General features: G+C 39.8%; 76 protein-coding genes, 3 pseudogenes and 1 riboswitch. Of the genes and pseudogenes, 49 read left to right on the forward strand and 30 right to left on the reverse strand.

Annotated features, from left to right (window positions below; all coding sequences use genetic code 11):
* Position 1: 1 nt before the first annotated feature.
* The 9 genes and pseudogenes from HMPREF0519_RS01810 to HMPREF0519_RS01840 all read left to right on the forward strand — a co-directional run bounded on the left by HMPREF0519_RS01810 (position 2) and on the right by HMPREF0519_RS01840 (position 6,763).
* On the forward strand, positions 2 to 1,009 hold the full coding sequence (locus HMPREF0519_RS01810) for an aminopeptidase P family protein (protein WP_233419304.1): 1,008 nt from the start codon (positions 2 to 4) through the stop codon (positions 1,007 to 1,009).
* A gap of 440 nt (positions 1,010 to 1,449) precedes the next feature.
* A complete protein-coding gene (locus HMPREF0519_RS01815; protein WP_003556894.1) occupies positions 1,450 to 2,013 on the forward strand; it encodes an ECF-type riboflavin transporter substrate-binding protein in 564 nt (187 codons plus the stop codon).
* Positions 2,014 to 2,016: 3 nt separating this feature from the next.
* A pseudogene (locus HMPREF0519_RS14750) lies at positions 2,017 to 2,889 on the forward strand (ATP-binding cassette domain-containing protein); the annotation flags it as partial.
* Between the two features lie 93 nt (positions 2,890 to 2,982).
* Positions 2,983 to 3,750 (forward strand): annotated as a pseudogene (locus tag HMPREF0519_RS14755) (ABC transporter ATP-binding protein); the annotation flags it as partial.
* Positions 3,707 to 4,564 (forward strand): energy-coupling factor transporter transmembrane component T family protein, encoded by an 858-nt coding sequence (locus tag HMPREF0519_RS01825; protein ID WP_003556898.1) that lies wholly within the window; start codon positions 3,707 to 3,709, stop codon positions 4,562 to 4,564. The pseudogene HMPREF0519_RS14755 and the gene HMPREF0519_RS01825, both read left to right, overlap by 44 nt.
* A gap of 71 nt (positions 4,565 to 4,635) precedes the next feature.
* The gene (locus HMPREF0519_RS14660) at positions 4,636 to 4,869 is read left to right on the forward strand and encodes a gamma-glutamyl-gamma-aminobutyrate hydrolase family protein (RefSeq protein WP_003634149.1); all 234 of its coding nucleotides are present in this window, start codon (positions 4,636 to 4,638) and stop codon (positions 4,867 to 4,869) included.
* A 10-nt stretch (positions 4,870 to 4,879) separates the two neighbouring features.
* Entirely contained in the window at positions 4,880 to 5,362 is a 483-nt protein-coding gene (locus HMPREF0519_RS13205; RefSeq protein ID WP_318630594.1) for a gamma-glutamyl-gamma-aminobutyrate hydrolase family protein, read from the forward strand.
* A gap of 110 nt (positions 5,363 to 5,472) precedes the next feature.
* Positions 5,473 to 5,823: an iron chaperone gene (locus tag HMPREF0519_RS01835; RefSeq protein ID WP_003634152.1), complete on the forward strand. Its 351-nt coding sequence runs from the start codon at positions 5,473 to 5,475 to the stop codon at positions 5,821 to 5,823.
* Positions 5,824 to 5,845: 22 nt separating this feature from the next.
* Complete coding sequence (locus HMPREF0519_RS01840; protein ID WP_003556907.1) at positions 5,846 to 6,763, forward strand: DMT family transporter; 918 nt, start codon at positions 5,846 to 5,848, stop codon at positions 6,761 to 6,763.
* A gap of 126 nt (positions 6,764 to 6,889) precedes the next feature.
* On the opposite strand, the gene HMPREF0519_RS01845 is transcribed toward HMPREF0519_RS01840, so the two are convergent.
* A complete protein-coding gene (locus HMPREF0519_RS01845; protein WP_225429096.1) occupies positions 6,890 to 7,747 on the reverse strand; it encodes a fructosamine kinase family protein in 858 nt (285 codons plus the stop codon).
* A 155-nt stretch (positions 7,748 to 7,902) separates the two neighbouring features.
* Between HMPREF0519_RS01845 and HMPREF0519_RS01850 the strand changes: the two genes are divergently transcribed.
* Together HMPREF0519_RS01850 and HMPREF0519_RS01855 are read left to right on the forward strand one after the other, a co-directional pair.
* Positions 7,903 to 9,276: a glutamate--cysteine ligase gene (locus HMPREF0519_RS01850; RefSeq protein WP_003634154.1), complete on the forward strand. Its 1,374-nt coding sequence runs from the start codon at positions 7,903 to 7,905 to the stop codon at positions 9,274 to 9,276.
* A gap of 319 nt (positions 9,277 to 9,595) precedes the next feature.
* Complete coding sequence (locus HMPREF0519_RS01855) at positions 9,596 to 10,933, forward strand: glutamate--cysteine ligase (protein ID WP_003634156.1); 1,338 nt, start codon at positions 9,596 to 9,598, stop codon at positions 10,931 to 10,933.
* A gap of 105 nt (positions 10,934 to 11,038) precedes the next feature.
* Here HMPREF0519_RS01855 and HMPREF0519_RS01860 read toward each other — a convergent pair whose 3' ends face one another.
* The 3 genes from HMPREF0519_RS01860 to HMPREF0519_RS01870 all read right to left on the reverse strand — a co-directional run bounded on the left by HMPREF0519_RS01860 (position 11,039) and on the right by HMPREF0519_RS01870 (position 14,170).
* Positions 11,039 to 11,779 (reverse strand): gamma-glutamyl-gamma-aminobutyrate hydrolase family protein, encoded by a 741-nt coding sequence (locus tag HMPREF0519_RS01860; protein ID WP_003556915.1) that lies wholly within the window; start codon positions 11,777 to 11,779, stop codon positions 11,039 to 11,041.
* Between the two features lie 132 nt (positions 11,780 to 11,911).
* The gene (locus HMPREF0519_RS01865) at positions 11,912 to 13,288 is read right to left on the reverse strand and encodes a glutamate--cysteine ligase (RefSeq protein ID WP_003634158.1); all 1,377 of its coding nucleotides are present in this window, start codon (positions 13,286 to 13,288) and stop codon (positions 11,912 to 11,914) included.
* Positions 13,289 to 13,552: 264 nt separating this feature from the next.
* The gene (locus tag HMPREF0519_RS01870) at positions 13,553 to 14,170 is read right to left on the reverse strand and encodes a helix-turn-helix domain-containing protein (protein WP_225429097.1); all 618 of its coding nucleotides are present in this window, start codon (positions 14,168 to 14,170) and stop codon (positions 13,553 to 13,555) included.
* A gap of 268 nt (positions 14,171 to 14,438) precedes the next feature.
* On the opposite strand from HMPREF0519_RS01870, the gene HMPREF0519_RS01875 reads away from it, so the two are divergent.
* Positions 14,439 to 16,196 (forward strand): ABC transporter ATP-binding protein, encoded by a 1,758-nt coding sequence (locus tag HMPREF0519_RS01875; protein ID WP_003556921.1) that lies wholly within the window; start codon positions 14,439 to 14,441, stop codon positions 16,194 to 16,196.
* Positions 16,189 to 17,982: an ABC transporter ATP-binding protein gene (locus HMPREF0519_RS01880; protein ID WP_003634162.1), complete on the forward strand. Its 1,794-nt coding sequence runs from the start codon at positions 16,189 to 16,191 to the stop codon at positions 17,980 to 17,982. Before HMPREF0519_RS01875 ends, HMPREF0519_RS01880 begins: the two co-directional genes overlap by 8 nt.
* 69 nt (positions 17,983 to 18,051) lie before the next feature.
* Here HMPREF0519_RS01880 and HMPREF0519_RS01885 read toward each other — a convergent pair whose 3' ends face one another.
* Entirely contained in the window at positions 18,052 to 18,486 is a 435-nt protein-coding gene (locus tag HMPREF0519_RS01885; RefSeq protein WP_003634164.1) for an Hsp20/alpha crystallin family protein, read from the reverse strand.
* Positions 18,487 to 18,606: 120 nt separating this feature from the next.
* Positions 18,607 to 19,041 (reverse strand): Hsp20/alpha crystallin family protein, encoded by a 435-nt coding sequence (locus HMPREF0519_RS01890; RefSeq protein ID WP_003634166.1) that lies wholly within the window; start codon positions 19,039 to 19,041, stop codon positions 18,607 to 18,609.
* Between the two features lie 275 nt (positions 19,042 to 19,316).
* Here HMPREF0519_RS01890 and HMPREF0519_RS01895 point away from each other — a divergent pair, with 275 nt between their 5' ends.
* From HMPREF0519_RS01895 to HMPREF0519_RS01905, 4 genes are all read left to right on the forward strand, one after another.
* Positions 19,317 to 19,892: a TetR/AcrR family transcriptional regulator gene (locus tag HMPREF0519_RS01895; protein ID WP_003634168.1), complete on the forward strand. Its 576-nt coding sequence runs from the start codon at positions 19,317 to 19,319 to the stop codon at positions 19,890 to 19,892.
* 104 nt (positions 19,893 to 19,996) lie between these two features.
* Positions 19,997 to 20,119 (forward strand): hypothetical protein, encoded by a 123-nt coding sequence (locus tag HMPREF0519_RS14565; protein WP_003556928.1) that lies wholly within the window; start codon positions 19,997 to 19,999, stop codon positions 20,117 to 20,119.
* 52 nt (positions 20,120 to 20,171) lie between these two features.
* Positions 20,172 to 21,866, forward strand: coding sequence for an oleate hydratase (locus tag HMPREF0519_RS01900; protein WP_040472616.1), 1,695 nt, complete (start codon positions 20,172 to 20,174; stop codon positions 21,864 to 21,866).
* Positions 21,867 to 22,111: 245 nt separating this feature from the next.
* Complete coding sequence (locus tag HMPREF0519_RS01905; RefSeq protein WP_003634171.1) at positions 22,112 to 23,485, forward strand: hypothetical protein; 1,374 nt, start codon at positions 22,112 to 22,114, stop codon at positions 23,483 to 23,485.
* A 1,070-nt stretch (positions 23,486 to 24,555) separates the two neighbouring features.
* Here the strand turns inward: HMPREF0519_RS01905 and HMPREF0519_RS01910 are convergent.
* Positions 24,556 to 25,587: an NAD-dependent epimerase/dehydratase family protein gene (locus HMPREF0519_RS01910; protein ID WP_003634176.1), complete on the reverse strand. Its 1,032-nt coding sequence runs from the start codon at positions 25,585 to 25,587 to the stop codon at positions 24,556 to 24,558.
* Positions 25,588 to 25,679: 92 nt separating this feature from the next.
* Between HMPREF0519_RS01910 and HMPREF0519_RS01915 the strand changes: the two genes are divergently transcribed.
* Positions 25,680 to 26,336, forward strand: coding sequence for a TetR/AcrR family transcriptional regulator (locus HMPREF0519_RS01915; protein WP_003556944.1), 657 nt, complete (start codon positions 25,680 to 25,682; stop codon positions 26,334 to 26,336).
* Positions 26,337 to 26,394: 58 nt separating this feature from the next.
* Here HMPREF0519_RS01915 and HMPREF0519_RS01920 read toward each other — a convergent pair whose 3' ends face one another.
* Both HMPREF0519_RS01920 and HMPREF0519_RS01925 read right to left on the reverse strand, forming a co-directional pair.
* Entirely contained in the window at positions 26,395 to 27,102 is a 708-nt protein-coding gene (locus HMPREF0519_RS01920; protein WP_003551349.1) for a VIT1/CCC1 transporter family protein, read from the reverse strand.
* Positions 27,103 to 27,134: 32 nt separating this feature from the next.
* Complete coding sequence (locus tag HMPREF0519_RS01925) at positions 27,135 to 27,824, reverse strand: VIT1/CCC1 transporter family protein (RefSeq protein WP_003551350.1); 690 nt, start codon at positions 27,822 to 27,824, stop codon at positions 27,135 to 27,137.
* A gap of 231 nt (positions 27,825 to 28,055) precedes the next feature.
* On the opposite strand from HMPREF0519_RS01925, the gene HMPREF0519_RS01930 reads away from it, so the two are divergent.
* The 6 genes from HMPREF0519_RS01930 (at position 28,056) to HMPREF0519_RS01955 (ending at position 33,879) form a co-directional block, all read left to right on the forward strand.
* Complete coding sequence (locus tag HMPREF0519_RS01930; protein ID WP_003634179.1) at positions 28,056 to 28,823, forward strand: NADPH-dependent oxidoreductase; 768 nt, start codon at positions 28,056 to 28,058, stop codon at positions 28,821 to 28,823.
* Positions 28,824 to 29,234: 411 nt separating this feature from the next.
* Positions 29,235 to 29,894: an amino acid ABC transporter permease gene (locus tag HMPREF0519_RS01935; protein WP_003634181.1), complete on the forward strand. Its 660-nt coding sequence runs from the start codon at positions 29,235 to 29,237 to the stop codon at positions 29,892 to 29,894.
* On the forward strand, positions 29,875 to 30,564 hold the full coding sequence (locus HMPREF0519_RS01940) for an amino acid ABC transporter permease (RefSeq protein ID WP_003551356.1): 690 nt from the start codon (positions 29,875 to 29,877) through the stop codon (positions 30,562 to 30,564). The genes HMPREF0519_RS01935 and HMPREF0519_RS01940 overlap by 20 nt, the downstream gene beginning before the upstream one ends.
* Positions 30,557 to 31,297 (forward strand): amino acid ABC transporter ATP-binding protein, encoded by a 741-nt coding sequence (locus HMPREF0519_RS01945; protein WP_003556950.1) that lies wholly within the window; start codon positions 30,557 to 30,559, stop codon positions 31,295 to 31,297. The genes HMPREF0519_RS01940 and HMPREF0519_RS01945 overlap by 8 nt, the downstream gene beginning before the upstream one ends.
* Positions 31,298 to 31,327: 30 nt before the next feature.
* Positions 31,328 to 32,176: a transporter substrate-binding domain-containing protein gene (locus HMPREF0519_RS01950; RefSeq protein ID WP_003556953.1), complete on the forward strand. Its 849-nt coding sequence runs from the start codon at positions 31,328 to 31,330 to the stop codon at positions 32,174 to 32,176.
* A gap of 419 nt (positions 32,177 to 32,595) precedes the next feature.
* Positions 32,596 to 33,879, forward strand: coding sequence for an MFS transporter (locus HMPREF0519_RS01955; RefSeq protein ID WP_003634183.1), 1,284 nt, complete (start codon positions 32,596 to 32,598; stop codon positions 33,877 to 33,879).
* Between the two features lie 212 nt (positions 33,880 to 34,091).
* On the opposite strand, the gene aroD is transcribed toward HMPREF0519_RS01955, so the two are convergent.
* Positions 34,092 to 34,847 carry a type I 3-dehydroquinate dehydratase gene (gene aroD / locus HMPREF0519_RS01960; RefSeq protein WP_003634185.1) on the reverse strand — a complete coding sequence of 252 codons (756 nt, stop codon included), beginning with the start codon at positions 34,845 to 34,847 and terminating at the stop codon, positions 34,092 to 34,094.
* A gap of 169 nt (positions 34,848 to 35,016) precedes the next feature.
* On the opposite strand from aroD, the gene HMPREF0519_RS01965 reads away from it, so the two are divergent.
* Positions 35,017 to 35,829: a YhfC family intramembrane metalloprotease gene (locus HMPREF0519_RS01965; RefSeq protein ID WP_225429100.1), complete on the forward strand. Its 813-nt coding sequence runs from the start codon at positions 35,017 to 35,019 to the stop codon at positions 35,827 to 35,829.
* Positions 35,830 to 35,937: 108 nt separating this feature from the next.
* Here the strand turns inward: HMPREF0519_RS01965 and HMPREF0519_RS01970 are convergent, their stop codons facing one another.
* Entirely contained in the window at positions 35,938 to 36,990 is a 1,053-nt protein-coding gene (locus HMPREF0519_RS01970; protein WP_003634191.1) for a polysaccharide deacetylase family protein, read from the reverse strand.
* 558 nt (positions 36,991 to 37,548) lie between these two features.
* On the opposite strand from HMPREF0519_RS01970, the gene HMPREF0519_RS01975 reads away from it, so the two are divergent.
* The 8 genes from HMPREF0519_RS01975 (at position 37,549) to thiW (ending at position 45,012) form a co-directional block, all read left to right on the forward strand.
* Positions 37,549 to 38,814, forward strand: coding sequence for a metal-dependent hydrolase family protein (locus HMPREF0519_RS01975; RefSeq protein WP_003634192.1), 1,266 nt, complete (start codon positions 37,549 to 37,551; stop codon positions 38,812 to 38,814).
* A 346-nt stretch (positions 38,815 to 39,160) separates the two neighbouring features.
* Positions 39,161 to 39,475 carry a chorismate mutase gene (locus HMPREF0519_RS01980; protein ID WP_003634194.1) on the forward strand — a complete coding sequence of 105 codons (315 nt, stop codon included), beginning with the start codon at positions 39,161 to 39,163 and terminating at the stop codon, positions 39,473 to 39,475.
* Positions 39,476 to 39,487: 12 nt separating this feature from the next.
* Positions 39,488 to 40,657: a chorismate synthase gene (aroC, locus tag HMPREF0519_RS01985; RefSeq protein ID WP_003634196.1), complete on the forward strand. Its 1,170-nt coding sequence runs from the start codon at positions 39,488 to 39,490 to the stop codon at positions 40,655 to 40,657.
* Between the two features lie 11 nt (positions 40,658 to 40,668).
* Complete coding sequence (gene aroA / locus HMPREF0519_RS01990; RefSeq protein ID WP_003634199.1) at positions 40,669 to 41,973, forward strand: 3-phosphoshikimate 1-carboxyvinyltransferase; 1,305 nt, start codon at positions 40,669 to 40,671, stop codon at positions 41,971 to 41,973.
* A 17-nt stretch (positions 41,974 to 41,990) separates the two neighbouring features.
* Positions 41,991 to 42,848 carry a prephenate dehydrogenase gene (locus HMPREF0519_RS01995; RefSeq protein WP_003634201.1) on the forward strand — a complete coding sequence of 286 codons (858 nt, stop codon included), beginning with the start codon at positions 41,991 to 41,993 and terminating at the stop codon, positions 42,846 to 42,848.
* Positions 42,849 to 42,854: 6 nt separating this feature from the next.
* Positions 42,855 to 43,361, forward strand: coding sequence for a shikimate kinase (locus HMPREF0519_RS02000; RefSeq protein ID WP_003634203.1), 507 nt, complete (start codon positions 42,855 to 42,857; stop codon positions 43,359 to 43,361).
* Positions 43,362 to 43,390: 29 nt separating this feature from the next.
* Positions 43,391 to 44,263, forward strand: a complete 873-nt coding sequence (aroE, locus tag HMPREF0519_RS02005; RefSeq protein WP_003551389.1) for a shikimate dehydrogenase — start codon at positions 43,391 to 43,393, stop codon at positions 44,261 to 44,263.
* Between the two features lie 87 nt (positions 44,264 to 44,350).
* Positions 44,351 to 44,453, forward strand: a riboswitch (TPP riboswitch).
* Positions 44,454 to 44,499: 46 nt separating this feature from the next.
* Positions 44,500 to 45,012 carry an energy coupling factor transporter S component ThiW gene (gene thiW / locus HMPREF0519_RS02010; RefSeq protein WP_003634205.1) on the forward strand — a complete coding sequence of 171 codons (513 nt, stop codon included), beginning with the start codon at positions 44,500 to 44,502 and terminating at the stop codon, positions 45,010 to 45,012.
* A 104-nt stretch (positions 45,013 to 45,116) separates the two neighbouring features.
* On the opposite strand, the gene fucP is transcribed toward thiW, so the two are convergent.
* The 4 genes from fucP to HMPREF0519_RS14235 form a co-directional block, all read right to left on the reverse strand.
* Complete coding sequence (gene fucP, locus HMPREF0519_RS02015) at positions 45,117 to 46,481, reverse strand: L-fucose:H+ symporter permease (protein WP_040472617.1); 1,365 nt, start codon at positions 46,479 to 46,481, stop codon at positions 45,117 to 45,119.
* 54 nt (positions 46,482 to 46,535) lie between these two features.
* Entirely contained in the window at positions 46,536 to 46,931 is a 396-nt protein-coding gene (gene rbsD / locus HMPREF0519_RS02020; protein WP_003634208.1) for a D-ribose pyranase, read from the reverse strand.
* Between the two features lie 178 nt (positions 46,932 to 47,109).
* A complete protein-coding gene (locus HMPREF0519_RS14230) occupies positions 47,110 to 47,679 on the reverse strand; it encodes a substrate-binding domain-containing protein (protein ID WP_003634210.1) in 570 nt (189 codons plus the stop codon).
* Positions 47,673 to 48,128 (reverse strand): LacI family DNA-binding transcriptional regulator, encoded by a 456-nt coding sequence (locus HMPREF0519_RS14235; protein WP_003634213.1) that lies wholly within the window; start codon positions 48,126 to 48,128, stop codon positions 47,673 to 47,675. Before HMPREF0519_RS14235 ends, HMPREF0519_RS14230 begins: the two co-directional genes overlap by 7 nt.
* A 360-nt stretch (positions 48,129 to 48,488) precedes the next feature.
* Here HMPREF0519_RS14235 and HMPREF0519_RS02030 point away from each other — a divergent pair, with 360 nt between their 5' ends.
* A complete protein-coding gene (locus tag HMPREF0519_RS02030; protein WP_035462165.1) occupies positions 48,489 to 50,447 on the forward strand; it encodes a sugar MFS transporter in 1,959 nt (652 codons plus the stop codon).
* A 709-nt stretch (positions 50,448 to 51,156) separates the two neighbouring features.
* On the forward strand, positions 51,157 to 52,608 hold the full coding sequence (locus HMPREF0519_RS02040) for an MFS transporter (protein WP_003634216.1): 1,452 nt from the start codon (positions 51,157 to 51,159) through the stop codon (positions 52,606 to 52,608).
* An 81-nt stretch (positions 52,609 to 52,689) separates the two neighbouring features.
* On the opposite strand, the gene HMPREF0519_RS02045 is transcribed toward HMPREF0519_RS02040, so the two are convergent.
* Complete coding sequence (locus HMPREF0519_RS02045; protein ID WP_003634218.1) at positions 52,690 to 54,540, reverse strand: MFS transporter; 1,851 nt, start codon at positions 54,538 to 54,540, stop codon at positions 52,690 to 52,692.
* Positions 54,541 to 55,400: 860 nt separating this feature from the next.
* Here HMPREF0519_RS02045 and HMPREF0519_RS02055 point away from each other — a divergent pair.
* The 3 genes and pseudogenes from HMPREF0519_RS02055 to HMPREF0519_RS02065 all read left to right on the forward strand — a co-directional run.
* Positions 55,401 to 56,000, forward strand: a pseudogene (locus HMPREF0519_RS02055) (PTS sugar transporter subunit IIC); the annotation flags it as partial.
* Positions 56,001 to 56,071: 71 nt separating this feature from the next.
* Positions 56,072 to 56,845 carry an acetoin reductase gene (locus HMPREF0519_RS02060; RefSeq protein WP_003556997.1) on the forward strand — a complete coding sequence of 258 codons (774 nt, stop codon included), beginning with the start codon at positions 56,072 to 56,074 and terminating at the stop codon, positions 56,843 to 56,845.
* Positions 56,846 to 56,984: 139 nt separating this feature from the next.
* Positions 56,985 to 57,578 (forward strand): PAS domain-containing protein, encoded by a 594-nt coding sequence (locus HMPREF0519_RS02065; protein WP_225429102.1) that lies wholly within the window; start codon positions 56,985 to 56,987, stop codon positions 57,576 to 57,578.
* Positions 57,579 to 57,680: 102 nt separating this feature from the next.
* Here HMPREF0519_RS02065 and carB read toward each other — a convergent pair whose 3' ends face one another.
* Both carB and HMPREF0519_RS02075 read right to left on the reverse strand, forming a co-directional pair.
* Positions 57,681 to 60,746, reverse strand: coding sequence for a carbamoyl-phosphate synthase large subunit (gene carB / locus HMPREF0519_RS02070; protein ID WP_003634226.1), 3,066 nt, complete (start codon positions 60,744 to 60,746; stop codon positions 57,681 to 57,683).
* Positions 60,746 to 61,807: a carbamoyl phosphate synthase small subunit gene (locus HMPREF0519_RS02075; RefSeq protein WP_190870480.1), complete on the reverse strand. Its 1,062-nt coding sequence runs from the start codon at positions 61,805 to 61,807 to the stop codon at positions 60,746 to 60,748. The genes carB and HMPREF0519_RS02075 overlap by 1 nt, the downstream gene beginning before the upstream one ends.
* A gap of 573 nt (positions 61,808 to 62,380) precedes the next feature.
* Here HMPREF0519_RS02075 and HMPREF0519_RS02080 point away from each other — a divergent pair.
* On the forward strand, positions 62,381 to 63,328 hold the full coding sequence (locus HMPREF0519_RS02080) for an aspartate carbamoyltransferase catalytic subunit (protein WP_003557003.1): 948 nt from the start codon (positions 62,381 to 62,383) through the stop codon (positions 63,326 to 63,328).
* A 67-nt stretch (positions 63,329 to 63,395) separates the two neighbouring features.
* Positions 63,396 to 64,667 carry a dihydroorotase gene (pyrC, locus tag HMPREF0519_RS02085; RefSeq protein WP_003634228.1) on the forward strand — a complete coding sequence of 424 codons (1,272 nt, stop codon included), beginning with the start codon at positions 63,396 to 63,398 and terminating at the stop codon, positions 64,665 to 64,667.
* A 141-nt stretch (positions 64,668 to 64,808) separates the two neighbouring features.
* Here the strand turns inward: pyrC and HMPREF0519_RS02090 are convergent, their stop codons facing one another.
* The 6 genes from HMPREF0519_RS02090 to serC all read right to left on the reverse strand — a co-directional run bounded on the left by HMPREF0519_RS02090 (position 64,809) and on the right by serC (position 69,249).
* Positions 64,809 to 65,360, reverse strand: coding sequence for an NUDIX hydrolase (locus HMPREF0519_RS02090; RefSeq protein WP_003634230.1), 552 nt, complete (start codon positions 65,358 to 65,360; stop codon positions 64,809 to 64,811).
* Positions 65,361 to 65,440: 80 nt separating this feature from the next.
* Complete coding sequence (locus HMPREF0519_RS02095) at positions 65,441 to 65,755, reverse strand: DMT family transporter (RefSeq protein WP_003551466.1); 315 nt, start codon at positions 65,753 to 65,755, stop codon at positions 65,441 to 65,443.
* A gap of 173 nt (positions 65,756 to 65,928) precedes the next feature.
* Positions 65,929 to 66,378 carry a DUF3021 domain-containing protein gene (locus HMPREF0519_RS02100; protein WP_003557011.1) on the reverse strand — a complete coding sequence of 150 codons (450 nt, stop codon included), beginning with the start codon at positions 66,376 to 66,378 and terminating at the stop codon, positions 65,929 to 65,931.
* A complete protein-coding gene (locus HMPREF0519_RS02105) occupies positions 66,375 to 66,812 on the reverse strand; it encodes a LytTR family DNA-binding domain-containing protein (protein ID WP_003551470.1) in 438 nt (145 codons plus the stop codon). Before HMPREF0519_RS02105 ends, HMPREF0519_RS02100 begins: the two co-directional genes overlap by 4 nt.
* A 181-nt stretch (positions 66,813 to 66,993) precedes the next feature.
* Positions 66,994 to 68,160 (reverse strand): phosphoglycerate dehydrogenase, encoded by a 1,167-nt coding sequence (locus tag HMPREF0519_RS02110; protein ID WP_003557015.1) that lies wholly within the window; start codon positions 68,158 to 68,160, stop codon positions 66,994 to 66,996.
* Positions 68,161 to 68,172: 12 nt separating this feature from the next.
* The gene (serC, locus tag HMPREF0519_RS02115) at positions 68,173 to 69,249 is read right to left on the reverse strand and encodes a 3-phosphoserine/phosphohydroxythreonine transaminase (protein ID WP_003634234.1); all 1,077 of its coding nucleotides are present in this window, start codon (positions 69,247 to 69,249) and stop codon (positions 68,173 to 68,175) included.
* Positions 69,250 to 69,658: 409 nt separating this feature from the next.
* Between serC and HMPREF0519_RS02120 the strand changes: the two genes are divergently transcribed.
* Together HMPREF0519_RS02120 and HMPREF0519_RS02125 are read left to right on the forward strand one after the other, a co-directional pair.
* Positions 69,659 to 70,288, forward strand: coding sequence for a histidine phosphatase family protein (locus HMPREF0519_RS02120; RefSeq protein ID WP_003634236.1), 630 nt, complete (start codon positions 69,659 to 69,661; stop codon positions 70,286 to 70,288).
* A 355-nt stretch (positions 70,289 to 70,643) separates the two neighbouring features.
* A complete protein-coding gene (locus HMPREF0519_RS02125; RefSeq protein ID WP_003634239.1) occupies positions 70,644 to 72,299 on the forward strand; it encodes a peptide ABC transporter substrate-binding protein in 1,656 nt (551 codons plus the stop codon).
* A gap of 107 nt (positions 72,300 to 72,406) precedes the next feature.
* Here HMPREF0519_RS02125 and HMPREF0519_RS02130 read toward each other — a convergent pair whose 3' ends face one another.
* On the reverse strand, positions 72,407 to 73,318 hold the full coding sequence (locus HMPREF0519_RS02130; protein WP_003551481.1) for a 1,4-dihydroxy-2-naphthoate polyprenyltransferase: 912 nt from the start codon (positions 73,316 to 73,318) through the stop codon (positions 72,407 to 72,409).
* Between the two features lie 105 nt (positions 73,319 to 73,423).
* Here HMPREF0519_RS02130 and HMPREF0519_RS02135 point away from each other — a divergent pair, with 105 nt between their 5' ends.
* Together HMPREF0519_RS02135 and HMPREF0519_RS02140 are read left to right on the forward strand one after the other, a co-directional pair.
* Positions 73,424 to 74,134: a demethylmenaquinone methyltransferase gene (locus HMPREF0519_RS02135; protein WP_003551482.1), complete on the forward strand. Its 711-nt coding sequence runs from the start codon at positions 73,424 to 73,426 to the stop codon at positions 74,132 to 74,134.
* A 106-nt stretch (positions 74,135 to 74,240) separates the two neighbouring features.
* A complete protein-coding gene (locus HMPREF0519_RS02140) occupies positions 74,241 to 74,636 on the forward strand; it encodes a RidA family protein (protein WP_003634241.1) in 396 nt (131 codons plus the stop codon).
* A 57-nt stretch (positions 74,637 to 74,693) separates the two neighbouring features.
* On the opposite strand, the gene HMPREF0519_RS02145 is transcribed toward HMPREF0519_RS02140, so the two are convergent.
* From HMPREF0519_RS02145 to HMPREF0519_RS02155, 3 genes are read right to left on the reverse strand one after another with little or no spacing between them, the layout of a single operon-like run.
* The gene (locus HMPREF0519_RS02145) at positions 74,694 to 75,338 is read right to left on the reverse strand and encodes a TetR/AcrR family transcriptional regulator (RefSeq protein ID WP_003634243.1); all 645 of its coding nucleotides are present in this window, start codon (positions 75,336 to 75,338) and stop codon (positions 74,694 to 74,696) included.
* A gap of 16 nt (positions 75,339 to 75,354) precedes the next feature.
* The gene (locus HMPREF0519_RS02150; protein ID WP_003634245.1) at positions 75,355 to 76,566 is read right to left on the reverse strand and encodes an ABC transporter permease; all 1,212 of its coding nucleotides are present in this window, start codon (positions 76,564 to 76,566) and stop codon (positions 75,355 to 75,357) included.
* Positions 76,553 to 77,290: an ABC transporter ATP-binding protein gene (locus tag HMPREF0519_RS02155; RefSeq protein ID WP_404803322.1), complete on the reverse strand. Its 738-nt coding sequence runs from the start codon at positions 77,288 to 77,290 to the stop codon at positions 76,553 to 76,555. The genes HMPREF0519_RS02150 and HMPREF0519_RS02155 overlap by 14 nt, the downstream gene beginning before the upstream one ends.
* A gap of 400 nt (positions 77,291 to 77,690) precedes the next feature.
* Between HMPREF0519_RS02155 and HMPREF0519_RS02160 the strand changes: the two genes are divergently transcribed.
* The 5 genes from HMPREF0519_RS02160 to HMPREF0519_RS02180 all read left to right on the forward strand — a co-directional run bounded on the left by HMPREF0519_RS02160 (position 77,691) and on the right by HMPREF0519_RS02180 (position 83,679).
* Complete coding sequence (locus HMPREF0519_RS02160; RefSeq protein WP_040472622.1) at positions 77,691 to 78,863, forward strand: aminotransferase class I/II-fold pyridoxal phosphate-dependent enzyme; 1,173 nt, start codon at positions 77,691 to 77,693, stop codon at positions 78,861 to 78,863.
* A 60-nt stretch (positions 78,864 to 78,923) separates the two neighbouring features.
* The gene (locus tag HMPREF0519_RS02165) at positions 78,924 to 79,916 is read left to right on the forward strand and encodes a D-2-hydroxyacid dehydrogenase (protein WP_003557033.1); all 993 of its coding nucleotides are present in this window, start codon (positions 78,924 to 78,926) and stop codon (positions 79,914 to 79,916) included.
* 108 nt (positions 79,917 to 80,024) lie between these two features.
* Positions 80,025 to 80,531, forward strand: coding sequence for a pyridoxamine 5'-phosphate oxidase family protein (locus HMPREF0519_RS02170; RefSeq protein ID WP_003634250.1), 507 nt, complete (start codon positions 80,025 to 80,027; stop codon positions 80,529 to 80,531).
* An 82-nt stretch (positions 80,532 to 80,613) separates the two neighbouring features.
* A complete protein-coding gene (lplA, locus tag HMPREF0519_RS02175) occupies positions 80,614 to 81,654 on the forward strand; it encodes a lipoate--protein ligase (protein WP_003634253.1) in 1,041 nt (346 codons plus the stop codon).
* Between the two features lie 177 nt (positions 81,655 to 81,831).
* The gene (locus HMPREF0519_RS02180) at positions 81,832 to 83,679 is read left to right on the forward strand and encodes an ABC transporter ATP-binding protein (protein ID WP_003634255.1); all 1,848 of its coding nucleotides are present in this window, start codon (positions 81,832 to 81,834) and stop codon (positions 83,677 to 83,679) included.
* A 68-nt stretch (positions 83,680 to 83,747) separates the two neighbouring features.
* On the opposite strand, the gene HMPREF0519_RS02185 is transcribed toward HMPREF0519_RS02180, so the two are convergent.
* Together HMPREF0519_RS02185 and HMPREF0519_RS02190 are read right to left on the reverse strand one after the other, a co-directional pair.
* Positions 83,748 to 84,863: a hypothetical protein gene (locus HMPREF0519_RS02185; protein WP_003634256.1), complete on the reverse strand. Its 1,116-nt coding sequence runs from the start codon at positions 84,861 to 84,863 to the stop codon at positions 83,748 to 83,750.
* A gap of 148 nt (positions 84,864 to 85,011) precedes the next feature.
* Positions 85,012 to 85,485, reverse strand: a complete 474-nt coding sequence (locus HMPREF0519_RS02190; RefSeq protein ID WP_003557042.1) for a glutathione peroxidase — start codon at positions 85,483 to 85,485, stop codon at positions 85,012 to 85,014.
* Positions 85,486 to 85,622: the final 137 nt, after the last annotated feature.

Consider the following 85,622-nt stretch of genomic DNA (forward strand, 5'->3'; position numbering starts at 1 on the left):
AATAACTAACGAATTTAGCTTAAAATATTTAAGCGGATTTGATGGTCTTGATGGTGATGGCTGTTTAGTGGTCACACCAAACCAAGTGACATTGATCACGGATGCCAGATATCAAGAGGCTTTGGAGCAGTCATTGCCTAAAGATGTCGGTTTGGAAATTACCCGGGATTATTATCAAATTGCGAAAAGGGTTTTAGATGATGAAGCCTATCGAAAAGTTGGCTTTGAAACCTCGGTAAGTTATGAATTATATAGGACATTGTATCAGTTATTCGGTGATCAATTAGTTCCGGAAAATAATATTGTTGAGAAACAGCGGGAAGTTAAAGACGCAAATGAGGTTTCCGTTTTGAAAAAGTCTACATTGCTTGCAAGTGAGGGATTCTCGGCCCTTGTGAATTATGTCAGAGTTGGTTTGACAGAGCGTCAAATTTCTAATTGGTTGAATAATTGGATGTTGGAAAATGGCGCTGAAAAGCCAAGTTTTGACACAATTGTCGCTAGTGGCTACCGATCAGCACTGCCACACGGTTCGGCTTCCAATAAAAAGCTGCAGTGTGGTGAAGTTGTGACTGTAGATTTTGGTTACTATGTTGATGGATACACGTCTGATATTACTAGGACAATTGAGCTGGGTGATCCAGGGGATGAACTAAAAAATGTTTATAACATTGTACATGAAGCTCAAGAAAGAATGTTTAAGACTATCAAACCAGGGGCTGATGGACAAGAAGTCGATGCAGCCGGCCGCGATTACATTCAGCAACAAGGTTTTGGTAACTACTATAATCATGGAAGCGGGCACGGTATTGGATTAGATATCCACGAGGGGCCCAATTTTGGTCCCCGTTGGAAATCAAATGTCGTCGAGGAAAATAATGTGATGACCGTTGAACCGGGAATATATCTTCCCGGAAAAGGTGGTGTTCGGATTGAAGATGATTTGCTCATTACGAAAAATGGTTACGAGCAAATCACAACAGCTGATCGGGATTTGATTATTCTGTAATTAAGATTCAAGTTAAAATAAGTTGACGCAATGAGAATTGGCGGTACAATATAAACAATCTATTTATCCGACTGTGATTGAATGAGTAGTTGGTCTTCTTTTGTATAGAGAGCTGTCTAATTGGTGAAAGGGCGGTCAAAAGAGCTAATGAATATGGTTCAGGAGTCGATTGATGCCGAACTTTTTATGAGGCCGTCGTGGTTGGCTCATTATCGCCTATAGTTATGAAAGTAACTAAGTGAGGGAACTTTCGTGAGGAAGTTCTAAATGAGGGTGGTACCGCGACTTGATCGGCCCTAATATAAAGCTAATTGTAGACAAAACCAGCTTGTGGAGACAGGCTGGCTTTTTTATTTGATTAGTTCATTTGGTGACAGTCCGGATGTATTTTATATTTTATGATTTGTTGGTAGTTTGCTATTTTTGAAAGGAAGTTTTTTATGAAGTCAAGTAAACGTACAAAAGGATTATCGGTTGAGGCGGTCGTCGCAACCGGGGTCGGAATTGCCATTGTGTTTTTGTTAAAGAGGTTTTTGCCAATTCCAACAGGGGTTCCTAATACAACTATTGATTTGGGTGAGGCGTTCATTGGATTTCTGGGAGCTGTATTTGGTCCGGCAGTCGGTGCATTGGTTGCATTTTTCGCGCATTTATTTAATGATCTTTCATGGGGCGATCCTTGGTGGACATGGATTGTTGCTGATGCAATCTTTGGCTTTTTGATTGGATTTAGTCGTAACTTTTTGAAATTAAGGACTGAACCGCTTACCAAGAAAAAATTGATTCAATTTAACCTGTTACAGATTGTTGCAAATATTATTTCCTGGGGAATTATTGCCCCACTTGGTGATATTTTGGTATACTCACAACCAGCTGGGAAAGTATTTTTACAGGGATTGATGGCAACAATCACAGATATTCTGTCGATTGGAATTGTCGGTACACTGCTTATCTCTGCCTATGCTAGAACACAAATTCAGAAAAAAAGACTTACGAAGGATTAAATGATGCGTGAACAACAGATTATTCAATTTTCGGATGTTTCCTTTCAGTATCAAAATCAAGAGGACGCAACATTACACAATATTAATTTATCTGTTCATAAGGGGGAAAAGGTTTTTATTACTGGGCCTTCTGGATCCGGGAAATCGACACTTGGAAACATCATTAACGGTGTTATCCCTGAAGAATTCTCCGGTAAACTAACAGGAAAAATAACGATTAATGGTCAGTCTCAAAATGACCTTGATTTAACCGACCTATCTTTTATTGTGGGTACGGTTCTTCAAGATCCGGATTCACAGTTCGTTGGTTTAACAGTTGCAGAGGATATTGCCTTTGCCTTAGAGAACGATGCCAGGCCTATTGATGAATTACATCGAAAGGTAGCTGAGTGGGCGCAAAGATTAAATCTGGGACCTTTATTGGGGAAACATCCACAAGATCTGTCAGGCGGACAAAAGCAACGGGTCTCCCTGACCGGCGTTTTAATCGACAACGAGCCGATTCTATTGCTCGATGAACCGCTTGCAAATTTAGATCCGGCGGCTGGACGCGACTCGATGAAACTATTGAATTGGCTTGTGGCACAGCAGAATCTAACGGTGATTATTATTGATCATCGAATTGAAGAAGTCTTGCAAATTCCTATTGATAGGATGATTGTATTGGCAGAAGGCCGTGTGATCGCAGATGACACACCAGATCGGATCCTTCAACAGAATTTATTACTGAAAAACGGGTTGAGGGAACCTCTTTATGTCACTGCTTTAAAGGATTCGGGAATTGATGTTAATCAAGTGACCCATTTAAGTGATCTTACCAATCTTAAGCTGAGTCAGGATGATTATCATAAGTTGGTGACATGGGTCCAACAACAAAAGCTTCCTGATAAACCTGTTTCTTTGTTACCGATAATCTCGCTTAAAAATATGACGTTTGCTTATCCAAAAGAAGCGGCTATTTTTAAAGCGTTTAATTTAACGATTAATCAAGGCGAAATGGTAGCGCTAGTAGGTAAAAACGGTACCGGGAAAACAACGTTAGTTAACTTAATTACCGGGTTTTTAAAGCCTCAAAGTGGTGATTTGTTTTTTGGTAAAGAAAATATTAGTCACGATTCCGTTAAGCAGCGTGCTGACCGAATTGGCTATGTTTTGCAAGATCCTAATCAAATGATTTCCAAGACAATGATCTATGACGAAGTTGCACTTGGACTTCAACTTCGAGGGATTAATTCGGAAACTATAAAAAAACGGGTTTTTGATACGTTAAAAATTACTGGGCTTTATCCGTATCGAAACTGGCCGATTTCGGCATTGAGCTTTGGACAGAAAAAACGGGTTACCATCGCGTCTGTTCTAGTATTACAGCCCGAGGTCCTAATATTGGATGAGCCGACAGCCGGTCAAGACTTGGCTCACTATTCACAAATGATGACCTTCCTGGAAGAACTTAATCATAGTCAGGGCACAACGGTTATCATGGTGACTCATGATATGAATCTGATGATGGCTTATGCAAATCGGACCATTGTTTTGGATAAGGGCGGTGTTTTGGCAGATGCGTCACCGGCGAAAGTGTTAACAGACAAGGATATCATTGAAAAAGCCCATTTGGCGCAATTAAGTTTACAAGTATTGGCAGAAAAGGCACAAGTTTCTGATCCAATTGAATTTGCTGAAAAATTCATTTCATATGAAAGGAGACAAGCCAGTGGTAAATCAACGGTTATCTTATGATGTCAGTGGGGCACAAAAGAGTCATTGGGTGACTCGTTTAACCGGAATGACAAAGATATTGGTATTACTCAGTTTGTCTATCATTGGAATGGTTAGCTATGATACATGGTACCTGGTAGCACTAACTATTTTTGCCATTATTTTTTATCAATCGGCACATTTTAGGTGGCATCAGGTACGGGGGTTGTTATATGCTATTGCGGCATTCACCGCGCTTAATTTGGCGCTGGTTTATGTTTTTAATCCTGCATATGGTTCTCAAATATACGGCACCAGTCATGTGCTGTTAGGCCATGGCTTTTTCGTATTAACGTGGGAAGAGCTATTTTATCTGTTGAATATGCTGTTAAAATACGTATTTATTGTGCCGCTAATCCTAGCCTTTTTATTTACGACAAATCCGTCTGAATTGGCTTCCGGAATGAATCGCATTGGATTTTCATATAAGATCAGTTATGCAGTTGAATTATCGTTAAGATATATTCCCGATGTGATTAGGGACTTTAAACAAATCAGTTTGGCCCAGCAGGCGCGTGGCTTGGAAATGTCTAAGAAAGCTGGTATATGGAAACGCTTAAAACGTAGTACGCAAATTTTAATTCCATTGGCATTTTCATCAATGAACAAAATTGAAGTCACAACCAGGGCGATGAAATTACGGCGGTTTGGAACAAACAAGCACCGAACATGGTATATGGCACAAAAGCTGGCCAAAATAGATTATTTTGTTTTGATTGTAACAGTGCTTCTAATTATGATTGGAATTGGTTTGTTTTGGGTAGATGGTGGCAGGTTCTATAATCCATTCAGGTAAAACGTATGCGAATCCAGAATATGATAGTAACTGAAACCTTGATTTCAATTTAAATAAGGAAGTGACCGCGCATGACCGTTACAATTGGTATCGCAAGCAACCATCTGATTCACTCTACAAAGCGTTGGGGAACCAATTATGTTGATTATGTGCGGCGTGATTTTGTTGATGGCATTCGATGGACAAATGCAGTACCGTTGATTATTCCATTAACGGAACCCAAGGATGCTAAAGCTTATGTTGAAAAAGTAGATGGTATTTTATTAACTGGCGGTCAGGATGTGACCCCTTCTTCTGTATGGTGAAGCACCACTGATACAATCTGGTGAAACGGATCGTTACCGTGATGAATTTGAAATTGCTTTGGTTAAGGAGACGGAGCGGGTTCACAAACCTATTTTAGGCATTTGTCGCGGCCAACAAGTTATAAATGTTGCGTTTGGTGGTTCACTCTACCAAGATATCCAATCACAGTTGGGTAACTCTACAAAACATGAGCAGTACCCAACTTCATGGGAAATTCCGACCCATTATATTAATACAGTTGCCCATTCTTGGCTAAATGATCTGTTAGGCGATCGATTTGCTGTGAACAGTTTTCACCATCAGGCTGTTCACAAATTAGCAACCGGATTAACAGTTATTGCAACAAGTGACGATGGGATTATTGAAGGTATTCAGTCAAATGACGGTCAGGTAATTGGTGTTCAGTTTCATCCAGAAATGATGATTCACTCGTATCCAACGTTTAGGAAGATCTTTGCGTATTTTGCAAAATTGGTTGAAACAGTTGAGTAACAATAATGAATCTATGGTTGGCCCTTCGCTTAACTGTAAGTTCATTATTTTTTTGTTGCCAAATTGTTATATAATTATCTAGATCAGATCAACAAAGGAGCTCGTATTTAATGCCAAGTAGACCAAAAGTCAGTACATCGGATGAGTATATTAAAATGGCGGCACCGGATATCCAGCCGATTTTACAAAAATTACGCACCTTGATTCACCAAGAACTGCCGAATGCAGAAGAAAAGATTCTATATAACATGCCCTTCTTCATTTTTAACAATAAAAAAATTGGAATTGCGGCTTATAAAGCACATGTTAGTTTACAAATTTCGGATGATTTAAGTTCGGAAGTGGTAAAGCTTGCTAGAAAGTTAGGCTTTGAAACCGGTCAGAAGCGTTTGAATATCGATTTGGATCAACAAGTTCCGGAAGAACTGGTATTAAAGATTTTACAAATGATTGAAGCCTGATGAATGAAAGGGATGGCGAGTTTTGCGAAATTTAAAAGTCAGGGGCATTGTACTTGCGGTGGCTGGTCCTTTGCTTTGGGGGGTATCCGGAACGACAGCCCAAGCATTATTCACTCATGCTGACGTTAGTTCAAATTGGCTGGTATCGGTTCGAATGTTGATTTCCGGAATATTATTGGTACTATATGGCTTGTTGACAGACCGCAAACAGAATTTAATGATTTGGCATCATTGGCGGGACGCTTTATACTTACTATTTTTTAGTTTTGTTGGCATGGCAGCTTCACAGTATACATACTTTAAAGCGATTGATTACGGAAATGCCGCAACGGCTACGATTCTTCAGTTTCTATCTCCTGCCTTTATCATTATCTATTTGGCATTGAGTACCCGGAGATGGCCCAGAAGAATCGATATTTTATCATTGGTAATGGCACTAACGGGAACTATTTTATTAGTGACGCATGGGCAACTAACGACATTGGCAATTCCTGTGAGAGGCTTTTCATGGGGGTTACTGACGGCAATGAGTGCAACTTTATATACACTATTGCCTCGTAAATTATTGGGGAAGTATGGCTCTATACCGGTTGTTGGTTGGTCGATGTTGATTGGTGGGATTGCCTTTAGTATCTACTATCGGGTTTGGACGCACATGCCCGACTTTAATTTAGCTACCTATGGCAGAATCGGGTTTGTGGTTATTTTTGGAACAATGTTTGCCTATTTGTTTTTTCTGGGAAGTTTGCAGTTTATTACCGCAACAACTGCCAGTGTGCTCGGTTGCTTTGAGCCGTTATCGGCAACTTTTTTATCGATTGTTTTTCTGGGCGTTCAGTTTGGTGTTCCAGAAACGATTGGCGCAATTTTAATTATCGGAACCGTTTTTGTGCAATCTTGGGCAACGATGAAGGGAACATTACACGCACGGGAAACCTGAAAGTTGGGATAATTGCATGTAAATGGGACTAGACGATTATGCCATTCGACAATAGTTATGACGCAAAAAGGAGACAGCATCAGAACTCATTTGATGCTGTCTCTTTTTCTATCAATTATTGAAAAGCTATTTTTCGGCACATAAGGCCAACATTTGAAGAACACTACCCTGATAGCCGGCACCAAATTGTGATAAATGAAACATTAAATAATAGAGTTGATAGAAAGGAATACGGTTATCTGATCCCTTCTCTAACGGATATTCATCATTATATCCTTTATAAAAATCGGCATTAAAGCCGCCAAAAACATGGGTGATACCCAGATCAAATTCTCGATCACCATAGAATACAGCCGGATCAATAAAAACGGGATGACCATCCGGATTGAACATAAAGTTTCCCGACCAAAGATCACCGTGAAGTAATGACGGTATTGGATGATAGGCATTCATAAGTCTTTTAAAGACTTTGATTGCCCGTGCATATAATACTTCCATTTCAGGTGTCCACAAACCACGATCTCGAATTAACCGTTTCAAATCTTCCAATCGTTGATCAACAAAAAAAGATTCCCAATCAGGTCGCCACGAATTATTCGCCGTGTACGTCCCCATTGTAAAGTCCTCATTAAAACCATATTGTTTATTCGGACTTCTACGTTTGTGAAGCGTTGCAAGTTGCTTTCCCATTTCGTATTGGTCGCCGGCTGGCTGGTGGTTGATGTAATTTAGTAGAAGATAAGCATCGGATCCAAAGGTACCCCAGTCGAGAACTTTTGGAGTTAAAACGGTTTGCGATATCAACTGCAAACCGGTAACCTCATGCTGAAAGAAATCTTTAGAATGGTTTGGCTGAATAAGCAGGAAGTAACGGGCACCATCTTGATCATCCAGCTCATAAGCTTCGTTGATATCGCCACCGCCTACCGCTCGATAATTGGAAACATGATTGATCGGTAATTGTTTAAATAGTTCAGGATTCAACTTAATCCCTCCTTGTCTAGCTATCATGACTTTATGTTACCACGGGCCAAAGTCTCATGCTGAGTTAACCATATTAAAGTTTTCTTTGAATTGTTGGATGAAGTGCGTTAGAGTATTTGTAACAATTAAATGGTGTGAAAGGGGGATGCATTAATATGTTTGATGAAATTGGGCAGATTATATTTAATAATGAAATAGTTGCAAAGGCCAGCGATTTCAATATGGGGATTGAAGTTGAGGCTATTCGGATTGATTCATCCGGTAGATTAACTAAGGAAGAGTACCCAAAAGCGTTGGGAAATCAACGTAAGAATCATTTTATTAAGACAGATGTTTATCAGATTCAAAGTGAAGTGATCACACCAGCCGCAAGAAAGTCTTTGGATGCGATGCATTATTTAATGGCACTTAACGATACGCTGCGTAATGCGTTGGAGCCTAATGAGTTATTGTGGCCGCTAAGCATGCCGCCGATTCTTCCTCGGGATAAAAAAACAATTCCGATTGCGAACGTTGATCCTGATCAACGGGCATATTATGAACGTTGGATTAATACTCGAAGCGATACACAGGGCATCCCAGTTGGTGTTCATTTAAATGTTAGTGTCAATGAAACAGTTTTAAAAACAGTTTGGGAAGCCGAAAAAGATAAGTTTGATTCCTATCCAGAATTTGTTAACTATATGTATATTAAAATTGCACAGGGGTTCGTTTACTACCGTTGGTTGATTACATATTTGTTTGGGAATAGTCCGATTGCGGAAAAGAATTTCTTTAAAGCTGAAGATGATCAACCAGCACATGCTGTTCGGAGCATTCGTTCTTCAAATTATGGTTTAACCTCTGATATTAAAAAAGATTATAAATCTGTGGCAGATTATGTGCATAATATCGAGTCTCACATTGAAGATGGGACTTTGTTTAGTGAAGCCGAATATCATGCAAGTGTGAGGTTGAAAACGGTTCATGGAGATTTGACGAAGATGGTTAAGAAGGGTGTTGACTACATCGAGTTGAGAATGCTGGATCTGGATCCGACAACTGCGCTAAGCATCCGAACAACAACTATCAGGTTCTTTCGAATTATGCTGAGCTATTTCATGATGACACCGCCAATGGAGGAATCGGATAAGGTTAATTTGAAGCTTGCCCAGGGGATCTCAATGAACGAGGTAGTGGCACTTGAGAGCCCGTACCAACAAACGATTTATCATCATGAAGCACAGAACTTTCTGGATAAACTGCAAATGTTTGGCGCTACAATCCAATGGGGACCTGAGTATCAGGAGGTGCTTGACACCATGCAGGATCGGTTGGATAATCCTAATTTAACGCCAGCCGCAACGCTTTGCGATCATGAAGTTGATGGATCATTAATGTCATATGGGTTGGCAATGGCAAACCGGTATCAAAATCGGGCACATGAAAACCCGCATCCATTTACCGGTTTTGAGGAGCAGCCTGATATGACTGCCAATGAATTAAGGCAACGTTTATTTGGCGTGATGGGTAAACCGGAAAATTTGTAAAACTAAATGATTGACAAGCATATTTATTCTGACTAAACTTTTTGATAATTATAAGTAATAAATATAATGGTGTGATGCTTATCTGACGACCGACTATAAAGCGATTTCCAATAGGTGGGAGTGGAAAGAGTCGAGTCAGAAAGGGTCATCTCTTTAAGTGGTTAACAATTGATGGTTAGCGCCCGTTATCGTGTATCGTGCAATTGAGCACGTATTGAGGCAGATTGAGTGATTAACCTGTGAACCCGGGTGGTAACACGTGGAAACGTCCCGCAAAGTAATTTTTTGCGGGATTTTTTGTAGCAAAGGGGTGGGTCGTATGATCAAAATTAAAAACGCAACCTATATTGCCAGTTTAGCTAATTCATTTGTTGGATTGGAAGTGGAAACACATCGAATAAATACAGACGGTGGGTTGAGTACCCACCCATATCCAAGCGGATTGTTGGACGAAAAGAAGCATCATTTTATAAAAAATGATTTTTTGGAAACGCAATCTGAGCTCATTACACCACCGGAAGAAAATACACATCGTGGATTGACATATCTGGGGGCTTATCATCAAGCACTAAGAAGCGAGTTAACAAGTAGTGAATATTTGTGGCCATATAGTATGCCTCCTAAGCTGCGATTGGATCATGCCGATATTGAGATTGCCCAAACTGATCATGATAATTACGTCTATCGACAAAAGGTTGCCCAAATCAGAAGGATTGAACGGACAGCTGAAACCGGTGTGCATGTAAACATTGGATTAACACCAGCAGCGATTCATCAGATAGAAGTTCCCCCCACCCAAGACGAGATAGACAGCCTGTATTTACAAGCGGCCATCGGGTTTATGAACTATCGTTGGCTTTTAACTTACTTGTTTGGTGCGACACCGTTTGCGTTTGATAACTATTTTTCAAAAACCGCTAATATGCCTGCACAAGCTGTTCGTTCTTTGCGAAATTCTCACTTCGGGTTTGGAAATGGGTTTCTAGCAAGTTACCGAAGTGTTTCTGAATATGTAACCGACATTGAAGACGCGGTTCGTGACCACGAAATTATAGCTGAAAGAGAATATTATGGGACAGTGCGGCTAAAGAGAACGCCTCACTTAAAGGACTTACTGGCAGACGGGATTCTTTACATTGAATTACGAATTTATGATTTGGATCCCTTTGAACCAATGGGAATTTCTGAAGATGCAGTTAATATTATTCGACTAATGTTTGCGTACTTTGCCGGTAATCAGCCGTTTAATCTGGATGAATCTGATCATGAAATTAGCGTAGCTGTTAAGAAAAACGATACGGTTGCCTTGGAGAATCCGTTCACGGTTACTCAATTCCATGATCAAGCGGTTTCTTTCATTGAAAAACTGAGCGCGTTTAGCCAAATGATTAGCTTACCATTTAATGCTGAGGAGTTATGTTTAAGAATGCTTGAAAGAATTGATAATCCTTTGTTAACACCGAGTGCAAGGTTACTAACTTGGTCAAATAACGATGCCCAGCAATTATTTGACAAATTACTGTTAATGGCTAAGGGTTATCAGAATGATTTCTTGGATCACCCACTCTATGGGTATGAGGATCGATCACTTAAAGAACAAAAACGAATGATTCAGCAATTGAAAATGGGTAAACAATTAGTGTTAAAAAATAACTAAAAACGTGCACTTCTATCAATGGTCAAAAGCCGGTATGATAGAGGTTCACGTTTTTAGTTATCACTAAGTGAAAATCATTTTAAAAGTTGTTCAGAGCGTGCAGCCTTACGTACGACTCTTCTCAGCAACCTTTTTACTTCGTTCAACAAAATCTTTAAACAATTTTTTTGAATCTTCATAGTGTTTGAAGATATTTTCCGGATGCCATTGCACGGCAAGAATTTGATCACTCTTAATTGATTCGACACTTTCAATGACTTGGTCGTCGGCACGTGCCGTCACCTTTAGATAAGGTGCGACATCTTTGATTGCCTGGTGATGACGAGAGTTAACATATGGCCGGGCACCAATCAACTTATAAAGCTTGCTGGTAGGATCAACGGTAATATGGTGTGAAGGCATGTTACCGGGTGCTTCTTGAGAATGCTTTAAAGTTGCATGAAGGTCTTGGGAAAGGTCTTGATAGAGTGTGCCACCCAAACCAACATTGATCAACTGCAAGCCACGACAGATACCCATAATGGCTTTGCCAGCGGTAACGGATTGTTTTAACAACTCAATTTCAAAAAGGTCTCGTTTTAAATAGGTTGCTCCCAACTTTTGAAAAGGTTCTTCACCGTAGAAAGTTGGGTCAACGTCCGCGCCCCCTAGGAAACAGACACCGTCAAACAGCGTCATGTAGTCGCGGACGTCTTCAGGATTCACACTTGGGAAAATGACAGGCACACCACCTGATTTAACAATGGCTTCAATCGCTGGCCTTGGTGCGAAAGCCGCATTTCGTTCGTTAATAATATTGGTTGCTTCAGCGAGTGTATCAGCTGGTAATGCGATTCTTGGGCGCAAAATAATCCCTCCTTGGGTTGTGATAATAGTTGTTTTAATAATAGTAGTTTTGTATTTTTATAGACGACCATTATTGTACTTTAAAAAGAAAAGATTTAGTTATAATTTGACTTTATAGGAACTTTTTGGAAGTTACTGTTGATCCTTATCTTTATCCGGTTCCCAGCTACCTTGAAAAAGTTCATGCTTCAAATCATTCGCTGAGATTTTTCTATTAGTTTCAAATCCCTTGAATGGTCTAATTGATTGTAAAGCCGATGCTTGATAATGTTTTGCACGGCGCAACGCGTAGTCGGTCAGAGAATTATTTTTGATATGTGTAATCATCTTTGCACTAGGCGTTGATAATGGATTTTCCACCCGATCCTGTAAATCTTCAATTTCTTCCTGATACTCAGGGCCAAGTTGAATTTTATCGGCATACATCTCTAAGCGTTGTAAAAAGGCCCTTGCACTTGCCTGATACTTGGAAATATCGTTTGGATGTTCTTCGGAAACTTCCTCGTTCATTTTATCGGCTCGTTCAACAACTGCATTGACCTGATCCGGTTTGAGAGCGGGTGACATAATGAAGTAACTGGCCATTAAACGGAAGAACCGTAATGTGTTCGTACGAATGCCAACAGAACTGCTTGGATCCAGATCAAGCATGCGTAATTCCAAATATTGAACACCGGTTTTCGGTAATTCTTTGAGGTTTGTATTTCCCTTAAACCGGACAGCTCCGTGAAACTCATAATCAGAAATTAGTTTCCCATCAGAGACGCCCTGTTCAATTCTATTAACATATTGCTGGATATTTGTGTAATCACCCGTAAATTTGTTGCCAAATCCATGAGAACTTTGGCGGATACTTCTGATAGGTGCTTTTGGACCCTGTCCTTTATCAAAGTAATTGGCTTCAGCAATTGGACTGGCGCCAAATAAGTATGTGATCACCCAGCGATATCTAAGAAATCCTTGCGCAATTTTTGCGTATAAGTAATTTTGTAGGTCCAATTCGGAATCAAATTGGTCGTGCATTCGATCGTAAACGAGATTAAAGACGTGGGGATCGATACTAAGGTTAATGTGTGCGCCACAAGGGGTTCCTTCAGAGAAGCCGTGGCGTTTCAACCATTCCTTAAGGTAGGCTTCTTTTTTTGGCCCCATCTTGGCTAGTGGAATCCGGCTCTTGTCTTTTGGTAACCGTGGTGGCATAGATAGTGGCCATAATAATTCACCAGGAGAAAGAGCTGTTCGTAAGGCATTGTTGATGCCGTATAAATAATGCATTGCATCAAGCGCGTGAGCGGCAGGTGGTGTGACAACCTCGGACATTGTTTCCAAGAAATCATTTGTAATCCATGGGTTGATTTGTTCATCTCCCGCTCCGGCAGGATAGGGTTCTTGGCTAAGTTCTCCTGTTTCATCCACTCGTTGCATTTCGATTTCCAAACCCATTGTAAAGTCGGAGGTTTTTGCGACGGCTTCATTATCGAAAATAAGTTGTCCAATTTCACTGAACATAATTGCCACCTCCAAAAAAATTATAATAATTAGAAAATAATGATAATTGATGACAAAATACTAACACTATCATAATGAAACTTCAACGGTAGTGCCTTGTCATTGAGATTGTCGTCGGGCTAATTCAATAAAGAAATACCTGTCATCTGATTTTGGAATTAACAATTAAGTTAAAAAGAAGGCATGAAGCCGGGGCTCAAATTATTTTGTCCCGCTTTCGTGTCCTTCTGAAAAGTATATATGTGTCGTAAAGTTGGTATTATCTTATAGCATTGGCTTTTGCCAAAAGTGTTTAAAGAAGTTGCCGTCCTCTTTTTCAGGTTTTTGAATAATCTTTACCTTGGATGACTGACCCTGATTGTCTACTTGTTGTTTTTCTGCCTGATCCTTGTCGAAATAGTCAGGATCTAATTGGCCGCGTTCATTACTTTGAGGTGCCCTTGTAAGTGTTGCGACAGCGGATGGTGTGCTGATCTGCTGCTGCAATTCGGTTACTTGTTTTTCAACCCTTTGAGTCCGCTGTTCGGCAACTAATTGCAAACGCTGAGATTGATCAAGGAGACGTGTTAACGTTTCGATTTGCGTTTGTTGAGCCTTTACCCGATCATTCAATGATTCGAGTAAGTCGTTTTCTGTAGCACTGCGATTAGTCTGTCGCGGTTGCGATGCTGTTTGGGCATTTGCCGGTTCGGTTTGTCGAATCGCGCTTTCAACGGCATTTTTCGCTTCTTGATCGAAGTAAAGCGTTTGGCCCTTTTTAAACGCCTCTGTTAAGCCAAGCCTTGAAATCGTTCGGTAGACCCGCATTTTATTAACGCTGAGTTCATCAGCGATCTGCTTCATTGTCCAACCCTGTTTTTCCTGTTCACTCAATTGAATCACCACCGTTATGTTATGTATCGTTACGTTATTGCTTTCAACCCCTTATTATACATTAAAATCAAAGTAAACAACAATTAATTATAACGGGACGGTTACGGTCTCGTGAGCAACATCAGTAAGTGGAAATATTGTTGTTAACTGTTGTGAAAGATAAGCCATAAGTATTAGTCATCGTTGTTGCGGGAGATGGCCTTTTGCCCAACAATATCAGGGATTTGTGCTATCATTGTTTCTGTCTAATTAATTTCTAATGTAAGAGGTGAATCCGATGAGCATCTTTGTTAAATTGAGTTGGTATTTTAAGCAGGAATGGAAAACCTATATGGTTGGGGTGTGCGGTTTGATATTGACTGCGTTATTAGCAATTATTCCACCAAGAATTATTGGTGTTTTAGTAGATGCTATTCACAGCGGCAAACTCGCTGCCAACAATCTGGTGATTTTGTTAATTGTACTGGCCGTTGTGGCAATTGCACAATATGGAAGCCGTTATATGTGGCGGACCGCTATTTGGGGTGAAGCTGCCAAACTTGAGAAGGTTCTCAGAAACCGTTTGTTTTGGCATTATACTCAAATGGATCAGGCCTTTTTTCAAAAATATCGAACTGGGGATTTAATGGCTCATGCGACCAACGATTTATCAGCGATTCAACGAGTTGCTGGCGGTGGCATTCTTCAATTTGCTGATTCTATGATTACTGGTGGAACAACGTTGATCGCCATGGTTAGTTTGATTGATTGGCGACTCACAATTATTGCGATTGTGCCATTTCCGTTGTTGGCTGTTATGGCGCGATATATGGGATCAAAAATTCATATAGCTTTTCGTGATTCGCAAGCAGCATTTTCACGGTTGAATAACAAGGCAGAAGAAAGTATTACAGGAATCAAAGTGATCAAAGGGCTGGGTCAGCAGAAAGAAGATATGGCGGATTTTGATAACCAAGTTGCCCAAACAATCAATATTAATCGGCGGGTTAACCGACTTGATTCATTGTTTGATCCGATGACAACAATGATCATTTCTTTATCATATGTCATTACGATTGTGTACGGCGGCTATTTGGTGACAACCGGTCAGATCACGATTGGATCATTAGTGTCGTTTGTTTCTTATTTGGCCATGATGATCTGGCCGATGTTTGCCGTTGGTATGCTATTTAACACACTTGAACGTGGGAATGCCAGTTATGATCGGGTCATGGATTTATTGAAGCAACAAAGTAAGGTTATTGATGACCCTGATGGCGCAAATCAGTCTCCGAAAGGTGAAATTAAGTATGATGTGCAACAGTTTGCTTATCCAGGAGATGATCGACTTGCCTTACAACAGATTAATTTTGAAGTGCCGGCTGGAAAAACAGTTGGGTTGGTAGGGAAAGTCGGTTCCGGAAAGAGTACGATTCTTCGTTTGATTTTGCGGCAGTTCGATAATTATAAAGGATCAATTAAATTTGGCGGCATTGATATCCGACACTACAAAATGGACGCGTTAATTCCGGCAATCGGGTATGTACCGCAGGATACATTTTTATTTTCAGATTCAATTCGCGAAAATATCCGCTTTGCAAGGCCTCAAGCCAGTCAAAAACAAGTCGAGTTGGCAGCCCAAAAGAGCGATTTATTTGATCAAATTAAAGGAATGCCGGATGGCTACGATACAGCGGTCGGCGAAGAGGGCATTTCTCTTTCCGGTGGTCAGAGACAGCGACTTGCAATTGCCAGGGCCTTACTAATTAACCCTGAACTTTTGATTTTGGATGACGCATTGTCAGCTGTTGATGCCGAAACGGAAACTCAAATTCTTGATAATTTACGTTCTGAAAGAAAAGAAAAGACGACCATTATTTCTGCTCATAGACTGAGTTCTGTTATGAATGCTGATGAGATCCTGGTTATTAATGATGGCCGAATTGCGGAGCGGGGAACTCACGATGAACTAATGACGCTCGGGGGTTGGTATCACGATATGTTTGAACGTCAAGAATTGGAAACCAAGGTGAAAGGAGGGCAAAATAATGGCTAGTTCGAAGCGTCAGTCAGCATGGTCGGAAAGCATCCCTGTTAAAGAACAGATTCATATTATTGGTCGTTTGTTTCACTATGCTGCACCATATAAATGGTACTTTTATTTTTCCGTTTTCTTTGCGATTGCGGTTTCTGTTGTTAATATTTTGTTGCCGAGAATCATTCAGACTTTTATGGATTCACATTTAGTGGTTGGTCATCCGGATTTTAAAGTCATGTGGTTTTTTGCCGGCCTTTACTTCTTTGGGATGATCATGAAAGCAATCATGCAGTTTGCACAAACCTATCTGTACGAAATGGGTGCCGAATATATGCTTGAAAATACTAGGCGACAGTTGTTTTCAAAGCTGCATCGATTAGGAATGCGCTATTTTGATCAAACCCCAAGCGGCTCGATTCTTTCACGATTAACAAATGATACAATGGCCTTTTCAAACTTCTGGGCATTGTTCAGTAGTTTGGTGGTCACAATTTCAGCGATGATTTCTTCATTCATTGCAATGCTGCTTGCTGACACGACGATTGCACTTTGGCTGCTTATATTTATGCCGTTTTTAGCAGTTACCGTTTGGTACTATCAGCGGTATAGCACACGTGTATACCGACGAATGCGTGAGCGGCTTAGTCTGTTAAATGCTAAATTAGCTGAAGGTATTACCGGGATCAGTGTGATTCAGCAGTTTCGACAGGAAAAACGGGTGAACCATGAGTTCAACGATACAAATGATCAGTATTTTAATACGCGACGTGCAATGATTCGAATTAACTCGTTATTGTTAAACCCGATTATTAATTTATTTTATGCTTTGGGAAGTGTTCTGGTCTTAGGTATGTTTGGTGTTCGCGGTTTACATGGTTATGTGGCCGCCGGTGTCATTTATGCATTTGTCACTTATCTTGATAATTTTTATAACCCGATGTCTAATATGATGGATCGTTTGTCAGACTTTCAGGATGGTGTAGTTGCCGGTTCGCGAGTACTTCGAATTATGGACGATCAAACGATGGAGCCTCAACAGCATTCGGTTGAAGGGGCAACGATCGCTCAGGGGAAGATTGAATTTCGTCATGTGACGTTTGCCTACGATGGTCAAAACCCAGTACTCCATGATATCTCTTTTGTTGCCGAACCGGGGCAAACCATAGCGCTGGTTGGTGAAACCGGAAGTGGGAAAACTTCTATTATTAACATTTTGATGCGTTTTTACGAGTTTGGCAGTGGTGAGATCTTGATTGATGATCGCGATATTCGGGATTATACGATTAAAGAACTTCGAGAGAAAATGGGGTTAGTCCTCCAAGAGCCCTTTATGTTTTATGGGACGGTTTCGTCCAATATTCGAATGTTTAATGAGCATATTACGGATGAAGAAGTTCGCAGAGCCGCTCACTTTGTTCAAGCAGATCAGTTTATTGAAGCACTTCCCGATCAGTATGAGGCGCGAGTGATTGAACGTGGGGCCAGTTATTCAAGTGGTCAGCGACAGTTGATTTCTTTTGCGAGAACGCTGGTAACGGATCCTAAAATTTTAATCCTGGATGAGGCAACTGCCAATATCGACACTGAAACTGAGCAGGTTATTCAAAAGGGATTGGCAAAACTTCAGGAAGGCCGAACAACGATCGCAATTGCCCATCGGCTATCAACTATTCAGAACGCAGATCTCATACTGGTTCTGGAAAAGGGTCGAATTGTAGAACGAGGAACAAATGATGAGTTGCTGAAAAAACGTGGGTATTACTATGATATGATCAAACTGCAAAATTCAGCGCATCTGGATTAAGAAAAGATCAGTAAATAAAAAAAGCGGAAACCACCAAATGCGGTTTCCGCTTTTTGTGATGATAAACAATCATTGGATTTCAATTTGACTGTTCTTGTCGTTACTTTTAGCAGCTTTTGGCAAAACAATGTTTAAAACACCATTTTCAACCTGAGCTGAAATATGATCACGATCGACACTAGGAAGTTCGTAAGTCCTCGACATAACACCGTGACTACGTTCACTGGCAATAACCCGACCTTGTTCGTCCTTCTTTTCGGAAGCATGACTTTGGTCAATATTTAATGCTAAATCGCCATCATTGTAAGCCAAGTGAATGTTCTTCTTATCAATTCCAGGAACGTCAACCTTAACCATGTAATCCTGATCAGTTTCTTTAATATCAGTCTTAAGGGCACCCATATTTACTGAGTCTTTTTCCCATTCAGTTGGACTGAAGAAGCGACGTGCTAAACGATCAAAGAATGGATCCACTGCAAAACGGTTCATCATTTCATTTGCCATAATACCAATCTCCCTTTTAAAAGCTATTGGATTATGAAGCGTTTCAATCGGTGAAATGAAACTTCTCTCATTCCCCCAATTAATGTTAATTGAGTTAGCGTTTTTAATTTTTAAATAGAATTAGTTGATTTCGATATGACCATCCTGGTCATGACTTTCAGTAACTTTTGGCAATGTCACATTTAAAACACCATCGTCTACCGATGCAGCAATGTGGTCGCGGTCAACACCGGGCAATGTGTAGCTGCGTGACATGACACCATGACTACGTTCACTGGCAATAACTCGACCGTTCTCATCTTTTTGTTCAGATGAATGATCCTGGTTAATGTTTAGTGACAATGTATCGTTTTGATAGGCCAGATGGATATCTTGCTTATCAACGCCTGGTACATCGATCTTTAAAGTATAATCCTTATCGGTTTCTTTAATGTCAGTCTTTAAATTGCCAAAGTTTGCATAATCATTATCATAATTACTTGGGCTAAAGAAGTGATGTGCCATACGATCAAAGAATGGGTCAACATCGAAACGATTCATTAAGTCATTTGCCATAACTACCAATCTCCTTATATACAAAATTTTATGATCGGTAAAAGTTGACGGAACACTATTTGTTTCTTTTTTGGCTCCCCTTTACCTTTCATCTTCTATAATAATCAGTTTGAACAAGAATGCTAGTAATTAGCACTCTCATGTTTAGAGTGCTAATTATCATAAAATCTTTTATCTTATTTGTAAGACAATAGCGAACCGTTGCTGGAACGGTATACTATAAATGAAGACTTTTTAAGATCACTATTTGAATTGCAATTTGAGGTGTTGTCTACGTGAAAAGATCAGATACTAAAATTAAGCTCGGCGGAACACTTAAGTCACTTATGATGACGACGCCGGTTGATAAAATAACGATAGATATGCTGACACAGAAAGCAGATTTAACCCGCAATACTTTTTACTATCACTTTGAAGATATTTATTCGCTTTTGGAATGGGTCTATAAACAAGATTTGCTATCAAATATTAATGCCTATACTAAGATTGAAGATTGGAAGGTGGCTTATCGGTTGATTCTCAATTATATTGAGGATAATAAAACGTTTTGTATGAATACGTTTCATTCTGTTGCGCGTGATTTGTTAGAAAATTTTCTTTATTCGGTTGCAAGTGATTTGGTTGGTAAGGTTATTATTCATTCGGATCGAAATGTTTCTAAAAAATTAACCGAGTCAATCCAGGACTTCTATGGATGGGCATTGGTGATGCAAGTTGTTCAATGGCTTTCCAATGATTTGAAAGAATCAAAAGTAGATGTGATTCAACGAGCATCAATTATGCTAACTGGGGGTATCGATAATGCAATTCGAAACGGTCAGCGAGTGAAAGGATTTGGGCAAATGAGTTGAATTGACCATTTTAATTTTAGAGAAACAACTTTAGAATGAGAGTATGACATAACAGCTTACAAGATTACCAGATAATCTATAAATTATTGATTGGAAGTGTCACAATGAAACATAAAAAATTATTGATTTTTGGGCTTGGACTAACCGTGGCCAGTTTATATTTTTTGAAATCAATTGGTTGGTTTGAGGATGATTCCCACTTATATGATGAGTATGAAGCCAAATAGTATATGTATAAAATGAGTTGAAATTGATCGGATTTATCAGGGAGGTTTTATGATGACAAAGAATAAAGCAATTATGATTGGTGCCGGTCTTGCAAATATGGCTGCAGCAGTGTACTTGATCCAAGAAGGTCGTTGGAATGGTAATCAAATTACCTTCTATTCGTTAGATGATCACGGATCAAATGATGGTTCTGCTGCTAATGATGCTGCTGATGAATATTGGAATAAAAATCATCCGTTGGAAAACACCAAGGGGTTTGTCGCTCGAGGCGGACGGATGCTTAATTATCGAACATATGTTGATTTAATGGACTTGTTAAGCAGAGTCCCGTCAGCTACTGAGCCCGGGATGACTGCAGCTGAAGATACCAGAGATTTTGATGCTCATCATCGGACCTTTGACAAGGCCCGTTTGATGGAGGGTGGTAAAGGTATTCTAAATGCTGGAAAACTTGGATTAAATAACAAAGACCGTCTTAAACTGACAGAATTAATCTTGATGCCGGATTCTAAAGAGGAAAAACTCGACAATGTAACCATTGCCGACTATTTTCAAGATGATCCGCATATATTTGAAACGCATTTTTGGTATATGTGGGAAACAACGTTTGCTTTTCGAACTCAAAGTTCGGCTCAAGAGTTGCGCCGTTATATGCACATGATGATTTATGAGTTCACACAGATTGAACATTTAGTAGGTGTTAATCGAACGCGTTATAATCAATTTGAAAGTATGATGCTGCCCTTAATCAATTATTTGAAAGATCAGGGCGTCAATATAATTTTAAATCGACGAGTGACGGATTTTGATTTTAAGGATACACCGATGCAGGATGAAATTACGGTCACAGGGTTAACCATGACCAATACTGAAACCAACGAAAAGGAACATGTTGACGTTGATGATGATACAGCCGTTATCTTTACAAATGGCTCAATCACTGACTCTGCGACTCTTGGAGATTACAATACACCAGCTGCGGAGAATATGGATTACGGGGCTGCAGCGAGTCTTTGGAAAAAGGCAACTGCCCGTTTCTATAATTTGGGAAATCCAGACAAATTCTTTAACGATCGAAATGCCAGTGAATGGTCCAGTTTTACTTTAACAACAAGTAATCATGTTTTGTTAAATGAAATCACCCGAATCACTACTCAAGTACCAGGTAATGCACTCAATTCGTTCTTATCTACCTCGCCGATTACGCCACTGGGGCATAAGGACGTTAATATGTCAATTGTTGTCCATCACCAACCGCATTTTACAACGCAAAAACCAAATGAATCCGTTATTTGGGGATATTTCCTTTATCCTCGGCGCCGCGGTGAATTTGTCCAAAAAGAATATATTAAAATGACGGGTAAAGAAATGGCTGAGGAATTGATTGGTCAATTATCAAAAGTTGATCCCGGCCCCGGTAATATTATGGATAAGAAACAGGAGATTCTTGACAGTATTATCAATTGCATTCCGGTTTATATGCCCTATGCATCTGCGTTGTTTAATAATCGAGCCAAGTCGGATCGACCAAAAGTGATTCCACAGCATTCAACTAATTTAGCGTTTACCGGTGAGTTTGTTGAACAGCCATATCAAATGGTTTTCACGGAACAAAGTGCGGTTCGTTCCGGTGAAATTGCTGCCTATCACTTTGCCGGTGTTCCAATGGCAAAATTAGTTAAAAACAAGCGTTATGATCGAGATCCAAAGACGTTGGCAAAAGCAACAAAGAAAATGTTTGAATAATGTTTGAGGAGCACAATAAGCAATAACAGTTGGAGAAAGCATTCAAATTCAGTGAATAAATTTGAATGCTTTTTGTATTAATAAAAATTAACAGAGGGGATGACAATGTGACAACTAACGGATTGTGATGAAATCATCTCTAGGCATAGAAAAATAAAGCCAAAAATGGTATTCTATAAATTAGTTGTAGTTTGCGTTACACTTAAAACACACTTTATGTCTCCGTATTAAAGAAGGGAATTCTTATGACGCATTTTGACAAACAATTCAAACGACTTTTTTTGGCAATAGCCGCTTTAATCTTATTCATACCACTATTTGGCAGTTCGGTTGCAAATAGTCTTTTTAGTGATGGTCAGGGAATGGCTAGTGCTGCGAAGAAATCGGATAAATTTGATGTGAACAAGGTTGTTAAGGCGACGGTTGTTTATTCCAAGCATGTACCAATTTTAAAGGTAACCGTTAAGCCGACTATTACAAATGCGTTTGCAAAAAAAGATCAATTGAAGTTTGAATTTGACAAGAAAAATGTTGATTTGAAGAATATGCAGGCAAGTGTTGAAAAAAACCTGCCTTTTAAACATACAACCAAAAAAGATACTGCCCTTCTATTAACGTTTGAAAAGGATGTTAAGTCTGGTACATATAAGCAAGCGTATGCTATTCCAACCAAGAAGCTTTCTAAAATCACTAAGATTAAAGCCACTTATAATGGACAAAAGATTAAAATAACCAATAATAAGATCAAGTCTGGTAAATATGCTCAAAAACAAGCTGATACGGCGTCCAAGAAAGATCAAAGCGATTTTAAAAATAAATCAACAAGTACGGCCAATAAGTCCAGAGATAGTCGGTCAGCAGATAACAATTCCAGTAATCACACAACAGGTGCTCGGGAAAATAGTTATCTAGTTAAAGCTGGCGCTGTAAGTGATACTCAAAGTGCCGTTGCTCCACAGGTAAGTGGACAGTACAGTAACGATCGGTCGGCAACTTCGACGTCTCAAGAAGCGTATGGTCATACCACAACGATTAGTCATTATGGGGATGCAACTGTCAATACAAGTAATAATTACGCCTCAAATGGTTCTCAAAAGACAAATTGGACCGCTACAACTTCTCAAACCAATAATAAAGACTATGGTCGGGGAACAGGATCATCTTCTGCTAACGTTACCTATCGTCCAGTTTCATATAATAGTGGCGTAAATATGTCAGGTAACGGTGTATCGAACAAAAATACAAGCCGCCATAACGATAAAAAAGCAGCAAGATCTAATAGTCAAAAGTCCTCGAAGTCAACTGTGAAGACAAAGAAAACTGAAACCGGTAAAAAGACGGCGAGTGACAAGACTAAGGCTTCTGACAGTAAGAAAACAACTAATAAAGATAGTAATGATAATCAGAAAACCTCAAACAAAAACAACAAGAGCGATTCAGCTGTAGATAAAGCAGGTGATTCTTCCCAAAAGAATGATGATGGCACATCAAATAATAATGCTTCCCAATCATCTAATACTAACTCAAATGCAGACAGTAACGATCAAACAACGCCAACCTCGCCAACAACTGATAATAACCAAACGCCTGCTGTAGGTGAGGACAATACGAATTCTTAGGAATCTTCAACGGTAGATAGCAGTGGAAATACTGATAATACTCAAAATGGATCTCAGACAACAAGCGATAGTCATTCGGCAACGACGACTAATACTAATGCAACTTCAACAAGTTCTGATGATGGTAGTAGTAACCAAACACAAGCATCATCGACAACCAATGATCAGCAGAGTACACAGGATCAAAGCGCAACTCAAACAATGACAGCTTCAACAACAGGAACGACTGCAGGTAGCAATAGTGTTAGTACAGCAGTGGCAGCATAAATTAAAATAAAATTTTTGAGCCCTAAGGCTTCCTTTCTATCAAGCAGATATAACTAGGGGGTACTGTGACACAGTAAGCTAGATTGCATTGAAATGACAAGATAAGCACTGGTATTCAGGTTTATTAAAGTCATCAAAAATTGACGCATTAAAATTCTGCCAAAACAGCAGGCTTATTAAATTTACCCTTTTTGCTTTATGGATTAATATGATAGTTATCCATAGCCATAGTAGTTTTGATAACGGTTCTATTTAAAGATGGTTTACGACTTTGCGCTCATAGTTGATCATAAGCGTATTAATTAATTGTTAATATGGGATGGGGCTTAAAAATCGCAATTTTAATGATGCGTAAGTAAGCTTAAAGTTCATCATTATTTAGAACAAAGCTATAAAATAATTGAGGCGGTTTTTAAACAGCTTGACTTATAATATGAACATGAACAGATTACAACAGTATGAGTTCCCTTTTGCATAGAGAAGTCATTAAAAAGGAAGGCATTGTGTGGCCTTCAAAGTGTGGACTAAGATAGATTTAAAACTAAAATATGGATGTGTTTGGGAAAGCTTAAAGCTGCCACCGGCTTGTTCACTATATTAAACGTAAAACTGTGGGAAGTACTCTCGATAATTTTTAAATCGGAAACCTATCGTGAACTAGTTTGCGAACTTGTGAAATTAAAATGAAAATAATTTTCATAAAGTTTCTTAAGTATAGTGCACTCAATAAATGAGTGTAAAAAAAGAATCCACAATTTTTTGTGAACTCTTAGGGATTACCCGATAATGTTTAAGTTGAGAATTTAACGGTATGTTTTTTCAGGAATGTTTTTAACTAACTTATTGAATATCAATAAATCAGCAGCATCAGTTATCGTTTTCTGAACGGGTCGCTGCTTCCAACCTAATAATTTTTGCGTGGACTGAGTTGTATGGCTATACTTTCGTTTTAGCATCGGCACCAGCGGACGTAATGAAGGTGAAAACTTTGAAGCAAGGACAGTAACCCAATTTGGCAGATAGGTGAATTTAAGTTGTAGCCTTGGATACTGTTTTTGATAGATTTGCGCGATTTCTGCCATTGTTAGTTTTTGGTCAGCTGCCAGAAATCGATGGCCGATTGCGACATCTTTTTCTAATGCAAGACGGTGTAAGGTTGCCAAATCGCGAACATCACTGATTTCCATCGGCACTTTTGGAATCATTCGTTCACCGTTTAGCAATTTTAATAAGATCTCATCAGAACTTAAGTGATCTGGTGAAAGAATGGGGCCAAAAACTGCACCGGGTAAAATTGTTGTTAATTGTAGTTGATTGTCCTTTGCATATTGCCAAGCAGCTCTTTCGGCCTCAATTTTGGAGATTCTATACGCATCCAATTCTGGATTTTTAATGTCTGACCAAAAGCTTTCGTCAATTGTCTTTTCACCAACGCTTATAGATGGTGTTGAGGCGGCCTCTGAACTTGTCATGATAATTCGTTTGATATGATTATCTTTTGCGGCTTTTAAAACGGTAAGCGTACCGCCCTTTGCTACCTTGACCATCTCTTCCACTGATTCAGTACCGTGACCAAGAGGTGAAGCAACGTGAATCACGCCATCTGCCCCTTTCATTCCCTCATCCCAACCATTATCATTTGTCAGATCAGCTTTAAAGAACGATAAATTCTTTGAAAGTGTTGTTGGTTGAAGTAGCATGATTCCCTGACCAATTTCTTCTGCCTTAGAAGTGTCTCGTAATGATGCACGAACTTTGTAATCATGTGTGAGTAGTTCTCTGATGATCCAGCCAGCAACAAAGCCGGAACCACCGGTAACAACGATTGTCTTCATCTTCAGATTCCCCTTTAGTCCTGATATTAGACAAAATATACTTCTTTTTGTATAATTTGTCAATAAAGATGGTAGATGAGAGGAATTGAAAAATGGTGGATAGGAAAATAGAGCTTGTCGACAAATTAAACCACATTATGACAGCAAATGGATTTAATACTTTGTCAATGAATGAATTGGCAAAGCGTGCAAATGTTAGCCGGGCAAAGCTATATATCTATTTTAAAAATAAACAGGAAATTGTCACTGCTGTTGTTGATCGCCATTTAAAATTTATTAATCAGCAACTTCACGAAGATTTTAAATCGACAGTTACTGATTATGTGCGGATTAAACTGAATCAATTATTACTTATTGGTGCGCAGTCACCGATTTTTAGAACTGAACTAAAACAATATTTTCCTGAGCTATCTATTAGGCTGGAACAGGCATATCATACCTTTAAATCATCTTTTTTATCAGTTATGGTTAAGCTTCAAAATGAAAATGTTATCATCCAGCAAATCGATTTTGAAAACTTGTTTATTCAGGACGAGTTGATGATTCACGCTGCGTTAAGCCACGCTATAGACAATAAATTTAATTTAGAAAAAGCTCAAAAACTACTTGGGAATTATTTAGAAATTGAAATCCGTGGCACGGTTAACGATCAATCATTGGTCGCAAATGCCTTTTTAAGCAATCAAGAACTTTTGAAAATAATTTGGCAGGAATTAAACGATACTTATTTTAGCGTAATTTCCTATTAAAAAAGTCAATCGCTAAAGTTTAACGATTGACGAAAAGGTAACGATTATAATTAATTAACTAGGCTTGTAACAACATTCCCAAGGAATAGTGAATAATCATGGTAATAATACCAACAAGCACATTTCGAATCATAGCGGTTTTTACAAGACCGTTTCCCAAACGAGCGCTCATAAACCCAGTTAATGCAACTGAAAAACAAACGGCAAGGATGGTGGCCTGCCACTGATAGGCAACGGGTGTGACCGTCATTGCTACTAATGGAAAGATGCCTCCTGCAGCTGCAGAGAATAAGGAAGAAAATGCTGCGTCCCATGGATTCATATAATGGCCTAGTTGAAGATCATACTTAATATTAACGATAGTTTCCAAGGGTTTCTTCTTCATAAGATCATCCGCAATCTTGTCAGCCGTTTGCTTTGTGACGCCTTGATCGACGTAATAATCGGAAACGGTTTGCAGTTGTTGCTTATAGTTGGTTTTTAAAAGTTCTTTCTCTTTTCTGACAACGGATTGTTCGGTATCTTTTTGGGTACTTACAGAGGCATATTCACCGGAAGCCATTGAAAACGCACAGGCTAGAAGATCGGAAAGTCCTGCAATGAAAATAGTGAATTGATTTGTAGTAGCAACAGCAACACTAAACAGGACGCCGACAACCGTCAGGATACCATCATTGGATCCTAAGACACCGGCTCTTAAGGAGTTTAGTTTTTCATCCATCGTTTGAGATGGCTTTTCTTTCTTTTTTGAACGAATACTCATCATTTTTCTCTTCCCCCGATAAAATGGTATCAAGATTACGAACCGATTAAGGTTCCGATAATATAAGTGACTGTCATAGTCAAAATCCCCGAAACAACGTTTCTAAACATACCTCGATTTGTGTTAGAGTTTCCAAGCTTTGCAGCGGTAAACCCTGTGATTGCTAAGGCAATGATAACCGCAATGGCAGTTGCAATAATTCTGATTGACTTAGGAAACATTGTGATTGCCACAAGTGGTAAAATAGATCCTGTCGGAAAGGAAATCATTGAGGCAATTGCAGCTGAGAGTGGGTTCGTAAACTCACCAACGTTAAAGCCGTATTTTTGTCGAACCGATGTTTTTAATGGATCGCGTGTCATCATTTCTTTAGTTGCTTGTTCTGCAAGATCGGTAGAAATACCGTCTGACACGAGCTTCTGACGGACAGCGCCATATTCATGATCATATGATTTTGCGAGTGCATTTTTTTGCTGATTAATGGCATTTCTTTGTGAATCTTTCTGGGTGTTTACAGAAACAAATTCCCCCATAGCCATTGAAACGGTTCCGGCTAACATTCCAGAAATTCCGGAAATAAAAATTGCAAAGTTATTTGACGTAGCACCTGCAACACCGATAACAATTCCGGCAACTGACACGATGCCATCATTGGCTCCCATTACAGCGGCTCGCATGACGTTTATTTTCTGTGCTAAAGTTTTTTTCTTGGCGTTTTGTGCCATGGTTACACCGGCTTTCTAATTTATAATGATTATTATCTGATATCGATTATTATTGTATCTCAATTCATTACAAATGTAAATTAAATTACTGGATTAATATAGATAAAATTATTTCGGCACACCTTAATTTTAACTTAGATTTCCGTAAATACATAGTCTATCTATAAAAACTTTACCAAATTAGTTATTTTTGAGTTTCAAACGGTATCTATATTTAAGGAGGCAACGTCTATGTCATCAGCAACCAACCCAATAATTGAGCAATTGTTAGCTCACCGAAGTATCCGACAATTTAAGGATAAAACCTTAACAAATCACCAGATTCATGAGCTGATTGAGGCTGCCCAGCATGCTTCTACGAGCACTTTTTCTCAACAGTATTCGATTATCAGCGTAACGGATCAGCGGATACTGAGTGAATTTGCAGAGATCACTGGGCATCCATGGTTACTTAAAAGCGGTCATTATTTTGTGATGATTGCAGACCAATATCGTAATCTCCAAATTGCCAGGAAAGCAAATGCTGATCCGTTTGTTCTGCACACAACTGATAAATTTTTAGCGGCAGTTTTTGATGCATCCATTGCAACCGAAAATGTGATGGTTGCAGCAGAAAGTATGGGGCTTGGTGCGACCATTATGGGTAGTATTTTAAATGATTCAAAAAGAGTGATTGACCTTTTAGGGCTTCCGGAATTAACGTTTCCATTATTGGGAATTGCGATTGGATACCCTGCAGATCAGCCGGAATTAAAGCCCAGATTGCCTCAAGAAGAAGTTCATTTTGTTAATCAATATCAGTTACCAAGTGATAAAACACAGTTAACGCAATACGATCAAGTACTTTCGGATTATTATCGAAGTAGAGGGTCTAACAACAGGGTGGAAACTTTCAGCCATCATATTGTTTCCGAATTGGGAATCGGGCATCACGTTAGAGCTGATTTGTTGAGTAATATTAAGTCTCAAGGCTTTTTGATTAGCCAAGCGGAAGATTAAAATCTGCGCAGAAGCTATATGATAAAATAATGAGAATAACAGTTGACTTTTTTTGCAATTAACTTTACATTTATTAGTAATTGGTTGACAGTTTTTTACTTTAACATTGACGAGAAGAGTAAATCGAAAACCTGATATAAAGCGACCATTAATAGTGAAAGAATGGGTTAGGTTGATTGAAAGTGCACTCTGAGTTGGAGATAGGGATTAACCCTAAAATTTTATAAATTCTAATGAAGGTGTGTGGGGACGATACAGTCCTTAAACACAAAGTAGGGTGGAACCACGTTGAAAACGTCCCTGTTATTTTGGCTAATCCAAGATAGCAGGGATTTTTACATTTAATTTTTAAAATGCTGTTGATTAATATGGTAACTTTTTTGATTGAATTAAGACGGGAGATGATTTTTAATGAGTTGGGCTATTATCCAGCAAAGTTTGCCAATGTTTGGTAAGGGCTTTGTTTTGACGTTATGGCTATCTTTTGTTGGCATTATCGGTTCAATTATTGTTGGCTTGATTTGTAGTTTGTTTCAATACTTTAAGGTGCCTATTCTTCACCAAATTGCCTCAGTGTATGTTGAAATATCTCGTAATACACCACTCTTGATTCAGTTATTCTTTTTATATTACGCTTTTCCGGTTATTGGAATTAAATTTGGTGCCGAATTATGCGGTATTATTGGTTTGATCTTTTTAGGTGGTAGTTATATGGCTGAGGGATTCACGGGTGGTTTCAATGGCGTTTCCAAGGGCCAAGTGGAATCGGGAAAAGCAATCGGACTGAGTCGTTGGCAATTGGCAAAATACGTTGTCTTTCCCCAGGGATTTTCATTAAGCGTACCGGCAATGGCTGCAAATATTATCTTTTTAATCAAAGAGACCTCAATTTTTACAGTGATTGCAATCCCTGAATTGACTAATACGGCTTTGGATTTAATCGGGATGTATTATCGATCAAATGAGTATTTATTGGTCTTGGTGATTGGGTATGCCATCATTTTGGTGCCGTTGTCAATTGTGTTAACGTTACTGGAAAGGAGGGTTCGTTATGGCGCATTCGGGAATTAGTGTATTGCTCGAGGGAACAAACTTTATGCGGCTGCTTGGCGGACTTTGGGTAACCGTTAAGATTGCAGCGGTTGCATTAATTGCGGGTATTATTCTAGGTATCGCCTTAGGTGTTTTGAGAACGTTTAAGAATCGTCCGTTAAGGATTGTGTTAAGACTTTACCTAGAGTTTTTCCGAGTTGTTCCAACCGTTGTTTTGCTGTTTTTATTCTATTATATTTTGCCAAAGCAGATGAACTTTAATTTGCCGGCTGATCAGCTTGCAACTTTGGTATTTGCACTTTGGGTTGGAGCAGAGATGAGTGATATTGTACGTGGCGCTCTGATTTCAGTTCCCAAGCATCAGATTGAATCCGGCAAAGCGATAGGTTTAAGTCGATTTCAGCTATATTGGTACGTTTTGATTCCGCAATCGATTAATTTGGAAATTCCGGCAACAATTAATTTAGCTACTCGGGTTATAAAAACGACTTCAATCCTGCTATTAATTTCGGTTATGGATGTCATTAATATTGGTCAGCAGATTATTGAGGCCAATAATCATACTTATCCGACCGGTGTCTTTTGGGTTTATGGATTAATATTCCTGTTCTACTTCCTGATTGATTATCCGTTGTCGTGGTGGGCAAAGCGATTAGAGAAGAAGAGATTGGAGCGGGAAAATGGCTGAAAAAGTGTTGCAGGTTGAGCATTTGGAAAAGTCTTACCAAAAGAAACATGTGTTACATGATATTAACTTTTCTGTGGCGCAGGGAGAGGTTGTTACGCTGCTTGGCCCGTCCGGTTCGGGTAAAAGTACCCTGATTCGGTGTCTGAACGGTCTGGAGGTATATCAAAAAGGAACGATTACATTTGAAGGGCAAAAAATCATTCCAACTGAGAAAAACTGGCAACAAATTCGTCAAAAAATCGGAATGGTTTTTCAAAGCTATGACTTATTTCCAAATTTAACGGTCATGGATAATATTTTGCTTGGCCCTACAAAGGTTCAAAAAAAGGATAAAGCAACAGCTCGCTCTGAAGCCTTAGCGCTTTTAAAGAGTGTGGAGCTGGATGATTATGCCAATGCCTACCCCAGAGAATTATCTGGTGGGCAAAAGCAGCGGGTAGCGATTGTCAGAGCATTGGCACTTCACCCGGATTTTATGTTGTTTGATGAAGTAACTGCGTCACTCGATCCCGAGATGGTTCGTGGTGTATTGACAATTATTGAAAATTTAGCAAATCGAGATAATATGACGATGATTGTGGTCACCCATGAAATGAATTTTGCCAAACAAATTGCTGATAGGGTGCTCTTCTTGCAAGATGGCAGGATTTTGGAGCAAACGCCATCCGAGCAATTTTTTACAGCACCTCAAACGGATCGGGCAAAAGTATTTTTAGATAGTATGGATTTTTAACTGAGTGATATCTTGAGGAGGAAACTTATAATGAAAAAGCATTGGTTAACGAAGTTGATTGCGGTTGTCAGTGTGTTGGCAACTTTGCTTCTGGTTTTGTCTGGTTGTGGCAATAGTAAAAAGAGTTCCAGTAACAATCCGAGTTCAGTTTCGCAAATTAAGAAAAAGGGAACAATTCGGGTGGCCGTATTTGGCGATTTACCACCATATGGTTGGGTCAATAAAGATGGTAAACGGGTTGGATACGATGTTAAATTAGCTCACCAGGTTGCTAAGGACTTGGGCGTAAAAGTAAAATTTGTTCAGGTTAATGCCAACAACCGAGTTGACGCATTGAATTCAAACAAAGTCGATCTTGTTTTAGCTAATTTTACGGTAACGCCTGAGCGTAAACAGGTTGTGAGTTTTGCAAAACCCTACATGAAAGTTTCTGTTGGCGTTGTTTCACCTAAGAATAAGCCGATCACTAAAGTTAGTCAGTTGCAAAATAAGAATGTCATTGTGACTAAAGGAACAACGGCTGAAAATTATTTCACTTCAAAACAGCCAAATGTCAAGTTGCTAAAGTTTGATTCCAAGACACAACAATTTAACGCATTGAAGAATGGTCGTGGTGTTGCACTTGCAGATGATAATTCATATCTTTATGCATGGTCCAAGAGTAACTCTAAGTATACCGTTGGCATTAAGAGTATTGGACCTAAATCGTATATTGCACCAGCTGTAAAGAAGGGAAACGAGTCACTTCTTAATTGGACAAATAAAGAAATTACCAAACTGACTAAGAAACGTTTCTTTGTTAGTGACTATAATACTGATTTAAAACCTTATTTTGGTAAAGAAGTTAAACCATCGGATATTGTATTGCCGACAAAATAAATGAGACGGCTAATAAATGAATAAAGTGAGAACCTGATCGCCTAAGTTTCCGATTGGGTTCTCACTTTTTGTGGAAACACAAGTTATTTTGAGCTACTAAGAATTTGGAATATTAAAATAATTTTAATGTTGACGGATAATTTCTAATATGTTTTAATAGATTCAACATCAAACAGGAAAGGAATTTTTACTATGACGAAACTTGTTCAACAACTTAATGCCTATTATTACGGCTATGCTTGGTTTAGATAGCGCCCGTGTAGATGCGGGCGCCTGTGCGTTCGCGTCTAACAGCAAAGCCGTTATTGGTTGTTGCCAGCTAGACGCCAGAGTCTAGCTGGATAGGATAATTCTTTTACGCGAGTAGAAAATTAGCCAGCTGGATTCTCAAATCCAACTGGCTTTTTTAATACTTTGGAATGGAGAGTGACATTATGATGAATACAATGACAAAATCGAACAAACGGAGGCTTTCAATCAGCCTTTACTTAAACTACCTTGTTCATGGAATTGGGTTGATTATTTTAACTCAGAATATGCAGGCTCTTGGAAATTTCTGGAAAGTACCAATTGCAACTGTCTCCTACGTTATTTCAGGAATTGGAATCGGTAAATTAATCGCGTATTTTTTATTTGGTTACCTATCGGATCGATTTGGCCGCCGTCAATTGGTTTTAACCGGAACCTTAAGCTATATGGTTTTCTTTATCGGGATCCCATTTACTCATAACATTGCGATTGCATATGTATTTGCTATTATTGCCGGAGTTGCTAATTCGGCACTTGATTCGGGCACATACCCGACCTTTGTTGAAATGGGCGGTAATTCCAGCGCTTCAAACGTATTTATTAAAGCTTTTATGTCACTCGGTGAGTTTATCCTGCCATTGGCAATTGCGATGCTTGAAGCTAAGAGCTTATGGTTTGGCTGGTCATTTATCGGGACGTTGCTTGTGCTTGTTGCCAACCTGTTTATTCTTCGAGGTGCAAAGTTCCCCGAGATGAATCATGCTGATGAAGCTTTTATCGAAAATCACGAAAATACATCGAAATTAAGAAATACTATTGCAACAGTTTCACTCGCAATTTATGGCTATACGACAATGGCTATTATGATTTTATTTACTCAGTGGATTAGTATGTTTGCGACAAACAATCTTGGTTATAGTTCATTAGTTTCTCACGGATTGTTATCTCTTTATAGTATTGGTTCAATTAGTGGTGTGATTTTCAACTTTATTCTTCTGAAAATGAAAGTGTCGGAAACTAAATTACTGGTTGCGATGAACGCGCTCTCACTACTTGCAATTTTTGTTGTCAGTCATTCGGCCACTGTCCTGGTCACCTTTATCGCTGCGTTTGCATTTGGTTTTACTGCAGCAGGTGGGGTTATGCAGGTTGCCTTGAACGTTTTGCTGAAGATGTTTCCAAAACATAAGGGTATTATTACGGGTACCTACTTCACTTTTGGAAGTATTGCGACTTTTACAATTCCAATTGTGACTGGCTGGTTGTCAAAAACAAATATTCAGTTAGTGATGAACTTTGATGTGATGATTGAGTTAGTCGGTACTATATTAGTTGTTCTTGCTGCAGTTTCGTTGAGTTCTGGCAGTGTATTTTCAAGCATTCGCCATATGGTAACAGGGTTACTGCACGTGCGAACATCAACGATTTCCAGTGATCAAACAAAAGATAACTAAAAATGACGTATAAAATAATGGAGGCTGCGACAAAAATAATTTGTCCAGCCTTTTTTAATATCATCACGACTATTATTGAAAAAAATGTGAAAAAGAAAGCAACATTCTGCCATGAAATCGAATTACCCCACTATCTCTACTCAAAATATATTTGGATAAACCAATTCACTCTGAAAGTTAATTGCCTCTTGTTCCACTCTTATTTTTTACAATCAGTTCAAAGTGGCCATGCCTTTTCTGACAGTTTCCACCGTTAATTGACCAGGTGCAGATGCCTCTGCAACGGTTGCAAATGAAAGTGTTGATCCAAAGAGCGGACCGGTTACCCTGCTAACCTTACCCAAATCTCCCATAGACATTGTAATAATGGGAATTTCAAGTTCGCGGTTTGCTTTTTCGGTAGCGTTTAATAAAGTCAAAACATCCTTGGAAGTATGTGGCATAACAGCAATCTTACCGATATCGGCATTTCTTTCCTGCATTCGTTTTAACTTTGAAATGATCTCAGTTTCATCAGGCGTTGATTGAAAATCGTGATTACTTAAGATTACTGGGATATTTTGATGGTGAGCTAAATTAATCAAAAAATCAACCGTGGCTTTATTGCGATTTAATTCAATATCGAGCATATCAGTTAGCCGATTTTCTAAAAGCCATCGATAGATAGAGAAGTACTCTGCATCTTCAAGGCTTGAGACACCGCCTTCATGAGCGGTCCTAAAGGTCGTTAAAAGCGGTGTATTCCCAATAAGTGACTGAATATGGTCGACGGTGTCTAGATAGTTCTCATGATCAAGTACATCGCGATCATAGTCAATACGCCATTCTATGACGTCTGGATGGTGATTAAGTGCTTGTTTTACTTGACTAATAATGTCAGTACTAATTTTACCGGTAATCGGGACAGCAATATTCGTTTTACCGGATTCAAATGTTGTATCTTTTACTTGAACAATTTTCCCAGCCATTATAGAAATCTCCTTACAGTTTTATTGAATTAAGTTTAGCAAGACAATGAGATAAACACAATTTAAAATAATGGTTAATTCTATTAAACCGGGTAATTTAGTAGTATTCTTAAGGCGAATATGATAGATGAACAGGGTTATCATTAAACTGTTTGGAGGCGATTCTGATATGGGGAAATTAGCAACTAGTGTTAGTATTTCCGGTGGTATGATCGGCTTTATGCTACTCACCGGTATTGTCATGTTTTTAATTCCGATTGGAACTTATTGGGGATTGAAAAGGCATTATAAACTGGTTTCAACACCAGTATGGGTTGGGATTGCAGTTTTTATTGTTGCAGTACTGATTTTGGAACGAATCCTTCACATGATTATTCTGCAACCATCTGCGGACGGTTCTATCGCTTTGGCAACTCATCATCCATACATGTACGTTGCCTATGGCGCCTTGGTGGCTGGTATTTTTGAAGAAACAGGACGTTTTTTCGGCTTTCGTTATCTCAAAAAACGGGTTTCCGGCTTTGGAACAGCGATTGCGTACGGGATTGGTCATGGTGGCATTGAAATGATTTTAATTGGGACGATGGGAATGGTTAACCTTGTTGTTATGAGTGTGGCAATTAATTCGCGAAACGCTGCAGTTTTATCTAAATTACCAAGTGGGACGATTCATTCTCTGATTAGTCATGCAGGTGCTGCGACTACTAGTTCCTTTTTTGAACGAATTGCCGCCTTTATTATTCAAATCTTATTATCCATTATTGTATGGGCCTCGGTTAATTATGTGGGAAAGATTTGGTTATATCCTTTGGCCATTGGCCTACATGCGTTAATTGATATGCCGGCAGCAATGTTTCAGGCTGGCATAATATCTAACGAATTAACTGTTGAGATTGTTTTATGGATTTCTGTCTTGGCAATGGGCGTATTTGTGTATCTATATATTGGTAAGTTGCGGAAAAGTCTTGTCACTACTAGTTAATTAAGCTAATAAATTAAAGTAAATAAAAGACTGTCATTTATATTTCAAAATTGTTTAAGAAGATAAGCAATTTTGAATCGTTAATCAATGACGGTCTTTTTATCTGAATTAGAAGCCGCGGAAATCGTTTCTGCCAAAGTATTGTAAATTGGCTAATAGCGGTTTTTCATTTAATTGCTCCAAAGTAACAAACGTGTAACCGCGCTTTTTTAAAGAACGGATAATTTGAGGAACGGCGGCTACCGAAGTTGCGTGAATATCATGCATCAAAATGATAGAGCCGTTGGTTGTTGTGGAAAGTACATGGTTAACTGTTTTAGCGGTATTGAGGTAAGACCAATCTCTGGAATCAACGGACCAACGAACGATTGGACGATCGTACAAATTACCAATCCGTGAATTAACAGCGCCATATGGTGGTCGGATATAATATGGAATAGTGCCAGTTGCTTTATAAATAGCCGCATCGGTTAGTGAAATCTGTCGAAGTGCTTTGGCATTGGTCAGATCGGTTAACTGTGGATGGCTCCAAGAATGATTTCCGATTTGATCACCATATTTCAGGACAAGTCGGCTAATATTTGGATATTTAATAACGCTGCTGCCAACTTCAAAGAAAGTTGCCGGTACCTTGTATTTTTTTAAGGTTTTTAGCAACCTTGGCGTTAAAGTTGGATCCGGGCCATCATCGAATGTGAGTGCAACAACCTTTTTGGCGGTTTTCGGTTTAACAAAGTCGTATTTAGCTGGCATATAACGGTTTAAAATGATGCCGGTGAGTTTGCTGAGTGGAATAGCAACATTCTTTACGCCATAGTTATTTTTGGTCAAATGGATTGTTAAGTGTTCATTGTCGAGTGTAAAATTTTTCGCGGTTAATCGTTTTGGCAGTGGTAAATAAACCAGTTGCTGAACTTGCTTACCTGTTAGTTTATGAGTTTCAGCCAATGTTGTTCGGGTCAATTGTCGGATAGTGCCTAAACGTTTCGTACTATTGTTCGTTATGTCACCGTACGTTAGTCGTTTCGTTGTGCTGGTAGTCTTTGTTGCTTTAGTCGGCGTTGATGCTGCAAAGACAGGTTGATTAGCAATAGCTGCTAATGTGAAGCCAAATAATGCAGCAACACTCAGCCGCCGAACTAATGAATATTTTCGAATCATAAAAAATCCCCCCAATATGGATAACTGATGTTTCTAAATCCAGTTTCATTTTTACATTTCGGTTATGAGATGTCAACGAGAACGGAAGCTGAGTCGAAAATCGGGATGGAAAAATGGATAAATAATAAATTGATAGTTAATGGTTGACAAAATGATATTTTCGGAATAAAGTACCGTTAACATTAAAAACAAGTAAAAAATACTTAGAAAAGTTGAGGAGTCGATTTTAAGAAATCCTAAGAGAGTGTCACTATCTGGGAAGACATGATTTCTTAATGATTCAAAGTCAACTTCGAGTATTGTAATTCGTAAGAGTTATGCGGGTGCGCCCATTACAGCGTCAACGTTATACCGTTAATCCGGTCGTACGTGAGAGACGAAATTTATTTCGTAAGTAAGGTGGTACCGCGTAGAAGCGTCCTTTCAGAAGACTATTTCTGATTGGGCGCTTTTTTTATTGGATTTAAGTATCACGTAGGCAATGATTTTACTACTAAAAAGAAAACACTAAGGGCAATTAATTGATAAGCGATTTTGGAACTGAAAGGAAGATTTATTATGACAACGACTAACTATGTGAATGCAGCAATTTATAATCATGATCAACAGAAATTCATTTTCAACCAACACATGATTGTGGATGAAAATACTGGAAAAATTATTGAAGTGGGTAACGGGCGTACAACCCGACAAGTTTGTGATGACGTTGTCGATCTTAATGGCAGATTTGTGATGCCGGGTATTATGAACGCACACACCCATATAACCGATATGCCAACCTATTGGTGGCATAACGGTGAGGAGAAACGTCATCCGGACTCCCGCGAGGTTTGCACAATGTTTGCGATTCGAAATATGCAGGATGCCCTTTCACATGGCATTACATATATTCGTAACGTAGGTGCAGAATTTGATATAGATGTTGAAATCAAGAAAATGCAGGAAAAAGGTTGGATTAAAGGACCAAAAATCATGACCTCTGGTCGAGCATTTTCAATTACAGGTGGGCATGATTCTGAAAGTACTTATGAGGTTGACGGTATTGATGAGGTTAGAAAAGGCGTTCGTCAGGCTTTGAAGAACGGTGTTGATAACATTAAAATGATGGTTACCGGTGGTGTTCTAAAGAATGGTGAGACACCGGATGATATTCAGTTTACTTTGGAAGAGGCACGGACTGCTGTATCTGAGGCACATCATAAAGGCAAAACAGCTGCTGCACATGCGCAGGGAAATGCCGGAATTAAAGAGGCGGTGGCTGCCGGTTTTGATACGATTGAGCACGCTTTTGATATTGACGATGAGGCCATCACAATGATGAAAGAACACGGGACTATCATTGTTCCAACGATGAACGCCATGTTTGCAATCTATAAATATGGTCGGGGTGTCGTTCCGGACTGGGCACGTGAAAAGGTCATTTTGAATATCAAAAAACATTTTATGAGTATTGCTAAAGCTGCAAAAGCCGGCATCCCTATTGCAATGGGGACGGATGCCGGTACACCGTTTAATGGTTTTCAAAACGAGAGTGCCTATGAAATGCAGCTTTATGTCGAAAAAGCTGCAATGACACCAGCGCAAGCCATTGATGCCGCGACTATTAATTGTGCAAAGGCAATGCATATTGATCAGGAATATGGGCAGATTGCTGCTGGAAACTATGCAGACTTTCTTGTCATGAATGAAAATCCGATAGATGATATCAGTGTGGTTGGCCATGATAAAGACGTTTATCAAAATGGAAAGAGAGTTCATGCTCAAGAAGTGGTTAATGAGCTAAAAGCCACCCAGAAAATTAAAAAAATATCCGCAGCAATTTAGCGACAAGTCGCGATTAAAAAAAGATGAGAGAATTATTAGGGTTGACGGAACTTCCCTAATGTGGTTTAATAATGACAATCTAATGAGAGGAATTGATATTAATGACAAAGCATATATCTCATGTAAATACTTTTTATTTTGGCTATGCCTACTTTATGTAGTGTCCGCAGCGATGCGGACGCAATTCACGCGTTCGCGTCTGAGTGGTGCAGAGTCAATGCTTTGTTGTTGACCGCTAGACGCAAAAGTCTGGCTGGGTCAACTACCAATTCTTTACGAGTTTAGTAAACCGGCTGGATATCATTCTAGCCGGTTTTTTTCTTAAAAAAAATACGAGGTGGGATAAATGTTGACGAAAACAGATCCAGCGTGGAACAGTTCAAAGGAATTGACCAAAGCCAGAAAACAGATCAATCAACTTGATGAATCAATTGTGGCGTTATTGGCGAAACGGTTTGAAACAGCTGCCAGAATTGGCAGTATCAAAGAGAAGCAAGGGCTACCGGTTTTTGATCCGACTCGTGAAGATGCCGTACTTGAAAGGGTCACATCATTTGATCCTAATAGAGATACCAGACAATATCTCTGGAACATTTATCGATCGATTATGGAAAATACCAGGCAATTTGAACACGATTCAAAAGAAAAGCCTAAAAAATAGGGGGAAAATACATTGCTTAACTACTTAACCGCAGGAGAATCTCACGGGCCACAATTAACAGGAATAATTGAAGGCGTTCCTTCCGGCCTACGTTTGGATATTGATGAAATTAATGAACAGTTAAAGAAACGTCAAGGCGGATATGGGCGAGGCAATCGCCAAAAGATCGAGCATGATCAGGTCACGGTTGTTGGCGGCGTTCGGCACGGGATCACCTTGGGATCGCCAATTGCCCTGGTCGTTAATAACCGTGACCACGCTCATTGGAATGAGATCATGAATCCAACAAGTCCAGAAACACCGGAAAATACATTACGAAAAGTGGAACGACCACGCCCCGGTCACGCGGATTTAGTCGGTGGGATGAAATATCGTCACCATGATCTAAGAAATGTGCTTGAACGTTCGTCAGCTCGTGAAACGGCCATTCGAGTAGCTGTAGGATCTGTTTGCAAACAACTATTAAAGCAAGTCGGTATTCAGCTTACTGGTTATGTTGAACAAATTGGGCCGATTTCCACGGATGATAAACCGGAATTAAATGTTTCTAAAATTGAATCAGAGATTAATCATAATGATTTGCGAATTATCGATCAGTCCAAAGTAGAGCAGATTCATGAATTGATTGATAAGACCAGAAAAGACGGTGATACGCTTGGCGGCATCATTCGAGTAGTCGCTACAAATGTTCCGGCCGGACTTGGCAGCTATATTAGTTGGGATACCAAACTAGACGGTAAATTGGCTGCTGCTGTTATGGGAGTTAACGCGATGAAGGGCGTTGAAATTGGTGATGGTTTTAAAGCAGCTACCAGTTATGGCAGTCAGGTAATGGATGAGATTGACTGGAGTAAAGAAGACGGGTTTTCCAGGGAAACGGATCATCTTGGCGGCTTTGAGGGTGGTATGACTAACGGGATGCCTATTATTGTAAAAGCAGCGATGAAGCCGATTCCAACCCTGTATAAACCACTACAGAGTGTCGATATTAATACCAAAGAAATTAAAAAAGCCAATGTTGAACGTTCGGATACAACAGCAATTGTTCCAGCATCAATTGTGATTGAAAGTGTTGTTGCAATTGAGCTGGCAAAGGCATTGACGGACAAATTTGATGGTGATAATGTTCAGCGAATGCAGGAACAAGTTGCTGCGTACAGAAATGAATTGAAAAATTTCTAGGAGGGAAGCTAATGAAAAAGTTATCAGATAAACTCAAAACCGGGCTGCATGGTGAATTATCGGTTCCCGGCGATAAGAGTATTTCTCATCGGGGAATTATGTTTGGCGCTGTCAGTGAAGGCCGGACGACCTTACATCATTTCTTAACTGCCGAGGATTGCTTATCTACTTTAAAAGCTTTCCAACAGCTTGGTGTACCAATTAAACGCGATGGTGAAACGGTTGAAATTGAGGGTGTCGGCCTTCATGGATTAAAACAATCGGGTAACCCTTTGGATATGGGAAATTCCGGTACAACAACCCGGTTAATTATGGGATTATTGGCTGGACAAAATTTTGATTCGACTTTATTTGGAGATGATTCATTATCAAAGCGTCCTATGAAGCGGGTAAGCGAACCGCTAGCCGAAATGGGTGCTGACATTTGTGTGACGGATGGGCATTTGCCGGCAAGAATTCATGGGCAGAAGTTGCATGCAATTGATTATCAGTTGAAGGTTGCCAGTGCTCAGGTGAAGAGTGCGTTGATTCTGGCGGCTATTCAGGCTGATCAACCTTCTACATTAATTGAAAAATTGCCTACTCGAAATCATACGGAAAAAATGTTAAATGCGTTTGGCGCCAATATTCAAACAATGGCCGATAACGTCACTATTAAGGTCAATCCACAACCGAAACTAACAGGAATCGATTTAACGGTTCCCGGAGATATGTCTTCGGCAGCTTTCTTCCTGGTTGCAGCTACTTTAGTTCCTAATTCAAAATTGACATTGAAGAATGTTGGGGTTAATGAAACGCGAACCGGTTTGCTGTCAATCTTAAAACGAATGGGTGGCAAGGTGATCGAACGCCATCGTAATGATTCCGGTGAACCAACTGCAGATTTGGTTGTTTCCAGCGCTGAATTAAAACCAATTGAAATTGGTGCGGAAGAAATTCCGGCCGTTATTGATGAATTACCGTTGGTCGCTTTGTTGGCTGCAAAAGCAAATGGCATCAGTAAGATTACCGGTGCCGGCGAACTACGTGTTAAAGAAACAGATCGGATTGCGGCTGTTGTTCAGGAGTTTTCTAAGCTGGGAATTGCCATCCGTGAATTACCAGACGGTTTTGTGATTGACGGTGCCAAGCCTTGGCACGTTGAAAAGACCAAATTGGATAGTCACGGAGATCATCGAATCGGGATGACACTTGCCATCGCATCATTATTGTTGGATGAGCAGCTTCAGCTTAATGGTGCAGAGAGTGTTAATATTTCATATCCTGAGTTTTTTGATGATTTGGCAAGCGTTACAAATATTGAAAGTTATTCATAAATTGAGGTGGAAAAGTCATGACAACAGTGCTGATTAGTGGATTGGGGTTAATTGGCAGCTCAATTGCAAGGGTGATTAAACAAGAAAATTCGGAAATTGAAATCATCGGTAGTGATCCTGATGATGAATCCGCCCAGTTTTTACTTGAGCATCACTTGATTGATGACCGACAAGTATTTACAAATGCGGTTCCCTTAGCAGACTTTATCATTTTAGCCGGACCGGTTTCCGTGGTTATTAGACAGATCAATGAATTGATAACCTTACCGCTGAAACCGGATGTATTTGTAACGGATGTTGGTAGTACCAAAGAAGCAATTATGGATGCCGCCAAACCTTTAATAAGTGAAGGTGTTAATTTTGTCGGGGGGCATCCAATGGCTGGATCGGACAAATCGGGAAGTCGATCCGGAAAGCTGGATTTGTTTGATCATGCAGTTTATTTTGTTGTTGGTGGGACAACAGCCAATCCCAAATTGGTGCAGTTTCAGAATCTTTTAAGTGCTGCTCATCTTCGTTGGCAAGTGATTTCCGCATCGTTACATGATCAGTTAGTCAGTGAGATAAGCCACGTTCCCCATGTCATCGCGGTGACACTGGTTAACACGATTGCCGACGACCTTAGTCGTAATCCGGATGCACTTAAAGCTGCGGCAGGGGGCTTTCGAGATACCACTCGAATTGCTGCTTCAGATCCAACTATGTGGACAGCCATTATGATGAGCAATGCGGAATTGATCAATCACGAGCTATCCAAATTTCAACAACATCTGTCTCATTTTCAAACAGCACTTGAAGCACGTGATGAAGAAGAGATTAAAAATATTTTCAAGAATGCACAAGCTGTCAGAAAATCATTAGATGAAAGGAAATGACAATTAATGAAAGCAATTTTAGTTGGATTTATGGGAAGTGGTAAAACCACCGTTGGTCGATTGCTCGCAAACCAAATTCAGGTACCTTATCATGACTTGGACGATGTGATCGTTCATAATGCCGGCAAGTCGATTCAGCAAATATTTGACGATCAGGGCGAGAATACATTTAGAATGTTGGAGCATGATGCCTTGATGAACTCGCTTGGAGATGAAGGAATATTGGGAACAGGTGGCGGGACACCTATTCAACCCGCTAATTTTGAACTGTTGCTTCAGACGACCGTCCCCGTTGTATTATTGGATGTTCTTCCCGAAACGATTTTGGCCCGTCTAAGAGGTGATAGTGGTCGTCCACTAGCTAAAAAGTTAGGGTTGGCTGGTTTGATTGATTTAAAGCATGAACGGGATGACAAATATAATCAGGTGAGTGACATCCGTATTGCGACGGATAGCTTAACGCCTGAACAAGTCGTTGAGAAAATTATGCAGGAACTTTCAGTATTGAAATAGTAAGTTATTAACGAGAGAGTGGTGTCATTATGATTGACGGTCATACAAAACTTTATGGATTATTGGCGCACCCGGCTGCTCATAGTTTGTCGCCCTTAATACATAACACAAGCTTTAAAGTTACAGGAATTAATGGTGTTTATTTGGCTTTTGACGTCATGCCTAATGAGCTGCAAACATCTGTTGATGCAATTAGGACAATGGCAATTGGTGGTGTGAACCTATCAATGCCCTTAAAAACAACTGTGATTCCGTTACTTGATGAGATTACATCAAGGGCCGAGCGGCTAAATGCGGTCAATACGGTTATTAATCGGGATGGTAAGCTGGTCGGTGATACAACAGATGGACAAGGCTTTATTGATGCGCTGAAGTATCAGAATGTTAGTGTTGAGGATAAAACGCTGACTGTTTTGGGTGCAGGTGGTGCAGGCAGATCGATTATTGCCGCTGCTGTTGAAGCCGGTGCTGCCAAAATCAATGTGTTTAAAAGACAAAATCAGACTTTTAAGTCACGAAAAGAACAACTGGAAAGCTGGTCCAGCGTGATTTCAGTAATCCCTTACGAGGATGATGACGCAATGCAGGAGTCAGTTGCGTCAAGTCAGATTGTCAGTAATTCAACGAATATTGGCATGAGTCAAGATAATCATTTACCGATTAGCCAAGCGGTGTTGGCCAGATTAACACCGCATCATGTTGTAACGGATGCCATTTATTTTCCGCTTGAAACGCCCTTTGTAAAGGCTGCTAAAGATAGAGGATGCCAAACATTTAATGGCATTGGTATGTTGGTACACCAGGCAGCAGGATCCTTCTTTGAATGGACTGGACAAAAAATGCCGGTTAACGACGTTATTAGTGCCGTAAATCAAGAAATTGTTAAAAGAGAGCACGATTAAGTGTTTACTAAAAAATAATTAACAACTATTCTCCCCGCCACTAACTATTTGGTGGTATATTTAATCTATTCACTAGGTAAATAGAATTGATGACATTAGGGGAGCCCACCGGCTGAGACGTGATTAATATGCGAACCCTTTGAACCTGATCTGGTTAAATCCAGCGTAGGAAAACTGTCGGCTTGGGACCCTCCTTCTGTTGTCGTTATGCTCGAAACGGACGGAGGATTTTTATTATGAATCGATCGGCTACATATAAAATGATTTTAACAGCATTATTATCTGCCTTAGGAGTTGTTGGCGGTAGTATGTTTGAATTCACGATTGGGGTTGCTAAAGTTGCGCCGATGCAGCATCTTATTAATTTGATTTCCGGTGTGCTTGTCGGACCATGGTGGGCAATTACACAAGCTTTTATCACCTCATTGATTAGAAACATTTTGGGAACTGGTACGGTACTCGCATTTCCTGGCAGTATGATTGGTGCCTTTTGTGTTGGCTGGCTCTTTCAGAAAACCAGGAATCTGTTTGTGGCCGCCTGTGGGGAATTAGTTGGAACCGGCATTATTGGTGCTATTGTTGCCTATCCGGTTGCAAAATGGCTTATGGGCGTAAATGGCGCACTCTGGTTGTTTGTTCCGAGCTTTTTCCTAAGTGCTCTGGTGGGCGTTATGATCGGTTATGTGATCTTGCTAAGTATGTGGAAACAAATTATTTCTCCACAATTAAAGAAGCTCGATAAAAAGTAGTTAGGCTTTGAAGATGGCAGGGATTAAAGCGATCATTATGAGATAGAAAAACGTACTCGTCGAAATTTAATCGGCGAGTACGTTTTTGGGCTTCGGATTTATTTTTAATGCTCAGCAACTTCGTCTGGATGTTTCTTTTCAAAACGATATTCAAAGTAGAAGTAGCTTGTAATTAATAAGTAGCAGATAGCTGGTACGATGAATGATAATTGCATTGAACCGCTGAAATCGGAAACCAATCCTTGAATGGCAGGGATGATTGCACCACCAATTAAGGACATTACAATGATTGCCCCAGCCGTTTCAGTATATTTCTTTTCTGTTACGGCATCGAGTGTATGAGTGTAGATGGTTGGCCATTCTGGGCCAAAGAAGAAACTGGTCATAATGGCAGCATAAACAGCAGTCATATTTGGAACGGTAAATGTAATGATTAATGATAGCGTTCCGAGAAGGGAGTAAGTAGTTAAAACGCCTGTGATCGAAAACTTGCTCATGAATATGTTTGCGATTAGTTTTCCAACAAACCAAGCGATATAACTATAAATCATAAATGTTGAAGCGGCACTATCGGTGATTTTATCATTTAGATTCAATGCCAAACGGATCGTGAATGACCACACAGTTGTTTGAAGCCCTGCGTAAATAAATTGAGTTAGAACGCCCTTCTTGAAGCGGGCATTTCCCCAAAGGTATTTAATTGTTTCTGCCAGGCTTGGTTTTTCTTCCTGAGCTTCCATTCCTTCTTCAGTTGGTTCTGCAGTAGCCTTTGCGCGTGGCATGGGTGATAATGCAAAGATAATAAGCATAATGATCAAAACGGCTAAAATGTATTTATAGGGACGCAGAGTTAGCTGCAGCATTTGTTCACCGTAGGCAATTCTTGCTGCACCATGCATAGTGCTCATCTTTTCGGAAAGATTGCCAACACTGCCGAAAATGAGGTACTTGCCGAGAAGAATTCCGGCAATATCTCCCAGTGGAACCAAAGTTTGTGAGAAGTTCAAGCGCATTGTGGCGTATTTTTTTGGTCCAAGCATTGAACTATAAGTATCACAAGAAGTTTCCAAGAAACTCAAACCAATTGCGATTGCAAAAATCGCAACCAAGAACATGGAGTATGTAGCGACTCTTGATGCAGGGAAAAAGAGGGCACACCCGAGAATGTAAAAGATAAGGCCGGTCATAATGGCAAACTTGTAACTTTGTTTCTTAATGATTAATGATGCCGGAATCGCAATTAGGAAATAGCCACCATAAAATGCACTTTGTACGAATGCGGTTGCGGCATCGTTTAACATAAAAACAGTTTTGAACTGTGTGATTAAGATGTCGTTTAGGCTGGCTGCCGCACCCCAAAGCGGAAAGATCATTGAAACCAGTAGAAATTGAAAAATGGGTGTTTTACTGAGATAACCGTCTGATAGTTGAGTCCAACTATGGGTCTTTTTAGCTGACATAAGTTCCATGTTAATTAAATCCTCCTGAATAAATTGTTTGATAAAACGCTTTACTTTCAAAAACTAGAATGTAACGCCCGACTCCAGAATAATATTCGAAAAGGGGGTCATTTCACCTGTACGGACAAAAGCGTGGGTTTTTGCCAAGTCTTTTTTTAATTGAGTGTGGGGCACATATTCGATCGCAACATTTGGCAAAGTTTTTTTAATCTCAGAAAGCTGCTCGGGGTTTTGAGTTTTAATTTCTTCCGCCAAATAAATCTTTTGTACTTCAAGTTCAGTTAAAATGTTTTTTAAAACTTGTTGAAAGCTTGGCAAGCCTTTAGATAATGCCAAGTCGATTTTTTTAGTTCCCATCGGAACCGGCATTCCGGCATCGCCAATACTTAGCCAATCCATATGGCCCATGTTGGCAATTACTGTTGATAGTTCTGAATTAATGACATCTGTTTTCTTCATGATCAAATTCTCCTTTAAAGCTTTAACGATTTAATAAAAGGTTTTACTTAAAATTTCATAATTGAATATTAACATGTTCTGCAAGGGCTTTCAAGAGATTTTTTTAAAAGGGATAAAAAAAAGACGCAAACTTTGCTTAAATTCCCAAGCAATCAACGTTGCGTTAATTAGTAAAAATTTATTTATATGGATTAAAAGTTTCACGATATTTAATTTTTCCTGGAATAATGTTTCTAACAGTCCAGTTTCGTTTAAGGCTGGTTAAAGACTTGGCATGTAAAATGGCTTGAAAACCGAGTTCGGTTTTTGGAATCCAGATACTGGAAAGAGATGGTGTCAGAAAGGAGGAAAATTCTAAATCGTCAAAGCTCATTACAGCTAAGTCTTTTCCGGGCAGCAGATGATATTTTGAAAGGGCACGCATAACACCAATAGCAAAAGGGTCGGACCAAACTAAAATTGCAGAGAGCCGCTGGCCATACTCTGAAATTAAACCTTCAGCAACAGCCATTGCAGATCCTGTATCAGGTTGGATTTCTTTATAAATTTCCGGCTTTTGATGGAGTGATGTCCATTTCTTATAGGCTTTTGTGCGGGCATCAGGAACTTTCCCGACGATCCTGCCATCAAGAGCAACTTGATTTCGGGCACAACCAATGAACGCGATATCTCCTTTGGTATGCGTGTTAAGTTGGTCCAACGCATCTGTGGTTAGTTCAGAAAGGTTGGTGTCGACGATATCTACCAAGCCGTGATAATAACTGCCGCCATCAACAATAACCAAATTGGAATTATAGTGTTTGATTTTTTTACGGCGTCTTCTGTCACTGTTCCTATAATGATAACAGCATCTGATTTGATCAGCTCTTGAGGATCAAAACCATCTTGAATACGAATGACATTATTAAGATCAATATTTTCCCTTTCTGCGGCTTCATACATACCGCGGCGAGCGAAACGCCAATACTCATCGTGGGTTTCTTCCTCAAGGCTCATAGTTGTTAGTAAAGTAAATTCTAGTTTTTTTTTTGAATCTTTAGAATCACTATCATACTCGTATCCCAAACTGTCCGCAATGGCCTTTATTTTTTGCTTGGTTGATTTAGCAACAAATTTACTTTTATCAGAGCTTAAAGCACGGGAAACGGTGCCGGCAGAGACACCTGCTGCTTTAGAAATATCTTTAATAGTTGCCATTCTATTACCTCCGTCAGAAACAGAATTTATGTATATTGTTCAAAGAATAAACTGAAATTTTAGTAAAAGATAGTTGGAATTAAATTGGCAAATTTTGGTCCGATCAATTATTTATTATTTTGAATAACCTGAAGTCTAATTATGCAAAAAAGATGAAAAAAAGGGCGTAGAACAAAGGGACTTGTCTTTGGGGACTGTATAATACATGATGCAACAAAGTTAAACATAATGCAATTATATTAAATAATTAAGAAGGGAGACTAAACACTTTAATAAAAGCGTTTGACATTTACACTGTAAACGTTTACATTCAAATTAGCAATTATTGTATCTAATCCTATCTTTATGGAGGCATCCTTTATGGTAAGTAATACTGGAGAAACTACTGGTCGCAAAATTACATCACGGTTGTCGTACTCATTTGGTGCGTTTGGCCATGATATGTTCTATGCGACCCTGTCTACTTATTTTATGATTTTTATTACTTCTCATCTATTTGATAAAAATAGTAGTGCAAGTAATGACAAGATGATCTTCTTCATCACATTTATTATTGGATCTCTGCGATTTGTTGAATTGTTAATTGATCCTTTCATTGGGAATGCAATTGATAATACCAATACTAAATGGGGGCACTTTAAGCCCTGGATTTTGGCTGGTGGGACTATTGGTTCGGTAGCCTTGGCAATTTTATTCAGTAACATGTTTGGATTGAATGTTTCAAACCCGGTTTTATACTTGGTGATTTTTGCATTTCTGTACATTACAATGGATATTTTCTATTCATTTAAAGATGTTGGCTTTTGGTCAATGATTCCTGCGATTTCATTTGATTCTGCCGAGCGTGAGAGAACGGCAACGTTTGCTCGTGTTGGCTCAAACATTGGGGCAAATATCGTTGGTGTTATTGTCATGCCTCTAGTTGTCTTTTTCTCAATTAACAAGAATCATGGTCAAGGTGATTTAAGAGGCTGGTTTATGTTTGCCGCTACCATCGCTTTGATTTCTTGGATATCGGCCGTTGTTGTTGCATTGGGTACTAAAGAAAATGATTCATTACTCCGAAAGAATACTGAAAAAACTCGTTTAAGAGATGTCTTTAAAGTATTGGCACGTAATGATCAATTGATGTGGCTTTCCTTGACTTACGGGCTTTATACAGCAGGTATTCAAATTACGAACGCTTGTCAGCTTTATTATTTCACGTATATCATGGGAAAGCCTGGTCAGTATTCGTGGCTAATGGGATTAAATATGGTTGTCGGAATTATAGCTGTTTTACTTTTCCCACCATTAGCTCAAAAGTTTAGTCGTCGAAATGTATTCTTTTACTGCATTGGCTTAATGCTACTTGCAATGTTGATCTTTGCTTTTGCAGGTTCTTCATTAATCCTGGTTTTGATTGCCGCAGTGATGTTCTATATTCCACAACCATTGATTTTTTTGGTTGTCTTAATGATTATCAGTGATTCAGTTGAATATGGACAATTAAAATTCGGACACCGCGATGAATCTCTTACATTGGCTGTTCGTCCATTACTTGATAAATTAGGCGGGGCCGTTTCAAACTGGGTTGTTGGAGCTGCTGCTGTTCTTGCCGGAATGACTGCCGGTGCCACGGCTGGTAGTATCACTAACCAGGGTCACCTTGTTTTCAAACTGTTCATGTTTGGTGTTCCAGCATTACTAATGTTGACCGGAACATTTATCTTCTTCAAAAAGATTACTTTGGATGAAAAAGAGCATGCCAAGATTGTTGATGAGCTTGAGAAAACTTGGCACGAGCATTTAGAAACAAACGGTGAAGAGTCGATGCAGGATATCGAAAAGAAAGTTGATGCAACTACGATTTCATATCAGTCACCTATTACTGGAACACTGGTCTCTCTTTCAGATGTTTCTGATGAGAACTTCGCTTCAGGTAATATGGGTAAAGGATTTGCTGTTAAACCAACGGATGGTAAAGTCTTTGCACCATTTGACGGTGTTGTTGAAGCAACGTTCCCAACTCGTCATGCGATTGGTTTGCGTTCGGATGATGGTATTCTGACGCTGATTCACATCGGAATCGGCACTGTTAAAATGGAAGGTACTGGATTTGTTCAGTATGTAGATAGGGGACAACGTGTCAAACAGGGGCAAGAGTTAATTGAATTCTGGCAACCTGCTATTAAGAAGGCCGGTTACGATGACACTGTCATGGTTGTGATCACTAATTACAAAGACATTAAGGCGTTCAATTACATCAAAGATACTGGCGATGTTACTCATGGTGAGGAGATTTTAAACTTATCGAATCCAAATGAGAAAAGAGATTAAATGTCCTAATTAAATAATCGTTCATAACGTGACAGCAATCCCCTGAACCTGTTTGTTAATAACAGGTTCAGGGGATTGTTTTTGTTATTTTAAATAAAATCAGTGATACAATGACTCTAATATGGTGGTATCTTATCTATCTTTTATGCAAATTGTAGCTTAACCATTTTAGGATTAAAATGAAATTGGATTGAAGCAGGTTCGACATTTGGATGCGACTGAAGAATAAGGAGACGATTATGATCGTTTCTTATGATGAGATTATGAGAAGGTGTTAGTGATGACCAAATTTTTTCTAAAGTTGGTGATTGGCATACTTCTGTTTTTTATGACCACTCAGCTAACTTTTTCAAGTCGTTTAGCTATGTTTTTAACAGTAGCAATAATTAATATTGTTGCGTTGATTTTATTAAGTTCTGCCATTGCTGATGCCATTAAGAGCTGTATTAAGAAAAAGAAACTATGAAAAATGGCCAAGAGAAACCTGATGGTCGGTTTAGCAAAGAAAAACCAGTCAAGGATGATCTGAAATGAAACGTTGTTGCCATGTGACAGTGACGTTTTTATTTTGTTTAAAATACAGTCATCCATTTTGTAATCTTGATAAAAGTTGTACTATGGAAAGGTAGCTTAAAAATGAAAAGAGGGGAATGCTGTGTCAAAACGCGATGTTTTGATCGTAACGTGCGCGTTACTGTTATCAAATGCAATGGGTGGACTTGATAATACGATCATCAATACTGCATTGCCTGCAATTATTTCCGATCTTCATGGAATTGAATTGATCGGCTGGATTGTGGCCGTGTTTCTCTTGGGAACAGCTGTTAGCACACCGCTGTGGAGTAAACTCGGTGAACATATTGGCAACAAGAAGAGTTATCAGTTGGCGGCATCCTTCTTTGTGATTGGATCATTCTTACAAGGGATGTCACCAAATATTATTTTCTTAATATGTGCACGAACTTTGATGGGGATTGGAAACGGTGGTATGATTTCGCTGCCGTATATTATTTATGCTCGAATGTATTCCAATCCTCGCAAACGTATGCAAGTTCTTGGATTTGTTTCCGCTAGTTATAGCATGGCCACTATCATTGGGCCGTTAGTTGGTGGATATATTGTTGATACCTTTAGCTGGCATTGGGTTTTTTATTTAAATGTTCCGATTGGGCTTATTTCGATTTTCTTTGTTCAAATGTATTATCGAATGGAGGAGCAAAAGCATCAAACCAGCCCTGTTGATTATGCCGGGGCTGCGTTAATGACAGTTGGGCTGGTCGCACTGTTAACCGGGATCGAATTTATCGGTACTGTTAACTGGTTGATTGTTGCGGGTTTAACTGGGTTTGCGGTTATCGTTTTGATCATCATGTTTCGGAATGAAGATCGAGTTACAGATCCGATTATTCCAAGTAGGCTGTTTAGGAATCGGCCATTAATGATTGATTTTGCCTTGTTTACACTTATTTGGGGTGCTTTTATCGGTTTCTTGATTTATAGTCCGATGTGGGCGCAAGGACTGCTTGGAACAAGTGCGCTTATAGGTGGTGCTACTCAAATCCCCGGATCAGTCACTGACTTTTTAGGATCAGGGACAGTGGCACCGATGAGGCGGTTTTTAACTCCTCAAAGGGTAGTTGCAGTTGGTATTCTGACGTTAATTATATCGTTTGCACTATTAGTTTTTGCCGGTGTTAAAACGCCTTATTGGATTTTACTGATTGCTGGTGCCTTTGAAGGCTTCGGTAATGGGGCCTGCTTTAATGAATTGCAAATCAAAGTTCAACAGGATGCGGACATGCAGGATGTTCCAATCGCAACTTCTTTTAGTTTCTTAATTAGAATGTTGAGTCAAACCTTTACGGCTTCTATTTTTGGCATTATTCTTAACCATGCTTTGAAGAATGGTGTCATTCAGTCCGGTGGCCGAATTACGATGCAAATGATGAATAAATTGAGCGATGCGACAAACATTGGCGGTTTGCCTCAAAATCTCATTCCACAAATGAGGGCTATTTTGTTTAACGGCCTACATAACATTATGGTTTTATCACTTGGCTTAATGTTGATTTCACTCGCTATTAACGTTTGGGCACAAAAGCTTGAACATGAAAAATATCAGTTGAAAAATTCTGAAGCTGCTCAAACAACCGAAAACTAACTAAAGTATAAGAAAAGCAGGATTCACAAACCCAACAAATCGGGTTTGCAAATCCTACTTTTTTAATGTTATTTGTTTTGATTATTTTTTAGTTGTGTCTAAAGATTGATCCTTAAAGGTTGATAGGGAAACATTTGCGGTTGATAAGCCGTCATTGCTGCCCAATTCGGCTTTGAAACTAACCTTATCACCCTCTGAAATAAACTCATATATTGGTTTGAATCCTTTGGCAGAGGTATCCAATTGATAAACCTGGTTATTGTCCTTCAAAATAAACATCAATTTATTATCGGTTGTTCTGACAATTCTGTTGATGGTTCCTGAAATCGTTTTGCCACTTGGCTGTGCAACTGTCACTCCGGTTTTAGCCTCAAGACGTTGGTTAAATAATGCGAGTGTACTTTGTGCATCATCACCAATTGCATAAGTACCGCTTTGGTTATTACCATCAGCAAGCAGGTAAACAAACTTCATAAAGGAATTATTATCTCGATCAAGCATTGAAACAACCCAGGTTGGATCACCATTAATCCGATAAAGTAATGGCAATGTACCACGATAATTCTGTGGGTTAATGTCCTGTTGTGCATATGAGATAGCTCGTTCAGGTGTCATAACGTTTCCATGCTCTCTGTAATAGTGAAGTGTATTGGTTCGGGCATCTACGAACACGTAACCCAAGATTGAACTTTGATGGGCATTAACACTGGTCATACCAGTAAAGTAGTATACACGACCCTTATAGGCATAAGGCGTTAGGTGATCGCCACCCTCGGTACCAGCCCTGGTTGGCTGCATAACACCACTATGACCACCAAAACTTGTCGCATTCCAAAAGCCTCGGCGATAGCGGCCAAATAAGTTTACTTCTTGAGACACCAATTCAGGTGACACTGCAATATCGACAAACTTTGGCACATTATTTGGAGAATATACGTTGACTTTACCTGTAATTGTATTTAATACAGCAACTTTATAGTGCTTGTAATCATAATTTCTGTTTAAATATGAAATTGGTTTTGCGAGCGTTCGAACGTAGTATGGCGTCCCTTTGTCATCAATTTCCAATTGAGAAGTTGAACCAACCATTGAATATCCCAAACTATGGGCACTGATTCGGCGATCAGCATCACTATTGAAGTAGGCACTTGGCGTATATTTCATTGGCCGGCTGACAAACTTTGGATCGGCGTTCTTATCTGTTGCATTGGTTCTAAAGTATCCCGGGACCTTTAGATAATGTATATAGCGCCAGAAGCCACCGGAGAATTCAACCGGGGCAACATAAACCATCTTTTTACGGTACATCTGGACACGCATATGGTTCAAATCATAGACGTTTGAATTTTTAAAACTGTTCAAGGAGTTGTTCATATCGGTGGAAACGGTTTGTGGTGCATTAACAACCGGGGTTTCCGAACTGTTTTTAATAACCGGCATTGGCGCATTCTTTGTATCGTTATTAATGTCGGTTCTAATTGATTCTACAGCTGGTCGAGGATTCATTTTAGTGACCAATTGTGTCACGCTTCCCAGGACTATAAAGACAATAACAGCAAGTACAATTCCGACGGCTAGCTTTCCCAACCAGCCAAACGCTCCCGTGAATCTGGAAATAGTTTGACCGATAATACCATCACTACTCTGTCCGGAACGAGCTGGTGTGGTGTCACCACTAAAAACGAAGCGTTTCAAAACAGCGACAACAATCAGTCCACCGATCAGCCACATTAACCAGCCGTCAATTAGCGATGGGTAGACAAGATCAGGCAAACTGAAGTAGATATTGATGTAGCTTACAACAAAAAGTATGATGACCGCGATCGTTGACCAAATCCGCCCTCGACGGTTTGCAATAATCATCAGCCAGATATATGGAATGATTAGCCCTGATATTTCGACCAGGGTAATGAGTGCAAAATAACTCAGCATTAAGTTTAACTCCCTTCAAAAGTAAACGATTTCTTTCTTCCATTATACATGGAAGTTCTAAGACAATCCGGTATTCATCAAAATAGTTAGTCGCTGAGTTCCTTAATTTGATGCCATCAAAGAATAACAAGTGCCTTTGAGTCCAGGTGAAGTCTCGACAACCGGTCTGATTCACCCGGTCAGGAAACTAACATTCGAAAAATGTGCTGCGACCAAAGTTAAGGTATCGATAATTTCAATAATTGAAAGGCCATGGTGGATTGATTTTGAAATGCATTTCACAAAATTGTCACGAGGGTCAATTGGCATATAAAAATCGTTAGTAAAAGCGTAAAATTTTGTGTACTGACGAACAAGATTATGCGGATTGTCAACGAATTCGATCATAATACCAGAAGCCAAGTGAGTATTGGAGATTTGATCGTAACTCTATGATATCAGTGACAATTGCATTTTTTATGAGGGGATTCTTTCTTGATTGTGATTTACGAAAATAATAACGCAGAAGCATCATGACATTTTTTGTAAAGGATATGTCTTATTGAATTTGAATTATGAGAATAAGAATGAGAAAAATTGTATTTCGGCTTTTAAAAAAAGACATTCGAAAAAACATTGAGCTTACTTTTGGGTATTTTGAGAACGACGCATGTCAATATAATCGAAGATAAATAAGGAACGAAATGTTTAACAATAAACCGATATGACTGATACATAGCCAATTAAGAGGTCGCTAATTCATAATGGTATCTAAAAGACATGTTGACATTATCGCGTTACCGTGTTTATATTAGAACAATTTCATTTTTATCATTTTATTCTCATCTAATTGCAAAAAATAAGGAATCGAGGTTTTGTTTATGGATTCATCTGTTGATAAGCCAGCAAATAAGCTGACCGTCAAAGATTATGTATATTTGGTTTCTGCCGGTGTTTCTAACGCCGTTTTGGTTATGCTGGGAATTGGATTATTAACGCAATCAATTGCCAATTTTGTTCACTGGCCACAACTACATCAAGTCGGTGCCATTGCACAATGGTTACTGGCACCGGCCTTCGGTGCCGCCGTTGCCTCACAGTTAAAGACTAACACATTGGTATTATTCAGTTCTATGATTTCTGCAACTGTTGGGGCAAATGCCGTTTATTTCATTGCAAATGGTGTTCACGCTGCTACTGCAACGGGTAACCAGATGTTTCAAGCAGCTCAAACCGGTATTTTTACTACTGGACAGCCAATTAGTGCGGTTGCTGCAGGGGTGGTTGCTGCTTTAGTAGGAAAATACTTAACTGGTAAAACACCTTTGGATATGATGCTTGTGCCCTTAGCGGCAACACTTGTGGGCTCAATTGTCGGCCTTGGCCTTGCTAGTGTCACAACGCCTGCCTTAAATTGGCTGAGTGCTTTTATTGCCGAGTCTATGAAGGTGAACCCATTGCTTGGGTCAATGTGTGTTTCACAACTGGTCGTAATATAATTTTAAAGATGAATAAAAGTTAATGAATTCACAAAAATGATGGAGGCTACAACATGTCAAAAAAAGTTGCTTTGGTTACTGGTGCCGGTCAAGGAATCGGTGAGGGAATTGCACGTCAATTAGCTGACGATGGGTTTGCTGTCGCCCTTTCGGGTCGTCATTTGGATAAAGTTCAGCGAGTTGTTGATGATATCGAAAAAAATGGTGGACAAGCGTACGCAATTGAAGCAGATGTCCAATACCGCGATCAGGTTTTTGATTCGGTGAAAAAAACGGTTGAGCATTTCGATCATTTGGATGTTTTTGTTAATAATGCCGGAATTGCTCATGTTGCCCAGATTTGCAATACTAAAGAAGAGGACCTTGATAGATTACTTGATATCAATGTTAAGGGAACATTCTTCGGCATTCAGGCAGCTGCAGCCCAATTTCGTAAACAGGAAACCCCTGGTAAGATTATTAATGCTTCATCAATTGCCGGTCACGAAGGTTTTGAATTGTTGGGTGCATACTCAGCAACCAAATTTGCTATTCGTGGATTAACGCAGGCGGCAGCCAAAGAATTGGCACGATATAAAATTACAGTTAATGCTTATTGTCCAGGGATTGTTTTAACACCAATGTGGGATCAAATTGATGAAGAAATGAGTCAGGTTAACCATGTAGCCAAGGGTGAGTCTTTGAAACAATATCTATCTGGTATTGCGCTAGGACGTGGTGAGGAACCTGAGGATGTTGCCAATCTTGTTTCGTTTTTAGCAAGCGATAAAGCCGATTACATTACTGGTCAAGCAATTATGGTTGACGGTGGAATTAAATACGTATAATAAAGATCATTTCACGATTGGAATGGGATTGCGACAAAAGTATTGTTTGTCCAATCCCTTTTTTTATGGTTACGTTAATGTTTGCCGTATAATAATCAGTGAGATATTAAAATTGACAATTGAAAGAGGTGGCTTATTAATGGCAGAAGTTAATCCATTTATTAAAGATGCAGTTGTGCAGTTTCAAACCGGCGCACTCTCATTGAAACAGATTGAAGCAATCTTCAATGTGTTGCCGTTTGATATTGATTTTATTGATGTAAATGATCGGTTTAAATGGTTTTCTAATAAACCCAACCGTGAGCATGCACGGTCTACCTCTCAGCTACAGGATACGCTTCAGCAACTTCATCCGGGGACGGCTGCAGCCCGTGCTCAAGCGGTTATTGATTCATTCAAAAAGGGAGAGAAGCAACATGTTGAGATTCCGTTGAATGTGGATGGAAAATTAATTGATATTAATTATTATGCTGTGCGGGATAACAAGGGTCAGTATCTTGGCACGATTGAATATACAGGGACAATTAATCATCTCAAGGAGCTGATTGATCAAGGCGCCTGGAAGCAGGATGCCACGACAGGTGCGTCAAAGGATGGAGAAACTCACTCATCAGAAAAAGGTGATGCCGTTTCGGGAGCTTCTCGAAATGAAAAAGCTCATTCAGAGAAGAAAAGTGATGCAACAACTGGACCATCACGTTTAAGTATGAAGGATGATCGTTGGATTCCTTAATTTGGTATTGATAACCTAAATTTATAAAAAACAAGCGAACCAGACGAGGATAAGCTCTTTTGTCTGGTTCGCTTGTTTTTTATTTTATGACCTACCTCATATCTATTTAATGAGCTGTGGTTGAAAGATGCCCATAACTGTATCCTGAGCCGTAAATACTGGAATTTCATGACTTAAAGCATTGGCAACCAATTGTTTTTCATCATCAGTTTCATCTTGGGAGCTTAATGCAAAGGCAAGCTTATCTGGCCATGGCATATCTTTTTCATAAACCTGAACATCGAAATCACTGTGGTCTAGTTTGTTTACAAGTTCCTGATCGTCAGCGTCGGCTTTTGAAATGAGGACGGTACCTTCAACCGTATCCGTATTAATATGGTAACTATCAAATAAGGCGTTGTGAAGTGCTTCCTGTAACGTTTCGCCGCTACCGATGTCTTCACCGGTTGACTTCATTTCTGGACTAAGCGCCGTTGGAGCACCGGGTAACTTGGCGAAAGAGAACACCGGTGCTTTAACGTAAACTTTCGTAGGCTCCGGATATAATCCGGGTGTCAGTCCAATTTCGGCAAGTGATTTACCAAGAATTAATTGTGTTGCTAATTGTGCCAAGTGCATTTTGGTAATCTTGCTCATGAACGGTACGGTTCGAGAAGCCCGAGGGTTGACTTCAATGACATAAACATCGTTAGCACAAATAAATTGGATATTCATCATACCAACCGCATGGACCTTCTTGCCGATCTTGGTTGCGATCGAGACAATCTTTTCCTTTTGTTCGTCGGTTAAGTGCTGTGGTGGATACATGGCAATTGAGTCGCCTGAATGAATACCGGAACCTTCGAGATGTTCCATAATCCCCGGAACGAAGACGTCTTTACCGTCACTTAAGATGTCGACTTCACATTCGGTTCCTGAAATGTATTGATCGATTAGGATTGGCTGACCGGCACTTGCTTTAAGGGCGGGAACCAAATATTCATCGAGTTCTTCACCATTATGAACAACGGCCATCCCTTTTCCGCCAAGAACGAAACTGGGACGAACGAGAACCGGATATCCAAGCTTGTTTGCAATTGCGTGAGCTTCATGCCCATTCATTGCGGTGTCTCCTTGGGGATGGGCAATATTTTGGTCAATGAGCAAATCTTCAAAATCATGACGATTTTCTGTTTCCTCAATACCGTGCATGGAGGTCCCAAGAATTTGAACCCCGTGTTTAGTCAATTCCTCAGTTAAATTAATAGCGGTTTGACCACCAAACTCAACAATAACTCCCATAGGTTTTTCCAAGTTGATAACGTTCATAACACTGTCGATGTCCAATGGTTCAAAATAGAGTTTGTCGGAAATTGAAAAGTCGGTTGAAACGGTTTCCGGGTTGTTGTTAATAATAATGGCATTTTTTCCGGCTGCCTGAATAGCTTTAACACAGTGGACAGTGGCATAATCGAATTCAACCCCTTGGCCGATTCGAATCGGGCCGGCACCAATAACCAGTATGCTGTTTCCGATTGGCTGGCTTTCATTTTCAGTTCCAACAGTGCTGTAGAAATAAGGTGTTTCACTTTCGAACTCAGCTGCACAAGTATCAACCATCTTATAGACCAAATGTTGATCGGCCATTTTATCGAGTTTTTCAAGTTCGTGATCCGTTGCGTGATGAACGGCTTTGATCATGGTATTATTAAAGCCCATTTTACGAGCTTTCAGAACCATATCGGAGCTCAACAGGCCATCTGTAAGTTGTTGTTGCATTTTGATAATGTTTTCAAGCTTTGAAAGAAAATAAAGATCGATTTTAGTTGAACGATGAATCTGTTCGATTGTTGCACCCTTTCCAATGGCTGCAAACAATTCGAATAAACGATAATCAGTTGGCGTTTTAATTTTTTCGATCAAATCGCCAAGTGACATTTGACGAGTGTAGTCAGGGATAAGATCACACTGAGCCTGCTTGTCCAACTCTAATGATTGAACGGCTTTGAGAAGTGACTCCTCAATGGTACCGCCGATTGCCATCACCTCACCGGTTGCTTTCATTTGAGTTCCCAGTTTGCGATCGGCGTTTGTGAATTTATCAAACGCAAAGCGTGGAATTTTTGCGACAACGTAATCCAGTGCAGGTTCAAACATGGCATAGGTTGTTTGAGTAATCGGATTGATGATTTCATCAAGATTCAAACCAACCGCAATTTTGGCGGCGATTTTAGCAATCGGATAACCGGTTGCTTTAGAAGCTAATGCAGAAGAACGACTCACACGCGGGTTCACTTCAATCACGTAGTAGTTTTCGCTGGTTGGATCCTGTGCCAGCTGAACGTTACAGCCCCCTTCGATTTTTAAAGCGTTCACGATAGTCAATGAAGCGTCACGTAAGCGTTGATATTCCTTATCTGTGAGCGTCTGGGTTGGCGCGAAGACAATTGAGTCGCCAGTATGAACACCGACTGGATCGAAGTTTTCCATACCAGTGACGATGATTGAGCTGCCATGGTGGTCACGCATAACTTCAAATTCAATTTCTTTATAACCGGCGATGCTTTTTTCAATCAAGCATTCAGTTGATGGAGACATTGTTAAGCCACGGTTTAAAATGGTCTTCATTTCGTCATCGTTATGAGCAATACCGCCACCGGTACCGCCTAGTGTGTAAGCTGGTCGGATAATAACCGGGTAGTCAATTTCATGTGCAAAATCAAGACCGTCCTCTAAATTGTAGACGGTTTTTGAATCTGGAATTGGTTGATGAAGTTCTTTCATCAAATCCTTGAATTGTTCACGGTCTTCGGCTTGGTTGATGGTGTGTAAGCTTGTACCCAATAATTCGATTCCAAGTTTATCCAAGATACCGTCCTTAGCTAACTCAACAGCCAAGTTAAGGCCGGTTTGACCACCCAGGGTAGGCAGAATCGCATCAGGATGTTTTTTTTCAAGAATCTTCTTCAAACTCGGAACCGTTAATGGGTCAAGGTAGACTTTATCTGCAATCTCATCATCAGTCATAATTGTTGCTGGATTTGAGTTAACCAAGATAACGGAATAACCTTCTTCGCGCAAACTCAAACATGCTTGGCTACCGGCATAATCGAATTCTGCGGCTTGACCGATCACGATTGGACCGGAACCAATAATCAAAACTTTTTTAATATCTTCTCTCTTTGGCATTAATGAACCCCTCCATTGACATGCATTAAATTGATGAACTTATCAAATAATGGTTTTGCGTCGTGTGGTCCCGGTGCAGCTTCCGGATGGTATTGCACTGAGAAAATCGGTCTTCCGGGATAGCGCAGTCCTTCACACGTCTTATCGTTAACCTCAAGTGCGGTCACTTCAAGAGGCGTTGACTTAACTGAATCAATATCAACTGCATACCCGTGATTTTGAGAAGTCATATAAATGTCACCAGTGATTAAATCTTTAACAGGATGGTTACTGCCACGATGACCGAATGTCATCTTGTAAGTAGTAGCACCATTCGCAAGCGCGAGTAACTGATGTCCCAGACAAATACCGAAGATTGGATATTGTTCCTGAAGTTTTTGAATAACTGGGAGAAAATCTGAATAATCTGTTGGATCGCCAGGACCGTTGGATAAGAGAATTCCTGTAGGATGAAGTTCTGAGATGTCTTCAAATGTTGATTCGGGTGTAACAACCGTAACATCAATTTCAGGACGTTGTAATGACCTTACGATGTTAGATTTAACACCGAAGTCAATAACGACAACGTGCTCATTCTCTTTACCGTCTGTAACAGAACGAGTTGCTGATTTAACAATGGCGGATTGATGAGCCATTTCAGCTTCCTTAGCATTAACAGGTTGGTTTGTTAAACTAGCTTTCATTGTTCCATATTGACGAATAATCTTGGTTAGCTGCCGAGTGTCAATACCGCTGATTGCTGGAACTTTTTGTTGTTTCAGAAATGCGTCTAATGAGATAACGCTTTGATAGTGATAAACTTCATCAGTCATTTCGCGAACAACAACTGCTGAAGCTTGAACCCTGTCTGACTGACTGGTACCAAGTGAGACACCGTAATTACCAATCAGTGGATACGTAAATGTAATGATTTGATTTTTATAAGACGGATCCGTCAAGTTTTCTTGATAACCTGTCATGTTGGTTGTGAAAACTAATTCGCCTTCAATTTCGGCGCCTAAGTCTCCGCAGGCTTCCCCAACAAAGACATCTCCATTCTCTAGAGTTAGATATTTTTTCATTTCCGAACCTCCTAGTTTTGTTCCTAACATGCAAGTGGTATGAGCAGCTAGCAGCTAACGCTTTTGATACATAAAGATAGAAGCTTTTAAAGGAATTGTCAAGTCATTTTATGCAAAAAAAAGCCATATATGGATTTTTATGAAGAAATATTTTTTTTTATGAATATATATTAAAATGAAAGAAAGCTTGTAAATCGCGTTATATATACATAAGAAAATGACCGATATTCAAATTTTTGTCATTCTTGGATAAATAAACATTTTCAAAAACTTTTTTAAAAATAAGATTGTGTTTTCTTCAAAAATGTCATATGATTTTAACAACGAATTGAAAGACCTTTAATATTAACCCCGTGAGGTTAAGAAGGAATCGGTGAACCTAAGTCTAACTTGGGAGAAACTACAACCTCTTTACCCAACGGCGGTAAAGAGGTTTTTTAATGCAAATATGTTGACTGTAACGACGATTTAATTGTTTCCGTGAGAGCAAAACGTCTAAAATAGTGATTTCATTCCACTAAAGGGCGCTTTGCGAACACGGCAAGGCGCTTAACTTTTTAGGAGGAATTCACTATGATGCAAATCACTAAACCCGTAAGTTTTGAAAATGTTGTTAGTATGGAAGACCTTTCAGCTGAAGACGTGATGTCATTTATTCATGAGGCCATTGAATTTAAGCAAGGCAAGCAAGTTGAATTGGCCCGGCCGGTATATGCCGCAAACCTGTTTTTTGAAAGCAGCACACGGACCCATACCAGCTTCGAAATGGCAGAACGCAAGCTTGGCCTTCAGGTTTTGAACTTCGACCCATCAAACAGTTCACTTAAGAAAGGTGAATCGATGGGCGACACAGTTAAGACTTTCCAAGCAATTGGTGCTGACGTTGTAGCTATTCGTGACAAAAAGAATGAATATTACAAGGACTTGATTGAAGATCCCAACGTTCATTTGGGAATTGCCAATGGTGGCGATGGTTCGGGACAACATCCATCACAATCATTACTTGATATGATGACAATTTATGAAGAGTTTGGTCATTTTGAAGGATTAAACGTTGCTATCGTTGGTGACTTGACTCATTCCCGCGTTGCTCGTTCAAATATGGAGGTTTTGACAAAATTAGGGGCCCACGTTTTCTTCGGCGGTCCTAAGGAATGGTATACAGAAGACTTCCAGAAGTATGGTGAATGGATGCCTATCGATGACTTGGTATCACGAATGGATGTTATGATGTTTCTCCGAGTTCAACACGAACGAATTGCCGCGGACAAAAACGGCAGTTTCTCTGCAGAACGTTATCATAAGGTTTATGGTTTAACTCATGCACGTGAACAAAGAATGCCGGAACATTCAATTATCATGCATCCGGCTCCTGTTAACCGAGGCGTAGAAATTGCTGATGAGTTGGTTGAATGTGATAAATCCCGTATCTTCCGTCAGATGGAAAACGGTGTCTTCGTCCGAATGGCCATTATGACCAGCATGCTCCGTTATCGCGGACTTGTAAAAAGCGAATACTAAAAAACGACTTCCTATATTAATGAAGTAAATTAACATAACCTCATAAGCGAAGGGATTTTGACATAAAATGAAACGTGTAATTGCAAATGGCCGGGTTCTTGACGGCAGCAAACTTGTTCAGCGGGATATCCTAATTGAAGATGGATTAATTAAAGCAATTGAACCTGATATCAAGATTGATGATGTTAATGAAGTTATTGATGCTAAAAATCACTTTGTGAGCGCGGGCTTAGTTGATGTCCATGTTCATTATCGGCAACCAGGGCAGGAAGACAAGGAAACTATCAAGACCGGAAGTCAAGCAGCGGCACATGGTGGTTTTACCACAGTTTGTGCAATGCCTAACCTGACACCGGCACCGGATAGTCCCAAACATCTTGAAGATATCATGGCGTTAAATCGAAAAGACGGGGTCGTTCATATTAAACAATATGCGGCGATTACGACTAATCGTGAAGACGATGAATTGGTTGATTTCTCTGCTCTCAAGCAAGATGGCGCATTTGCATTTAGTAACGATGGAAATGGTATTCAAAAAAGCAGTACGATGTATGAAGCCATGCAACAGGCGGCTGAATTGGATATGGCCATTGTTGAACACGTTCAAGATGATAAGTTGAGTTATGGTGGCGTTTTGAACGATGGTGCTGCTAAACGATTGCATGTTAAAGCAATGCCTTGGGTGAGTGAAACGGCGCAAGCTGCCAGGGACGTTGTGTTGGCACAGGCAACGGGTGTTCATTATCACATCTGTCATGCATCCTCAAAGCACACGGTTGCCTTGATTAGAGAAGCAAAAAGGGCCGGTATTAATGTGACTGCCGAAGTAACGCCACATCATTTATTATTATCGGATGAGGATATTAAAGAAGACAATTCATACTATAAAATGAATCCACCATTGCGCGGTGAAGATGATCGACAGGCTTTAATCGAAGGCTTGCTTGACGGCACGATTGATATGATTGCCACGGATCATGCACCCCATACCAAGGCGGATAAGGACAAATCGATTGCAACTGCAGCCTTCGGCATTACCGGTAGTGAAACAGCTTTCAGCACGCTTTATACAGCGTTTGTTAAGACTGGCCGCTTTACGCTTGAGCAACTGATTAATTGGATGGCAAAGAAGCCGGCATCGGTATTTAAAATGAAGGCAACTGGTAATCTTGAAATTGGAAAGCCGGCAGATATTGCGGTATTTGATTTGGACGAACCACATGTTATTAAGGAAAGTGAGTATCTTTCAAAAGGGAAGAACTCACCGTTCACCGGCGCTACAGTGTTTGGTGATACGGTTATGACGCTGGTAGATGGAACAGTTGTTTATAAGAAATAATGATAGTTGGGTTTACTTAAAAACGGGTTTTAAGAAAGCCTCATTAGTTAAGCATCAAACAATTAAATGTCTAAAAAAACAAAAAAGGTTCTGTAGTGCAAACCGAGAGTTTAAAAGTCTCGGTTCACACTACAGAACCTTTCATTTTAGAAACAGCATGTAATAACTGACTGCGGATACTGCCTGCGCAGTATTGACTTTTCCGTCCTTAATCCAGTTCAGAACCCATTTTAAAGGAACTAAGTGACTATTTACAAATTCATCCGCATCAAAATGTTTTTGAACGCGTTTTGTTGGATCAAATTTAATGAGCATGAGATCTGCAAATTGATCCATGAAGCCCTCTGATGACGTAATTCGTGTCATCTTGGCAACGGATTCAGCTACGTAGCCGGTTTCTTCCTGCAGTTCACGTTTGGCAGCCTGTTCACTGGTTTCACCAGGGTTAACAATGCCAGCCGGTACCGATACGGAATCACTGTTAACACCAGCACGATATTCGCTTGTCATCAAAATTTCTTCATCTTCGGTCATGGCCAAGATCGTAATAGTAGGGGCTGTTTTAATGAGATCACGTTCAACCTCTAGCCCATCAGGGGTTTGAATATGCAACTGATCAACTGAGAAAACCCGACCGGAATAAACGGTCTTTTTCTTGAGAATTTTTCCAGGACGATGCCATGTTTCAAACATTTTTCTACCTCCAAGTACTAACTATATTGATCATATCATAATTGTGGGTAAGAAATAATGATACCGAAAGCGACTATTGATCAGCTTGTCATCTTAATACCCAGAATACTGATAAGTAGTAGGATGACGAACATCCACGTCAGCATAGAGAGCTTGTCCCCAAACAGAATAATGCCTGCGATGACTGTTCCAACAGCGCCTATACCAGTCCAAACCGGATAAGCGATCCCAATTGGCAAAGACTTGGTGGCGTGTGCCAGTAATAAGAAACTAATAACCATGCCAACAATTGTGACGAGTGTCCAATCCAATTTAGTAAATCCGTGGCTGAATTTCATTGAAATCGCCCAAACAACCTCAAATAAGCCAGCAATAATTAATGTTACCCAATTCATAAAAAGTCCTCCTTGTGGTCAAAAAAAGTACCCCTCCTCAATTCCTTCTTAGACCTAATGGAATTGGAAAGCGTACCTGAAAAGTTGCTACCCGGTGGCAGTCGTGTTTAATTACTATATAGAATATCACATCTGGGATTACTTGCCAATTAGTTAGTGATATCATGAGTGAGTTACTGTTTTCTAAGTTGGTCGTTAATGGCTTCTACTTCCCTTTTAGCAATTCGTCTCATTGTTGTGTAAATAATAAAGTAGACGACTAGAAAAATAATGGTGAAACTGACGATTTGGGGGGAGCTGAGGGGAAACCAACCGCTTAAGATGGCCAGCGGCAGGAAGCCAAAATATGTTATTAGTAGATGGATAATGGTCATCTTGGCAATGCTCCAATCAGTATTGGAAAAAATCATTGAGCTTAAAGAGAAAATTGTGCCAATTAATGACCAAATCACAACCGATACAGCCGTTGCGGTCAGTGAACCGTTAAAATGTGAAACAAAAGCAGGTGAAGAAGGATAATACTGAGTTGCACCGTTTAATGCTGAGAATATCAGGGATAATATCATGCCGACGAAAGTACCGACAACGATGCCAATCATTATTTGATTAATTACTTTTTTCATAATATACGCTCCTTAATGGCTTTTAAATAACGTCTGGACGAACTGGTTTGATAATGATTTCTGAAATGAATTAAAATAATACCGCTCTTTGAGATTTCGAACTCCTGAACATAATTCAAGTTAATGATTTCGGTATTTGAGATTCGAATAAATTGCTTGGGAAGCTTTTCTTGGAGCGTGTATAGCCTATCATTAATTTTGATAGGTTGGGATAATGACACGTTGTTAACATAAACGCTTTTCTGGCTGGTAAAGAACGAAAAGCAGTCGGATAAATGAAGCAGACGATTTTTCCCATTTTCTTTACCAATCACTGTTTGATCATGATTTTCAATATAGGCAATAATTTGATTGATTTGTTCATTTCGTTTTTTAAACCCTAGTAAAACAGTATTTGGTTTTAAATCATTAATAATTTTCATTTCAACTTCCACATTTGCTCACCTCCTGATATTGATAGTAGTGGTCATGGCTATTTTTGGAAATATTTTTAAGATAAGTGGTCGTGATTGGATGATCATCGGTCATTCTATTCTTCAAAATAAAATTAAGGATGGAGTAGAAAAAAGCCAAGACGAGTGTGACTCATCTTGGCTTCGATTCTCCCTGTAAGAATTAGTGCTTTAAAACGCGAACTCTAAATACGGCATCAATTTTACTCAATGTATCAATTAATTTATTATCTTCCTCGTTCTTTAGGTTATCAAGGTCGATCATTGTGTAGGCAACATCTTTTCTAGCGGCGTTACTCATGCTTTCGATGTTGATGCCGGCATTTGCTAATGCAGTAGCAATTTGGCCAACCATGTTGGGGATATTCTTATGGATGAGGGTAATTCGGTATGGTGCTTGAAATGGCACCTGAAGATTTGGCAGGTTAACGGAGTTTTGAATGTTCCCGGTTTCCAAGTAAGTCATGATCGTGTGGGCGCCCTGTGTGGCACCATTAACTTCGGCTTCATCGGTGGAGCCGCCAATGTGAGGTGTGACAACAACGTCATCCCGGTTTAATAAAATATCTTCACCAAAATCAGTCATATATGTTTGTAGATGGTGTGCATCTAGCGCCTCAACGGCTGCCTGATTATTAACAATTCCGCCTCGGGAGTAGTTGAAGAGGTGAACGCCATCTTTCATAACGGCTAATTGTTCTTTACCGATTAGGCCAGTTGTTTCTTCATTCTTTGGTACGTGAACCGTTACATAGTCTGCATCCTTTAACGCCTCATCCAAAGTTCGTGCACGGGTAATAGTGGTAGAAATATGCCATGCAGCATCTGAAGATAAGTAGGGGTCATAGCCAATGACGTTCATGCCCAAAGCACTGGCTGCGTTGGCGACCAATGAGCCAACATGACCAACACCAACGACAGCTAATGTTTTACCTGTTAGTTCGGACCCTTTAAATTTAGTCTTGTCGTGCTCAGTCCGTAACGAAATATCTGCACCACTGTTATGAGCAGAGTAGGCAGCGGCATCAAAAAGGTTTCTGGAGCTGGCAACCAGTAGTGAGATAATCAGTTCCTTAACAGCGTTGGCGTTACTGCCCGGGGTGTTAAAAACGGCGATACCATCCTTCGTTGCTCTATCTAAAGGAATGTTGTTAAAGCCGGCACCTGCACGGGCAATAATTTTAAGACTCTTTGGAAAAGATTCATCATGTAAATTAACCGATCGTATCAGGTACGCATCTGCGTCATTAGTCTTATTTATTTGGTATTGATCGTTAAATTGATCTAATCCTGCTTGAGCAATTGCATTATATGTTTTTATTTGATACATTCTAAATTCCTCCTAATGTTGTTTTTCAAAATTGTGTAAGAAGTCGACTAAGGCTTGAACACCTTCCAGGGGCATGGCGTTGTATAGGCTGGCCCTCAAGCCGCCAACACTCCTATGACCCTTTAAGTTCTTCAGCCCTGCCTGATCGGCTGCAGAAATAACTTGTTTATCCAAATCAGGATCATCGGTTTTAAATGGGATATTTGTTAAGGAACGATCAGATTTTTTGATATTATTATGGAATAATTTTGAGTTGTCCAGAAAGTCATAAAGAAGAGACGACTTTTTTTGGTTAAGTGCTTCAATGCCGGCAATACCGCCTTGCTGCTTTAACCATTTAAGAACTAATCCGGTGGCATAGATGGCAAATACAGGGGGGGTATTAAACATTGAGTTCTTCTTGATGAATAGTTCATAATTTAAAATACTTGGAATATGATCAACATGCTTCACCAAGTCGTCACGAACGATAACAACCGTTACACCGGCGGGACCCAAATTTTTTTGGACGCCACCGAAGATTAACCCAAAATCGGTGACGCTATATTCTTCAGCCATAAAGTTTGATGATAAATCTCCGACCAATGTGACATCGCCATGTTCCGGAAGTGTATGGTAAGCAGTTCCTTCAATGGTATTGTTAGTTGTGATATGAAGGTAATCGTAGTCACTGCTTGAAATAGCGTGTGGCATGTGCGGTAATTCCTGATAATGCTTATCTTTTGTAGAATCAAGGACATCAACGTCTACACCGAGATTAGCTGCTTCATCACCGGCTCTGGTTGCCCAGTGGCCACTATCTAAGAGGGCAATTTTTTTATGGGTGGTAGCCAGGTTCATCGGGACAGCTGCAAACTGACCGGTACCGCCACCTTGGAAGAATAAAATATGATAATTATCAGGAACATGCATCAGGTCTTTAATATCCTGCTTTGCGGTATTAATGATATTGTCGAACATTTGGGAACGGTGAGAAATTTCGAGAATACTCATTCCGGAACCTTGAAGTGAAGGCAATTCCTCCTGAATTTGTTTGATGACCGGGTCTGGAAGCGTTGCCGGACCTGCTGCAAAATTATATACCGTCATGTGCGAAAACTCCCTTTCAAAAAAATATAGCCCTCACAGTTAGCTTGAACAATACTGTGAGGGCTGGTAATGCTTTTTTTATGGCCTCACAGTGATGTTGAAGTTCATCTATGTGAGGCCTTTTGCTAGTTAATTCATATCAAAAGATGGCCTACACAGATGTCACTGTAAACCAGGAGGATGATGTAACTTGTTTGAAACTACCTAAGATAACATTCATTGGTAAGACCTCCATCTCTTTCTAATTAAAATCTAACAGAACGGTGAGAGAAATGCAACCTAATTTTTGGTAATAAGTAAATAAAATTTGCTTATTCAGGATTATTATTCGGGATTTGCAAATGAAAGTCACTTTGTATTTTTGATCAAATATGCGATAATATTCCAAAACAATGCGGAGGAATCTTAAATGACTGACTTTTATTTTGTGCGTCACGGCCAGACGTCGGCAAATGTTGCCGGCTTAAAGCAGGGAACTATAAATAATGATATGACATATTTAACGGAAACCGGAAAGAAACAAGCACAAACGGTGCACGAACAATTTGACATTTCGTTTGCAGATAGAATTGCTGCAAGCCCACTGCAGCGGACAAAAGACACGGTGAAAATTTTAAATCAGAGCGCACACTTACCGATAACCTATGACAAACGACTTCTCGAAATTTCATATGGTGAGTGGGACGGCTCAAAGAATGCCGAGTTGGAAGATAAATATCCTGATGTCTTTGATCATGTTCTGGACGATGTATTACCATCATATGCATCAATTGCTCATGGTGAGACCTTTGACCATGTGATTGACCGGGTTGATCAATTTATGTCCGACATGGTAAAACAATACTCAAATCAAAGGATCGTCGTTGTGACGCACGGTTTTACAATCAAAGCAGCCGTTCTTGCTGCTTTGGGTCGACCAAAGAATCCGATGGTTGTTGAAGAACCGGATAATCTCAGCGTAACAAAAGTGACGCTGGCGTCTGAGACCGGAACGTACTATCTTCGCTATTACAACAGGGTGGTTAATTCTAAATTTTAATATAGTTTGACAAGTGCTCATAATTCGGCTATATTAATGGCACTAAGTAACGAAGGAGGAAGTCATCTTGCAATTATCAGCTGCTAAACGAATGTGTTGCTCAATGTGTCCAGCTCAGATTAGCGCTGATGGTGGCTTCTTTGGTAAAAATTCATTTAGCAGATTAAATTAACCCCATGTTACGATTGGGGAGGGCTGCATAATGACTACCAAGAGTGTCTCGATTTCAGTGTTAATGCTGAAACCGGGGCACTTTTTGTTTACTTCGAATATTAAAATAAGGTGGCGGTTGTTTGAGTGCCGAATGTCAGATGCAAACTTTTAGAGAAGATTTTAATTTATTGGAGGGAAAAATATGCGTCAATTTAAATCAGCATTATTATTGGTCGTTGCAGGTGCGTTAATGCTGACGCTTGCAGCATGTGGAAAATCATCAACAAAACAATCTTCATCGACAAAGAACCAAACGTTGAATTTGAGTACAACGGCACCGCTGGATACAATCGATATTTCAAAGTCATCCGGTTATGGTCAAACGGGAAACGTATTTGAAAGCTTTTATCGATTGGGTAGGAAGGGAAAGCCTACCGCTGGGCTGGCTAAGAGCAGTCATGTTTCAAAAGATGGCAAGACTTGGACATTTACGTTACGGAATGCCAAATGGAGTAACGGTGATAAAATTACTGCGCAGGATTTTGTTTACTCGTGGCGACGAACTTTAAATCCCAAGACCAAATCGACTTATGCTTACCTATTCAGCGGCATCAAAAATGCGGATGCCGTTAATACCGGTAAAAAGTCACCAAATTCAGTTGGTATTTCGGCACCTGATAGTAAAACAGTTGTTATTAAATTAAACAAACCGATTGCCTATTTTAAAGTCTTAATGTCCTATCCACTTTTTGGCCCTCAAAACCAAAAGGTTGTTGACAAGTATGGTAAGAAGTATGGGACCAAATCACAGTACATGGTTTATTCTGGACCCTTTAAAATTCAAAATTGGAACGGAACCGGTAACAAGTGGCAATTCGTGAAGAATAATCAATATTGGGATAAAAGGGTTGTCAAACTTCAAAAAATTAATTACACGGTAGTTGGCAGTCCGACAACCGGTTTGGAGCTGTACCAACAAGGAAAGCTTGATCTGACGCCACTTTCCAATCAACAGATTAAAAATTACCAAAACAGCTCACAGTTCAAGCAGTATCCATACTCATTTGTCGGCTATTTGCAATACAATTTCAAGGATAGTAACCGGATCAAGCGAGAGGCCTTTAACAACAAGAATATTCGTCTTGCAATGTCGTTGGCAATCGACCGTTCTGTTTTGACAAAGAAGGTTATGGGAAATGGTTCGAATACGCCTAAGGGATTTGTGGCTTCCGGACTAGCCAACGATCCAAAAACGGGCGAAGACTTCGCCAAACAACAATACGTTAAAGGAACTGTTGATTATAATACGAAATTAGCTAAACAATATTGGGAAAAAGGGTTAAAGCAAATTGGTCAAAAGAAATTGACGGTTTCTATTATGGGGGCCAATGATAGTTCGGATGATCCGGCAACCAGTGCCATTACGCAGTATCTAAAAGCTCAATACGCGAAAGTACTCCCTGGATTTGACCTTCAAATTCGAAATATCCCAAGTCAAAATGCCCAACAGAACGCTTTAAAAGGTGACTTCGATATTTATCTGTCTGGTTGGGGTGGCGACTTTAATGATCCAATTACGTTCCTTCAAATTCCGCAGACGAATACGTCTTATAATTACGGAAAATATTCGAATGCTAAATATGATGCATTGATTAAACGTGCTCAAAACCAGGATGCAAATAATGCAGACAAACGTTGGCAGGACCTGGTCCAAGCCATTCGACTCTTTAATAGTGATCAGGGTATGACTCCTCTGTATCAACAAGTGACTTCCTATTTACAAAGATCAAGCCTAAAGGATGTCATTCATAATACTGCCGGAACACAGTGGAGTTATAAATACGCTTATAAGAAATAATCTTTACAATTTACCATGATAGAAAACACCTTTCAATACAGTCGCTAAGACGTAATAGGCTGACCATATTGAAGGTGTTTTTATTTTACACTCTAAAATTTTTGATTTTAATGGACCATCGTATAAATCCAATACATCAAGAATCCTAAGCACAAGCCCAGTGAACCATTAATTAAAATTTTAACGGAGCAGACAAACGTTTCGCGTTTAACCTGTTTATGCGTGAATAAAATCATCTGTTTAATGATGAATGGTAACGGGATGATAATGGCAATCAGAGCCGGTGGATAGACGCCAACATATATTGCGGCAAATACTAGGACGATTGCTAAAACATTCAGCAGATTCCAAATGGCTACCGAATTTTTAACCCCCAAATAATGAACGATAGTATGGCGCTTGTTCATTTCATCTTCGTGTGCATCACAAATGTTATTGGCAAACATGATATTTGCAATCCAAACAAATTCCGGAGACGCCGCAAGTAAAATTTCCAATAATAATTGACCATTCCACTGGAAAATCTGGTAGGAATTTATGTAAACTGAGATTAATGTAATCATGACACCCATTGTGAAGCCGGATGCCAGTTCGCCAAACGGTGTGCTGGAAATAGGAATTGGGCCGCCTGCGTAAAGCAATCCGATTAAAAAGCAGAAGATTCCCATCCAAAGTAAAGGCAAACCGACTTGAATAGTTAGATAAATGCCAAGAAAGGCCGCAATGCCAAACATTGTTGCCATCATGGTTTGGATAAGGTGAATTGAGAGATGTTCTCGCCCGATAATATTAGTCCCGATTTTATAAATCTCCTGATCCGAGTGTCGATAATCACTATAATTATCCCAGATGTCGACAAACATATTGAATAGGAACATGGCAATAAAAAACAAAGTGGCATCAACCGCATTAACTGAATTTAAAAAATACCAACTGAAAAATAGTCCCACAATGAATGGGAAAACACTCGCAGATTTAGCCTTGAATTCAACTAATTCTAAGAAATTTGCTAAACTCATTTAGAACCTCCATAATGTAATTAATTTGAGACAAGTTAAACGTTAGAAATTAAAACGCCATATACAGATTATATAACAAACAACCAGTAAGTGAGGAAACAAAAAATGACACAAACAAATAAGACGCCCGAACCTAAAGTTGAATCGCTTTTTAATAGAATTGCACCAAATTATGACAAAATGAACTCGTTGATTAGCCTTGGTAACCATAAACGTTGGCGGGAAATTGCGATGCAGCGGTTAGATGTTCAACCCGGTAATTTTGCAATTGATGTGTGTTGTGGAACCGGTGATTGGACTATCTCATTAGCTAAGGCGGTTGGGCCGTCTGGACAAGTCATTGGACTTGATTTTAGCAAAGAAATGTTAAAAATTGCCAGTGAAAAAATAAAGGCAGCCGGTGTTCAAGACCGGGTGACTTTGGTTGAAGGAGATGCCATGCATCTTCCTTTTGATGATCGTAAATTTGACGTGGCAACAATTGGTTTTGGTTTGCGTAATGTTCCCGATGCTGACCAGGTGTTACGTGAAATGGTGCGGGTTGTGCGAACTAACGGCAAAATTGCATGCTTGGAGACTTCCCAGCCCACTAATCCGGCCATAAAGATGGGGTGGAACGCCTATTTCAAGACGGTTCCCGTTATGGCAAAGTTTGCGGTCAACAAGTATCGTGAATATCATTATCTCCAGCGAACCACCAAGCAGTTTGTTTCAGCGGAAAAATTGGCTAAGATGTTTGAGGATGCGGGCATGCATAACGTCACTTATCGAACGTTTACAATGGGTGCGGCCGCCTTACATTTGGGACGCGCATAGGCAACTTAGTTAAAATCCCTAATATTAAGTTTTCTTCTCTTGTGATATAATTTGCACAACCTTTCACACTTATTGTGTAACGGGAAATGTTAATGCGAAAGAGAAGATGATAAAAATGGCAAAAGAAGTTGCAACAAAGAATGCGCCTAATGCAGTTGGGCCATATTCACAAGCGGTACAGGCGGGAAATACACTATATTGTTCGGGACAGATTGGATTGGATCCGGCAACCGGGAAATTAGTTAGTGCCAACGTTGTGGATCAAACAACCCAGGCATTACATAATCTTCAAGAGGTTGTGAAAGCAGCTGGTTTTAAGCTTGACGACGTTGTAAAAGTAACGGTCTTTATGGCCAACGTAGCCGATTTTAGTGAGATTAATAAGATCTATGATCAGTTCTTTGGTAACGCCAAGGTACTACCGGCACGTTCAGCAGTCGGCATTGCCGGTTTACCGCTTGGCGCCCAGGTTGAAATTGAAGCGATTGCCTCAAAAAGTTAACTAGCTACAATAAAAAATCATCATCTCTGTTGATTAACAGAAATGGTGATTTTTTTGTCACGCTGGCTTTAGTCCTTTTAAAAGAAACTCGGTGGCTTCCCGACTCGCGTGCTCAATATCAACCGAACCATGTAATAAAGCGGCTGGAAGTACGTACCCCATCACTGTTGTTGCCACATAGCGGATAATGCGGTCAAGAGGCCAATCGACCAGTTGTTTTTCTTCTTGATAATGTTTAAGTGTCTGACCCAACGGTCCCACAATGAGGTTTTCAAATAGATGACTGAAACCTGTGGCAATCGCTTGATTGGTAATGACTTCATGAAGGATAATCCTTAATTGCGGCATACTATTAAGCGCAAAGACCATTCGATCCTTGATAATTGCATGGAGAAATTCTCCAAAACTCGGGTATGACGTATGAGTTACTTCATTTGTGAATTCTGTGGCGGCTTTTGGCATCACCTGCTGAATAAAAGGACCAATTATTGCGGTGAGAATCCCTTCTTTAGTTTTAAACTGTTTGTACACGGTTCCCTCGGAGACACCTGCCAGTTGTGCAATATCACTAGTGCTGGTGCGATCGAACCCCTTTTCCGAAAAAAGTTTAAGGCTTGCGTTAAGAACGGCTTTTTGTTTTTCGGTCAGTTTGAGTTCATTTAAACTTTCGGCGAATAATGTCTGAATATCATTATGAACCATAATGGATAATCCTCCTTTAAACTTGACGGTAACGACGCATTGAAAAAATATTCAGGATCAAAAAGAGTGCGGCAAATCCAACTAAAATTCCTAATTTAGGTAGAATATCTATAAAAGTGACCCCCTTTTCAATGACATTGCTCATTGCACTTGCCCCGTAATAAAGCGGCATAATCCGTGCAATGGGCTGAAGCCAGTTGGCCATTTGATCAATCGGGATAATCCCTGAAAAGAAAATTTGAGGGATAACAACAACCGGAATGAATTGAACCATTTGAAATTCAGAGGAAGCAAATGTTGAAATAAACAAGCCCATTGCCAATGCCACAAATGCCAATAGGATATTGATTAAAAGGATATTCCAAACGCTCCCTAAAATTTGAATTTTGAAAGCCAGGATGGTGAATCCGACAATTAATAACGTTTGGATAAGTGCAAAGATACCATAACCGGCTAAATAACCACTAATGATTTCACCGCGTTTAATAGGGGTTGCCAATAGTCGGTTGAGTGTTCCTGTCGTCCTTTCCCGCAATAATGCGATTCCCGAAATCAGGAAAACAAAGAAGAACACAACGAAACCGATCATGATTGGTAAGAGTGTGTCAAAAAAGGTGGAGTCACTGCTGCCATAAAGGTAATGGGTATTGACAGAATAAGTTGTCGCTGATTTAGGCTTGCTTGCAGTTGTTAATGGTGTCTGTGTCTTTACTTGTCGTCTGGCTGCCGAGGGATTTTCTGAAGCCGCTGCTTTGGATGCTGCAGCCAAAGACTTTTGCATTTGAGAAAGGGCCCTTTGTTGTGCTTTAATTGCCTTTTGTTGACCCTTAATAGCTGTTGCGGCAGCTTCCATCTTTAATTTGATTTGCGCTTTTTGAAGGCTCTGTTTTAAAATGGCACTTTTACTTTGATCACTATTTTGCAGGGTTAAAGTGATTTGATCACCTTTTTGTGAAATCAGCCCCGCGTAATCGTGATCACGAATAATCGTTTTAGCACTTTCTTTAGATGATACGTCATGAAAATGAACGTGATCATTTTTAATTGCCTTGACTAATGTTGTATCAACGTTGCGAATACCCAGGGATGCTGTTTGGTCAGTGTTGGATTGGAAAAGAAAGTACATTAATGTCAAAATCAATAGTGGTGCCAAAAACATTAATGCCAGTGTTCGTTTATCACGAAGCATCTCGGTTAATACCCGTTTAACCATTTTAACTGTGCGCATCTTGCTGCCTCCCTGCTTTTAAAAAGACGTCTTCTACTGTTTTTACCTGATAATCTTTAATCAGCTGATCCGGGGTTCCCTGGGCAATCGCGATGCCGTTTCGAATCATCATTAGTTGATCCGATTGCTCGGCATCCTCCATCACATGGGTAGTTAATAGGATCGTTTTACCTTCTTTGGCAATATTGTGAAGCTCGGCCCAAATTTGCTGACGTAATTCCGGGTCAATACCAACGGTTGGTTCATCGAGAATTAAGAGGTCTGGATTTGAAACCAATGCAATTGCTAACGATAATCGTCGTTTCATGCCACCGGAATAGTCCTTTACATATTTATCAAGATCCGGATTCAAGTTAACGATTCCAGCGGCATATGGAATTTGTTTTTTGAGATCGGCTGAACCTAATCCCTGCATGGCACCGAAAAATTTAAGGTTTTCTCGGGCTGTTAGGGCACTATATAGTGCATCGGTTTGAGCCATATAACCAATTTTGGCCAATAGTTTTCTGTTCGGCATCTTCTGACCCAAGACGGTGACCGTTCCTTCCTGCGGTCTCAACATCCCCATAATTGTGCTGACTAGCGTTGTTTTTCCGGCTCCACTGGGGCCGATCAGTCCAAGAATTTCACCATTATGAACAGTTAAATTGATATCTTCTAGAACAATGGTTTTACCGTAACCTTGTTTTAAATTTGAAACTTGAATGGTCGTTGCCATCGAAATCACCTCTCCTTTTTAATGAGTAAGTCCTCACTCATTAGTATAGTGATTTTATTAAAATATGCAAGTGTGATGTTAGTTTGTTGTGATTATTCCGTTAGTTCCCAGCTTGTGTAGTCATCAACTTGGACTTGCTTTCACGAATTAAAACGGTTATGATAAATGCGTAAGTTATTCTAAGGAGTTTTTAATGATGAAAAGAACAAGCAAAACTCAGTTGAATACTTGTCGTTATTACTTTTGGTTTTTCCAGATCTGATCTGTGATAAGCCAAGAGATTTTCGTGATGGAAATTTAAAGGCCGCACAGATCAAGTGATTGACTGTGCGGGATAAAACCAATTAAGGTGGGTCCTTTCAGTCAATAGTGGCTGGGAGGACCTATTTTTTTGGAGGAAGTAAAAATGAGTAAATTATCAAGCAGGATGAATAAGCGGGTAGCGGCATTGACGCCATCCTCAATTTTGACATTCAACCAAAAAATTTCCAAAATTCCCGATATTGTGAAATTGACATTGGGCGAACCGGACTTTGATACGCCTGAACATGTAAAACAAGCTGCAATTGAGGCAATTAATGACAATGAGAGTCATTACACAAATTCCCGAGGTACCCTTGGATTGCGGAAAGCGGCGACTCATTACTTAGATAAAAAATATGGAGTAGAGTATGATCCCGAAACACAAATTTTAATAACTGCAGGTGCAACCGGAGCAATTTATTCGGCCCTGACGGCGATGCTGAATCCGGGAGATACAGTGATTATTCCGACACCGATTTTCCCACTCTATATCCCAATCGCAATGTTGGGTGGTGCAACACCGATTTTCGTTGATACTTCTGATAATGGGTTCATTTTGTCACCGGAAAAGCTGCAACAGGCGATTGAAGAAAATAAGGATACCGTTAAAGCGGTTATTTTGAATTATCCAACCAATCCAACAGGTGTCACCTATCATAAAGGAGACCTTCAAAAACTTGCTGATGTGATTTCCAAATACGATATTTTTGTGCTTAGTGATGAAATTTACAGTGAATTAACCTATGATGGTACCCATGTATCAATGGGATCAATTTTACCGGAGCAGACACTTGTTATGAATGGTGTTTCGAAGTCTCACGCGATGACCGGATGGCGGATTGGTATGATCTGCGGACCAGCGGATGTGATTAACGAAATTGGTAAAGTAAGCGAATTTACCATTACATCCGCCACTACCAATGCTCAGGCAGCCGCCGAAGAAGCTTTCAAAAATGGTATGGATGACGCCGCTCCGATGAGATCAGCGTATATAAAACGTCGTGATTTACTGATTGATGGGCTTTCAAGGGCCGGTTTCTCGTGTCCTAATCCTAATGGTGCTTTTTATATCTTTGCAAAGATCCCAGATAGTTTGAATCAGAATAGTGTTGAATTTTGTAATCAATTAGCTGATGAAGCCAAGGTTGCTGTCATTCCGGGTGCTTCATTTGGACCTGGTGGTGAGGGCTATGTTCGAATCAGTTACGCTGCCAGTGAAGCAGATTTGAAGAAGGCGATTGAACGCATTCAAAAATTTGCCGAGCAGAAGGTTTAGGTATCGTTTTAGACGACAAATTACTATCATATCAAAAAGAAATCGAGGCAATTTAATACGATGAAGATCTTAATGTACACAGTTCGACCGGATGAACAGGGACCAATTAATGAATGGGTGAAGCAACATCCCGATTATCACATTGATACCAATACGGTTCCTTTAAACGCCGACACGGTAGATTTAGCTAAGGGATACGATGGGGTTGTTATTTTACAGCATGCTTCGATTCCGGATCCTATTGTTTATCAAAAGCTGCGGGAATTTGGCATTAAGCAATTGTCACTTCGCAGTACCGGTTATGAAATCATTGATTTAGCCGAAGCAACAAAGAATGGTTTGGCAGTGACAAATGTGCCGGGATATTCACCTCGTTCGGTCAGTGAGCTGGTCCTTGCGGATGTGATGTATTTGTTGCGCCACCTTGGGGAAGTTCGCGAACGTGAACAACATGGAGATTTCAGATGGACGAATACCGAAGCTAAAGAAATTCATACCTTAACGGTTGGCATCATTGGTGCTGGAAAAATTGGCAGCGCTGTGGCCAGAATATTTAGAGCATTGGGAGCTACAGTGATTGCGGCCGATCCAATCCATCGTCCGGATTTAAACGATACGTTGACATATGTTGATCATGAAACGGTTTATAAAACAGCGGATATTGTCACAATGCATACACCGTTAACTGATGAGACCCACCACATGATTAATGCAAAAGTCTTTAAGGAAATGAAGTCTACGGCTATCTTTATTAACGCATCACGGGGACCGGTTGTTAAGACAGAGGACTTAGTGGATGCACTGGATAACAAAGAGATTGCCGCTGCCGCGATTGACACGTTTGAAGGTGAAACGCCAATTGTGAACCATGATTTAACCGGAAAACCGATTCATAATGATAATTTGGAGAAATTATTGGCAATGCCAAATGTTAATGTGAGTCCTCACATTGGTTTTTATACGGAAGTTGCTGTTCAAAACATGGTTGAGATTACGTTGAATGATGTAGAGACAATTCTTCAAGGCAAGACGTCATTACATCAGGTTAATTAGAAGATTAATATCGTTTCACTGTTGTTAAGGTGAAGCGACTTTTTTTATCTTCTTTTCAGAAGATGAGCGGTATACTAAAGTTTAATAGGTTGATAGGAGCGTGATTTTATGCGAAGAACTGATCGTGAACTAACAGATATTAGTCAAATTAAATCAATTTTGGCAGATGCCGAGGTCATTCATTTAGGAATTAGAACGGATTGTTATCCATACGTTGTTCCAACCAATTATGGGTATGAGTTTGATACTAATAATCAATTGACATTGTATATCCATGGTGCGCCTGTTGGACATAAACGTGATCTGATTGCTGAGGACGGTCGTGTCGGATTTGCGATTGACACAGATGGTCAAGTGTTAAATCCAAAGGATCCCGATCACGATACGCCAAGCTTTAAATATAGAAGTGTCATGGGTTATGGGGATGCTAAGCTGGTTGATGACTTGGATCAGAAGCGTTATGCCCTGCAACGGATTGCGTTACATGAGGTTGGTCATGAATGGTCTAACCTGCCTGATGCTGCAGTTGAACATGTTGGCATTATCCAAATTACGGTCAATCAATTTACCGCTAAGGCAAATCCTGGGGATAGTCAAAAGTATGTTCAGAATTAGGATTGCTGATTGTATAAACCGGGTACGCGATTTATGATGATGGCAGCGGTAACAACTATTTTTATGATTTGGGGATGAAATTATGTTCTTTATTGATACATCACGTCATGGTCAACCGGTTTATGATCCAATTGTGAATCAATCACTTGATAATTATTTGGTGAACGACCTGAAGCTTCCCGGACACGGGTTAATCATGTATGTTAATCAGCCGGCAGTTATTGTTGGCGTTAACCAAAACGCCTATGCCGAGGTGAATATGCCGTATTTAAAAGAAAAGGGCATTAAACTTGTTCGGCGGACATCCGGCGGTGGTGCCGTTTATCATGACTACGGCAATATTATTTTTGAAAACATTGTCATTAATGATGACACTCATTTTGGCGATTTTAACTATTTTGCACAACCGATTATCGATGCACTACATGATATGGGGGCCAAAGATGCTCAGTTGCGTGGCCGTAATGATATGGTCATCGGTAACAGTAAATTTTCCGGTATGACGATGTTTAAAGTCGGTCAATCGTATGCGGCTGGCGGAACACTGATGTTTGATTTGGATATGGACGTTGCCACCAAGGTGTTAACGCCTGAGAAAGACAAACTAGCATCAAAAGGGGTAAAGTCAGTTCATAGTCGGGTGACAAATGTGAAGCCTTATTTGGATTCACAGTATCAAAAAATGGATATCGAGGCTTTCAAAGAGGTACTTTTACGACACCTATTCAAGGCGAATTCCCTTGATGATATTGATACTTATCATTTAAATGATCATGATTGGTCAATTATCGACGACCGCTTAAAGGGCAAATACGATACAGATGAATGGAATTATGGCCAAAATCCGGGGTTTGATTACTATGTTTCCAAGCATTATGATATTGGCACAGTTAGTTTTAATTTTTCCCTTTCGCAGGACAATCGAATCTCTGCTATTAAAATTTATGGAGATTTTATTACCGGGGGCGATATTAGCCTGATTGAAAAAGCTTTGGCGAGAACCGAATTAACTCAAAAGGCATTGGTAAGGGCACTTGATTCCGTTGATTTAAAAGCAAATTTAGGCGATATCCAAGCCGATAATTTGGCTGATTTATTAATGGAAAAAACACGTACAAAATAAATTCAATAATTTCATTTACAAAAGAGCCCGCAGGCTGACTGTCTGCGAGTTCTTTTCTTTGGTTTTGATATTTAAACGTGTCATACTAAATTGCATGATTAAAAGTGGTACTCAAACTAAATGATTGAAATGATCAAATAAACTCGATATAATTCATAAAGTTAGGTACCTAAATACATGAAAATGTTTCATTTGAATAGGGGGCATGGGATGATGCAGCAAACTCAAACCCAAAACAAAGCAGCAAATAAAGCAACGGAAGATGAGAACCAAAGTAATGTTACGATGGCCGGGATGTTTAAATTTGTTTTCGGAACCGTCCTAAAACGACCATGGGTGTTGGTATTGAACGTCGTTGTATTGACGATCCTCTCTTTAATGGATTTCCTGCTACCACAGTTTAACCAGTACATTATCGACCATGTGATTCCAAACAAGAGTGTTTCCCAATTGATTGTCGTTGTGGGGTTACTACTGTTAACAGTTACTATTTCCGGGATCTTTACGTATCTTTCAACCTATTGGATGGGCGTAATGAGTCAGGGCGCTATCACTAATTTAAGAAATCAGTTGTATCGTTACCTGATACGGTTGGATACTCACTTCTTTGAATCCAGTAAAACTGGTGACCTGATGGTGCAGTTAACGTCAGATATTAATAACCTGCAAAATCTGATTTCGCCAAATATGCTTTCTTTAATTGGTAGTTTGTTTACGTTTGTCGGGGTATTGGTTTTCGTGTATTTTGTGAATTGGGAAATGGCTTTGGCAGTCAGCTTAACATTTCCGTTTATTTTCCTGGTTGTCAGAATTTTTCGAACCCGGATTAGGGAATCTTACCGTAAAGCCCGTCAATCTCAAGCTTTGATGACTAACCAATTACAGAATACGCTGACTGAGATTCAATTAATTAAAAGCTACACAACCGAAGATCTGGAAACCAATCGTTTTGATAAGTTAGCCAATATGAACAAGGACAATATTATTGAAGCGACCCGTAACCAAGCAATTTTTTCGCCGTTGATTAATTTTATTGAATACTTGGGAACTGCCATTGTATTATTGCTGGGAACAATTTTTGTTTTCAAAAAGCAGTTAACACTTGGTGAACTGGTGGCTTATCTGAGCTATGTTGGTATTTTACAAAGTCCGATCAGTTCGTTTTCAAGATTACTTAATCAATTCCAACAATCATTAGTTTCTTATGGGCGGATTATGGATATTATGGCGTTAAAGCCGCAAATTTTGGATGCGCCAAGTGCAGTAGATTTTCCAAAAATTAAAACGGGCGTGGTATTTGACCATGTCACATTCACTTATGATGTAGATGATCCCGAAACGTCCCATAAGCCGGCGATTCGAGATGTCAGTTTTGATATTCCATTTGGCGAACAGACAGCGTTAGTGGGCCATTCTGGAGCCGGAAAATCGACGATCACCGAACTTTTGGATCGCTTGTATGACATTGACAATGGTCAGATCACCTTTGATGGGGTTTCGATTAAGGATATCAAGTTACGGTCGTTACGGCAAAATATTGCGATTGTATCTCAAGACATTTTTATTATTGATGGTACGATTGCAGATAATATTAAATACGGAACGCCCGGTGCTACGCAGGATCAATTATGGGAAGTTGCCAAATTGGCGGATATCGATGCCTTTATTAAAGGGCTGCCGGACCAAATGAAAACCCAGGTTGGTGAACGGGGAATTAAACTTTCCGGTGGTCAAAAGCAACGGATTGCCATTGCCCGAGCCTTATTAAAGGATGCCCAAATTGTCGTGCTTGATGAAGCAACCGCTTCTTTAGACAATGAATCTGAAAAAACAATCCAACATGCATTGGAAAATCTGATGGAACAGCGAACGTCACTGGTTATCGCTCATCGGTTATCGACGATTCATAATGCTGATCAAATTTTGGTCGTTGATGATGGTGAAATTGTAGAACGCGGAAATCATACGAGTTTAATGGCTCAAGATGGTTACTACAAACAATTATACGAAGCACAATTTGAATAGTGTAAACAAAAAAAGTGGGGGATCATGACAAAAATAATTGTCTGATCTCCCTTTTTGGTTGGTCAATATTAATATGAATGGTTGGAAGTCAACACTTCGGGAACGTGGTTCAAAAGCAGGTTTGCAATGCCATCCTTACCATCATAAGCAATTCCTTCAAATTCACGTTTAGGGTTAAATTCATTCCATTGAAAACTATGATTGGTTAAATGTCCGAGTCCCTTTAACTTGTTTTTAGGGAAACTTGCGATCGAGGCATCCGATATCATTAGTAACCGCTTTCGGGTTGAATTGTAAGCCATACTTTGAATTCGGGTTCCGGGCAAATGGCGCAACTTCTGTTTGGTTAGTTTGAACTTGACGGATTTGTGATGAATTTTCCCTTTAAAAATATAGGCACACCAGCCGGGAAATGACCAAAAATAAGCGTTACCGTTTTTATCGAAGGTTAGGTTATGCCCACCCGGCACGCTCAGCCCACGGTTTCTTAAACGAAAGCGAATGGCATGATCTGGACGCAGCCTTTTTACATTGATGTGTTGAATATACCCCCAATTGTTGACAGGAACTCGTGGCGCTTTTTCTTTATCACGCCACATATACATACCATGGTTTTTCCAATTATAAGCGAGTGATTGACCATGCCCGGTAGTAAATAGTGGGCCGATCTTAATCGTTTTATGAATCTGTTTTTGAATAAATGAGTAGTGACCATCCTTTTTAACATAGGCGTCCCGCAATTCATTTGGATGTAATCGGATGCCGAGCGAGTCTAATTCCTGAGTATTAAAGCGAACAATTCTCCCTTTATTATGTAATGACGTGGGGCAATAAACAACATACATATATTTTTTACCCGTCATGGCGATTGATTGTGGATTTCCCCAATGCTGGCCGCCTTTACCCGGAAATGGCAATACATATCGAGTTGTGAAGGTAACGGGCCTTCCTTTAACGGATTTAATAGTGTGACGCTTGGTTGCGGCCGCTACATGATGATAGTGTTTTGGAACATGGATATAATGTACCCTCGAATTATTCAGGTAACGCATGTGATGGCGATGATAAATCAAACCGGAAGAGCGTTGATGATAGACAACAAATTTTGCGTTTATGGTTGTTGGCCGACATGCAAAGAAAACAGATAACCCCAAAACAAAGAAAAAACATTTTAACAATTTCATAGAGACATGCCCCCTCAGGCATTAATAAAAATAAGTGAACTATTTTATAGTAGTATATCTTTATTGGAAAGTAAATTTTATATGATGGATATCGCAAAAAAACGACCAACCCATGTCTTTCGGCGGTTGGTCGTCATACCAATGATGATTATTGTTGGTTTATTGCTTTTGAAAGTTCTACCTCAATTGCTTCTGGTTTTGTAATCGGTGCGTAACGATGAATGAGTTTTCCATCACGGCCAATTAAGAATTTTGTGTAATTCCACTTGATCTTACCGTGACCGGATGTTTCTTTCAAATAGGTGAATAGTGGATCTTCATCATCGCCATTTACAGCGACTCGTTTAGTCATTGGAAAAGTAACACCGTAATGCAGTTGACAATATTCTTCGGTTTTTTCGTCGCTTTCAAGTTCCTGATGGAATTGATTTGACGGCAGGCCCAAAACAACTAAGCCCTGTTCTTGATATTTTTTATACAAATCTTCCAAGCCTTCTAATTGTGGTGCAAGGCCACACTTGCTAGCTGTATTAACAATGAGCAGTACTTTTCCTTGGTAATCTTTTAAATTAAGTGGTTTCCCGCTCATTTCCGTTTCAGAAAAATCATAAATTGTTGCCAAAACTCATCACTCCTTATGGCTAATTTGATGTTATATAAATTGTACGCTATTAATTAATGGCAAACAAGAAACGGCTTTGAGAAATGAACGCCTTATATTCCGGGTGCTAACCGCTTTGCTGTACACACTATTTTAGG

The sequence above is a fragment of the Lentilactobacillus hilgardii DSM 20176 = ATCC 8290 genome (genome assembly GCF_000159315.1).
GTDB classification, from domain to species: Bacteria; Bacillota; Bacilli; order Lactobacillales; family Lactobacillaceae; genus Lentilactobacillus; species Lentilactobacillus hilgardii.

Excerpts from the sequence above, each read along its gene's own strand:
- HMPREF0519_RS01900 (WP_040472616.1), top strand. The coding sequence starts at position 20,172 with ATGACAAAGAATAAAGCAATTATGATTGGTGCCGGTCTTGCAAATATG.
- pyrC (WP_003634228.1), top strand. The coding sequence starts at position 63,396 with ATGAAACGTGTAATTGCAAATGGCCGGGTTCTTGACGGCAGCAAACTT.
- HMPREF0519_RS02045 (WP_003634218.1), bottom strand. The coding sequence starts at position 54,540 with ATGCTGAGTTATTTTGCACTCATTACCCTGGTCGAAATATCAGGGCTA.
- HMPREF0519_RS02185 (WP_003634256.1), bottom strand. The coding sequence starts at position 84,863 with ATGAAATTGTTAAAATGTTTTTTCTTTGTTTTGGGGTTATCTGTTTTC.
- HMPREF0519_RS01825 (WP_003556898.1), top strand. The coding sequence starts at position 3,707 with ATGAAAGGAGACAAGCCAGTGGTAAATCAACGGTTATCTTATGATGTC.
- HMPREF0519_RS01880 (WP_003634162.1), top strand. The coding sequence starts at position 16,189 with ATGGCTAGTTCGAAGCGTCAGTCAGCATGGTCGGAAAGCATCCCTGTT.
- HMPREF0519_RS01835 (WP_003634152.1), top strand. The coding sequence starts at position 5,473 with ATGCCAAGTAGACCAAAAGTCAGTACATCGGATGAGTATATTAAAATG.
- HMPREF0519_RS02030 (WP_035462165.1), top strand. The coding sequence starts at position 48,489 with ATGGTAAGTAATACTGGAGAAACTACTGGTCGCAAAATTACATCACGG.
- HMPREF0519_RS01865 (WP_003634158.1), bottom strand. The coding sequence starts at position 13,288 with ATGTTCAGTGAAATTGGACAACTTATTTTCGATAATGAAGCCGTCGCA.
- HMPREF0519_RS01930 (WP_003634179.1), top strand. The coding sequence starts at position 28,056 with ATGTCATCAGCAACCAACCCAATAATTGAGCAATTGTTAGCTCACCGA.
- HMPREF0519_RS01910 (WP_003634176.1), bottom strand. The coding sequence starts at position 25,587 with ATGAAGACAATCGTTGTTACCGGTGGTTCCGGCTTTGTTGCTGGCTGG.
- HMPREF0519_RS14565 (WP_003556928.1), top strand. The coding sequence starts at position 19,997 with ATGAAACATAAAAAATTATTGATTTTTGGGCTTGGACTAACCGTGGCC.
- HMPREF0519_RS02135 (WP_003551482.1), top strand. The coding sequence starts at position 73,424 with ATGACACAAACAAATAAGACGCCCGAACCTAAAGTTGAATCGCTTTTT.
- HMPREF0519_RS01975 (WP_003634192.1), top strand. The coding sequence starts at position 37,549 with ATGACAACGACTAACTATGTGAATGCAGCAATTTATAATCATGATCAA.
- HMPREF0519_RS02060 (WP_003556997.1), top strand. The coding sequence starts at position 56,072 with ATGTCAAAAAAAGTTGCTTTGGTTACTGGTGCCGGTCAAGGAATCGGT.
- carB (WP_003634226.1), bottom strand. The coding sequence starts at position 60,746 with ATGCCAAAGAGAGAAGATATTAAAAAAGTTTTGATTATTGGTTCCGGT.
- aroE (WP_003551389.1), top strand. The coding sequence starts at position 43,391 with ATGATTGACGGTCATACAAAACTTTATGGATTATTGGCGCACCCGGCT.
- HMPREF0519_RS01995 (WP_003634201.1), top strand. The coding sequence starts at position 41,991 with ATGACAACAGTGCTGATTAGTGGATTGGGGTTAATTGGCAGCTCAATT.
- HMPREF0519_RS02125 (WP_003634239.1), top strand. The coding sequence starts at position 70,644 with ATGCGTCAATTTAAATCAGCATTATTATTGGTCGTTGCAGGTGCGTTA.
- HMPREF0519_RS02130 (WP_003551481.1), bottom strand. The coding sequence starts at position 73,318 with ATGAGTTTAGCAAATTTCTTAGAATTAGTTGAATTCAAGGCTAAATCT.
- HMPREF0519_RS01850 (WP_003634154.1), top strand. The coding sequence starts at position 7,903 with ATGTTTGATGAAATTGGGCAGATTATATTTAATAATGAAATAGTTGCA.
- HMPREF0519_RS01970 (WP_003634191.1), bottom strand. The coding sequence starts at position 36,990 with ATGATTCGAAAATATTCATTAGTTCGGCGGCTGAGTGTTGCTGCATTA.
- HMPREF0519_RS01890 (WP_003634166.1), bottom strand. The coding sequence starts at position 19,041 with ATGGCAAATGACTTAATGAATCGTTTCGATGTTGACCCATTCTTTGAT.
- HMPREF0519_RS01855 (WP_003634156.1), top strand. The coding sequence starts at position 9,596 with ATGATCAAAATTAAAAACGCAACCTATATTGCCAGTTTAGCTAATTCA.
- HMPREF0519_RS02150 (WP_003634245.1), bottom strand. The coding sequence starts at position 76,566 with ATGCGCACAGTTAAAATGGTTAAACGGGTATTAACCGAGATGCTTCGT.
- HMPREF0519_RS01815 (WP_003556894.1), top strand. The coding sequence starts at position 1,450 with ATGAAGTCAAGTAAACGTACAAAAGGATTATCGGTTGAGGCGGTCGTC.
- HMPREF0519_RS02170 (WP_003634250.1), top strand. The coding sequence starts at position 80,025 with ATGCGAAGAACTGATCGTGAACTAACAGATATTAGTCAAATTAAATCA.
- HMPREF0519_RS14660 (WP_003634149.1), top strand. The coding sequence starts at position 4,636 with ATGACCGTTACAATTGGTATCGCAAGCAACCATCTGATTCACTCTACA.
- HMPREF0519_RS02075 (WP_190870480.1), bottom strand. The coding sequence starts at position 61,807 with ATGAAAAAATATCTAACTCTAGAGAATGGAGATGTCTTTGTTGGGGAA.
- aroA (WP_003634199.1), top strand. The coding sequence starts at position 40,669 with ATGAAAAAGTTATCAGATAAACTCAAAACCGGGCTGCATGGTGAATTA.
- HMPREF0519_RS02120 (WP_003634236.1), top strand. The coding sequence starts at position 69,659 with ATGACTGACTTTTATTTTGTGCGTCACGGCCAGACGTCGGCAAATGTT.
- HMPREF0519_RS02145 (WP_003634243.1), bottom strand. The coding sequence starts at position 75,338 with ATGGTTCATAATGATATTCAGACATTATTCGCCGAAAGTTTAAATGAA.
- HMPREF0519_RS01920 (WP_003551349.1), bottom strand. The coding sequence starts at position 27,102 with ATGATGAGTATTCGTTCAAAAAAGAAAGAAAAGCCATCTCAAACGATG.
- HMPREF0519_RS02165 (WP_003557033.1), top strand. The coding sequence starts at position 78,924 with ATGAAGATCTTAATGTACACAGTTCGACCGGATGAACAGGGACCAATT.
- HMPREF0519_RS01885 (WP_003634164.1), bottom strand. The coding sequence starts at position 18,486 with ATGGCAAATGAAATGATGAACCGTTTTGCAGTGGATCCATTCTTTGAT.
- HMPREF0519_RS01965 (WP_225429100.1), top strand. The coding sequence starts at position 35,017 with ATGGGGAAATTAGCAACTAGTGTTAGTATTTCCGGTGGTATGATCGGC.
- HMPREF0519_RS02140 (WP_003634241.1), top strand. The coding sequence starts at position 74,241 with ATGATAAAAATGGCAAAAGAAGTTGCAACAAAGAATGCGCCTAATGCA.
- HMPREF0519_RS01955 (WP_003634183.1), top strand. The coding sequence starts at position 32,596 with ATGGAGAGTGACATTATGATGAATACAATGACAAAATCGAACAAACGG.
- HMPREF0519_RS01925 (WP_003551350.1), bottom strand. The coding sequence starts at position 27,824 with ATGGCACAAAACGCCAAGAAAAAAACTTTAGCACAGAAAATAAACGTC.
- HMPREF0519_RS01915 (WP_003556944.1), top strand. The coding sequence starts at position 25,680 with ATGGTGGATAGGAAAATAGAGCTTGTCGACAAATTAAACCACATTATG.
- rbsD (WP_003634208.1), bottom strand. The coding sequence starts at position 46,931 with ATGAAGAAAACAGATGTCATTAATTCAGAACTATCAACAGTAATTGCC.
- HMPREF0519_RS01950 (WP_003556953.1), top strand. The coding sequence starts at position 31,328 with ATGAAAAAGCATTGGTTAACGAAGTTGATTGCGGTTGTCAGTGTGTTG.
- HMPREF0519_RS02090 (WP_003634230.1), bottom strand. The coding sequence starts at position 65,360 with ATGTTTGAAACATGGCATCGTCCTGGAAAAATTCTCAAGAAAAAGACC.
- HMPREF0519_RS02095 (WP_003551466.1), bottom strand. The coding sequence starts at position 65,755 with ATGAATTGGGTAACATTAATTATTGCTGGCTTATTTGAGGTTGTTTGG.
- HMPREF0519_RS01980 (WP_003634194.1), top strand. The coding sequence starts at position 39,161 with ATGTTGACGAAAACAGATCCAGCGTGGAACAGTTCAAAGGAATTGACC.
- HMPREF0519_RS02160 (WP_040472622.1), top strand. The coding sequence starts at position 77,691 with ATGAGTAAATTATCAAGCAGGATGAATAAGCGGGTAGCGGCATTGACG.
- serC (WP_003634234.1), bottom strand. The coding sequence starts at position 69,249 with ATGACGGTATATAATTTTGCAGCAGGTCCGGCAACGCTTCCAGACCCG.
- HMPREF0519_RS02040 (WP_003634216.1), top strand. The coding sequence starts at position 51,157 with ATGGGTGGACTTGATAATACGATCATCAATACTGCATTGCCTGCAATT.
- HMPREF0519_RS01905 (WP_003634171.1), top strand. The coding sequence starts at position 22,112 with ATGACGCATTTTGACAAACAATTCAAACGACTTTTTTTGGCAATAGCC.
- aroD (WP_003634185.1), bottom strand. The coding sequence starts at position 34,847 with ATGGCTGGGAAAATTGTTCAAGTAAAAGATACAACATTTGAATCCGGT.
- HMPREF0519_RS02080 (WP_003557003.1), top strand. The coding sequence starts at position 62,381 with ATGATGCAAATCACTAAACCCGTAAGTTTTGAAAATGTTGTTAGTATG.
- HMPREF0519_RS01940 (WP_003551356.1), top strand. The coding sequence starts at position 29,875 with ATGGCGCATTCGGGAATTAGTGTATTGCTCGAGGGAACAAACTTTATG.
- fucP (WP_040472617.1), bottom strand. The coding sequence starts at position 46,481 with ATGGAACTTATGTCAGCTAAAAAGACCCATAGTTGGACTCAACTATCA.
- HMPREF0519_RS01935 (WP_003634181.1), top strand. The coding sequence starts at position 29,235 with ATGAGTTGGGCTATTATCCAGCAAAGTTTGCCAATGTTTGGTAAGGGC.
- HMPREF0519_RS01875 (WP_003556921.1), top strand. The coding sequence starts at position 14,439 with ATGAGCATCTTTGTTAAATTGAGTTGGTATTTTAAGCAGGAATGGAAA.
- HMPREF0519_RS14235 (WP_003634213.1), bottom strand. The coding sequence starts at position 48,128 with ATGGCAACTATTAAAGATATTTCTAAAGCAGCAGGTGTCTCTGCCGGC.
- thiW (WP_003634205.1), top strand. The coding sequence starts at position 44,500 with ATGAATCGATCGGCTACATATAAAATGATTTTAACAGCATTATTATCT.
- HMPREF0519_RS02180 (WP_003634255.1), top strand. The coding sequence starts at position 81,832 with ATGAAAATGTTTCATTTGAATAGGGGGCATGGGATGATGCAGCAAACT.
- HMPREF0519_RS02000 (WP_003634203.1), top strand. The coding sequence starts at position 42,855 with ATGAAAGCAATTTTAGTTGGATTTATGGGAAGTGGTAAAACCACCGTT.
- HMPREF0519_RS01945 (WP_003556950.1), top strand. The coding sequence starts at position 30,557 with ATGGCTGAAAAAGTGTTGCAGGTTGAGCATTTGGAAAAGTCTTACCAA.
- HMPREF0519_RS02065 (WP_225429102.1), top strand. The coding sequence starts at position 56,985 with ATGGCAGAAGTTAATCCATTTATTAAAGATGCAGTTGTGCAGTTTCAA.
- lplA (WP_003634253.1), top strand. The coding sequence starts at position 80,614 with ATGTTCTTTATTGATACATCACGTCATGGTCAACCGGTTTATGATCCA.
- HMPREF0519_RS02110 (WP_003557015.1), bottom strand. The coding sequence starts at position 68,160 with ATGTATCAAATAAAAACATATAATGCAATTGCTCAAGCAGGATTAGAT.
- HMPREF0519_RS02100 (WP_003557011.1), bottom strand. The coding sequence starts at position 66,378 with ATGAAAAAAGTAATTAATCAAATAATGATTGGCATCGTTGTCGGTACT.